We start from the raw sequence: 115,343 nt of genomic DNA, 5'->3' as shown, positions 1-115,343 counted from the left end.
GTTCGCCGCCGGGATGGGTATCGGGTTGATGTTCTATGGCGTAGCCGAGCCCATGTCGCACTTTACCGCGGCACTCGATGGTGTCGTGGTTGGCGACGATGGTGTGCGCACTGACTGGGCGCCATTGGGCGGTGCTGCAGGCAATGCCGAGGAAGCGGTACGCCTGGGTATGGCCGCGACTATCTTCCACTGGGGACTGCATCCCTGGGCCATCTACGCCATCGTTGCACTGTCGCTGGCGATCTTCTCATTCAACAAAGGCCTGCCGCTGAGCGTGCGTTCGATCTTCTACCCGTTGCTGGGTGAGCGCATCTGGGGCTGGCCAGGGCATGTGATCGATGTGCTTGCGGTATTTGCCACCATGTTCGGCTTGGTCACCTCGCTGGGCCTGGGCGCACAGCAGGCCAGCGCGGGAATGGAGCATCTATTTGGCATTCCGAACGGCAACCTGACCATGGTGTTGCTGATCATCTCCATCACCATTGTCGCGCTGTGGTCGGTGATGGCCGGGGTCGACAAGGGCGTTCAGCAGCTATCCAAGATCAACCTGCTGCTGGCGGTGCTGTTGTTGTTCTTTGTCATTGCCTTTGGGCCCACGCTGGATATCTTCAAAGGTTTCTTCGAGAACCTGGGCGCCTATGTCAGCTATCTGCCGGCCCTGTCCAATCCCATTGGCCGGGATGACGCCAACTTCAGTCAGGGCTGGACCGGGTTCTACTGGGCATGGTGGATCAGCTGGTCGCCCTTCGTCGGTATGTTCATTGCACGGGTCAGTCGTGGGCGCAGCGTGCGGGAGTTCCTCATTGCGGTGCTGTTGGTGCCATCGCTGTTCTCGGTATTGTGGATGACATCCTTCGGTGGGGTGGCCATCGATCAGGTGCTGACTGATAACTTCACCGGGGCTCAGGATGCGGTCTTGGAGCTACAGTTGTTCACCATGTTGGGCGAGTTGCCGTTGTCGGCCATTACCTCGTTCTTCGGCATCGTTCTGGTCATCATGTTCTTCATCACCTCCTCGGACTCGGGTTCGCTGGTGATTGATGCCATCACCGCTGGTGGCAAGATCAATGCGCCGGTATCCCAGCGGATATTCTGGGCGGTGGTCGAAGGCGTGCTGGCCATTGCGCTGCTGATCGGCGGGGGGTTGGTAGCGCTGCAGGCCATGGCCGTATCCACCGGCCTGCCGTTCACTGTGGTATTGCTGGCCGGATGTGTGGCGATGGTGAAGGGGTTGATGAGCGAGCCGCGCTAGCGGCTCAGCACCACAGGTCACCCAGGTGTTGCCGTGGCGAGAGGTGTGTCGCCACCTGCGCCTGCAGCAATTCGGCGGTGCCCAGGGCGTCAGTCAGCGCATGATGCGCCTGATACAGCGGCAGGTTGTAGCGGGTACGGCTGTCGGCCAAACGAATGGAAAGCGGCTTTCTGCCCAGCAGCCGTAGCAGCCAGCCGGGCTGGCGCTGCGGATGCAGGTCGGCCTCGATCTGCATGGTATCGACCATGGGAAACAACAGGCTTTCGCCGAATGCCTGGCGTACCGCCTGATCGATGAAGTTGCGCTCGATATTGCGGTAGTGCACTACCGCCACCCTGCCTGCCAACTGATCTACCAGACTGTCCATGATCTGCGCAAAGCGCGGCGCCTGCCGGATGTCCGAGTGAGTGATGCGATGGAATACCACCGACTCCGGAATCAAGTCGCTATGGGGCCGCACCAGTTGCTGCCAGGCCTGGTTGCTGCGGATACGGCCCAGAGTGAAAGGGACGGCGCCGATGCTCAGGATCGAGTGGCGCTTGGGATTGAGACCAGTGGTCTCGATATCCAGCGCGATGAACTCAACCTCGCTCAGGGGCGTATCCGCTGCGGGCCATTCGGCTTTATAGAAACGCTGCAGGGAGGGCTGCCGGGTACTGGCGGCCATATTGGCCAGATAGGCTGGCCAGTCACTCGCGTGGTTGGCTACGGTTGGCTTCATGGTCTGCCATCACCTGTGGTATGGGGATAGCGATAGCGCAGGAATTTCTGCGCATTGCTGAGGATCTGGAAAGCATCCTTCAGTCCGTGCCGTTCTGCTGCCGAAACGTTCTCCGGCTCGATGTAATTGTCCGGCTCGCGCTTCTCGCGAATATCCAGCGCCTGGTGACGGATGCGCGCAAGCGACAGGAACTCCAGAGCGTAGCGCAGCCGGTCCACTGATTCGGGGGGCATCAGGCGGGTCTTGGCAATATCGTCCAGCCGGTCGACCGAGCTTTGGGCGGTGGAGCCGCAGGCGAGCGCGTGCACCCGGATCAGATCAGTCAACGGGGCGGTACCGCGGCCCTTGATGTTGATGATGTTCTTCTGCCGGCCATCCTGCTCCATGACGAAGGTGCGGAAGATGCCCAGTGGTGGTGTGCGGTTCAACGAGTTGCGCGCCAGTAGCGCGAGAAAGCGCTGATTGCCGCTGGCCCGGGTAGCGATCAGCTCATGCAGCTGTTCGACAAAGTCCGTCTGACCACTGACCGCTTCCAGATCGAAGAAGATATTGCTGTTGAGCAGGGTCTGGGGATTGGGGCGCTCGATCCAGTCATTGAAATAGTTCTTCCATACCGCCAGTGGCTGCCGCCAGCGCTGGTTGGTAGCCATGATGTCACCCTTGCAGTAGGTGTAGCCGCAGGCGGCCAGGCCGTCGCTGACAAAGGTTGCCAGCCGCAGGAAATAGTCATCGTGTTCGGCTGGGTCGAAGCGGTCATCGAGCACCAGGGCATTGTCCTGGTCGGTCACTATCAGTTGTTCATCCCGCGCCATCGAGCCCATCACCATGAAGCAGTACGGGACTGGCGGCGGGCCCAACTGCGCCTCGGCCAGATCCACCAGCCGCTGGATGAAGCTGCGACCGATGCTGGACATGGCGCTGCCGATCATATGCGCACTGGCATCATCTTCGACCATGCGCACGAAGGTGGCGCGCACATCGGGTACTAGCCCCTGTAGCTCGGCGATGGACTGGCGGTTGAAGATGTCATTGACCAGATACAGACTGCTCTGGGACTGATAGCGGATCACATCGGCCAGGTTGATCAGGCCCACCGGGCGGCGCCGGTTGAGGATCGGCAGGTGATGGATATTGTGCCGCAGCATGCACAGGATCGCCTCGAATACCGAGTCGTTGGATTGCAGGGTAATCGGGTCGGCCGACATGATGTGCTGCAGTGGCGTCTCCGGCGGCAACGCCTCGGATACCACGCGAGTGCGGAAGTCGCGATCAGTGATGATGCCGACCACGCGCCGCTGTTGGGGATCATCCGCCATCGGTTCGGTAATCAGCAAGGCCGATACGCTCTGGTCGGTCATCACCGTCGCTGCCTGGTGCACGCTCGCTTGTGCATCCAGCATCACCGGTGGTCGGCTGATCAGCTTGTTGACCCGGACCTTCATCAACTCGTTGGCCCGGCCCTGAAGCTCGATCGCGGACCGTAAACGACCGGACCCTTCGGTATCGACGAAGTCGGCGAAATTGTCGAAGCTTTCGTTCAACTGGCTGAAGAGCACCCCGGGGATGAAGTAGATCAAGGTATCTTCAAGCGCCCGCGCCGGGAACCGCACTCGGCTGTCGCGGCGCAGGCTGGCCTGGCCGAAAATGTCCCCCTCGCCCAGCCGGTTGAACAGCTCACCGTTGCGCCGCAGTATCTCCACCGCACCGCTGCGGATGTAATGCAGATCGGTGATGTCCTGACCGGCCTCGAGAATCAGCGTGCCGGCCTTGTAATACTGCACCTGCACCTGGCTGGCAGTCTCGTCCAGTGTCTCTTCGGGCAATTCATCGAAGGGGGCGAAGCGACTCAGATGGTCACGTATTTCGATCAGTTCAACTTGCATGGCAGTTTCCAGCGGTGGCCTTACGGGACAGTGTAATACCTGTGCGGTGCAGATGCGCTAGGTGAAGCCCTTGTTGGAATGCGAAGGGTCTGTCCCTAAACTGGCGTCTTTTGCGCAAAATGGATCTACGCGATGCTCTCCGTCCTATCCGTCACCTTGCCGGTCTTCGCTCTGATCCTGACCGGCTGGCTGGTGCGCCGAGCCGGGGTGCTCGGTCCCCATGCGGCGAGCGAGCTGACCCGTTTCGTCATCTATCTGGCCCTGCCGGCGCTCTTGTTCGAGGTGGTTGCCAACGCCGAATGGCAGGTGCTCTGGCAGCCCGGCTTTATCGGCGCATTCGGCCTGGGGGTGGCGGTGGTCTTCATCGGCGCGGTTGTGGTGCAGCTGATTCGGCGCAGACCGCTGGTCGATTCGGCTATTGATGGACTGAACGCCGCTTATGCCAATACCGGCTTTCTGGGTATTCCATTGCTACTGGCGATTCTGGGTCGGGACTCGCTGATACCGGCGATGATCGCCACCGTCATCACCGTCTGTATTTTATTTGCCGTGGCACTGATCATGCTCGAGCTGGCGCTGCAGCGCAGCGCCAGCTCGGCGTCCGGGCCGATGTTGGGCACGGTGGGATTGCAACTGCTGCGCAACCCTTTGCTGGTCGCGCCGGCTCTTGGGCTGCTGGTATTGCTGCTCGGCCTGCGTCTTCCGGCCCCCATGAATGATTTTCTGCAGTTATTGGGCGCTGCGGCATCGCCCTGTGCGCTGGTGGCGCTGGGACTGTTTCTGGCAGAGGATCGGCCTCGCCCGCAACGCGTTGCCGGTACCGTGGCGTTGCTGGTCGGGCTCAAGCTGGTGCTGCAGCCGCTGGTGACCTGGTGGCTCGCTGCCCAGATCTTTGGGCTATCCGCGGTGCTGGTGCACAGCGCGGTATTGCTGGCTGCGCTACCTACCGGTACTGGCCCCTTCATGGCAGCGCAGCTTTACCGGCGCGATGGTGCGGTGACCTCCAGTGTCATTCTGATCTCCACGGTGGTCTCATTGCTGACGATTTCCGGTTTTCTCGGGCTCCTCCAGTAACACATCGCTGGGCAGGCTTCGCCGCTGAGCATTGGCGCAAATGAACCGGGTGTGCCAGCATGAACCACTGGTTTTGTCTGTGGGGTAGTCATGCAAAAGATTTTCATCATCGGTGGGGCGGGCAAGGTAGGGCGTTATCTCGCCCGGCAACTGGCACAGCGAGGCCATGAGGCCCGAACCCTGCATCGCAATGCCCAGCAGACTGATGAATTGCAGGCGCTGGGTGCGGTTCCTGTGCAGGGTAATCTGCTCGAACTGGACGCTGATGGGCTCGCGGCATTGATCGGCGACAGCGACGCGGTGGTGTTTACTGCTGGCGCCGGCGGCAAGGGAGGGCCGCAGATGACCAACGCTATCGATGGCCAGGGGCTGGAGCTAGCGGTGGCTGCAGCGCAACAGGCGGGGGTGCAGCGCTTCCTGCTGGTATCGGCATTCCCCGAGGCGGGACGCAACAAGGTCGTGTCCGATACCTTCGAAAACTATATGGCGGTAAAAAAGCGTGCCGATGTGCATCTGGCTGAGTCCGATCTGGACTGGGTCATCCTGCGGCCCGGCACGCTGCTGGATTCGCCGGGTACCGGCAAGGTACGGGCGGGATTGGCCATCCCCTATGGAGATGTACCGCGGGAGGATGTGGCGGCCACGCTGTTGGCGTTGATCGAGCAACCGGCAGTCAACCGGATGATTGTCGAGCTGACCGGGGGCGATACCCCGGTGGCTGACGCCATTCATTCGCTTGTGTCGGGCTGAAGAGGCAGCTGCAGCAGCTTGGGAGAGGAGCCAGCAAACGAGATGCTGGCTCCGATCGCATCACTGCTGGGGCGTCAGTTTCAGTAATGCGCCTTCGCCCCCACGCATGCCATCCTCCAGCAGCCAGATCGCGCCGTCCGGACCTTGCTCCACCTCGCGGATGCGCTTCTGCATATCGAAGCGTTCCGCTTCACGCGCCTCTTCGCCGTCGAACTCGACCCGCACCAGTGACAGCGACGACATGCCGCCGATGAAACCATCGCCCTGCCAATCGGAGAACAGCTCGCCGTTGTAGATGATGAAGCCCGCCGGTGAGATCACTGGCGTCCAGGTGATGGCGGGCGCATTGAATTCCGGACGGGTATCATGGTTAGGGATCGGCTTGCCGTCATAGTGTTCGCCATTGGAAACCAGCGGATAACCGTAGTTGGCCCCTTTCTCGATCAGATTGAGTTCGTCGCCGTCCTTGGGGCCCATCTCATGCGCCCAGAGCTTGCCATCGGCAGCGAATGCCATTCCCAGAATGTTGCGATGGCCGAGCGACCAGACCTGCGCCGCTACCTCACCCTGATCAGCGAAGGGGTTGTCCTCGGGCACGCTGCCATCGTCGTTCAACCGCACCATCTTGCCCAGATTGCTGTTCATATCCTGGGCAGGGTCAAACTTCTGCCGCTCACTGGAGCTGATCCACAGCATACCGTCGCTATCGAACGCGAGACGATGGCCGAAATGGCCGTTGCCGGATACCTTCGGCGTCTGCCGCCAGATCACCTGCAGGTCCTCGAGCGCGCCCCCACCATCTTCATCCAGCACCAGACGGGCCCGCGCCACCGCAGCGCCGGAGCCGCCATCGCCAGCCTCGGCATAACTGATGTAAATCTGCTGGTTGTCTGCGAACTGCGGATGCAGCAACACATCGCCCAGCCCACCCTGGCCGGCATGGACCACCTCCGGTACACCGCTGATGGTTTCAGAACTATCTGTTCCCAGGTCGTGCAGGCGCAGCGTACCCGCCATCTCGGTGACCAACAGCCGGCCGTCCGGCAGGAAGGTCATGGCCCAGGGAGCATCGAACTGAGTCACTTCGGTCACGCTGAAGGGTAACTCATCGGTTCCCGGGTCTGCGGTCGGCTGTCCGTCCGCCGCCTGTTCGGCAGCCGCTTCCTCCGCATCGCTATTGGCTTCGGCGGTGCTTTCCTCCGGGCCGGCGGGTGCGGTGGCCTGCTCGGTAGCGGCTGGCGCTGGGCTGGCGGCCTGGTTGTCGGTATCTGCCGAATTATCGCAGGCAGCCAGCAAGCCGAGGGTGGCGAGAAAGATCATTGAATGCCGAAAAGGAATCATGACAGCTCCTGTGTCGTGAGGCAGAAAAGTTGATCCGTTAATAGTAGGTGGGGAAGGGAGTTTCGCAAGCTGGGAGCAACAGCCGGTTAAAACCGACCGTTATGGTTTGCGAGCGCTACACTAGGCTTCATGCAGGGTGATCGGCTCGGGAGAGAGTATGGACTGGCGGGGAAGGCGGCAGAGCCGCAACATCGAAGACCGGCGCGGGCAGCCGCTGCAGGGGAGTGGTGGCGGGGTCGGATTGTTATTGCTGCTGCGTCTGCTGCCGTGGCTGTTGCGTAGCTGGGTGGGTCGCATCGTGCTGCTGCTGGGGGGCGTGGCCTTTGTCGGTGCCCGTATGCTCGGCATTGATTTGTTGCAATTGAGCGGCCCGGCACCTCAGCAGACCGCGACTTTCTCCGCCGAAGAGCAGCAATTGGCCAAATTCGTTTCCGTGGTGTTGGCTGATACGGAGCAGACCTGGCAGGGTATCTTCAGCGAAGCGGGCAGCCGCTACGAAGAGCCCACGCTGGTGCTGTTCAGCCAGCGGGTCGCCTCGGCCTGCGGCACGGCCAGCTCCGCCGTCGGCCCCTTCTATTGCCCGGCGGATCGCAAGGTCTATCTCGACCTGAGCTTTTTCCGCGATCTGGATCGCCAACTCGGCGCGCCAGGCGACTTCGCCCAGGCCTACGTGGTCGCCCATGAAGTGGGGCATCACATTCAGACCCTGCTGGGTATCAGCCAGAAGGTACGCGCTACCGGGCAGGGCAAGTCCGCTGCGGTGGTCAATGCCCTGTCGGTGCGTCAGGAACTGCAGGCCGATTGCCTGGCCGGCGTCTGGGGCCATGCCGCGCATAATTACAGCCAACTGCTCGAGCCGGGGGATCTGGAAGAGGCGTTGCAGGCCGCCGCTGCCATCGGTGACGACCGCCTGCAACGGCGCAGCGGCGGGGAAGTGGTGCCCGACAGCTTTACCCACGGCACTTCGGCCCAGCGGGTGGCGTGGTTCCGACGCGGGTTCGAGAGTGGGGATATGGGGCAGTGCGATACGTTTTCGGCGAGTCTATAAAGCATGTATGAATGACATGCTGGCGCAGTTCTGGAGAGGGGCGCCGGACTGGGTAAAGAGGGCGCAATGCGCCCTCTGGGTGGTGATATTACGGCGTGGCCGGCTTTGCCACTTCTCTGTCCACCATATCCTTGCCCAATCGGGTCCAGGTCAACAGGAAGCACAGGGCGCTGGCAGCGTACAGGCAAGCCATTATGATCATGGAGGTTTGCAGGCTTTGTGCGTAGACCTGTCCACAAACGTCCTGCAGGTTCTGGTTCAGTTGACCTATTGCGGCAGGGTGACACTGATTTCGCGCCAGTTCACCAGCCGCAACCCCAAGCTCGGCGACGCCGGAATTGAAGAAGATGTCGGAGATTGCGCCAATGAACAGCGGGCCGAAACCGTAGCCAAGCAGGTTGACGAGAAGCAGCATCACGGCCGTAGCCATTGCGCGCACACGCATGCTCACCACGCCCTGGCCGATCGTGTACTGAGCGGCCAGGTAGCCGTACTTCACAAAGCCGCCGATGACCAGGCCGATTGCAGCGTAGAGCAGATTATCGGTGGTGAAGGCGAAGATATAAAAGGGGATCGACAGTGCCAGGCCTATCGCTGGTACCCAGGCGATGGCGCCCGGATGCTTCTTGTACATCCTGGTTGCCAGCCAACCGGTGGCGAAGGTGCCAACGGCGGCGGACAGGGCGACCGGCGTGTTGATCCAGATCGCTGCCTGACCGGCAGTAATTTCGTAGGTGCGGACCAGAAAGAGCGACTGGAACGAGGAGATACCGTAACCGCAGAACGCGGCAATGGTGGAGCCGGCGGTCATCAGCCAGAAAGCAGGCTTGCCCATCAGCTCGTGGATAGCCTCGCCCAGGCTGGCTCGCTCCTTTTTCGCGGCTTCCGGCGGATCGGTGTAGCCACGCGGCGGCTCTTTGACTGTGAATTTGAAAACAAGGGCGACCAGCAAGCCCGGCAAACCGACGACGAAGAAGGCGGTGCGCCAGTCGAACGCGTCGGTAACCCAGCCGCCGATGATGTTGGCGAACATGGTGCCGAGCGTAACGCCCATGGCGTAGAAGCCCAGGGCCTGGGAGCGTTCACGCGGAATGAAATAGTCCGCGATCAGGGAGTTGGCTGGCGGCGTGCAGCCGGCCTCGCCAATACCCACACCGACGCGGCACATCAGCAGGATCCAGAACGCGCCTATGGTGACCGAGCCGATGGTGACTTCCGTCGCCAGGCCGCAAAGCGCTGTCATCAGCGACCACAAGGCCACGCAGACGGTCATGATCCAAACGCGATTGGCGACATCGGCAAAGCGCGCCAGCGGGACGCCCACGGCTGTGTAGAGCAAGGCGAAACCGAAGCCAGTGAGAAGCCCGAACTGGGTGTCTGTAATCCCGAGATCCGGTACCAGATCGGGGCCGACGACCGCTAGCAAGGCGCGGTCGACGAAATTCAGGATGTAGATAAATGTCAGCGCGAAGAGCACATAATTGCGGTATGCCTTGGAGCCATAGCCGGTCAAGTGGCTTTGGGCTCCCCCCTCTCTCGCAGTGATAGATCTCATGGACAATACGCCTTCTAGGTTGTTGTTATACGTCGATGTGGGCTGTAATCGCGCTGATATTCACCCACTCCTAGCGGTGTCTGCCTGGCCTTAAGAACAGTTTGAAGCCCTAAGCCGACTAGACGAACCCTGCCACTATATCGACATAGTGGGGTACGGTGGCGCGCAGAATCGTTGAGATTTGTAGCGAGTGATATTCAGCCGCGAGCGAATGCCAGGACTCAGGGCTCATGCGAGTCACCGCGGCGCGTAACATAGCAGCGTAGCAGCGGGACGGTCTGGCCTGGTCGAGCCAAACGGCCTTTTTGAATACCAATACATAAGCAAACGGCATAGGTGGAACAGCACATAGCTGAAGCTCGGCCTCGCGATGCTCTTTGGGGTCTTTGCCTATGGCAATAAGCTCCCGGGCTTCAAAGCGTGGCTGGTGGTGAACCTCTGTGGACGCTAATAGACCTGAAAGCCTTGTATTTGCTGCATTTCAGGCACAAAAAAGACGTCCGAAGACGTCTTTAGATGCTTGTTTGGTGGGCCTGCTGTCGAAGTGGCTGCAAGCCACTTCAAGTTGCCTTCCGGCGTTTCACTGAGCGTCCTTGCTCAGGTTTAAGGGTTAATTTGAGGGTTTCTGCTCGTAGCAGGCGTACCTATCCCGTCAGCGGTGGCCCTTGAGGCAAAAGCTTGGCCATGCGGCGCAGGTTCTGCACCATCGCAGCCAAGCTGAATTCGTCAGTGGCACCCGTTAGGCCACGCAGTCGTAAACGGTCGAGTTTCATGATCCGTTTGAGGTGGGCGAAAAGCATCTCCACCTTCTTTCGTTCGCAGCGAGAGACGAGGTACTCCGGTGTCTTGGCGATGCGTCGAGCCACGTCGCGGGCAGCCTCATGGATGCTGCGGACGATCTTCCGATTCGGCGTGTTGGGGCAGTATTTTGCTTTCAACGGGCAGGTGGCGCAGTCGGTTTGGCTGGAGCGGTAAATGATTGTGTTGGCCTTGGTTACCCGCGATCTTTGCAGGGTAAAGGCGCGCCATTCACTGCGTAGCGGTTTGCCGGCTGGGCAGCGATATTCATTGGCGTCCTGATTCCAGTGGAAGTCGTTACTGGAGAGGCTGTCGTCCTTGCGCTCGGTCTTGTCCCACACCGGCACATGCGGTTCGATGTCCTTTTCTTCGACCATCCAGGCCAGCATAGGGGCGGTGCCATAAGCGGTATCGCCGATAAGGCGTTCCGGTGTGAGATCGAACTGCGCTTCGACACGCTCGACCATCGTCCTAGTCGAATCGACTTCGGCGGTACGGTGCGCCGGGGTAGCTTGCACGTCCATGATCACACCGTGCTCAGTGTCGATCAGGTAATTCGTGGAGTAGGCAAAAAAGGCCGGGCCACCTGGCGCTGCTGTCCAGCGGGATTGAGGATCTGTGAGCGAAATTTTCTTGGGAAGAGCCTCAGCCAGCGCCTCTTCATCAAGGGCTTCGAGGTACTCGCGCACTGCGCGGCTGCTGAGTTTTGGATCGTTCCAATCGACCTCATCTCCCGCCACCCCACGTTGCCGGCTGGCATCCGCCTTGATGATGCTGGCGTCGACGGCGAAACCTTCACTCTTGACTAGGCCGGCTGCCATGCAACGCCGCAGCACCTCATTGAATAACCAGCGGAATAAATCGCTGTCACGAAAACGCCCATGGCGATTCTTCGAGAAGGTCGAGTGATTGGGGACTTCGTCTTCCAGACCCAGCCGGCAGAACCAGCGATAGGCCAGGTTCAGGTGCACCTCTTCGCACAATCGCCGCTCGGAACGAATGCCATAGGAGTAGCCGACGACCAGCATGCGCACCATCAACTCCGGGTCAATCGAGGGACGCCCGATGGGGCTATAGAAATCCGCTAGGTAGGCACGCAGATCACTGAGATCCAGGCACTGGTCGATGCTGCGCAGGAGATGTTGGGCCGGGACGTGATCTTCCAGGTTGAACGAGTAGAACAAGCGCTGCTGTCCTCCCGGTAACTGTCCCATCATGCTGTTCGCCCCCACGCTCGCTGACAACGCAATTTTGCCAACGGCATGGGAAGGCCGCTACTTTTTCAACAGAATCGGCCAAAAGCGGACGATTGCTGGCAGGTATTCAAGCTATGTCCCCAGGCCCTGGGGAAATAGCTTGGGGTTTGAGAAAGCCTGCTTAAGGTGGTCGTACACCAATCGCACCCGCTTCGATACAGGACCCTGCTGCGGGCGGTATATGAACAGATCCCATGGTGCTGGAGCGTGATCAGCCAAAACGGCAACCAGCTTTCCTGACCGCAGATGAGGCTCAGCCAGATAGGCAGGAATTTGGCCAAAACACATGCCTGCCAGGGTGGCTTCCAATTCCGTATCTGGATCATCACAGATAAGCGCTGGCTGCCTGGGCGCGAACGTTTGCCCGTCGGCAAATAGCCAAGGCCAAGGGCGGCCATTTTTCCGGTCGATCAGGACTGAAAGTGGCAGCTTAGCTAAGGCATCCAAAGATTCAGGTGGTGTCTTTTGGCCTATGAGAGACGGGCACGCGACAACGTAAAACGGCACGGGAGCTAAGGCACGTGCAACGTAGCGCCGGTCGCGAATAACCCCCACCCGGATACCAATATCGATATGCGCTTCAACGGCATCAGTCATCTGATCTTCCAAGCGGAGATCGAATTGCAGGTCAGGATGTGCAGCGGCCAGGGGCTGAAGAAACGGTATTAGGAAGCGCCTGCCAATAGCATGTGGAGCCGTAATCCCCACCCTACCTGACAGCTCAGGCTCCGTCCTGTGCGACCGGAATAGCGTATCGAAATGATCCAGAGCTGACCTGGCATCTTTGGCGTAATCCTGACCGAAAGCAGTGATGCTCACCTGGCGGGTATTGCGGTGGAACAGTGATTCGCCAAGCTCAGTTTCCAGGGCTTGAATGGCTCGAGTCACCCCTTGTGGGGAGATGCCTAATCGAGTTGCCGCTTCGCGGAAGCTACCTGCCTCTGCTGCTGTGCAAAAAATCCTAACCATCTCCATGCGGTTAAGCATGTTGCCCCTCCCATTTATTCCATTTTCAGGAATAGCATAATCCAATCATTTCCATTTATTGAGATCAATCATGGGTCTAAAGTTTGCGCACTGCCAGGTTAACCAGCCATGGCGAAGTACAAACCCGCCGATGAGGTTCTCAGCATGAGCAATAACATTTCTGGAAAAGTTGTCGTTATCACCGGTGCCAGTAGCGGCCTGGGTGAGGTTACTGCACGCCACCTTGCTGCGCTTGGCGCTCGCGTAGTGCTGGCTGCACGTCGCAAAGATAAACTCGACGCATTGGTGGCTGAGCTGACCAATGCAGGTGGTCAGGCAATCGCGTATCAGACCGATGTTACCTCTCAGGAAGAGGTCAAAACGCTCATTCAAGGTGCCGTGGACACCTACGGTCGCATTGATGTACTGATCAACAATGCCGGACTGATGGCGATTGCACCGCTCAGCGATACTCGCACTGACGAGTGGGATCGCATGATCGATATCAACATCAAGGGTCTGCTGTACGGAGTCGCGGCTGCATTGCCAGTCTTCCAGAAACAAAACAGTGGTCACTTCATCAACATCGCATCGGTTGCAGGCCTGAAGGTGTTCAGCCCAGGTGGCACCGTGTACAGCGGCACCAAGTTTGCTGTGCGGGCTATCTCCGAAGGACTGCGTCACGAAGTCGGTGGCAGCATCCGCACCACGACTATCGAACCGGGCGCCGTGGACTCCGAACTGAAATTCGGCAGCACCCACCAACAGAGCCGCGATTTCGTGGTGGACTTCTACAAGCATGCAATTCCCGCCGAATCGGTCGCTCGAGCTATCGCCTTCGCAATTGAGCAGCCTGCTGACGTGGATATTAACGAGATCGTTCTGCGCCCAACCGTGCAGGAATTCTAATGAGTTGAGGGCCTGTCTCTTCGGCGTCAGGCCCCGCTTATCTGGAGTGAAAAGCGGTGAGTGCCACATGGCCCGGAAGAAAAGAAGCAAGCGCTCGATGCAGGTGCTGAATGCCCTGCAATTCTTCAGCAGCTTGCAGCTGTTCGTGGGGCTGACAACGGATTGATGGCAACGGTTATGGAGAGCTATCTACGGGAAGAGTTTCCCAGTAGCGAAATCAGGAGCGATTCGCAGAACAAGTCCATTGACGAGACCATCTCCATCGTCCGCTCCTACCTGCGGTAGAGGCACCAGGGTGCCCTCGGTGAGGGAAAATTTAGTTAGCTAGTAAAGGAAGCGACATCATGAAATCACGTGCAGCAGTTGCCTTCGGGCCTGGAAAGCCACTGGAAATCGTCGAGATCGACGTCGAGCCGCCGCGCAAGGGCGAGGTGCTTGTCAGGATCACGAATACCGGCGTTTGCCATACCGACGCCTTCACCCTGTCGGGCGAGGACCCGGAAGGCGTGTTCCCGGCGGTGCTGGGCCATGAGGGCGCCGGCATCGTGGTCGAGGTCGGCGAGGGCGTGACCTCGGTCAAGCCGGGTGACCACGTGATCCCGCTGTACACCGCCGAGTGCGGTGAGTGCCTGTTCTGCAAGAGCGGCAAGACCAACCTGTGCGTGGCGGTGCGCGCCACCCAGGGCAAGGGCGTGATGCCCGATGGCACCACCCGCTTCAGCTACAACGGCCAGCCGATCTACCACTACATGGGCTGCTCGACCTTCAGCGAATACACGGTGGTGGCCGAAGTCTCGCTGGCCAAGATCAACCCGGACGCCAATCCCGAGCATGTCTGCCTGCTGGGTTGCGGTGTGACCACCGGCATCGGCGCTGTTCACAACACGGCCAAGGTTCAGCCGGGTGACTCTGTGGCCATCTTCGGCCTCGGCGGCATCGGGCTCGCTGCGATTCAGGGGGCACGCCAGGCCAAGGCAGGTCGCATCATCGCCATCGACACCAATCCAGCGAAGTTCGAGCTGGCTCGTACCTTCGGCGCGACCGAATGCCTCAACCCGAAGGACTTCGACAAGCCGATTCACGAGGTTCTCATCGAGATGACCGGTTGGGGTGTCGATCACACCTTCGAGTGCATCGGCAACGTCAACGTGATGCGCTCGGCACTGGAAGCAGCACATCGTGGCTGGGGCCAGTCGATCGTCATCGGCGTGGCTGGTGCAGGCAAGGAAATTTCGACGCGCCCGTTCCAGTTGATCACCGGTCGCACCTGGAAGGGCTCGGCTTTCGGCGGGGTCAAGGGCCGCACTCAACTTCCCGGCATGGTGGAGGACGCAATGAAAGGCGAGATCGATCTCGCCCCGTTCGTCACCCACACCATGGGCCTCGACGACATCAACAAGGCCTTCGACCTGATGCATGAAGGCAAGTCGATTCGCACGGTGATCCACTACTGACCGCCCACTACCCATTCAACACCAACCACCAAGGAAATTAATCATGTCCACTCCTGTCATTTCTGGCGATGGCATCTTTTCGCACATTTTTATCGGCGCTGCCGACCTTCAGAAGTCGGTCGCGTTCTACGACGCCGCTCTGGGTGCTCTTGGCATCAAGAACCTCGGTCCTTTCAACAACGGATGGGTACTTTTCGGTCGCGAAAAGCCGGCTTTCATCATCGCCCGCCCGGGCAATGGTGAAGCGCCTTCCAGCAACGGCGTGACGATCGGCTTTGCGGTCGCCACTCCCGCTGAAGTGCATGCCTTCCACGCCGCCGGCCTTGCCGCAGGCGGCACTGACGAGGGCCAACCTGGCGCACGTGGTCACCTGCCGGGTGCCTATGCGGCCTACCTGCGTGATCCGGCGGGCAACAAGGTCTGCTCGTACACCTTCGTCTGAAAGCAAGGAAGCTGAGAGCGTTCTGACAGGGTCAGCACAAGCCTCTATTATACGGCGAGCCTGTTAGACGGACTGTGTAACGCGGTGCCTGCTCATGAAGATCGGCCCGCAGCCATGTGTGAAACGCATGGCTGCGGGCATTTGTTTTGAAGCGTGCTTTTCAACCAATGAGAAATGAGGTCGTTATGAAAGAGCCGGCCAATATCAATACGACGACCGTACAACCCACCCCGACCGCCACCGTGTACGGCATGCCGGCCTATGCCGATCGTGCTGCAGCCGTGGGTGAAGTGCATGCGCGCCCGCATCTGTTGCTTCAGGCCCCCCGCGGTATATTGCAGCTCTCTTTCATGACCGAAGGCGACCAGGCCAGGGATCAGATGGCGATGAGCGAGTTATCTCATCGCTTCGGCGTTGCCGAGCCCGACCACGCTACGCCGCTACACGGCGTGACATGGGATGAGGGAGACCTTCACTGTGAAAAGCACACCGAGTTCTCTACGTATCTCTGGTGCGCTTCGCTGGATTCCAAGACGGGAGAGCCTTGCGGAGAAAATCCCTTCAAACATGGATTTGTTCCTCCGGGCCCGGTCGTATCCGGCATCCGCTTGAGACTTCTTCCGTGGATGCCAGAAACGGAGGAGGCTGATCGCTTCGATCCTGCCAGCCTGTGCTACTCGCTGGTAGAGAACGGCTCTGCCGCCATCTTGACCGACTTCCGACAGGATGAGGATGGCCTGACGCAGATCCTCATCCTTGCTCGTGATTTGACCCCGGCGCGGGCAGGTGCGCTGGCTCAACGTCTATTGGAGATCGAGACGTACCGTACCTTGGCGTTGCTGTCTCTGCCGTTGACGCGATCGATGACGTCGGAGCTGCGACGCATGGAGTCGCGCCTTGCAGCGATCACTGACGAGATGTGTACGAGTTTGGTAGAACGCCGCGATAGCGACGTGCTGCTTTCCGAATTGACCGGTCTGGCCGCCGAACTGGAAGCTGGCGTCGCGGCAAATCTCTATCGCTTCGGCGCCAGCCGTGCCTACTACGAGATCGTCGAGGAAAGGCTGGCTGCGCTTTCAGAAGTGGCCGTATCCGGATACAGCACCTGGGCGGACTTCCTGCAGCGTCGCATCGCTCCAGCCATGCGGACGTGCCAATCCGTAAAGGAGCGCCAGGCCAAGCTCTCCGACAAACTGACCCGAGCCATCGCGTTGCTGCGTTCGTGGATCGACGTCGAACTTGAACGCCAGAACCGCGATCTGCTGGCTTCGATGAACAACCGGGCCAAGTTGCAATTGCGCCTTCAGCAAACCGTCGAAGGCCTGTCGGTCGCGGCAATTTCTTATTACGTCGTGAGTCTTCTCGGCTACCTGCTCAAGGGCATTCCGATCGTTCACGACAGCGTGGCGCCGGTGATGGCGGTTCTGGTACCTGCGGTGATGCTGACGATCTGGTGGATCGTCCGCAGGATAAGACACGCCCACAGCGACACGGCGGCGGAAGAGAAATCTTCCTGACGAGCTGCCGTCCTGGCGCGCGATAGCTGCGCCGTCCGTTTGAACAGAGGAGAACAACATGCCAAGCAATTCTTTCGGTGAATCCTCTTGTACCGCTGCGGCCTACATTGAAGCGTTTGTAGACCTTATTCCAGTAGCCAAACGCCTTGGGCAGGTCTCTCCAGGGACATCCCGTGCGCATGCGGTACAGCATGCCCTCCACGGTCATTCGTAGATCACGCTTGTTGTAGATGGCCTTGTGCAGCAGAATTTCCCGCAGCTTCGACCAATGCTCATCGCTGAGCAGTAATCGGGGCATTGCAAGCTCGTATCGATGTTGGGTCAGAGCTTCAACGATACGGGCTTGCTCTTATAGATCAATGGGTTAGCGCGAAATGGCAACAGACCCTAGCAAACCAGTTCAAATAACGTGGCGCAGTAGTTTTATCAGGTCCAAATGCGCCGTTTGGCCTGCGTCAGTTTCCCGGCGGTCTCCAGCTGTACATACACCAAACGCCTCTGGTCATCCACCGCGTCGCAACTCCCTGACACCCCGGCCCAGCTTGCGGCGCAACAGGGCCCGCAGGGTCACCCCATCCGAGTACCCGACCTGTGCGGCGACTTGGTCGACGCTCGCGTTTCCGGTGCGCAAGAGATGGACGGCATGCTCCACGCGCAGGTCCTGGAAATACGACAACGGTGTCTTGCCCAAAACGCTTTGCAGCCGCCGCGCCAAGGTGCGCTCGCTTGTGCCCGCGGCGCTGGCCGCCTCGGCCAGCGAGAACCCCTTCGCGAGCTGACTTCTGGCCCAGCACTCGAAGCGCTCCACCATCGGGTCGGCATGCGCAAGGTGGTCGGGAATCACGAACTCGGCTTGCGAACTGCGTGCCTCGACCAGCAGATAGCGTGCTACTAGGGCCGCCAGCGCCGGACTGCGCCCCCGGATGATGCGCAAGGCCAGGTCGATGTGGGCCAAAGCGGCACCCGCGGTAGTGAAGCGTGTCGAGTTCACGATCATGCGTGACTCGTCCAGCGTGACGTTCGGATAGCGCTGCCGAAACATCGGCCCCAGCCACCATGACGTCGTCGCACGATGCCCATCAAGCAGGCCACTCTCTGCAAGCAAGAAACTACCGGAGCAGGCGGCACCAAGGTGCGCGCCAGCGGTGGACCACTGCTGTAGCGCGGCGACCGCATCGGGCACGTCGGGGCGTGTGAGCCGAGCCGAGAGCGTGTCGGGCATCTTGTCACCAAACGCGGGCACGAGCACGACGTCTGGTTCCGGCACACCACGCGCAGGGACCACGGGGACCGTCAAGCCTTGCGCAGTTCGGATGCGACGCCGCACGCCCACCAGCGTGAGCTCTATGTGCGCGGGAGCCTGTGGAAGCGAGCCCGCCATCGCATTGGCCAAGCCCACTGTGTCGGTGAGCGCCGCAAGCCCCAGATCAAACACGCCGTCACAAACAAGGATGTGGAGTTTCATGGCAACAATGATATCAATATTGTCATTATTGTCTATAGAGATGGCTGTCATGACGACTTAGACTGCAGGCTCGTCGATCCATTCACCTAACCCATTTACCCAAAGGATTACAGTATGACCAAGCTCGCCCTGTTTGTTCGCCTCGAAGCCAAACCCGGCCAGGAGGCTGCGCTTGCCGACTTCCTGGCCAGCGCACTGCCGCTCGCCAACGCCGAGTCCGGCACCACTGCCTGGTTCGCATTGAAGTTTGGCCCTTCGACGTTCGGTGTGTTCGATGCCTTTGCCGATGAGGTAGGTCGCCAGGCACATCTGAACGGCCAGATCGCCGCGGCCTTGATGGCCAACGCCGCGACCTTGCTCAGTTCTCCGCCCAATATCGAGAAGGTCGAACTCCTTGCAGCCAAGCTGCCTGCATGACAACCCGGCCTTGACCAAATCAGGTCACGCTGCAGGATGGGGTCACACGGCCTTACATTGTTTGGGTAAGGAGGGGTTCTACCCCGAAATCACGGACGGTTTGGAAAGAGCTGAAAACTTCTGGTCCTGCTTGACCCGGCGCCGTCGCATCCTGGGGTTGTGGCGGCGCTGGATGTATTCGAACACATCGGACCTGGCGGGATCGAGTGTTGGATACGTTGTGCGATAGATCCGTTCGCGTTTGAGCAGACCAAAGAACCCATCGCAGGCGGCATTGTCGCCACAATGCCCCACCGCACACATCGAGCAGAGCAGGCCGTTGGCGGCCAGGTAGTCCTGGTAATCACCGCTACGAAATTGGCTGCCACGGTCGGAATGGAGGATCAGCGGATGCTGCTCCTGACGCTGCCAAACCGCCATCTGCACGGCCCTGATCACCATCTGCCGGTCCTGCCGGTGATGCATGGACCAGCCCACAATGCGCTGATCAAACAGGTCCAGCACGACACACAGATACAGCTTGGCCTGCTGGGTCTTGATCTCGTTGATGTCGGTCACCCACTTGGTTTCCGGCTCCAGGGCGCTGAAATCACGCTCCAACAGATTGCAAACGCCCTGCGGCGTCAGTGCCGGTTGAGCACGCTGACCTCGCCGTTTCGGGCGCGGCCAGCCCTGCAGGCCAGCTGCTGCCATCAGCTGGGCAACCCGGTTCCGACTGGCCGTCAGCCCTTCCTCGGTCAGATCTTCCTGCATGCGGCCGGCGCCCAGTGTGCCCCGGCTGTCCTGATGCAGCGCGTGGATACGGCACAGCAAGCGCTCATTGTCGCGCTGGCGGGCACTGGGCAGGCGCTTGCTCCAGTCGTAGTAGCCACTGGTCGAAACCCGCAGGCAGCGGCACATCAGGCGAATCGGAAACTCATCGCGGCAACGCTCGATCACCTGATACCTCAGGATGATCCCTTGGCAAAGAGCGCCGCCGCTTCGCGCAAAAAATCCCGTTCCTTGGTGATCCGGGCCAACTCGCGCTTGAGCCGGGCAAATTCCTCGTCACGCGGGCTCCCGGTGCCAACAAAGGCGGCTTTCCCAGCCATATCCGCCTCCCGCTTCCAGCGGGTCAGCAGGCTGTCACGGATACCCAATTCGCGGGCCACCTGGGCGCAGCTGACACCTGGCCGACTGGCTTGTTCCACTGCACCACGCTTGAACTCGGCACTGAACTTGCGACGCTTTGACATGAACACTCCTCATGGCCTGTATCGGCCTTCTTGTTAGTGTCCGTGAAAACGGGGGGTGAACCCGGCAGGCGCTCTTTGGCGTTGCCGTTCAATCGATCAAACCAGGATCAGGCGCGAGCGGCGGCAGCTCCTGTTTCAGCGGATCAAGACGACTGCGCAACAGTGCATGTAATTGCTGAACGGCCGGCGAATATTGCTTGCGATGCGGGCACACCAGGTTCAACGGTGTGGGCTCGCCTTGGTAGTTGGCCAGCACTATTTCCAGCCGTCCCGCCTCAATGTCATCGTGTACGTCCAGCCAGGATTTGTAGGCCAGTCCTTCCCCAGCTACCGCCAAGCGTCGCACGATTTCGGCATCGTTGCTGAAAAGTGGACCGGTGACTTGCACTGTCTGATCACCTACCTGCCAGCGGTCATGCGCCCGCCCATTGAGCGAATACAGCAGACAGTGATGCTGGGCTAGATCGGTAGGCTTTTGAGGTCTGCCGTTACGTTCTAGATAATCGGGAGCGCCCACCAGTACACGGCGGTTCCAGGGAGCTAGCGGCAATGCCACCCAGCTCGCATCGTCAAACACGCCGTAGCGCAGGGCAACGTCGACCGGATCTCGAAAAACATCCGCCACTTGATCGGAAATTAGTAGACGAAGACTGAGCGCTGGATGCTGACGGCGAAACTCGGAAAGCCATAACAACAGCAGGTTGCGCCCTAGATCTGATGGAGCCGAAACCTGCAGCAAACCCTGCAGCTGGGTACTTTCCCGACGTATCCGGTCTTGACCTTCGTGCAACGTATCCAGCGCCTCGCGGGCAAACGGCAAGTAGTGCTCTCCTTCGGCAGTCAGCCGCAGGCTGCGCGTAGAACGAGCGAATAGACGGGTATCCAGCTCTCGCTCGAGGCGTTTGATCGCCGCAGCCACCTGGCCTGGAAGCAGGCCGACCTCGCGAGCGACGTTGGAGAAGCTACCCAGCGCGGCTGTGCGCACAAACAACTGAAGGTCTTCGATCCGAACCATTTTCACGCCTGCGATGAAAGTGCTGGTGCATTTTTAGCCTTTTTCCAGAGGTATTGGAAGACGATAATTACCAAACTTTTACTTGTTCCTGACCTTCAAGGATTGGCCCACATGAAAGCTATCGTCTTCACCGAATACGGCCTGCCAATCGACGACCCTCGTGCATTGTTCGACAGCGAGCTTCCAGAACCTACCCCTGGCCCGCATGACCTGCTGGTGCAGGTCAGGGCCATCGCGGTGAATCCAGTCGATACCAAGGTGCGTTCCGGCAAGGGTGCCACCCCCCAGCCCCAAGTGCTCGGATGGGACACGGTCGGTGTAGTGGGCGCCGTGGGTTCCGACGTAACGTTGTTCCAGCCCGGCGATGAAGTGTTTTATGCCGGCGCCATCGACCGTCCTGGCAGCTACAGCGAGTTGCATCTGGTCGACGAACGCATCGTCGGGCGCAAGCCGCGTAGCCTGGACGATGCCAGTGCGGCGGCTTTGCCATTGACGTCGATTACCGCCTGGGAACTGCTGTTCGACCGCCTGGGCATCGGCGAGCACGGTGGAGCAGGGCAGAGTCTGCTGATCCTGGGTGCCGGGGGCGGCGTGGGTTCGATCCTGACGCAACTGGCCCGCCAGTTGACCGGCCTGAAGGTGATCGGCACTACGTCTCGCCCGGAAACCCGGGAATGGGTCAGCGCCCTGGGTGCGCATCATGTGATCGACCACAGCCGACCGCTGGCCGAGCAGCTAAAGCACATCGGTATCGAGGTGGTGGATTATGTGATCAGCCTCACCCACACCGACAGCTACCTTCCTCAACTGATTGAGGTGTTGCGGCCCCAGGGTCATCTGGCACTGATCGACGATCCGGCTGTGCTCGATGTAGTACCACTCAAACGCAAGTCGCTGGCGCTGCACTGGGAGCTGATGTTCACCCGCTCGCTGTACGGGACGGACGACATGATCAAGCAGCACCTGTTGCTCAACCGCGTGGCGGAGCTGATCGACGCTGGTGTGCTGAAGACGACTGTAGGGGAGCATTTCGGGCGCATCGAGGCGGCCAACCTGCGGCGTGCCCATGCACTGATCGAAAGCGGCAAGGCCGTGGGCAAGATCGTCCTGGAAGGCTTCTGATTTATCCATGCATTAGCGCCGGCCACGCGGGCAGGAGCCCCAACATGCGGATCGAAAAGCGGTTCCGCCACACCCTGTTGGCCTTGGCGCTAGCCAGTCCAGTCACCTTCGCCACGCGACTCCAGCCGCTGCCGGCCAGTGCTCCGTCGGCTCGGCCGATTGGTGTGATTGACCAGGTATTTGCCTTCCATGACGCGATGCCCACCGGCGTAACCGTCAGCGAAACCGGACGCATCTTCGTCAACTTCCCGCGCTGGGGCGACGCCGTAGCTTTCACCGTCGCTGAAATTCGAGACGGGAAGATCCAACCATACCCCAATGCAGCCATCAATACCGAAGACCCCAACGACCCTGCAAAGTGCTTCATCAGCGTTCAAAGCGTTGTCGCCGACGGCAAGGGGCGTATCTGGGCGCTGGACACCGCCGCGCCGGAGTTCGCCACACCACGTGCTGGCGGGGCAAAGCTGGTAGCCATCGACCTGACCAGAAATCGAGTTGTCAAAACCCTAGTATTTCCACCTGAAGTGATCCTGCCGAGCACCTATGTCAATGACATGCGCTTCGACTTCCGGGTGGGTAAGCAAGGCACGGTTTATGTAACCGATTCATCCGTTTCCGGCCCTGGAGGAATCATCGTCATGGATATCGCCAGTGGCAAAGCCATCCGTCGCCTGAGCGGCGCGGCACAGACCTCTGTCGATCCGGATTTTGTGCCGGTCGTAGAAGGAAAGCCGGCGCTGCTGACCAGGGACGCCGATGGCAAGCCGAAGGCGCTGGGTGTTGCTTCCGACGGTATCGCCTTGTCCGCCGATGGAAAAGACCTTTATTTCTCCCCGCTGTACAGCCGCCATCTGTACGCCGTGTCTACTGCACTACTGCGCGATCCAGGCATAAGTGAGGCGCAGTTGTAGTCCGGTGTACGTGACCTGGACGAGAAGGGAGCCTCCGATGGACTTGAGGCGGATGCTGAGTCCGCCGTTTACACCACTGACTATGAGCACAACGGTATTCGCAAGCGCCTGCCCGACGGCAGATGGCAAACCGTCGTCCATGATCCGCGGGTTCTCTGGCCGGACACCCTTTCCATCAGCCCAGACGGTTACCTGTATTTCATCGCCAACCAGCTGCATCGCTCACCTGGCTTTAACGAAGGTCAGGATCTACGTAGAAAGCCTTACAGCCTGTTGCGAGTGAAGATCGACGCAGCGCCTGCGCCGACGTACTGAGACGGCTGCCGATCAACGTGGCGGCGATCTCGGCGCGCATGGCAGGTGTGGTGCGTACATTCTTGTGCAGAGAGATTTGCATTACAGGCTCCTGGTTGATGGCAGGGGCTGTATCAACTCCCGCAGCACGGTTCGCGCCATAAACAGCGGATGGCGATTTATATCTATGCAATCGTCCGGGATGCGACACATAGGCAACACTGGCGCGAAGCACGGCGCATTCCCAGCTGATCCAGAAGTGAGCTGCAAGGGCGCAAAAATATGCATAGGTGCCGGGAACAGTAGCGACATATTGACATATGCAGATATCGCGAATAGTATTGACTCGTAGCCCGCGCTAGAAACCTCAGGAGGTAGCCCTATGAAAGATTCCAGCGATACCCATCCGAATCACCTTCCCTGGCCGGTATTCGCAACGATATGCGCGTAGCCTACAGCCAGAAGAAGAATATCTACGTCAGCCTCAACGAAGCACCGCTAGGCTCTTCTGACCTCGTTGATCCATGTTCTTTGACTTATGACATCTAATAATTTAGATATGCAGGTAAATGAAGTGACACAATCAGAACTTTTCAAAACCACTCAGCTGGGCCCATACACCCTCAAGAACCGTATCGTTCTGCCGCCACTGACGCGTTCGCGCAGCTCCCAACCCGGCAATATTGCGAACGACCTAATGGCCACATATTACCGTCAGCGCAGCGGTGCTGGCTTCATGGTGACCGAGGGCACACAGATCGAACCCCGAGGACAGGGTTATGCCTGGACACCTGGCATTCATAGCCCGGAACAGATACAAGGCTGGCGTAAGGTCACCGACGCTGTTCACGCCGAAGGGGGGGTGATCTTTGCTCAACTTTGGCATGTGGGCCGCGTGTCGCACACGTCGCTGCAACCCGGTGGTGAAGCGCCCGTCGCGCCATCAGCCATCCGCGCGGACAACGTCAAGGTGTTCATCGAAACTGGCCCCGGCACGGGTACACTGGCCGACCCTTCGACCCCACGAGCCCTGTCCACCAAGGAGGTAAAGGAACTGGTTGAGCTCTACGCCCAAGCAGCCCGAAATGCTTTGGACGCAGGTTTTGACGGGGTGGAGCTTCACTGCGCGAATGGGTACCTGGTAAACCAGTTCATTTCGGCGCATACCAACCAGCGTGATGATGAATATGGCGGTTCGCTGCAGAACCGTCTTCGCTTCCTGCGCGAAATCACCCTCGCCGTTGCTGGTGTCGTCGGCAAGGAGCGCGTTGGCGTTCGCTTCGCCCCGCTGTTCGCGACCACAGACGAAGACCGCGTCTACCTTGGCCTGGTCGAAGAAGATCCTCACCAAACCTACATCGAGGCAGTGAAGATCCTCGAGGAAGTGGGCATTGCCTACCTGTCGCTCGCTGAAGCCGATTGGGAAAACGCACCCGAGCTGCCCGAGACGTTCCGGGAAGCTGTTCGTAAGACCTTCAGCGGCAAGATTCTCTATGCCGGCAAGTACACCGCTGAACGAGGAAATCGCGTGATAAAAGCTGGCTGGGCCGACCTGATCGCTTTTGGTCGCCCCTTCATTGCGAACCCCGACCTGCCCGCGCGTATCGCCAACAACTGGCCGCTTAACCCACTTGATCCAAGCAGCATGTACGGCGGTACCGATAAGGGCTACACCGACTACCCTACTTACACACCCTAAGCGCCCAGTGCCACGCCCCATAACTCAGGGGCGTGGCTCAGCGTTTGCTGACCGAGGAAGTTAAGCATGTACCAACCGAGCACGACTCCCTACCAAGAGCATAGGGGATTCAAACGGACCTTCAGGCAGGGTCATCTAAGCCTTGGGCTGTTCTTTCCCCTGGAGGCTTTCGAGGGTGACACACCGCGCATGCTGGATCAGGTCGCGCTGGCCAAACGTGCAGAGGCACTTGGTTTTTCGGCGCTCTGGTTTCGCGACGTGCCGCTCAGGGACCCAAGCTTCGGCGATGTCGGCCAGGTTTTCGACCCTTGGGTGTATCTGGGCTACATGGCAGCCCATACAACAAAAATCGCACTAGGCACCGCCTCCATCGCCCTTACTTTGCGTAATCCCTTGCACACGGCAAAGGCCGCAGCGAGCATTGATCAGTTGAGCGGAGGTCGCTTGCTCCTGGGAGTAGCCTCTGGCGATCGTCCCGTGGAGTTTCCCGCATTCAGCGTTGATCCAGAACAGCGCGGCGAGACCTTTCAAGAAAACCTCAATGTGATACGCCAAGCCCATCGAACACACTTCGAGCCCATTCGCTGGAGTCACGGTGAGTTACTGGGGGCCGATCTCGTTCCCAAACCTACGACTCGGGAAATACCGCTATTCGTAACCGGACATAGCCGCCAGTCGCTCGATTGGATCGCGCGTGAAAGCCATGGATGGATCAACTATCCACGTCCGCCAAAAATACAGCGACTCATCGTGGAAGATTGGCGACAGGAAACGGCTAAACAATGTGGCACTATCTACAAGCCGTTCTTGCAATCGCTGTATATCGACCTGGACGAACACCCATCCACGCCGCCCTCGCCTATCCATCTAGGATTCCGACTGGGACGTAACCATCTTCTGGCCTTGCTGGATACACTTCAGGAAATCGGTGTAGATCACGTCATCCTGAACCTCAAGTATGGTAAACGCCCCGCAGCAGAGGTTATCGAGGAACTTGGCAAACATATCGTCCCGCAATTCGGCGCACAGGTGTCCGATAGTCCTACCTGACAGGACAATAGGATTCCAGTCCAAGCCTGCCCATCACTGCGAAGGGCAGGCGCGGAGATCATGGTGAAGCCTTCCAATTTGCTGCGTGAATCAGGAAGATATCCAGATATCGGAAGAGTAGGTATAAAAAATTCATGACTATTGACGTCAACGAAGCCCTGAAAGCATTGGCGAACCCGATGCGCCTTACCATCCTCAATTGGCTCAAGGATCCCAGGACAGCCTTTCCCGGGCAGGAGGTCGACCCAGAAACGGTAGGCGTGTGCGTCAGTATCATCCAAGAGCGCACGGGCCTCTCGCAGTCAACGACATCGCTTTATCTCGCAGCTCTACAGCGCGCGCAATTGGTGACATCGCAGCGGATCGGCCCTTGGACCTACTACAAACGCCACGATGAGAATATCGATGCCTTCCTCAAGGCGCTGCAAGAAAGAATCTAGGTGTGCAGTCCCACGAAGTCATGGTGCATTCTTGAGCCCTCATCAGGAGGATGCGCTATGGCAACAGGTCTTCATGGCTCAGCCCGCACAACACCGCCCCGCGAGTTCGAGCCGAGCTCCAAGCGTCGCAAGAGTCGACGCGCGCCCTTGCCGCCCGCTACGGACTGAACGTCAAGACCGTAGCCAAGTGGGGTTCGCGCTCGACGACAACAGACAAACCCATGGGGCCTGCCAAACCATGTAGCGTCCGGCTCTCGGATGCTGAAGAAGCGATGGTGGTCGATTTCAGGCGCCGCACCCTGCTTCCCTTGGACGACCTGCTGGGGCATCTGCGTGAAACCCTCCCTCCTTTACGAATACCGGATAGCGTAGGAGTGATTGATTTTCATGCGTTAGAGAGGGCCTCGCTGCCCAAAAGCCTCACGTGCAAACTCCAAGAAGCTGCGCAGCTTTGGAGTCATTCTTCGGTCAGGGGCATAGAGGATGTGCATTGCGGTATTCGGCACCGGGTACTGCGGCAACAGGCGCACCAGTGTCCCATCGCGCAGTGCATCGCTAACCAACTCTATCGGCTGTAGAACCACACCTAGGCCAGCTACAGCCGCTGCCAGCAGTGGATCACCTTGATTGATCGTTAATTTGCTTCTAATAGGAACATCTATACGCCCCTCCGGGCTGTCGAAGCTCCAGTGTGAGCGGCCATCAGAATAGGTAAACCCCAGACACTCCTGCTGCTGTAGATCCCACGGATTGATGATGGGAGGGCGACGTGCAAGATAGGACGGCGCAGCGCATAAAACCATCTGATAGGGCTCCAGTGGCACTGCCTTCAACCCACTGCTCACCAGCTCGCCGATGCGAAATACCACGTCGTAACCCTCATCAACGATATCGACCAGCTCGTTCGATAACGTTAGGTCAACAGACACCTGAGGATACCGAACCATGTATTCCAGCAGGCGTGGCGAAAGCGTGCGAACTCCGAACGTGACCGGCGCGTTGATGCGAAGACGGCCGCTTGGTGTGCCCCGAGTGAGGGCAGCCAGGTTCTCGGCAGACTGCATGTCTGCAAGGATCAGTTTTGCTCGCGGGTAGAACGCCCTGCCGAAGTCGGTGAGGCTTTGCCTGCGCGTAGTCCGGTGCAGCAGGGAAACCCCCAGATGTTGCTCGAGCATTTTCACCTGTTTCCCTACCAATTGAGGGGACAGATTCAGGTCGTCCGCAGCGGCGCTGAATGAGCCCAGCTCAACTGCTTTGGCGAACGTGGCCATCTGGGTCAGGCGATCCATTATAAACACTCTGTTTCTAGTAATACGCCATCATAGGCCTTTATCTAGCGCCAACCAATGACTAAATTTTTGTCACCTTTCGAGTGCCCGGATACCTTCCGGATGTACGTCGAGGCCCATTGATAAACGAGGTATTTATGATGGCACGCATTGTCAGAATTCATGAATACGGTGACGCCAGCGTTCTGAAGCTGGAAGATCTGGAAGTATCGGCACCAGCAGCAAACGAGGTGCAGATTAGTGTTAAAGCTATTGGCTTGAACCGAGCCGAAGTGATGTTTCGCAATCACGCATACCTGCAAGAAGCGGAGTTCCCCAGCCGCTTAGGCTACGAGGCCGCAGGCATCGTAACGGCAGTCGGGAGCGACGTAACCGAGATCACGGTTGGTGACTCGGTCGCTCTGATCCCACCTCTGGATATTGCTCGCTGGGGCACCTACGGCGAGTTGGCCAATGTACCGGCCCACCTGGTGGTAAAGAGCCCTGAGAACTTGTCCTTTGAAGAGGCTGCGGCGTCTTGGATGCAGTACGTCACCGCCTGGGGGGCATTGATTGAACAGGCGAAGCTACGGCAGGGCGATTTTGTCATCGTTACCGCCGCGTCAAGCAGTGTTGGCTTGGCCGCCTTCCAAATGGCTCGTATGGTCGGCGCCACATCGATTGCGATCACTCGAACTCACGCGAAGAAGCAGGCCCTGCTTGATGCAGGCGCTGCGCATGTCATCGTCAGCGATGAAGAGGATATCGTCGAGCGTGTTATGACGATAACTGCCGGTCAAGGCGCTCGCGTTGTATTCGATCCTGTAGGCGGGCCGTCCTTTGAACCTCTCACGCAGAGCATGGCGCGGGGCGGAATTTTGCTGGTGTACGGCGCACTCAGCTCTGAACCGACACCATTCCCACTGTTTACCGTGCTGGGCAAAAGCCTGACTTTGAAGGGTTATCTCTACGCAGAGATTGTGGCCGACCCTGAAGCCCTGGAGAGAGCGAAGGCTTTTATTCTGCAAGGGTTGAAGTCCGGTGCGTTGCGCCCGATCATCGCAAAGACATTCGCACTTAGCGACATCCAGGATGCCCATCGTTTCCTTGAAGCCAATCAGCAGATCGGCAAGATCGTGATAACTGTCTGACCAGCAATTATGGGGCTGAGAGCGTAATCCTTCGGCCCCGATTCAAGCCAGCCCTGATGACCGCTTTTGGCCGATTCTGTGTATCCGTCCGGCCAACACACCTTCCTGGCCCCGACGCCAAAGGCGATGGTGTCCACCTGATTTAAGTGGACACCATTTCTAGCTTTTTAAGCCGCTGGGCAAACCTATTTTCCCGAGGGCGTGGCGCGGCCGGGTTGGTATCAGCCAACGGACAGAGGTGTTGAGCGCAGGCTGGGAGAAAGACTCGCTTGGCTGCGTTCGCTCGATGATGAGACGCCGCCAGAGGCGGACGCCTGATCGGTCCATCCGAAACCGGCCCATCGTGATCTCACAAACTACAGGATAAGCACATGCCAGCCTCTTCTTTCGGTGAATCCTCGGCGCATATCAGACGCAGACGCGTTGCCCACTATCTACGCACGGAGTCTGGCGCTGCGGTGCTGCTGGTGATCGTCACGGTTGTGGCGCTCGTGTGGGCGAACTCGCCGCTATCCAACGCCTATTTCGAGTTGTGGCACCTAGACGTCGGGTTCAACTTCGGGCCACTGCGCCTACACATGGATCTGCATCACTGGATCAACGACGGCCTGATGGTCGTCTTCTTCTTCCTGATCGGCCTGGAGGTGCGTCAGGAGTTCGCCCACGGATCGCTCCGGGACCGCAGCCGCGCCCGCCTCGCCCTGATCGCGGGGGTCACGGGTGTCGTGCTTCCCGCGCTGGTGTATGTCCTGATCGTGAAACTAGCCGGAAGTGAGGGCCTGCACGGGTGGGGTGCGGTGGTCGGCACCGATACGGCGTTCATGCTGGGCACCTTGGCGATCGTCGGCCCGCGGCTATCGGGTCAGTTGCGCGTGTTCCTGCTCACCCTGACCGTGGTCGATGACTTCCTCGCAGTGTCCATCATCGGCATCGTCTATAGCGAGGAGATCCGGATCGTCCCGTTGCTTATCGCCCTCGCCAGCCTCGTTGGATTGTGGTTGTTGGGGCGCACCCGGCAGTGGCGGGCGACGCCGTATGTGTTGATCGTGATCGTGCTGTGGTTCGCGACCGTGTACTCCGGCATCCATGCCTCCCTGGCCGGGATGGCTGCGGGGCTCCTGATCCCCGCCTACGCGACGCAGCGTCACAAAGTCGTCGCGGCAAGACAACTGTTCCGTGACTTCTGGCAGTCTCCGAGTGCCGCATCGGCCCACGCGGTGGACCGCGGACTATCCCGCGGTATCTCTGTGAACGAGCGGCTGCACGAGTTCCTGCGGCTGCCGGCGGCACTGCTGATCGTGCCGGTGTTCGCCTTGGCGAACGCCGGGGTGGATCTGCGTGGCGGGTTGCTCGCTGAGGCCTTCGGCTCGCCCGTGACCTGGGGCGTCATCTCGGGACTCGTGCTCGGTAAGCTCCTAGGCATCGGGCTCATCACTCTAGCCGCAGTCCGCCTCGGACTGGGGCGCCTGCCGGTGGGCGTCGGGATGGGGAGCGTGTTCGGTGGTGCGGCGCTGTCCGGGATCGGTTTCACCGTGTCGCTGCTCATCATCGGGCTCGCGTTCGGTACGACCTCTGACCTGGGCCGCCAGGCGACGGTCGGGGTGCTCGTGTCGATGTTACTCGCCACGTTGCTGGGGTGGCTCATATTCAAGGTCGCCGCTCTCAAGTGGGGGGAGGAGACTGCCGATTTGCCGATGGTACTTGAGCCACCAGTCGATCCGGAGGTCGATCACATCCGCGGTCCGGAGGACGCCCAGCTCACGCTCGTGGAGTACGTTGACTTCGAGTGCGCGTACTGTGCACACGCCACCGGTTCGTGGGACGATCTGCGCGCCCACTTCGGGGACGACCTGCGGTATGTGGTGCGCCAGTTGCCGCACCACCCCCACGGGCCGATCGCCGCGCGGGCGTCCGAGGCGGCATCGAACCAGGGGATGTTCTGGCCGTGGCTGGACTTCGTGTTCACCCGTCAGCATGCGCTGGAGCGAGAGGACTTGATCGGCTACGCCGCCGAGCTGGGTCTTGACATCGATCGGTTCATCGCGGATCTCGACAGCCCCGCAGTGATAGAGCGTGTCGAGCGTGACCTCGTCAGCGCGGTCGCCAGCGGTGCGCACGTCACTCCTACGTTCTTCATCGAGGGTCGTCGTCTGCTCGGCAGTTACGACGCCCGCACTCTCACCGCAGTGCTCGAAGCCAGTCGCCGCGGCCCTCGCACTCAGGAAGTCCCGTCCTGAGTGGGGCGAACTACAGGATAAGAACATGCCAAGCAATTCTTTCGGTGAATCCTCTTGTACCGCTGCGGCCAGCGGCCTCGTGCAGGTGCGTGGCGCGCGTGAGAACAACCTCAAAGAGGTGGACGTCTCTATCCCGCGGAATGCGCTGGTGGTGTTCTCGGGTGTCTCCGGCTCCGGGAAGTCCTCGCTGGCCTTCGGCACCATCTATGCCGAGGCGCAGCGACGCTACTTTGAGTCGGTGGCCCCCTATGCACGGCGCCTGATCGACCAGGCGGGCGTGCCGGACGTAGATGCGATCGACGGCCTGCCACCAGCGGTGGCGCTGCAGCAGCAGCGGGGGTCCAGCAATGCGCGTTCCTCCGTGGGCAGTGTGACCACCCTGTCCAGCCTGGTGCGGATGATGTATTCGCGCGCCGGCGCCTATCCCGCCAATCAGCCGATGCTGTACGCCGAGGATTTTTCGCCGAACACGCCGCAGGGGGCGTGCCCGACCTGCCACGGCTTGGGTCATGTGTACGAGGTGTCCGAGGCGATCATGGTGCCCGACCCCTCCCTGAGCATCCGTGAGCGGGCGATTGCTTCCTGGCCACCCGCCTGGCAGGGCCAGAACCTGCGCGACATCCTGGTCAGCATGGGCTACGACGTTGACCGGCCGTGGAAGGACCTGCCGAAAAAGGATCGCGACTGGATTCTGTTCACCGAGGAAACACCAACGGTGCCGGTGTACGCCGGTTTCACGCCTGCCGAAACCCGTACCGCGCTCAAACGCAAGATGGAGCCGAGCTACATGGGCACCTTCACCGGCGCCCGGCGGTATGTGTTGCACACCTTCGCCAATACCCAGAGCGCGCTGATGAGAAAGCGCGTATCCCGGTTCATGGAGGGCAAGCCGTGCCCCACCTGCCACGGCAAGAGGCTCAAGCCCGAAGCGCTGTCGGTCACCTTCGCTGGGGTGGACATCGGCGCGTTTATGCAGATGCCGCTGGACCACTTGGCGGCATTGCTCGAACCCATCGCACAGGGCGATTTCCGCGCCCATGCAGCGGGTGCGGCTACGGACAAGGAAGCGACCCGGCGCGAGCGTGCCGAACGCGCTGCCACCGGCCATGCGGTCCATGCGGTATCGCCCGACGTGCGCCGTACCTCCGCGCTGTCGGAAGAAAAGCGCCTCGCCGCACAGCGCCTGGCTGGAGGCGTGATGGCGCGCCTGCGCCAACTGCGCGAGCTAGGCCTGGGCTACCTGACGCTGGACCGGGCCACGCCGACGCTTTCGGCCGGCGAGTTGCAACGCTTGCGGTTGGCCACGCAATTAAGTTCCCTGCTGTTCGGCGTCGTGTACGTACTTGACGAACCCTCGGCGGGCCTGCATCCCTCCGACAGCCAGGCCCTGTACGATGCACTCGACCGGCTGCGCGACGCGGGCAACTCGGTGTTTGTGGTGGAGCACGACCTGGACCTGATGCGCCGCGCGCAATGGCTCGTGGATGTCGGGCCGGAGGCCGGGGAGCGTGGCGGCCGCGTGCTCTACAGCGGCGAGCCGGATGGCCTGCGCAAGATTGCCGAATCGCGTACTGCACGTTACCTGTTTGACGAAATTCCCGCACCCGGAAGCCGAGCACGCGAAGCGACCGGCTGGTTGGAGCTGCAGGGCATCCACCGCCATAACCTGCATGGCGTGGATGCGCGCATTCCGCTGGGCGTGCTGACAGCCGTTACCGGCATCTCTGGCTCCGGCAAATCCAGCCTCATCGCGCAGGCCCTGCCGGAATTGGTGCTGCTGCACCTGGGCCACGAGCCTGAAGACGATGCCGCCGAAAGCGCCACCAGCGAAGGGCCGGCAGTGGTCGAAGCGACCGGCGGCCATCTGGCGGGCGACGTGGACGCCATACAGCGCCTGGTGCAGGTGGACCAGAAGCCGATCGGGCGCACGCCGCGGTCGAACCTGGCTACCTACACGGGTCTGTTCGACCATGTGCGCAAGCTGTTCGCCGCCACGCCCGATGCTCGACGCCGCCGCTATGATGCCGGACGGTTCTCGTTCAACGTCGCCAAGGGGCGCTGCGAGACTTGCGAGGGCGAAGGTTTCGTTAGCGTGGAACTGCTGTTCATGCCTAGCGTGTACGCGCCGTGCCCGACCTGCCATGGCGCGCGCTACAACGAGGCCACGCTGAAGGTGCAGTGGAACGGGCGCAACATCGCCGAGGTGCTGCAGATGACCGTGGACGAGGCCAGCGAATTCTTCGCGGGTGAAGACGCGGTGGCAAGGCCCCTGCAACTGCTGCGCGACATCGGACTGGGCTATCTGCGCCTGGGGCAACCGGCCACTGAGCTTTCCGGTGGCGAGGCGCAGCGCATCAAGCTGGCGACCGAGCTTCAGCGCAGCCAGCGCGGCCGAAGCCTGTACGTGCTCGACGAGCCGACCACCGGGCTGCACGCGTCGGATGCCGACCGGCTGCTGGTGCAGTTGCAGCGCCTGGTCGATGCCGGTAATACCGTAGTGATGATCGAGCACGACATGCGTGCGGTGGCCCAAGCCGACTGGGTGATCGACGTAGGGCCAGGCGCGGGCGCTGCCGGCGGCAGCATCGTGGTGGCGGGTTCCCCTCAGCAGGTGGCCCGAAAGTCTGGCAGCCGAACCGCTCCGTTCCTTGCACGGGAGTTGGCGCGGGCCGAGTAGCTTAGTTCGCCAAATGTTGCCAGCTTCGCGGGGCATTGATCGTCGCCACACGGTGGTGACGGTCGCTGCCCGAGTCGCGTCATCCTTCCTGAGTCAGAGCAAGATAGGGATTGTTGGGCGGTATTTCGGCGAATACCAAGGACCCATTTTCGAGGAGGTAGCCATGCAGTCGGCGGGACTTCCTCGGGCCCGTGACTTCACAGGTCCAAATGTTCAGGCCATTTGGGTGCTTGCGGTATAGCTGCAGTTTCTAAAAGCGCTTTTGCACCCACTGCCAATCCGGTTGCTTGTCCTGCCTGACCAGCGCATCCACCTGGGGATGTTCCTACGCATAGCGCTGGAACACGCTGGGACTGACCAGGTAGGCGGTGTCGCTCACCGTATGCACGAGCGCCTTGGCGTCGTTGATGATGAGTCGCCGCGCGGCGACTCCCTGTTGCAGCCACGTCATGAAATGCTCTCGGTCACCTTTACCAATACCAAATCCAGCAAAGCCCGCACGGTTCCTATATCGCCTGAGCTGGAATCCTTCTTGCGTAACCACTGGAAGCGTCATGGTCCGTTCACAGGGGCAATCACTTCATTCAGGCGTGCGCTCACTCGATCAGGCATCAACCTTCCCAAAGGGCAGGCTAGCCATGCTCTACGTCATAGCTTCGCTAGTCATTTTATCCAAAAGGGCGGCAACATCCTCACGCTGCAGAAAATCCTTGGCCATTCCAGCCTTGCTATGACTATGCGTTATGCTCATTTGGCGCCTGATCACCTAAAGGATGCGATCAGGTTTGCTCCTATAGCTCGAATAATCTAGCCAGATCAGGCGGATTTGATCTTTTCAAAGTGGTTTTCGCTGGCAGCGATACCCAGCCACCTCTGTCCAATCGCTTCTGTACCAGTTCCTGGTACTGCATGGGCTCCGGTGTTTTTTTCCCCTTGTGCCTGGTCCTGTTGCATCGAATGCAGGCTGCTGCGATATTCCGCGGTCCGTCACTGCCGCCATCTTGGCGAGCTTTTAGGTGCTCGGCGGTACATTGGAAGGGCCTGGCTTGTGCCACGGAAATTCGGTGTGATTTTGCGAAGGGCTCGGCAGCGTCCTGCCACATCAGAAAGCCACAGTAGCAACAGCGCCCGTTTTGACGATCGAAAGCAGCTTTACGGTGTTTGGTTATTTGGTTAGCCATAACGGCCTCCTCAAAATTTTAAGGGGATCCGTCGGCCAAATTGATTGAGCGATGCGGTACCAGCCCCATTTAGAAAGCTGGCCAAACACTGCCTCCGCATAGGTAAGCAGCGATCAGAATTTATCTTATTGGTCTGAGGTTATCAAGTGTGCCTGATTTAGCTGCATTTTAAGGTGTGACACTTTGGGGGCACTCGCATACCCCGGAAACCAAAAAGCCCCGAAAATCACTAGGATAATCAGGGCCTTAGGTCTTTCTAATTTGGTGCCGGGGTACTCTGAACAGGACTCCTAACATATTGATTTAAAAGTGAAGATGTCGGTTCAATTTTGTTTTGGTGTACTTTTTGGTGAGCTAAGTCAGTTAAGGTCATCTACCGGTTGTATCCGCATCATCCGACTAAGGTCGTTTTCTCTGGCACACCGGGCAGTACGGGACGGTAAGCTCGCTCTCGTATTTCGGCTCTTTAGCCTTGGGGAGCGCTTCACTTACAAAGGCCTGAGAAAACGATCTGCGCTTAGGGGCGCGAGCTGGTTCATCGCACCTTTGTAGCTAACAGTGCTACCCCGGCTGGCAGTGTATTACGCAGCACGAAGCAGATCAGCCTCGTCAAGGTGTTATTAGCAGATCCTTGGTGTCTTAAATAGCTGAAGATTGATGTCTTCAGTCGCATCGGCTATATAGCCCACCTTTGTATCGATGACAAGAAGAGTGGAATAGGATGAATCCTTATTAAGCTCGTCGCTAAGCTTTCTTGTTCATTAAAGGTGGTCCGGATTCAAGGTTGGTCATCAAGATTGAAGTATATATAATCCGCTACTCCGCTCGGGGTGTTGCTGTCGTTATTCGTATTGTTTTGGGGGTTGCTTTCTGGCTGCAGGTTAATTAGCTTGCTCCAAGCTGAATCAAAGAGTGCGTGATATGGCTTTATTGCTGGTCCCAATAATTTCATGTTGTTTTTTGATTCTTCCCATAATTCTTTAAATTTGACTTCTATGTCGTCTTTTTTGTCGGCCAGAGGAACATGTTGGCTTGCTGGGCTCTGCTCGTGCAGTTGATGAATTGCCAGGCGTGTTAATGCAAACGAAAGTTCTTTTTCTAATATATTATTGATCTGGATCCTGTCTTCCAAATCCTCCCGTATCTTCTCCTGCTTTTTGATTTCGTATTCTCGTGAGATAAGCTCTTTTTCTTTGCTTAACAGATTTTCGAGAAAATCTGTTCTAGAACTTGCCATTTGGTTAGATAATTTATTCAAGGTTTTTATTGCTGTGTTTGAAAGCACAATGCTGTACGCTTTCTTTCCTGTTCTTCGCTCTCTTATTTTGCGCTGTCTGAAAGCGTTCTTTAGCTTAATATTAAGTTCTCTGTTTTCTGCAGTGTCGGGAACTAATATTGGCATTATTGGTGATTCTATTCCTAGCTTTAATCCTTTGTCCGATAGGTATTTAAGGGCCCATTCCTGATCTTTTTCCGAAAGCTTATAAATCCACTCGAATAAAGTTTTGTTAACGAAGTTTTTCACCAAGCCCACCCGTGAATTGCAGTAAATTTTCCGTTACACAGTAACGTTACCTGTCGCGTTATTAGGTAACGTTACATGTTTCGTTACTCGTAACACGCCCCCCCCGTTTATCGCATTTTCTATTGGCATTATCAAGCATTGAGCCGGCCATTTTTTGCTAGCTAAGCGCTGGTTACCAGCACGCCTGCGGCTATCTCACACGCGGGGCAGAAAGCCTCGGAAAAATATACCCATGTCCCGAATCCTCTGAACCAATACCAGAGGTCGTCTTCATGCGAATAATTCGTCTTAAAGAGGTAATGCATAAAACCGGGCTTGCACGTTCCACTGTGTACAAATACATGGCTGAGAAACGCTTTCCGGTTTCTGTTCAGTTAGGGGAAGGCAGCGTGGGATGGGTTGAAAGTGAGGTAGACGATTGGATTGAAATGTTGATTTCCAAAAGAGGATGAGTCTGTCAGTTTTATATTTGTTGATTATTTTTCAGGAGTGAAATATTGATCTTTTTTCTCGTGCGGCTCAGTAGTTGCTGGCGCAATTATGAAGTGTGTTCTTCGGTGTGGGTAATATGCTTTATGGGTAATCAAGTAGTGGTATTGAAAGTATGGGTGATGCATGGTTGATTCATTGGTGAATAGAAATCTGACTGTTGCTAATGTTGATAGTTTTTATGGTCTTCCAGTAATGGTTGATAAAGGTCCATTCATTTTGGAGTATCTCGAAAGACTTCGGCGGGTGATTAATTCAGCATTGGCTGATTATCCAAGAGTTCTAGCATTCAGAGTAGATCTTCGTATTCCCACTAGGCTGGGGCTTGTTGATGATTTTAATACTAATAAAGTTATCAGTCGTTTCTTCGAGTCATTTAAGGCAAAGATAGAAAGTGACCGGCATAGAGCAAGGGTTGCTGCAACTTATGCGCATGACACAAAAGTCAGATACTTTTGGGTTAGAGAGATGTCTACCGGAAACGTTCAGCACTATCATGTTTTAATTTTGCTCAACATGGATGCCTATTATACTGTTGGTCGCCTTGGATCTGATAGGGTTAATATGGTCAGGCGTTTGGATGAGGCGTGGGCAAGCGCGTTGGGGCTGGAACTTCAGGATGTGTCGGGCTTGGTAGAGTTTCCTGCAAATGCGACATGGCGCCTTAGGAGCAATGCGGACGATTTTACTAGGACTTTATCAAGCTTGTTTCATAGAGCCAGTTATCTCTGCAAGTCAGCTACTAAGCACTATGGGCAGCAGCATCATGGGATGGGGGGAAGTAGGAAATAATAGCGGAATGAGATAGCACTGGATAGCTTGAGTAGCCTGGTTATGTTCAACAGCCGGACTAGCTATATCGTGCCAGCTATCCTTGCAAGGCCGCTACCAGGTCTTATGGTGATGGGCGCTGGCGTTTGCCGCTAGCTGAGGCTAAGGGCGTATTCCAGTGATGCTGACGCTCATTTTCAGCAGTTGTGGCCCACCTGCGCCGTCTTGGAGTTCCTCCAACAAGAATGATGCTCGCGCGCGGTGCTGGTTTCACGCTCTCCCAATCATAATCTGAAATGGTGCGGACACTATATGTAGCGCTTGCAAGGTAAGGCTAACCCAGTATGTGGTGTCTCGCGCTTGACTTCTTTGAAATGACTGTCTATAAATCCAGCCATGGGTAAAAAACGCCCATAAAAAAGCTCCGATCCCTCTTTGAGAGGTCGGAGCTCCACGGTCTGTCTGGCTTGCGTCGTCGAAAACCAAGGCCAGAGGACTAACCCCAACGACTGCTAGGCAGAAGCTGGGCTTGGGACTATATCGTGGCAGTCGCAGCTTAAGCAAGCGTATTGCATCGGTTTGATCTGTCTCTCGGCCAGTTGCTGCTAGCAGTCTTGATAGTCGAGGTAGCTCATGGCTGCAAAGAAAAGCGGTAACGCCAAGCGAACCATACACCGGAGTTCCATCACTGGAAGGTTCGTTACCGAGAAAACGGTGCGGAGAACCCGCGCACAACTCAAACCGAGAAACGTTGAGGTATCCCTATGTTGAAACAGTATTTTGTTAACACCCTTGCTCAGCCCAATGGTGATCACGAAGTCCATCGGGAGGGTTGCTCATGGATGCCATTGTCACGGCAGTCAGTTGGCTACCACGCCAGCTGCTACCCCGCAGTTCAGGCGGCAAGAATGTACTACTCCCGGGCTGACGGATGCGCACACTGCAGTCCTCAATGTCATACCCGCTGATCCTCTTATAGCCGGGTACTAGGAGGCAGGCCACATGTGTGGCCTGTTATTCATTCTTTTCGTTGCTCCTCAAGGTAAGTGTGGCGAGCTATAGAACCAGATCATCCTCCCTGTTATCATCATTTTTAGCATGACTTTCCTGGCGATGCAGACAAGGACTTTGCTGAATGCTGATGACGACCCCGCAGGAAGCTTCACCCAACCAGCGCGAACGTCTGTGGCAGATCGATTTTCTGGCCCGTTTCCGTGGGCAGGTCACCCGGCAGGATCTGGTAGAGCGCTTCGCCATTGCATTATCCAACGCCACCCGTGACTTCACGCTGTACCGTCAGCTGGCACCTCAGAACCTGGATTACGATCACAGCGATAAGGTTTATCGGCGAGCAGCGAGTTTCAAACCGCTGTTTACTTACGACAGGGAACACACCCTGCAAACCCTCAGCCTGGGGCAGGGGGTTGGGCTGGAGCCATGCACCCAGACGATACTGGTTGATAACGCTACCGCTCTTAATCAGCCGGATCTGGATGTCCTGGCTGCGGTGTCCCGCGCCATATATAGCGGACAGGCTCTATGCATCAGCTACGTCTCGATCAGCAGTGGTGAAACCCGTCGAGAAATCGTTCCGCACAGCCTGGTCAACACTGGCTTGCGCTGGCATGTGCGTGCCTATTGCCGTACCCATGGGCAGTTCAGGGATTTTGTACTGACCCGGATTACCGCTATTCATACCACAGCTACCCCGATGGATAGGCAAACCGAATCCATTGACCGGGATCAGGACTGGCAACGCTTGGTGAAGCTGGAGCTTGTCCCTCACCCCAGAGCGGCTTACGCTCGAGCGATAGAGCTCGATTACAACCTGCAACCTGGTCAATCCCTACAGCTTACCGCCAGAGCAGCCACTGCTGCCTACTTGTTGCGGCGCTGGGGTGTGGATTGCAGTCTGGATGCACACCTCAACCCGGATGAGTACCAGCTGGCCCTGCGCGATCCCCAGGGTGTTGCGAAGCAAGCGAATCTAGCAATTGCCCCCGGCTTTACCCTGGAGAATGATCGTTAATGAGCAGCACCGCTACACAGCAGAAACTGGGCTTCAAGTTCGGCCGCAACGGTGTGCATTCCAGCCGCACCATGATGTTGGCCGAGATCAGTGAGCTGTTCCATGGCCGTCCCGCAAGCGCAACTGCTGCCCAGTACAAAGAAGACATCGAGGTCTTCAACGTGCTGCACAAGCCTACCGAGAAGTCCCGACAGCTGACCTGGCGACACCTGGTGGACCTTTATGGGATGGATACCGACATTCCGTTATTCAGAGTTTTTCGCCGCCTGTGGGACAGCGATGAGTCCGCTCGAACCTTATTGGCCTGCCAGTACCTATACCACCCAAAGCACCAGCAGACTAACTTCGACACGGACGTTACGCCTCTGCACCCTGGTTCGCTACAAGGATTCGACTGCATGGACCAGAACGGCGATGGCTATTTGACGATTAAGGAACTCAGCCGCCGGAATGATTGCGTTGAAGATGCCAGCGATAGAGGCCTGGACTCTTCAACACGAACAACGCTGATCCTCGATCACCTGGATGCCGACCGGGACCTGAAGGTGAGCAAACGGGAATTCAGCATCTGGAATGAAATGCAGAAACAGTAAAACTGATCACCCCCGGTTGCCGATCTCAATCATGAACTCGGTGCCCCGGTCATCTGACTGTGTAACCTGGAGCCCCCAGCCGAGCCGTTCACAGACCAACCGTACAATGAGCAAACCGAAGGTTGTATTGTTGAGTTGGTCTGCTCTGGGCAAGCCGCCGCCGGTTGCACGCGAGACCCTCAGGTTTTTTACCACTGCGTCAGGAAGACCTGAACCAAAATCCTTTACCAGAATTCCGTTCGACAGCATATGAACCTCAACAGGTGACCTGGTATGGCGCAGAGCATTCTGCAACAGGTTGCGCATTAGCATACGCACCAATACGGGATAGGTTCTGACTCTCACATCAGGATTATCTTCAAATAGCGTAATGCGCCCAGCCTGGTCGGGATGCCCATGCTCCAGATCGTCAATAGTGGTCCGGACGATCTCACTCACCTTAACCATCCTGGAGCCTTCGCTCGAAGCCTCGCTGCGGGCAAGCTCCAGCAGAACATCCATGTCGTCGCGCATGGTCTGCATGGCCCTGCGCAGGCGGGCCAGGGTCTTCTGATCACCTTCCGACAGGTTTTGGCGTTGCTCCAGCACATTGAGTGCGCCATTCATCACCGCCAGGGGCGTACGCAGTTCATGACTGGCCAGCTTTACAAAGGATTTCTCTCTCTCAATGTGGTGCTCAAGCTCTGAGAGAAAGCGGTTGAAAGCCTCGGCGATGTCGCAAAATTCCTGATCGCGATAACTCGTGTTGATTCGCGGCACCGACGTTCCAGGTACCGCACCCAGCACCTCACGGGTCAAGTTTCTGAACGGACGCACCAGATAGCGGGCACTCCCACGAGCAATAAAATACCCGATCAGGAGCATACCAGCCGCCACGCTGATCAGGATCAGCTGAACCAGGAACTCACGATTCTCCATGATGGTAATATCCTGGGCCAGGAAGAGTTTTCCATTGGGTTCCTCAAGTCGTTCCCCGACAATAAGCAGCGTCGTCTCGCCGACTTCGATTTCCCGGGAAAATGGCAGGATGCGTGCTTGGAAATACGTCGGCAGCACCGCCTCAGTCTCTCCCTCAGGCAGGAATACTGCTTCCAGCCTTGCCGTTTTTACAGGCTGGAATTCATCGTTGCGAAGCCGCTCCTTGAAATACTCAGCGTCCGCTTTCAGTTCAAGATCCAGGATGGTGTCTTCTACATCATCGACAAACTGCTCAACAATGAATATGGACACCGCCGCAGTGGCGGCAATAAGGAGAAACAGGGTTCGGGTGAGCCTGGCCGTCAACGAGGACTTCATGATGTCGTCCGGTCGCCATCTTCGGGAGACTCCAGACGATACCCCCGCCCATGAACCGTTTTCACCAATCCGTTGCCAAGGTCTGCCGCCAACGCTTTTCGAAGCGTGTAGATATGGGTACGCAGACTGTTTCCCTCGGCATCCCCGTAGCGGGCACCCCCCCATAAGGCATCGCTGAGCGCGGTATGACTGAGAAAATTCGGGTAAGCTCGTATCAGCAATTCGAATAACCGGGACGACGTGCCGGAAAGCGTGGTTTTCATTCCACGCAGTTCGACTTCCAGGGTGCCAGGGTTGAACCGGATCTCCCCAGCCTGCAGAACCGGCTTCATCGGTGAATGGCGCCGGTGAAGCGCCTCGATTCTCAACTGGAGTTCCCGCAATTCAAACGGTTTTACGAGATAATCGTCCGCACCGCACTCAAAGCCTTTTTCCTTGTCGTTGAGCGCACTGAGGGAGGTCATCAGAATGATGGGGGTCTGACACTGCAGGTCCTGTCGGATACGACGGCAAACATCGAAGCCATTCACGCCCGGCAGCATCAGGTCGAGTACGATAACGTCGTAGCTCTCAGTGGCCAGTAAGTGTAAGGCAGTCAGACCGTCAGCCGCGAAATCAAGCGAATAGCGTTCCTCACCCAGGAACTCGAAAAGATTCTCCGCAAGGTCCACCTGATCTTCCACGACCAGTAGCCTTAGAGGCGGCCTGTTAGCTGTCATTCAATAGGGCTCCATCAGCATTCGACGCCGATTGCAGATTTCGAACAGGGGTCTCTATAGCGAGTAACTGGTAGCGGCGGTTCCTGAGCACCTTGTCAGCTGACGGCGATAGCGCCGCGATTTCCCGGTCCGACCAGTCTTCGGGAACAGCCACATAGAATCGTCGTACTCCATCGCGCTGCCGCAGTTCCTTCCAATCGTCCTCCGAAATTTCCATAGCTGTTCCACGCGAGTAATATCTGGCCGAGAATGGCAGATCATCCAGGTAGAGCAATGGACTGTCGCCAGGCTTTCTGACCTGCAGGTAATAGCTTACCAGTTCTTTTTCCGTCTTGAACGGTATCAGGCCTGCCGTAGTCAGCCCCACGAAAACAGTCAGCAGCACGGGCACCAATCCCACCAACAGCGGCCTCATTCCGAAAAGTCTTACGGAATCCATGTCTGAAATCCAACGACCGATCAGCATGGCTGTAAATGGCAAGGATGGCAGCACATAGGTCCAGAGCGTGTTACCCGCGGCGGTAAAAAACAGCATGGGCGCCAGCGCACTGACAAAAAGAAAGCAGGAGCCAGGATGTGACAGCGGCAACCGAATGCGACCTGTCCCTCGACCAGCAAACCAGCTGGCAATCACGCCCACCAGTGCAACAAGTCCCCAGGGGAACGATGCCCACAACCAGAACAACCAGATCATACCTTTGGGCTGATCGTGAGCACTGCCGTACAGATCGCCGGTCCATCCGGGATCCAGGAAGCGGCGAATATGCTCCCCTACGATAAAATAATCCAGAAACCCGGGTGTCTTGAGTTCAGCCAGCAGATACCAGGGGCCAACCAGAAACACCGTCAGTAAAGCCCCCCTCCACCACGGAAATTTTCGCAGGCTGGCAACCTCGTGTTTGAAAAGGAGTAACCACAAAACGACTGGAATACCGACCAGTACGACTGCCAGCGGGCCCTTGGACAGTAGCCCGATCACCAGTCCGATGAAGAAAAGCCAGCGCCAGGGGCCGTCCTCTCCCGACATCACCAGACAGAAGCTGACCAGTGTCAGCGTCGTGCCCAGGGCCAGGAACGAATCGGTCATCACGGCACCGGCACTGATGTAAGTCAGCGCCATGGTGGCGAACACCAGGCTACTCCATAGTGCCGCATGGACATTCCAGAGCTGCTTCGCCAGCCGCCAGACCAGCCAGACCATCGCCAACGTTGCCAGCCAGGACGGCAGGCGCAATGAAAACTCCGAGAGGCCGAACACCTTGATGGCCAACGCCTGGGCCCAGAAAGACAACGGTGGTTTGCCCCAGAAAGGCACACCCGGCTCAAACCAGGGGGTGATCCAGTCACCGGTTTCGGCCATCAGGCGGGCAATTTCCGCGTAGCGAGGTTCGGTGGTATCGGCAAAAGGAAACAGCGCCATGCCGATTAGGCGGCTGACCAGTACCGCTGCCAACGCCAGGAACCAGATGTTAAATCGCTTTGACATGACTCGCCTCCGCCAGCCGCGTATTTAACGGCTGACTGACACCAACCGGACTTTCCAGCACCTCCTCGGCCAGGTAGACCGGTCGCTGCTTCGTTTCCAGATAGGTTTTGCCCACATACTCCCCGACAATACCGATGCTCAGTAGCTGGATGCCACCGAGAAAGCTGATGATGGCAACCAGTGACGGATAGCCGCTGGTTGCATCGCCGAGCATCATGGCCTTGATCACGATCCAGAGCCCAAACAGGGCTCCAACACTCGCGGCAAACAACCCGATGACGGTCGCCCAGCGCAATGGTGAGACGGAAAATGAGGTCAGGCCCTCCAGAGCCAGACCAACCAGTCCGGGGTAATCCCACTTCGTTTCTCCGGCAGCCCGGGGTTCCCGGTCATACTGGATGACACGGGTCGGCAGGCCGATCCAGGCAAACAGTCCTTTCATGTACCGGTTACGTTCGTTCAGAGTCAGTATCGCGTCTACGGCCTTACGGCTCATCAACCGGAAATCGCCGGTATCCACAGGAATATCGGTCCGGCTGGTCCGGTTCAGCAACCGGTAAAAGAGGTGCGCGCTCCAGCGTTTGAACGCGGTTTCCCCAGCTCTGGAACGACGCTGCATCAACACAACGTCTGCCCCGGACTGCCAGGATTCGATCATGGCGGGGATCTGCTCAGGCGGATCCTGCAGGTCCGCATCCAGAACGATCACCGCGTCGCCCCTGGCATGCTCCAGCCCTGCCGTTACCGCCGCCTCCTTGCCGAAATTCCGACTCAGTTTGACCAGGCGGAGGCCAGGCGTTCGCTTTATCTCATTACGAATATAAACCGCGCTGCCATCCTCACTGCCATCGTCCACGAACACAATTTCGTGACGCAGGTTGACCGCGGCAAGCACGGGCAGTACCCGGTCAAAAAACAGCGGCAGCATGACTCGCTCGTTATACACAGGTACCACCAGGGAGATAAGGCGGTCATCTGGCGGCTCGAGATGGAAATCAAGGGATTTGTTCATAAAACACCAGCCTCTTGTAGACGATGTAATTCAGAGCAGCTACGAGACCCGTCGTGACAAGCTGTGAGAGCGTGACCGGCAAGGTCAGAATTTGATGTAGCAGGAAGAAAAAAGCGAGATTGCAGAGCCAGGCACAAATACAGGACACCAGGTAGCGCCAGGCGGTCAGGCGGTGAGGGCCGGCATTGCGGAATGCCAGACGACGCTGGAGTCCATAATTCATAACTGCACCGGACAGGCTTCCGCTTGCGGTGGCCAGCGTGGCGTCAAGCCCTGCACCGGTCAGAGCCGCCATGACAAACCAGTGGAATAGTGTGGCAAGGCCTCCGGCAGTAATGAATCCTTGCAACTGAACGGTTAAAAGTTTGCTCATAGGGGAAACAGACACAATGACAACCGGCAGCTCCGGCCTGACCTGATGAATCGATAGATTAGCCACTCCGGTGTCATGGCTTTGTCGGCGTTTTATCAGGAAAATGTCAAAGCAGTGGATGTATCAGAGGGGTTCGATCTGACTGTTGCAGTGTCTTATGCAATGCTTGGTCAAGATCCCGCTTCACCAGGCATAGTGCGATTGCTCTGGGCACTGCTCACCGGGATAGCTATCTTTTACCTAGTCATGCAAACATGAAGCACCCCTACAGGCTTGAATCATTTACTACTCAAGCTCCGGAACATTGGTAAAACTGATCATCAACCGTCGACTCAGTGAAGATGATGGGATCCCCGCGATGAAACATAAGGAACAGCACAAAACCCACCGGACAGGTTGGCTCCGAGCCGCCGTACTCGGTGCAAACGACGGCATTGTCTCCACCGCGAGCCTTGTTCTTGGCGTTGCTGCCACGGGCGCGAGCGCCGAAAGCATCCTGGTCGCCGGTGTCGCGGGGCTCGTCGCCGGTGCCATGTCCATGGCCGCCGGAGAGTATGTCTCGGTCAGCTCTCAGGCCGACACCGAACGCGCTGATTTAAGGCGAGAACAAGCGGAGTTGGAGAACAGCCCGGAGTCTGAACAGGCAGAGTTGACGGCGATATACATCAAGCGCGGGCTGGATGCGGAGCTGGCCTCTACAGTTGCCAGCCAGTTGATGGAACATGATGCGCTTGGCGCACATGCACGGGACGAGTTGGGCATTTCTGAGGCCCTGGCTGCACGCCCTGTGCATGCAGCTTTGGCATCAGCTGGCACCTTTGCCGTGGGCGCCGCCCTGCCCTTGCTGATGGTTCTGATCGTTCCGGCGTCTCTGGTTATGTCGGCGGTCTCAGTCAGTTCACTAATATTTCTGGCGTTACTGGGTTCGTTATCAGCGCAGGCCGGCGGTGCCCCGGCATTTCTGGCCGCCCGACGCGTCACCTTCTGGGGCGCATTGGCCATGGCGCTCACAGCTGGAGTAGGGACGCTCTTCGGGGTAGTTGCTGGTTGAAGAGAAAGGGGCCCTTCAGTAAACATCTTCCAGATATCGACCATCCGCTCTGAGCGCTTCCACATCGGTTGCCAGAGGCTTCAGAATCTCATCAATGACCTGCTTTACCCCTGCGGCCATATCCTTGCCACCGCACACCAGAATCTGGGCACCGGCATTCACCATCTGGCGCACCGCCGACTCATCCTGTTTGAGCTTATCCTGAACATAAGCCCGTTCGTCCGACCGGGAAAATACCGTATTCAGCGCCGTCAGCCGATGGTCATCCAGATAACGACCCAGTTCCGGCTGGTAGAGAAAATCCGATTGTGAACTACGCCCGCCCCAATACAGGTACATGGGATTGCGACTGGCATTCTTCCTGATAAAACCGGCCAGTGGCCCAATGCCGGCACCGGCACCAATCAATATCACCGGGTTGCTACCGGTGGCGGGTCGGAAGCCCGGGTTATGGCGAATGAAGGTGCTGATTCGATTGCCTGGTTTCAACTCATACAAATAGCCGGAGCAAAGCCCTCGAGGTTGCTTGCGCACGCATATCTCCACAACACCGTCCGTGGCAGAGGAGGCCAATGAGTAAAACCGCGGAGCCTGCCTGTTCGGGGGCACAACGCCGAGCAGGTCACCGGCTTCAAATGAAGGTGTCTTACGGTAGCCGGGGACATACATCATTATTAACAGCGGGTTAGCTGAGTAGTGGAAGGTTTATGCTTCAAAATATGGAAAAGTTATGGGACTGCTTGGCGCGTGTGGCTCCAGAGGTATGTGCAAAAGCCTTAGTGAAGCGTTTCGGCAATTTGATTTGCGGGCAAGGCAAAGGTGGGTGAATGAGCTACGCAGCCATACCGTGGGGAGAGCGTGACGGGCGAATGTACCTCGCTCATGAGGTTGAAAATGGCAAGAAATGCGGTTGTCGTTGCCCGGCTTGCCGTCACCCTCTTGTAGCCGCCAATAAGGGACGTAAGCAAATTCCTCACTTTCGGCATGCTGCGGCCCAAAGCTGCGAGTATGGAAGATCAGAGGGCATCAGGCGGGCGGCTGTCCAGTTGATAGCTGAGCGCAAGGCATTATTGCTGCCTGGTTATCAAGCAGAGCTCCGTCAGGCTGCCAAAAGCGGTGTTGTTTGTAGCGAGCAGATTGAATTTGACGCATCGCTTATAGATGCTGATTCGGTAGAGCGGTTTGTCGACCTGGGCGGGGTGCGAGCTCACGCTTTGGTTACTGTGCAGGGGAGGCAGTTGGCGGTCAGGATCAAGTGCTCCGCTCGCAATGAGCATAGGCGCTGGCAGTATATGAAAGAATTTAACCTTGCCAGTATGCAGATTGACCTGCATCGGCTGACGGATGAACAGATCAACGACAAAGCGCTCTTCGAGTGGGCTGTATTGGCCGATCCGGATAATCGGCGCTGGATTCGTTCATTGCGTGCGGAGCAGCTTGAAGCGCACTGCTTGAAGCAACTGCAAAACCAGGTAGAGCTCCTGAACCAGCAATGGGAGATCGAGCTGCTGGCCAAGTTGGAAGCGGCAGAGGCACAAAAAAAGAAGGATGCTGAAGAACGGCGTAAGCGCCAAGCTGCTGAAGCAGAACATCGGGCCTTGCAGTACCAAGAAGCTATGAAGCGATCTCACTGTCAGCAAGCTGAAGAGTCGGCGGCGCTGGATGAGCGCAAAATGATGATCGTTGCGACCATGTTCCAGGCAGTGCGCGAATGGGATGGCAAGGCTCTTGAATGCATGGCATGCCGCTTGATGAATAATCCAGAAGCTGTGTTTGCCGCTACTGTGAAGTTGAGAACAGCCTGCTCAGCTCGCGATCGTTTCCGCAGGATCTTGAGAAAAGCATTCACAACAGGATGCGCTCGTCTGCAGCGCCGCATAACTCCCTGAGGAACGTACCGAGGTTGACGTTGGTTCCGGAAGTGCCTAAAGCCGATCCAGCTCGAGCAGGGGAAAAGACTGCTGCCAATCCGGAAGGTGAATCGTAAAGGTCCTGGAGCGAGCCATCGGGGCTGAGGGGCTGGAGCCAATGGATCCTATCTGATTCAATGATGACAAGCGTGAGATGGTGGAACTCTATCTGAGGACAGAGGCAAGCGCCTTCTTGCCGGCCCTTGAAAGAACATCCAGGCTGATTGATGGTTTTGAATCACCATTTGGGCTTGAGTCGCTGTCTACTGTGAACTGGTTGCTGGTGGAAGAGCAGGTAACACCTGAGCCGCAGGCGTTGCAAGAGGGTGTGAGTCAGTGGTCAGCCCCGGTGAGAGCTGGGCGCAACGTAAGCTGAAGCTGTTTGATCTGGCTACCCTGGAGCTGGCGCTTAATCGGCTTCAGAAGACGCCGCTGCATGCGGCTGTCTGAGTTGGCCGTCGGTCGAGCTTAATCGCGAAAACAAAAATAACCTATGCCCCTTTCAAACAGCTTTTGACTGTTTGAAAGGGGGAGGGCGTCAGGTGGTCAGTGACTCGGTGGTTGGCAGTCGGCTTAAGATCCAGCAAGCCAATAAAAAAGCTACCAAAAATGGCGGGAATTTTGCCATTGCTGTCAGAGTGGCGATAATTGCACCGCTTCCTGCCAAGGCGCCAATCAGCGCCAGCGCTGCGCCAAAGATGTTGATTGTTTTCATATGGAATCCTCATGTTATTTGAGCTACGAACTCTTCTTAATCAATAGAAGTAAAATTCAGTATGGGGGCAGTACTGTCGATCCTTCATGGCTCGGCAGCAGTTTCCATTTTGCAGGGTGGTGTACGCCAATCAGAGGTTGGCTGATAGGAGGTGATACGAGGTAGGCGAGGGGCTCCTATCAGATTAAAAAAATGAGACCAGAAGCGAGGATAGATCCGCACTTATTGGTCCCATTGTTCGTTGGGCTATACGTTTCTGCAGGCCATTCCCGCGCGTACTGTTTTGTCCAGAATCTGTGGGGTTAACGCGCCGCCTCGGTTCATCTGGATCATTTCCTGCTCAGTTAAAGAATCCACCATTTTATCGAACATGCAGCGGCACACCTTTTTCGATGCCCCGCCTTGAACGCAACCTGCCAGGAACTCACCGCGAACCTTGTCTTCTTCGCTGGAGCACCCTGCTAACAATATGCCGATGAATAACGCAGCAACCAATTTGAATCGCATAGAACCCTTCCCTTATTGGTTAACCAAGCACCAGTGAGATGCCAAGCAGTGTGCCCACGACCAAGCCAATCAGTTGTGGCCCCAGAATCCAGAACAGTTTGGCAAACACAAGACCTGAAAAGCCTTGGGTGAAAACCGCATCTGGCCGTGCGAAGCGGCAAATGGCGTCGCCTATCATTGCGCCAATGAAGCCGAGAATACTGCCGACAACGAACGCAAAGAATTTGGCCATGAAGCCAGCGCGCAGCACCATGCCGGAATCATTGAACGTGATCATGAATATGGCAGCTGCAACAGAGGCGATGCCCCAGATCACGACTGTGCCGTTGATCGGGGACTCATTATTGTCGTAGTCATCCTGATCTTCCTGGTTCTTCATGTTCTTATATTCCATACCGTACTCCTTAAAAAACCGCTGACTGTTGGTTTGACGGCCCGCTTACCAAGCTGAAGTGCAGCTATTCTCCGGGTGGTTCAACGGAAGAACGACTTTGCTGATATTCTTTGTTGGTAGAGCGGCGGTTTTCCCATCTACCTTGATCTGCAGCTCTCGTGCCTTAATGAATGCCCCCCAGAAGTGCTCAAAATTTGCGGCGCAAACCCTGCAATCAGTGAAAAATGGATTGTCGTAGACCTCGCCGTCCACAATGACTGTGAACCCAGGCTGATCTTCTGAGTTTTTAGTGTTTCCGTTGACTGTCGCGTATGCCTTGACGTGCTCGTACTCGTCATCCGGGCAGGAGATGTACAGCTCATTCCCACGACCATCATTGACGGAGTACTCCGTGATACCCATGCCCCACCCAGACACCCACTCGGGGGAGCTGGCAAGCACGGAGCCGGCAGATAGAAGCCCGGCTACTGTCAGAGCGATAGCAGTTTTCTTCATGATGCTTTCCTGTTTAGCATGACAGGCCATGCGGCCTTGAGAACAAAGGGAGAGAGGATGCCGGGAGCTGTCCTCTCGGCTCAGGGGGGGCGATTCCATTCGTTTGTATCCAACTGATCCTGAAAAATAATGTCAAGGTGATGCCGTTCGACTCTATGAGTCGAATTACGCCTTTTTAAGCCCTTCATGTCAACCGGTTGGTATTCAACTATCTAGGTTGAATTGGAGGGGGTATGACGAAAGAGCATCACAAGGGTCTGGCAGAGCACATCGGCAAAGCTATTGCCTCACGCCGCATCAAAGCCGGACTCACGCAGGAACAGGTAGCTGAAAAGTTGGGTGTCGGCTACGAAGCAGTATCGCGGCTGGAACGGGGCGTTGCGACGGTTACGGTTGTCAGATTGTTTGAGCTGGCGGAGATATTTGGTTGCGAGACGGCGGAGCTGCTAACGGTCAGCAGTATGAAAGTGGATGATCAAGCGCGTCATTTGAGCAAGCTTTTGGGCACGCTGAAGCCGTCTGACCGCCAGCTGCTGATGGACATCATGCAGCAGCTGGGTGCCCGTATGGCCAATGATGGCTGAGTCCCATTTCACTCTTCCATGTCGGGGAGAAACAACAGCCCGCATGTCAGGCAAAGCGACTCAAAAGAACCCAGCCAGCTTCTGTTGATACTGTTTGCCAGCCGCTTCCCCTGTGCTTGGCCTGCTTCAAGCCCGGTCAGAGCCGCAGGTAGCGCATCGAGCAGAGTATTCAGTCCGGACCACACCTGGTCGTCGGGCTGTTTACCGAGGATGTACTGGTGGTACTTGCGTAATGCACTATCCAACGCTGCCAGGGTGATAGCGCTTTTCTCTATTCCAGCGCTGTCCAGTAACGTGTTTTGCTCGCAGGCTGAGCATTTCTTGGTCATCGAGTTGCCTCCATTTCACTGGGTTAGATAACGAGGGTCAGATCAGCCCCCGCTCTGCAAAGCTCACTATTTCAAGTCCGCCAACCACCAGGTGGTCCAGCAGCCGGACATCAATGGTGTTGAGCGCGTCACGCAATCGAGTGGTCAGTGCAATATCAGCCCGGCTGGGCTCGGGGTTACCGCTGGGGTGGTTGTGAGCGATGATCACCGCAGCGGCGTTCGCATTAAGAACCGTCTTTATCACCTCCCGGGGATAGACGCTGGCGCTGTCGATGGTGCCGTAGAACAGCTTTTCGAAGCCCAGCACCCCATGCTGGCTATCCAGCAGGATTATCGCGAATACCTCGCGTTCCTCCGTTGCCAGCTGGGCTTGAAGGTAGCCCCTGACCATCGAGGGGTTGGTCAGATAGTTACTGCGTTTGAAGCGTGCTTCGAGGATGGATTGCGCCCACTCCAATACGTCCAGTTCGGATAGGTTAGGGACAGCGGTGTAGGATTTGGTCTGGCTCATGATCTCGTTCCTGGCGTCGTCTCGGCTGCTGGTGTGTCCTGTTGCTGCATGTGATGGCTGCGCTCCAGAATCAGCTCGTGCAGGGTGGGGGTGCTGTTGTGGCGTGAACGGGGTGTGGGACTCGACTGGGTGGTACGGTTGCTGCTTTCCGGATAAAACTCCTCCAGTACTTGATGGGCTTCATCTTCACTGTCTTCAAAGGCTCCGTTGGTTAAACCCAGCTGCGCTGCCGCATCCAGCGCTTGTTGATCAAACCCCGTCTCTCGCCGGGCCTGATCCAGTTGCCGCGCTTGTTGCAGCGCTTCTTCCAGGCTGATGCCGGCTCGTAGCGTCAGGTCGACGTAGAAGATCGGGGTGCCATGGCTCTGGCGGGTGGACTTGCCGCGCAGACGCAGTTCCAGTGGCAGACACGCCAACCGGTCACCGGATAGTGCCTGCAGGTAGCTGAGCCGTGCTGTGAGGGTGCGGATGCTGTTGTATCCCGTGGTTCTGAATACAAAGCTACCCAGCGGGTCCTCCTCGCTGAGCCCCACATTCAGCCGTCCGTAAGGCTTGCAGTGGCCTCCCTGAGCCAGGGGGCATCCATCGGGTGAGGGGCAAGGCAGTGACTGAATCCCCTCTGCGGTTGAGCGCTTGCACGTATCGCCGTTGCCGACGCATAACGGACGTCCGCTGTTACGATCAAACAGGCTGTATTCAGCGCGGAAGTTCAGATCAGGATCGTTGAATAGCAGGCGCACCGGGATGCTGCGTATCTTGCCGCCCTGTTCCTTACGTAGCTGCTCATCCAACGGGTGGGGTAGCCAGCCGTCTCGGGTTTGTACCTGAGAGGTGATGGTGAACTGGTCGTCCTTCTCCGGCAGACGCTTGCCGTTCTTTTCGACGACCCTGCCGATGGATATACGCCCCAGAACAGGTGGGGTTATGGCCAGACCTTTGATCATGGAATACTCCTTTAAAGGCACACCAAAAAGCCGACGGCAGGCGCGGTCGGCTTATGGCGTTGTGAACATGCTTGGGTCGGTCAGCTGACCAGAAAGCGGCGGCTCCCTGGCTTGCCGACCTGGTAACGGGATTTCAACTCGGGGTGGTCATTGAACAGGGCAGCGGTATCGACGCCCAGGGAATCCCTGGACTTCTTCCAGCTAACGCTGCCATCGGCAAAGATGGCCTTGCTGGCTGAGCCTATAGCCTGCTGCAGTGTTTGCTTGAGCGCAGCCTCGCGCTGATTGAGCTCCGCCAGGGTGTGACGTACCTGCTTGAGATTGAAGAAGGCTTCGCTCAGTACCTGATCCTGAGTGAAGTCCAGCTCCTCGCCATCGTCTTCGGGATACAGCAGGCGCAAAGCCCGCTCAGCTGAATCGGAGCCGTCGGCCGGTGGAGGCGTGTCAGTCTCAACGTAATGCCAGAACTGGCGCTCCAGCTCGATCAGGTGTTTGATCAGCAGCTCATCCCGCTCGATGCGGTACACCTCTAGCTGTTGCCCACCCAACAGGACCGCCACATCGGCTGCCTGCTTACCGGTCACCGCCAGTTGATGCATTACCTGCACCTCAACGTATTTGGGCACGCCCTCACGCCAGAGCTTGGCCCCGTTGAGGCCAGCGGTTTTGCATTCCAGTATCTGCACATCCGGGCTGCCTATTACCTCCCGGTCGATGTTGGCGAGCATCCAAGGATGCTCAGGATGCTGAAGCACAGCGTTGACCTTGCGTACTTTGTTGCCGGAGCGTCTTTGGTACTGAGAGGCTACAATCGGCTCCAGCACCACGCCCCAGAACACGGGAGCGGTGTCATCATCCGGGTTCGGCTTGGCCAGGTGCTGATCCCGGTTGGTTTTCTCCAGCCAAAGCTCCAACTGAGATTTATAGGGATTGAGACCAATGGCCGCTGATGAATCAGAACTGCCGATCCCCCGTTTGCGGACATCCAGCCATTCATCGCGACTCAGCTCTTTAGTGCTGACCAGACGCAATAGGCCTCGGCTTGTCTTTTGGATTGTTGGCTGTGGTATTGATTGGGTAGTGCTCATAAAACCTCCAGACGCAAAAAAGCCCCGGTCAGCGCTTGCTGGCCGGGGCTTATGTCGTCGAATGGTAAATTAGTTCTAAAGATGAGGTGGAAGCGGACTCAGGATACCAGTTCAAGCGCGTGATCCAGTGCTTTCTGCTTGAGATTGGCACCCTGGCCGAACCAGGCTGAATCCAGACGGTGATCCACGCTACGGGCACGCTTCTCGTGATCCACGTATTCAGTAATAGCGCACAGGAGACCCCATGCGGTGTCCTGGGCAGACTCCAGGGTTGACCCGCGTCCTTTGCCGGAATAGAGGTCCTGTACCTTCTGCAGGGCCCTGTGTTGAGTCAACTCACGTCGATCCTCCACATCTTTCTCGGCATCACAGATGACCCGCAGGAAGTAGCCCAGTGCTTCGCCCGTGTTTACCCGGCGACTGGATAAAGTCTTCATGCGGTACATGAACTCATCCCACTGAGACACGGAGATACCCAATTGCTGTTTCACCGCCTGCGGGTTGAATTCCGTGCTGTGGGGGACACGAATGGACTGGGCTGCACCATTCACTGCTATGGCGAGGGTGTTATTGCAAACCACACGTACCGTTGTTGGTGTGGCAACCGTAGCCAGACTGCCATCGCAGGATGTAGCCAGCAGTAGGTAGCCGTTGACTTGGTCGTTGCCCTTAAGTACCGATGCCTGTCCGGTACGGGCCAGAGCCCAGAACTTGCGACCACCTTTGAGCACACCGGCTGTTTCTAGCTCGAAGCCTGCGTACTCGGTCAGATCTCGATAAAACTCCAGGACATCCCAGGGCTGAACTACTTTATAGCGCTCCGAAACCACGGAGAGGGGTGCCTTAGTGTCTGATCGATACAGTACCTTCTTCTCGGAGAAAGCGTGAATGCCGCCCAGATGTGATGCTGATTTGCTTACGAAGCGCACTGGGGATTGCTCGATATGCCAGTTCATTCCAGCTTCCTGCTGCCAGACCTCCAGCGGCTGGTGAGGGGATAATTGATTACCTAGACCATGCCAGGGGGTAGTGCCTACATAGGCCATGTTTTCAATTTCGTGTGCCATGGGTTTCTCCATGAAGGTATCAGGACCTCCGGCTGCAAATGCAGACGGTAAATTCGGAGGGGGCTTAGATAGAGCAGGGGGTGAAGTGGCAACGGCAGTCTTCGCAGCGGACGCTATGAAGTAACTGATCATCGACCAAGGAGCCAAGACGTAGCCCAAGCACGCAGCCTCCCAGGGCACCGCTGATAGCACCTAGCACCGCGCCGGCGCTGGCTCCGGCGGGGCCGGCGATGAGCCCAGCGGTCATGCCGATACGTGCGCCAGAAGCGGCACCTGTCACCGTAGCGGTAGCGGCCCCGCTGATAGCGCCGGTTACGGTACCAACGACACCACCGACCCGCCGGCCGTAGTTACAGTGGGTGATGTGCTGCGAGCTGCAGCGAGGACAAATCAAATCCATAGGTACTCCTCGAGAAGTGGGCCAGCCGGGTGGGCTAGCTGGGTATGCTCAGGAGGGTGATATAGATCTGAAATGTTTTTGATTAAGGATTGGTCGGGAACCTGATTAACCTGCCGCCCTTAAATGGTGGCTCCCGCAGAGATGGAAGGAGCTGTGTCCGGACAAGAACAGCAGCTCAGCTGGGCGTGTAGTAGATGGCGTCCAGGAGCGCTGCGCGCCCCAGCCAGATTTCGGCCTCAGCCACATTTCTCGGCTGCGGATGCCTCCACCACGCATCGCCGTGCATCGGTTCGATGATACGCTGCCAGTAGTTCTCCAGGTTCGTTGTGCTCGGACTGACACCGAAGTTCTCGCACAAGTCCTTGCGATTTGCCGAATCGATGCAGACGAACGTGTCAGCCCTCTTCATCGCCAAGAGTCTTGTCGCGGTCGGCAGTCCGCCGACTCGCCCGTTCGGGTCGAAGGCTGCTATGAACGCTTTGCAGTAGCGGTCGTAGTCGTCCTGTGTGACCGCGCCCATCAAAGGGATGAAATCGAGGGCGTCAGAGAGGCCAGTGGGTGATTCGATGATCAGGTTCGAAAATGTCCCACTTGCACCCATGCTCCCGAAAAGCCCGTAGTCCACGCCAGGCTGCTGCGACTTCTTGCGCCCGAGAGTGCCGGCGACCAGCTTGCGGTCATCCAAGCCCCACTTCGCGTAGGGTATGCCGGTCGTGAAAAGGGCGCGCGCTTTATTCAAGACTTCCAAACGTTCCTCGAACAGGTGCGCAGACGGGTGTGATGAGCTTCGGACCTGCACGAGGTAGTCCGTCCAGCTCATGTCATGTGGCGCGCGCTTGCTATTCGGTTTTGAAGGTGGCCGAACATCAGCGAACCTGGCCAACTCTTCTCGTGCTGCCGCCTTAGCGGCGTACTGGTGGCGGTACCGATAGAGAAACTCGTGCGAGATGTCTTCCGCTCCTTGCCACGCGTCTGCGACGAAGTGACTGAGCTCTGCCAGCGCCGTATCGTCAGAAGAACCATCCAGCAGAACACTTGCCTCGATATTGCGGTTCATCGCGGCCTTGGTGAGATTTGGACTGCCGATTACACAGCGAATGCGTCTCCCGTTGCGAAATAAGTAGACCTTCGGGTGGAACAGGTCGCCAGTGGGGGGAACGACGGCTGCTGCCGCTAGACTTGCAGCCCGATCAAGAACCTCGGGCTGCGTTTGGAACATGTGAGTGCCGACGACAAAATGCTCGAACTTCGAGCTGTTTTTCATCGCGGCATCGAAGACCGCATTCTCGGTCGCCCAGGCCACTGCCCATTGCATCGACTCGCAGCTCTCGACCAGCGCTATAAGAGTTGTCTGCGTCTGCGAAGCGGATAAGAATTTCACATCCATTCCTGTGTCTCCTCGTGTTTCTGTTGGGCTGAGCCTGGCGGGCTGCTGGGCACGCAGGACAGGCGAACTGCTCGCGCAGCCACCGGCAGGTACAGCCACCCCTGGCTCATGGGCTTTCCGGTCGCGCTGAGCAGCGCATGACCATAGGACTCGATCTGTGGGCCATGCTTGGCCGCCAAGTCCTCATCTCTAGCGGCTCCGCCGGGGTTCGACTTGTGGTCCAGCAAAACCCAGCCGTTTGGCTCTTCCACCAGCAGGTCGATGCGACCACGGATTCGAGTGCCGTTCGGGCCATTCGCTTCGATGGGCGCCTCGAGGTGGACGGGACAGCCAGGCCAGCGCTTGGCTATCCAGGCCAGGAACGCTTCGACTTGGGCGCAGACGGCATCCTTGTCTATAGAGTCAGCTACCGCCCAGGTCTTCAGGATGCGTTCTACGTCTGGCGCTGGGACGCTGCCAAGGACCGCGGCGCGTGCAATGCACAGATGGAGCGCCGAGCCCAGCGCCGTCATGTCAGGCTTGCCTGCCAAGCTTAGCCTGACGCCTACGGCGTCGGTCTCGACAACCTTGAATATGCCACCTGAGGCAGAGCTTGGTCGATGCCACAACGGCTTAGCCTGCGCGCGCGAGCGAGGGGTGAACCAGTGGCAGTCCTCAGAAGCTTTGGCAGGTGGCTCTACTGCGCAGTCGTCTTTGCTCCAGGACCTTGTCTGTCTGGAGAGCTGCCGATTGCCTGTAAGCGCCACTGCTCCGGAGTCGCCGAATAACAGTGCGTCTGCGCTTTGAATCTCGCCAACCCAGGCACGCCCGGGCCCCCGAAGGCGAACAAACGACACTGCGATATTCATATCACGTGCGCGGGTCAGGCCGACATAAAGCAGACGCTTGTTTTCCGCCAGGGCTTCGTCCTGCATAGATTGACCAGTCACGCTGGCCTCGGCGTTGAGGGCAGCCTGGGGCTTGGACCGTCTGCCCCAAGTCTTCAACCAGCAGTGGACGAAGCGGTTGGCAAGTGGCTGCTGCGGGTCGAAGCTTCCAACAGTCCTGGCGCGAACGCCCCAAAGTGAACTGCGTGCCGTCGCATCGAGGCTTGTCAGTACGACGACTGGCCACTCCAGGCCCTTGGCACCGTGATAGGTGAGAACCGAGACGGCGTTGTCTGCTGACGTGGCCCGGTTATCGTCTTCTGTGCTGGCGAGCTCGTCCAGCCAACGAAGCATGCCGCAATCCTGCGGAGCTCCGACCAACCGGACGGTGGTCTGGCTCTGACAGGCGACAAGGCGCTGCTTTTCCACCCCTCCGGCAATGCCTTTCTGATGTATTCGCGCCGAGGGCGCAGTCTGGTCGCGCTGTTTGACCCGATAGGTCCACCTCTGCAGCGCGCCGAACTGATCTGGCAGTTCCGCGATCTGTGCGATCTGCATCATGCCCGTCCGGTGTTCTATCAGGTGTCCGGGGAAAACCTGCCGCTGTACATGGATATCGGCCTGATCGCCCTCAAGCTTGGCGAAGAGGCGCTGATTGACTTGACGACGTTCGACCTTGCCGACAGGAACAAGGCTATGCGGGAACTGCGCTACATCCTCAACCGCTGCCAACGTGATGGATTGAGCCTGGAAATCCACGCCGCTGGCCAGGCGCCGCTGAGTGAGCTGCAGCCTGTTTCCGATGCCTGGCTCCAGAGCAAGCGAGTACGTGAGAAAGGTTTTTCCCTAGGCCGGTTCGACCCGAACTACCTGCGCTTCTTTCCCATCGCCGTGGTGCGCCTGCAGGGCCGGGCAGTGGCGTTCGCCAATCTGCTGGAAACCCATAGCCTGAAACTGGCCAGCCTTGATCTGATGCGTGCGCATCCCGAGGCGCCGAAACGCACCATGGAATTCCTCATTCTGAGCCTGATCCTGCACTACCAGGCTCAGGGTTACGCGCGCTTCAGTCTAGGTATGGTACCGTTGGCCGGCTTGCAGCTGCGTCGAGGTGCGCCACTGACTCAGCTGCTTGGCTCGCTGGTGTTCCGCACTGGCGAGCAGTTCTATAATTTCCAGGGATTGCGCCATTTCAAGGAGCAGTTTCAGCCGAAGTGGGAAGCCCGCTACCTCGCCGTACCGGCGGGGCTCGATCCGCTGCTGGCCCTGGCCGACACCGCGGCGCTGATCGCCGGCGGCCTGCCGAACCTGGTGAAGCACTGATGCGGTCCTGCGCCATGTCCCTTCAGCGACAGAGCTTTTCGCCCGCCGTCCGCTGCAGTGCTTGCTGGTAAGCCTGGCGCAGGCGCTCGAGGTCAGCCTCCGGCATGCTCCCCCGATGTCGACTGAACTGCCCCAGGTCATGGCGAGAGGCATCTCTGGCGCGCAGACGTTGGCGGCTTTTCTCCAGGTCAAGCACGGCGATTTCGAGTTCCGTCAGGCCGCTTTCGCTGACTTTCTCCTTGACGAAGATATGCTTGGCATAACAGCAACCATGCTGCCACCTTGCCAGATGCAGGCGCGCCAGAGTGGCTGCCAGTTGGTGCAGTAGATTGGTGACCAGCTCGGGGTTGTGTTGTTTCGTGTACCACTGATCCAGGCTGATGAAACCGTCCAGTGCTTCCGTGACCAACAGTCCCTGCCAGTCCCCGAGGTGTCGCCGTGCAGAGCAATAAACAAGATTGGGCGTCCTGATGCCAAGACGTGCAAAGGCACGATAGGCCTGCAGTTCGCGCAGGACTGTCGGACGGCCGAAAGGATGCACCAGGCTACGGTAGATATGGCCGGTTTGACGCTTGCAGTAAAGCGGCGGGCAATTCGGGTCTCGTGACTTCAGCAGCTGTACACCGCTTTCTCCGCCACGGCGCTGATTGGCTGGTTCAACCCAGGGGCCTGAGCGATTCCACCAGTGATCGAACTCGGTTGTGCTTAGATGTCTCGTTTCGGTTCTTGGCTGGACGTTCACAGCTCAGCCCTCCTTGCGCAGCACATAGGTGCGCCACATGGCGTAGCCGGGGAGAAAGTCCAGATGGGCTTCAATATGGAAACCAGCCTGGCGGAACTCATTTTCGATAACCGATCTGGCGACCACAAAACGGTTCTGGTTCTGAGAAGCCCGCCCCCGAGCCGCCCGTCTCTGCTCAAGACGGCGCCGTTTCCAGGCCTTGTAGTTGCCATCCACCCACAGTGACAGAATGACGCTGTCGCGGCTGACCCGATGGAACTCCCGCAGGATGGCCAGGCGATGTTCGGATGATTCGATATGGTGCAGCAGGCGGATGCAGAAAATACAATCCACTGCGTTCACCCCCAGATCGATCGCAAAAGCCGAAGACTGAAAGGTACTGACCCGCGCCACAACATCCTCCGGCTGCGCCGCGCGCGCGATGCGGATCATATCGGCGGAGTTGTCGGCAGCAAGGATCACCCGACCGGGTTGCTCGCAGAGCAGCGGCCAGAAGCGCCCGGCGCCGCAGGGCATGTCGAGTACCAGGCTGGGATCGCCAGCGAGCTTCAGTGCGCGGCGTGACAGCTGCGTATCGCGCCAGTGTGACAGCCGTCTGGCCAGGCCAGCCTGGTGTTTGAGCAGATACTGCTGGGCGTGATCATGATCGTATTTGCGGGAGAACTCGAGTTCGATGGGACGCTGTTCAGACATGGCGAAGCTTCCATATGAAGGTACGCTTGCCACGTTAGAGGAGCTGACATCAAGGCTCCGTCAAAAAGATGTGAAAGAATCGTCAAACCGCGTGTTTCAGCATCACCTTGAAGCAGGTGCCGCCCTCCGGCAGGTTCGATACCGAGATCGTCCAGGCCTGCCTGGTGCAAATGCGTTTTACCAGCGAAAGCCCCAGTCCCAGTCCCTCACCGCGCACTCGGGTACCACGAAAAAAGGGCTGAAAAATCTGCTCCTGCTGCTCGATTGGAATACCGCTGCCGCTGTCTTCTACGCGAAACCCGTGCGCGCCGATGACCAGTCGGACAAAGCCGTGCTCGGTGTAATGCAATGCGTTACGCAACAGGTTGCCCACTACGGTGCTGAGAAAGACGGGATTATAGAGATCGTCATCCTCACCTTCCCGAATATACTGGAAATCCAGATGCTTCTCTTTGAACTGTGGGGCCCAGCGTTCTGCCTGTTCGCTGGTCACGGCGGCCAGGCTGCTGCCGGCGACAGAAGCGGACTCGTTGGATGGGTCTCTGGCTAGTTGCAGAAAGGTTTGCACCAATACGCGCATCTCCTCGCTGGCTCGACCGATACGTTCAAGCTGCGCACGTTCTCGTCGTCCCAGATCCGCCTCGGCCAGCAGTTCGCAGGAGCTGGCTATGATCATCAGCGGGGTGCGCAGCTCATGACTGACATCGCTGGTGAACAGGCGCTCACGTTCCAGCGACTGACGCACCTGACCCAGCGTACTGTCAAAGGCCGCTGCCAATTTGCCAACTTCATCATCGGGGTACTCAGGTGCAAGTGGCGGGGCCAGTGGGTGCAGCTGATCACGATGGCGCACTTGCTGAGCCAGGCGGCTGAGCGGTGCCATGACCTTGTCCGCCATGAGTAGGCCGATTATCCAGGCGCACACCACACTCAGCAGAAACCCTGCCAACACGATGTCAAACAAGGCCTGTTCGCGAGCCTCGAACTCGTGTTGTTCCTGGATCAGCATGTAGGTCTGGCCATTCACTTTCTGGACATAGGCGTAAAACGCCTCGTCACCCTCAACGATCTCGGAAAAACCTTCCTCCAGATCGGCATATTGTGCCGGTATGGCGTACTGCGGCAAGCGGGAGGCAAAGAAGTGAGTGCGGGCATCAAGGCGCGGCGGTCGATCCTGGCCGATGTCTTCCTGCAGCACGGTAGTGAGCTCGTGCTGCAAGGTATCAGAAACCAGGTGTTCCTCGACAAAATGCACAACCGCAACGACACCGATGGAAAAGGCCCCACTGACGATAACGCTCATCAGCACGAAGGCCAGCAGGATGCGCCGTGCAAAAGGATGTTTAGACGTCATCGGACTCCTCCGCCAGTCGATAGCCTATTCCGTGCTGGGTATGCAGCAGCTCTGAAGCAAAGGGCTTGTCGATAACCTGACGAAGCTGGTGAATATGGCTGCGCAAGCTGTCGCTGTCGGGACAGTCTTCTCCCCAGAGCGCCTCCTCCAATACCTCGCGGCGCACGACGGCGGGACTTTTCTGCATCAGCACCGCCAGCAGTTTCAATCCTGTCGGGTTCAACCTGAGCGGTTGATTGGCTCTGGTGACATGCAATGTGTCCAGATCGTATAGCAGGTCCGCGACTTTCAACTGGCGCTTCCGAGCTCCCCGGGTACGACGCAGAATCGCCTCGATACGCGCCACTAATTCAGCCAGAGCGAAAGGCTTGATCAGGTAGTCGTCAGCACCGACGTTCAAACCCTGCAGCCGGTCATCCAGTGCATCACGGGCGGTAAGCATCAGAATCGGCACCTCGTTCTGGCCATCCTCACGCAAACGCTTGCACACCTGATACCCGTTTATGCCCGGCAGCATGATATCCAGCACGATCAGATCATAGTGACCGCTACTGGCCAGGTGCAAACCGCTTAATCCATCCTGTGCACAGTCGACAGTGAACCCCCTGAGTTGCAGGTAGTCGAGCACATTGGCCAGTATGTCGCGGTTATCTTCGATCACCAGAATACGCATTGACTGGCTTTCCCTCTGAGTCTGACGTTCTTACGACACCGTTGCGGCGGGCGCCTCATGGCAGTGGATGCACAGCTGTCAGGAATCATACGATGCATCCGCTGCATTATGCGCAATTTCATTATCTGGGACAGCTGCCTGCTCAGGCGCGGCATGCGCCGCCGCACAGGCCGGGCCTGAAGTCGCTAGATGACAGTGTTATGAAAATCAAACACGACTTCAAAACCATCGGTCCGGCCGCTTGCCGGTGAGCAGATCTGCAGTGTGGCGCCGGCGCCTGCGGCAATCCGGTCGACGATGGCCAGTCCCAGGCCGGAGCCCGGCACATCGCTGGTCGCTCTGACAAATCGGCTGCGAAGTCGGGGCAGTGCCTCGGTGGGAACCACAGGGCCGGCATTGATGACCCGCAGGATGCCTTCCGGGGCCAGGCGGACACTCACCGGTTGTTCAGCCGCACCGTATTTCAGCGCGTTGTCGATCAGGTTGCGCAGCAGAATGGCAAAGGCGTCCGGGTCAAGGGTGGAGGAAAGTATACCGCCCTCCGGCAGATCCAGCTGGATGGGTACTCGGGCATTACGCCGTAACTCGTCCACTACCAACACCAGTACGGGGACCAGATCCTGCGGCTGGTCGGACAACAGCCGGCCGCCTTCGGCTTTTGCCAGTTGCATCAGGCTTTCCGATAGTCGGGACAGGCTCCGCAACGTGGCCTCAATCTGCCTGGCCTTGTCCAGCTGCGGCCCGGTCGGCAGTTCCTGTTCCAGCCGCTGCACCTGTGCCAGGGCTGTCGCCAGTGGAGTACGCAGTTCGTGGGCGCTGTTGGCAGTAAAGCTCTGCTCTGCCTCCAGTGTCCGTCGCAATAGCTCCAGCAACTGATTCACGGCGACGGCAATAGGTTCAATTTCCGTAGGCAGGTGTTCCGCTCGAACTGCAGACAGGTCTCCCGCGCCCTTTGCCGTAATGGCATTGCGGTAATCACGTACGCGGCGCAGGCTGTTGCGGACCAGCCACCAGGTACCTGCCAGACTGAGCGGAATCAGCAGGGTCAGGGGCCACAACAAGGCACCGATCACTTCCAGCGCGGCCTTCCGGCGGTGGGCCAGAGGTTCGGCGACCTGTATCCAGAAGGTCTCTCTGACTGCTGCTGCGCCATAGATCCGGTGTGTCGGGGTCGAGACAAAACCTGTGTGAGGCTGGGTGCCAAACACCTGGCGATCGGCACTGTGGGAGTGCAGCAGGGTGTTGCCAGCGGCATCCTGCACAAGATAGGTCAGGTGCTCGTCATGGGCTGCCAGCGGGAGAATTCGCTGGGGCGTCGTTGCAGCGTCCCGGTTGATGACCTCGACCACCGCCAGGGGCAGGATGCGCTGGGCGGTTTCCTCCAGAGCACTGTCAAAGACTTTGTTAAGCTCGTATCGAACCACCAGTCCGGAGACAGCTACCGCGACCAGCCAGAGTAGCGTCACGCCGAGGGTCAGCCCCAGCCCCAGGCGTCTTTGCAGACTGTGTTCAGACCTCATGGCGCGGCGCTGTCAGGCGGCTGCAGCCGGTAGCCCATGCCACGCACGGTTTCGATGGTATCGCGTCCCAGTTTCTTGCGCAGCCGGCTGACGTAGACCTCGATGGTATTGCTTTCAATCTCTTCACCGAATGCATAGAGGTGATCTTCGAGCTGGGACTTGGACAGCAGTATGCCGGGCTTTTGCATGAAGGCCTCGAATAGCGCCCACTCCCGTGCAGTCAGACCGGCCGGTTCGCCATTGCAGTGAACTGAATGCGCAGACAGATCGACTTCCAGGCAGCCAATCCGCACCCGCGGATTGGGGTTGCCGCGATACCGGCGTGCAACTGCTGCGACCCGGGCAGACAGCTCCGACAGATCGAACGGCTTGACCAGATAGTCATCGGCACCGGCGTTCAATCCCGCTATGCGATCGGAAATCTGGTCCCGTGCGGTGAGAATGATGACCGGGGTGTTGTTTCCTGCCATGCGCAGCTGTTTCAGCAGGTCAAGGCCCCGGCCATCGGGCAGCATCAGGTCGAGCAGAATGAGGTCGTAGCTCGTGCTCCGGGTCGCGGCCTGAGCCTGGGCCAGCCGTTGTATCCAGTCCACCGCATGGCCATCACCGGCGATCTGGTCGCGTACCGCTTCCCCCAGGCCGGCTGTGTCTTCAATCAACAGTATTCGCATCCTCTGCCCTTTATTCGGTGATCAGAAAGGAGTCTACCGGCTGTTCCTGACGGACTGCTGAAAGCCATGGCTGTTGAGTGCCTCGTCGATGCCGCGTTATCTGCAGCATAGTCCGTAGCCCGAGGAGCTCCCGAGTTCGCGCCTGCGCCCATCAATCATCTTCAGGTTGCTGTCAGTCTGCAGGTATAGCCTGAAGGCCTGACAGTACAGGGGGTACCGAATGAAAAGTAAAGCAACAGGCATCACACTGGTGGCTTTTATCGCCGCTGTGGTTTTCTCCTGGGGCGCCAGCCTGCCCGTTGAGCTGGGGCAGGGGCTATCCACACGATGGGATGTGTATGAGCAAAGCCTCTATCTGACCGGGGTGTTGTCCATAGCCCTGATGTCACTGACGATGGTGCTGGCCACTCGCCCGGTCTGGCTGGATCCGCTGCTTGGCGGGCTTGATCGTATTTATCAGTTGCACAAGTGGGCCGGTATCCTCGCTGTGTCCTTTGGGGTGGCGCATTGGCTGGTTGAAATGGGAGATGACTGGATCAAGGATCTCTTCGGGCGTGGTGCCCGGCTGGCCGGGGCCGATGCATCCGGTATGCTGGACAGTATCCGGGATGCAGCCGAAGACCTCGGTGAGTGGGGTATCTATCTGGCTATCGGCATGCTGCTGCTCAGCCTCTGGCGGGCGTTTCCCTACAAGTTTTGGCGTTATCTGCACCGTGGCATGCCGGCACTCTATCTGCTGCTGGTCTTCCATGCCGCCTGGCTGTTGCCGGTGCAGTGGTGGACGCAGCCCGTCGGTCTGCTGCTGGCGCCGTTACTGCTGGCAGGCAGCCTCGCCAGTCTGCACTCCATGGGTGGCAGAGTCGGGCATCGCCGCAAGACGCGCGGCCGTGTTGTCTCGGTTCGGGCCCACGCGGCAGGTATCACCGAAGTTGTGTGCCAGCTTGACGCTGGCTGGCAGGGCCATCGCCCGGGCCAGTTTGCCCTCGTGAGCTTCGAGCGGCTGGAAGGTGCCCATCCGTTCACGATTGCCAGCGCAGATCAGGGGGATGCTCGTGTCACCTTCCAGATCAAGGCCCTGGGGGACTATACCCGTGATCTGGCCAGCAGACTGAATGTTGGTCAGCCGGTGCTGATCGAGGGGCCTTATGGCTGTTTCGACTATAACCGGAGCAAGCCCGGTGCACGGCAGATCTGGGTCGCAGCCGGGGTAGGGGTGACACCGTTTCTGGCCTGGTTGGAAGAATGCCAGAATGACCCGGCCCGGGCACCGGCTGCGGACCTGCATTACTGTACCCGCGATGCGGCAAGTGACCCGCTGGCAGCGCGCCTGGGTGAACTCTGTGCGACGCTGCCGAGCATCCGGCTGCGGATTCACGACAGCCACCAGGGTGAGAGACTGACCGCCGACCAGCTGGCGCCTGCCTCGCTGCCCCGGCGCGGTGTCGACCTGTGGTTCTGTGGACCGGTCGGGCTTGCCCGGTCGTTGCGCGAGGGTATGCGGACGGGCACGGGAGCGCGGCTGCGCTTTCATCAGGAGGCCTTCCAGATGCGTTGAGAGCCCTTGCGTGGCGCTATGTTTCAGGCTGGCATCAGCCAGCTGCATTCAGCTGGCTGTCAGTAAGACGCAGTAGAGTTCAGCAGATCCAGACAGGAGATCCATCATGAAGAAAGTTCTGACCATCAGCCTGGCATCATTGCTGCTGGCGGGTCACGCCCTGGCCGACAGCGACTGCAACGAGCCGGTCGCCGAGTGGCAGCCACGGGAGGCGCTGCAGCAAATGATCGAGAGCAAGGGTTGGCAGGTGAGGCGGATCAAGGTTGATGACGGCTGCTATGAGGTCAAGGGCACCGACCGCAATGGAAACCGCTTTGAGGCCAAGTACGCACCGGCATCACTGAAGATCCGCGAACTGGAGATCAGATTCGATGGTGACGGGGATGCCTCCGATTATCTGGACCGGCAGGCCGACTCTGTACCGCCTGCCGCCACCATTGAGTAAGCAGGAGGTAGGCCATGAACCGCAAACTGATTACCTTATCTCTCGTCCTCAGCCTGGGCCTGCCGACGCTGGCCCAGGCCCGGCCGGTCACCTTCAGCACGACGCTGAGCGATTACGGTGGAGACGGCGCCTATGTGGTGCTCTATCTGACCGATGCCCAGGGGCAGTATCAGCAGACACTCTGGGTCGCCGGAAAGAAAGCCAAGTATTACAAACACCTGCGGGACTGGGCCCGGGGCAGTGGTCTGCGATCGGCTGAATACGATGGCATGACCGGTGCCAGCGTTACCAGCGGACGCACCCTGGAAGTGACCCTGGAACTGGCCGATGGGCTGATCGACTCCGGTGTACAGGTGCGCATCGATACCGCCGTGGAGGATATGCGGGAGAACCGTTCCGAGGTGGTGGTGCCGCTCACCACCGAGGGAGCGGGTCAGGTCACTGCCGGCAAGGGCTATGTGCAGTCGTTCACTTACACGTTCTGAATCCGGCGGTGAAGCAGCCCATCCCGTCCGGAGCAACCGCCAGGAGTCCTTATCATGCTACGCCAGCTCCACTCATTGACCGGCCTGATCGCAGCACTGCTGGTTACCGTGCTGGCGGTAACCGGCGCCATTCTTGCCATCAGCCCGATACAGGAGCGTCTGCAGGCGCGCGTGCCTGCAGACGGCCAGCTGAGTGTAGCGGACCTGGCCGCGCGGGTGGTGGTCGAGTATCCGGGTGCCGAGCAGATCCAGCGCACGGCGTCCGGCTTGGTCATCGTCTATTTTTCCGATGCTGAGCGTGCTGGCGCGGAGCTGATCGATCCGCAGACCGGGAAGGCCCTGGCACCCTATGAAAACCCGTCCTTCACCCGCTGGATGAAAAAACTGCACCGCTCGCTACTGTTCGATACATCGGGTCGGGTGGTGGTCGGGCTGGGAGCGGCAGGCATGCTGTTGCTGAGCCTGACCGGCGTATGGTTGCTGGCTGCGCGACAGGGCGGCTGGCGCAGGATTCTCGGCCCGGTGCGTGGCACGACCGGCCAGCGCCTGCATGGTGTGTTCGGGCGCTTTGCCTTGCTCGGGCTGATGTTGTCCGCCAGCACCGGGGTGTATCTCTCGGCGACCACCTTCGCCTTGTTGCCGGAGCCCCGGGAGGCGGAGGCGCCGCTGGTCGCAGAGGTCGCCGCTGCCATACCGAAGCCGATCCAGTCCCTTGCGGCCCTGCAGTCGACCGACCTGAATGATCTGCGTGAACTGGTCTATCCCCGCCGCGGCGACCCCAGTGACAGCTTCTACCTGCGCAGCCGTGACGGCGCAGGCCTGGTCAGCCCCTCAACCGGTGCTTTCCTTTCCTATCAGACCAATGACACCCGTTGGCGGCTGCATGAGTTCATCTATCAACTGCACACCGGTGACGGACTCTGGTGGCTGGGGTTGCTGCTGGGACTGTCGGCACTGGCTGTGCCGGTATTGGCAGTGACCGGGGCCTGGATCTGGTGGGCCCGACGCCGGGCGCTGCCGAAGCTCGCCAACAACAGCCGCGCCGGAGTGGCGGATACCGTCATTCTGGTGGGCACCGAGTCCAACAGTACCTGGGGTTTTGCCGCCACCTTGCATGACGCCCTGGTCCAGGCCGGCCATAAGGTCCTCACCACTGCGATGAACCAACTGGCGCCGGAATATCCGGTCGCCGAACGGATACTGGTGCTGACCTCCACCTACGGCGATGCGGATGCGCCTGCCTCGGCCAGACGACCGAGGAACGAGAACGCATCAAGGCTCTGGAACGCGAGAACCGGGAACTGCGCAAAGCGAACGAGATTCTGCGCCTGGCCAGTGCGTATTTTGCCCAGGCGGAGCTCGACCGCCGCAACAAACCCTGAACGCCTTCGTTGACGAGTACCGTGACCGCTACGGAGTCGAGTCGATCTGTCGGGTAATCCAGATCGCTCCGTCCGGTTATTACGTGCATGCAGCCAAAGCCCGTCAACCCGAACTGCGAAGCGCTCGTGCCAAGCAGGACGAGCTGTTGAGCGATGAAATCCAACGCGTCTGGGATGACAATATGCAGTGCTATCCCGGATTTCTCATGAGGCCGGCAGGCGTGGCCGGTGAAGCCTCGGTGTATCAACAACCTGCCTTCCACCGCTAAAAATTGATCGTTTTTTATTCAATTCCCGCGTATGGGGCGCACTGCCCCCTTTCCCCCATTGAGCCGGGCCGGGGGCGCCCGCCTGTTCAGGTCGGCTTGAGGCGGGCAACCAGCCCCGCAAAGAGTTCCTGATGCGGATAGGCCTCGCTGATCAGCACGCGGATGCGCCGGCTGTTGCGAATGATCACCGCACCGATCTTGAGCAGTTTCAAGCGCAGGTTATGGATGCTCATGCGCGCCAATGCGGTGCCCTGGAGATGATCGCGTAGCCGTTCGAACAGCACATAGGCAAAGGCCGACAGCATCAGCCGCCACTGGTTGGTCCACCAGCGTGGGCTGGAGGTGCGGTCGGCGAACAGATCCAACTGTTGGTCCTTGATCCGATTCTCCATGTCGCCACGGCCGCAGTAGTCTTCGTAGTACTGCTGGGCAGCATCCTCGGCAAAGCGGGACACGACGATGAAGCGTGGATTGGCACCCTGCTCGCCATGTTCCAGGCGCGACACGACCAGGCGGCGCCTACGCCAACTACCGGCCTGATAGAGGAAGCGATACACGCCGGACATCTTCTGCCCGGTTTCTTGGTAGGCCTCGGCGACCGCTTGCATGGCCGGCGCCGCCATCCGCTGCAGGCGGGTGTTGCGGGCCAGACCCACCACATAATCCACCTGCTTGCGGTCACACCAGTCGAGCATGCGATGTCGGCAAAAACCGCCGTCACCGCGGAACACGATGCGGGTCTCTGGCCAGAAGCGGCGAATGAACTTGACCAGCAGTGCCAGGATGGCCCAACTGTGTCGGGCGCCATCGATGTTGCTCGGGCGCAAATAGCTCACCAGCAGATGGCGACCACAGAACACATAGAGCGGCAGGAAGCAGTAATGGTCGTAATAGCCATGGAAGAAGCGCCCTTCCTGATCACCATGCACCGGCACATCGGTCGCATCGAAGTCGAGCACGATCTCAGCCGGCGCCTGGTCATGCTGGGCGATGAAGTGCTCCCACAGCAGGCGATGGGCTTGCACCACCGTTTCGCGATCGGCTTGCTGTTCCAGGCGCCCCAGAGTGGATTTGCCGGCCAGCGGTTGCAGGCGGTTGACCGCAGTCTGCAGCGCGTAGTCATGGCGCAGGCCGTCATGATCGTTGAGATCCTCGTAGCCGGCGGCCAGTGCATAGATACGCTGGGCGAGCAGTGTCTGCAGTCCATGCTGGACACGCCCAGGATCACGCCGATCGGGAACGATTTTGGCCAGGCGGCGGGTCAAGCCATGTTGCCGGTCGACCTCGCGCAGCAGCAACAAGCCCGCATCCGAGGTGATGTGACCACCGGTGAAAGAGGCCTCGACGAGGTGGCGAGAGAGGGGTGAAAAGTGGAGTTTTTCTGGTAGCATTTTGTGCGCGGCTGAAGACTTATGGGGCTTTGTTTGGCGACAAGAATCATAAGGCTTTCAGCCGTTTTTGTTTATGCGGTCATGAGAAATCCGGGCTAATTAGCCTGTTGTGAACCAGATCTGCACCTACTTTTCGCTATTGAGAAAAGCAACCGACGAGACTGCCAATAGTTGACAGTGTGTAGCACCAAGCGCTGCCCATAATGCTCCGTAAATCAAGTTTCCCGATATTGATCAACCGGAGATATCCATGTCTGCAGTCGCAGCACAGGCTTCTGACCTGACCCCTGAACGTTTTGATGTCGTTATCGTCGGTGCCGGAATTTCCGGCATCGGCTGCGCCACCATGCTGCGAGAGCAGCATCCGCAGCTGAGCTTCATCATACTCGAAGCCTTGGAATCCTTTGGCGGGACCTGGCTGATCCACAAGTATCCAGGCACGCGTTCCGATAGCGATCTGTTTACCTTTGGCTATCACTTCAAGCCCTGGACGGGTAAGCCGATCGCGTCGCGAGAACAGATTTTGCAGTACCTCGGATCAGCCATAGAAGATGCTGAGCTGGCACCGCATATCCGCTACCGTCAGCGGGTGCAGGCGGCCAATTGGTCCAGCGTAGACAATTGCTGGATGCTAGAAGTCAGCACGGGTGACGAGCAGCGCCCTCGATGCATCGAGGCGGGATTTCTCTGGATGTGCCAGGGCTATTACCAGCACAAGCAGGGATATACCCCCGAATGGCCAGGCCTGAAACGGTTCAAGGGCCAAGTTATCCATCCTCAGCACTGGCCGGAAGCCATTGATCTGAACGGCAAGGATGTCGTGGTGATTGGCTCTGGGGCCACTGCGGCCACCCTGATTCCCGCTTTGGTTGAAGATTGCAAGCAGGTCACCATGCTGCAGCGCACACCGACTTTCTTTGCCGCCGGACGTAATTCCGATTTACTTGCCGATGAGTTGCGCAAACTGGACATAGACGCTTCTTGGATCCATGAAATCATGCGCAGGAAAGCTGTGCGTGACCGCGCGCTCTTGCTCAAGAATGCGCACAGCGATCCTGAACTGCTGAAAAAACAGTTGATTGACGGTGTCAGCGCCTGCTTGCCCGAAGGGTTCGAAGTCGAGCGACATTTCACACCACCCTATAAACCATTGCAGCAGCGCGTGGCCTTTGTTCCCGAGGGCGACCTATTCAAGGCAATCAGCGCTGGCAAGGCCAATGTAGTGACTGATGGCATTGAGGCGTTTGACGAAGATGGAATTCAGTTGCAGTCGGGGGACCGAATCAACTGTGATGTGGTGATTACCGCCACCGGTTTTGAGATGTCTGTTATGGGAGAGATCCCCTTCAGCATCGACGGCGCCCCCATTGATTTTGCCCAGACAGTTGGCTATCGCGGAATTATGTTCACCGGGGTGCCCAATATGGCCTGGGTCTATGGGTATGGGTTTTACAGTTGGACGTTGCGGGTCGAATTGATTGGCGACTTCGTCTGTCGACTGCTAGGACACATGCAGCGTATTGGCGCCAAGAGCGTGGTGCCGGCCCTTCGGCCCGAAGATGCCGATATGGTCCTGATGCCCTGGATAGACACGGAAACGTTGAATCCCGGATATTTGCTGCGCAGCCTTCACCGTCTGCCCAGGCGAGGCGATAAGCCGGACTGGCAGCACAGCCAGGATTATGAATACGAAAAAAGAGTGTTGCCCGCTGTAGATTTTTCCAATCCGATTTTTTCTTACCATTATTAAGGCTGCCTCGGAGGCATGCCTACATATACGGAGCAAAACAGCATGAAAATTATGAAAAATGGCGTTGCTGTGATCACCGGTGGTGGTTCGGGCCTGGGCAAGGCATTAGCGTATGCGGCAGTCAGTCGTGGCATGAAGGTAGTGTTGGCCGACGTTCATGCGAAGGCTTTGGAACAGACCCTTGATGAACTCCATGCACTTGGCGCCGAGGCGGTTGGTGAGGTTGTCGATGTCGCCGATGCGGCCGCTGTTGAAAAGCTGGCTGAGCGTGCAGAGACGACTTTTGGCCCGGCCAATCTGGTGTTCAACAATGCCGGTGTGGCAAGTGCCGGTCTGATCTGGGAAAGCACCGACAAGGACTGGGACTGGCTGCTAGGGGTGAACGTCAAAGGGGTGGCCAACGGCATCCGAGCCTTCACCCCGAGGATGCTGGCGGCCGCTTCAGCGGACCCTGACTACCAGGGTAGCATTATCAACACAGCATCCTTGGCAGGGGTGGTGACCGGGCCTGCCATGGGCATCTACAGCGTATCGAAACATGCGGTATTGGCCTTGTCCGAATGCCTCTACCATGACTTGGCACTGGTAACGGAACAAGTACAAACTGCGGTCCTTTGTCCCTCCTATGTCGCTACGAATATTGGTCAGTGCTATCGCTCGCGGCCATCACGTTGGGCCAATAGCGAGGGTTTGACGCGCTCCCAAATGGCCACTGCAGCCATATCGCAAAATAACCTGGATAATGGCTCGCTCACGGCTGACGCGGTGGCTGAGATCACTTTCAAGCACATTGAACAAGGCCAGTTTTATATATTCCCTACCACGGAGATGCATGTACTGCTCAAACATCGTTTTGATCGTATAGTTGAGGGAGATAATCCAGATTTACCTTATCAGCAATTCGAGTTTCTTCAGACGCGTAGACAGCGTTTAATAGAAGCGTTGACCGATTGAGGCCAAGCGATGAGTGAAACAGCCGCGGGTGAACTTGGCCTCGAGCTTGATTCGTTATTGCGACAGCATGCGAAACGCCAGTATCTGCCAAAAAAAACGCAGTTATTTTACCGTGGCTCAATGCCTGATGCGCTGTTCTGCCTACTTGATGGGCGGGTGCGGCTTAGTGTGACCGGGCCCAATGGGCGTGAAGCTCTGCTTGGTGTGGTCACGCCGGGTCACTGGTTTGGCGAAGCTTCACTCTTCAGCGGCGAAGTGCGGGCTCATGATGCTTTTGCCGAGATGGACAGCGAGTTGCTGCTCGTGTCGGCCAAGGTGCTCCACTCGCTGATAGACCATCGGCCGGAATACCTGCTTGAATTTTTACGCTTGATGGGTCTGCGTTACAAATCGACGCTGCAGCGTATGGATGGTGGCGTTCTTCAGCCTCTGCCGGGACGTCTGGCTAGCAAATTACTTGAAGTGGCCAGCACCTCAAGGGCAAACAGAATTCCTGGCAAGAGCTTACAAATCTCGCAGGAAAATCTTGCGCAGATGCTCGGCGTTTCCCGCCAGAGCATCAACAAAGTATTGAAAGACTGGGAAATGCAGGGCGTGGTGCAGGTTAGTTATCGCAGTTTGGATCTGCTAACGCCGGATTATCTCATGCGTCTAGCAAGGAACGAAGCGGTTTAGTGAATTGGTTTCCGCCGTTGGTGAAGGTGTACCCGCTGTCCTAGGTGTCTCCTTCATCCAGGAGATAAAGTGCGGGCTTGACCGCATGATCAGTAGCCAAGAAGAGGTCCGTCCCATCGGATCTGGTCACATCCTATTCTCTCTGAGACTCAGCTATCCGCAGTTCAAACCGGCCGATATCGGCCAAAAGCAGACGAGATCAATGCTACTCAAGAGACTTAGCGATCGGTACCATCTGAACGATAGGTAGAGCGTGTCGAACTCGTGTATAAAACAAAACACTAGCCCTTGACTGGCTCCTGACGCCCCATCGCCTGCGCCAATTATTAGACGGATTAATAAATGGAATTAGATAAATTTTCAAAAATTGCTGAGTCGTTGCGCCAGTACCGCCGCGCTGAGCTGCGAGATTTCGAAAGCGAAACAGGGGCAAAGCCTGTCGATCAATTGTATGTTGACCCCCTTCCGGGGGATGCTGTGTTGCGGTCAGTATTATCCAGCAATACGACTTTTCTTTTGGGACGAAAGGGCACCGGAAAAAGCACAGTGTTTGCTAGAGCCCAATCTGCAATGCGCGAAAGAAAAGATATTATATCTATTTACATAGATGTGAAATCTTTATACGACGTACTTGATACTGTCGATATATCACCTGAAGATTTGGAGTCGAAAGGCATATCTGCAGTAGCCTACCGCTCTCATATGCTGAGAAAGGTAATGCTGGGCAAAGTAATCGTCGAGATGCTTAAAGAAATCGGAGCCGTATGCGAAAAGCTTTCCTTGTGGGATCGGTGGACTGGGGTTCGTCGTAATTATGAAGATTTGCTTTCTAGCTTAGGTGATATTAGAGACCGAATAAAAAGTGCAAAACTTGATCTTCATGAGATTCCTGTTCTACAAAGAATCACGCATCAGTTACGACTAAAAAAACAGCAAGAGACGTCTCTAAAACGAGATCAAGCCGTAAAAATTGGCGGCAAAGCTTCGCTCGCAAAGGTCGAGGTTTTAACTGATATAGCAGAGTCACTTAGTGATTTCGACAAGACACTTGATGATAGTGATGTGTACAATGAATATTCGGATGTAGTACTAAAATCTTTTCCGTTCTCTGAAATTATAGAAGACATTCAAAGTCTAATCTTTGGCGCAGGACTAGTTAGACTGGTTGCTTTTTTTGATGATTTTTCAGAATTAAGCTTTGTCGATCAAAGATTGTTTGTTGATGTGGTTCTCTCACCTTTGAATAACTCTAGCAATGAAGCAGTTAAGCTCAAAGTTGCGGGTTACCCCGGAAGAGTGTATTACGGTAAAATCGATCCAGGAAAGTCTGACACAATTAGTTTGGATTTTTCTGACCTGTACGAAGCTACAGAAGTTCAGGAAATGGAACGTTCTGCGTCATCTTATGCATCAAGACTTTTGGGTACTCGCTTCAAAGTTTTTGGAGTAGATCTTGCCAGTTATTTTGATTTTTCCTCTGAAACAACACGTGAAGATATAATGCGGCTGATGTTTCAGGCATCTTTCAATGTGCCCAGAATAATGGGCCATCTTCTGCATCTACTTTACCTCGATAGAATATCTAAAGGCCAAAAAATTACTGGAGCGTCTATTCGTCTAGCTTCTAGAAAGTACTACGAGAATACGATTTCCAAGTACTTTGATCGCTTAAATCGGTACGCCCTTGAGCCTTTTGAAAACAAGCTGGACAGACATAATCAAAGTCAACTCCTTGCTTGCTTGATAAGCGAAGCAAAGGACGTTAAGCGCAGGATAATATCTAAGGAGGTTGGTGGGGATTATTTTAAAGATCTAGGCCAGAATCCTCCTACAAGCCATTTCACTGTAAATCCTGGACTAGAGGATATGCTCTCCTCTCTAGAGTCAAATTTTTTTGTATCGCGCTATAAAAAAATGCGCGCTAAAGACAATCGTGAAGTTATTTCTTATTCCCTTTTCTTGGGGCTTTGCGAAAGTGAACGGATGAGCTGGGGGTACCCTGAAGGACGTCCTTTTAGACATTACTTTCAACAGCGTTGCTTTGAGTATACTCGTGCAGTTCATCAATTCTTGTCTAGCAATCAAACAATTAGATGCAACACTTGCGGCATGTGCCACTCAATGGATAATAGAGAGAAGTTTGAGTTTTTCAAATGGCGCTGCCCTGATTGCCAAGAGGGTATCTGTTCTATCGCGAACTTGTCCGACGACTTTAAAGAAGAAGTAGCGCTCCTAAATAAAGATATCATGCTGGAGCCCATAGAGCTTGACATAATCAGCGCACTAAATGAAGAACAAAGAGATATGCGCGCCGGTGAGATTTCCGCACTAATTGATACGACTCATCAAATGGTCGGGCGTCGAACAAGCAAGTTAAAGGAGATGGGGCTGGTTGACAAAGAACCAGATAGTGAGGGCCGCGTAAGAAGCAGTCTGACGCCTAGATGTGAGGCTACTTATTTTGGCCGATCGAACGATAATCTATCTTGAATATATCAATAACTGCTTCTCCAAAGACGCTTCGGGTGGGAAGCGGACTTGGCGGGTGTCCGCCTTTGGCCGACACCTGCCAGTCAAGACTCGCCGACGCCATTAGGCCAATTTGCCTATACCCATGGTGTCTGTAAAGTTTTTGCCTGGCCAACAACGGATATGTCGATCTATGTTGGCCATGTTGAGTTTAAACATCTCAATTGGCTAGTGTCATTTTCAGAAGGCGATAGCACGAATTATCAAAAGTCGGCCGCACGGTTTTTTCTGACGGTTGACGTCACCTCAGAAAACGGAAAATAAAGCACGCTTAGGCGTAGTTCCCTTGGCTACACCGCGTCGGTACTGCGCGGTTCTTTCTTCCCTTGCAGTGAAGCAATCAGCGGGCAAGAAACATTCCCCTGCCGCAGGTGGCAGGCACACACAAGTTCGGAAAGCACCGACTCCATACGCGCCAAGTCAGTCATTTTTTCGCGCACGTCCTTGAGCTTGTGCTCGGCCAGACTACTGGCTTCCTCGCAATGGGTGCCATCCTCCAGCCGCAGCAGTTCGGCTATTTCATCCAGACTGAAGCCCAGCCGCTGGGCTGATTTCACGAACCGCACCCGCGTTACATCCGCCTCGCCATAGCGGCGGATGCTGCCGTAAGGCTTGTCCGGCTCCGGCAACAAGCCCTTGCGCTGATAGAACCGGATGGTCTCTACGTTGACCCCGGCCGCCTTGGCGAAAACGCCGATGGTCAGATTTTCCAAATTGTTTTCCATATTGCTTGACTCCGTACATGACTACGGAAGTAAGGTTACGCTATCCAATTTAAATTCGAAAGGACACGCGCATGTCTGAACCACAAAACGGGCGCGGGGCGCTCTTCGCCGGCGGGCTGGCTGCCATCCTCGCCTCGGCCTGCTGCCTGGGGCCGCTGGTTCTGGTCACCTTGGGGTTCAGCGGCGCTTGGATCGGCAACCTGACGGTATTGGAGCCGTATCGGCCGATCTTCATCGGCGCGGCGCTGGTTGCACTGTTCTTTGCCTGGCGGCGCATCGTCCGACCGACCGCAGCCTGCAAGCCGGGCGAGGTGTGCGCGATTCCGCAAGTGCGCACCACCTACAAGCTCATTTTCTGGTTCGTCGCCGTGTTGGTCTTGGTCGCGCTTGGTTTTCCCTACGTCATGCCATTTTTCTACTAATCAGGAGTTCATCATGAAAAAGCTGTTTGCCTCCCTCGCTCTCGCCGCTTTCGTTGCCCCCGTGTTCGCCGCCACTCAGACCGTCACGCTGTCCGTGCCTGGCATGACCTGCGCCTCTTGCCCGATCACTGTCAAGCACGCGCTTTCCAAGGTTGAGGGCGTGAGCAAGACCGACGTAAGTTTCGACAAGCGCCAGGCCGTCGTCACCTTCGACGATGCCAAGACCAACGTCCAGAAGTTGACCAAGGCGACCGAGGACGCGGGCTATCCGTCCAGCCTCAAACGCTGATCCGTTAACCGAACTCGGGAGCGACACATGGGACTCATCACGCGCATCGCTGGCAAAACCGGCGCGCTCGGCAGCGTCGTTTCCGCGATGGGCTGCGCCGCCTGTTTTCCTGCCATCGCCAGCTTTGGCGCGGCCATCGGACTGGGCTTCTTGAGCCAGTATGAGGGGCTATTCATTGGCATCCTGCTGCCGATGTTCGCCGGCATCGCGTTACTCGCCAATGCTATCGCTTGGCTCAATCATCGACAGTGGCGACGCACGGCGCTCGGCACGATAGGCCCGATCTTGGTGCTGGCAGCGGTGTTTTTAATGCGGGCTTACGGCTGGCAGAGCGGTGGACTGCTCTATGTCGGCCTGGCCTTGATGGTTGGGGTGTCGGTCTGGGATTTCATCTCGCCAGCACATCGCCGCTGCGGGCCGGACAGCTGTGAATTGCCAGAACAACGTGGCTGACGGCAACAGCCGTAGCCACCACAGAAAAGGAAAAATACATGACCACCCTGAAAATCACCGGGATGACCTGCGACTCGTGCGCGGCTCACGTCAAGGAAGCCTTGGAGAAAGTGCCCGGCGTGCAATCGGCGCTGGTGTCCTATCCGAAGGGCACAGCGCAACTCGCCATTGAGGCGGGCACGTCATCGGATGCGCTGACTACCGCCGTGGCCGGACTGGGCTACGAGGCAACGCTTGCCGATGCGCCACCGACGGACAACCGCGCCGGCCTGCTCGACAAGATGCGCGGCTGGATAGGGGCCGCTGATAAGCCCAGTGGCAACGAACGCCCGTTGCAGGTCGTCGTCATTGGTAGCGGTGGCGCGGCAATGGCGGCAGCACTGAAGGCCGTCGAGCAAGGCGCGCACGTCTCGCTGATCGAGCGCGGCACCATCGGCGGCACCTGCGTCAACGTCGGCTGCGTGCCGTCCAAGATCATGATTCGCGCCGCCCACATCGCCCATTTACGTCGGGAAAGTCCGTTCGACGGCGGTATCGCGGCGACTGTGCCTGCGATTGACCGCAGCAAACTACTGGCCCAGCAGCAGGCGCGCGTCGAAGAACTGCGCCATGCCAAGTACGAAGGCATTCTGGACGGCAACCCGGCCATCACCGTTGTACATGGTGAGGCGCGTTTCAAGGATGAGCAGAGCCTGGTCGTCCGTTTAAACGATGGTGGCGAGCGCGTGGTAGCTTTCGACCGCTGCTTAGTCGCCACGGGTGCCAGCCCGGCCGTGCCGCCGATTCCGGGCCTGAAAGAGTCACCCTACTGGACTTCGACCGAGGCCCTGGTCAGCGACACCCTTCCCGAACGCCTAGCCGTGATCGGCTCGTCGGTGGTCGCGCTGGAACTGGCGCAAGCCTTCGCCCGGCTGGGCAGCCAGGTCACGATCCTAGCTCGCAACACGCTGTTCTTCCGCGACGACCCGTCCATCGGCGAGGCCGTCACAGCGGCCTTCCGTGCCGAAGGGATCAAGGTACTGGAACACACGCAAGCCAGCCAGGTCGCGCATGTGAACGGCGAATTCGTGCTGACCACGGGACACGGTGAAGTACGTGCCGACAAGCTGCTGGTCGCTACCGGACGGACACCGAACACGCGCAGCCTGGCACTCGACGCGGCGGGAGTCACCGTCAATGCGCAGGGTGCCATCGTCATCGACAAGGGCATGCGCACCAGCACGCCACACATTTACGCGGCCGGCGACTGCACGGACCAGCCACAATTCGTCTATGTGGCGGCAGCGGCCGGCACCCGTGCCGCGATCAACATGACCGGAGGGGATGCTGCCATCAATCTAACCGCGATGCCGGCCGTGGTGTTCACCGATCCGCAAGTAGCAACCGTGGGCTACAGCGAAGCGGAAGCGCATCACGACGGGATCGAAACCGACAGTCGCACGCTCACGCTCGACAACGTGCCGCGTGCGCTTGCCAACTTCGACACACGCGGCTTTATCAAGCTGGTCATCGAGGAAGGTAGCGGACGGCTCATCGGCGTGCAGGTCGTCGCCCCGGAAGCCGGCGAATTGATCCAGACGGCTGTTCTCGCCATTCGCAACCGCATGACGGTGCAGGAACTGGCCGACCAGTTGTTCCCCTACCTGACGATGGTCGAGGGGTTGAAGCTCGCGGCGCAGACCTTCAGCAAGGACGTGAAGCAGCTTTCGTGTTGTGCCGGATGAGGAAAAGGAGGTGTTCGATGAACGCCTACACGGTGTCCCGGTTGGCCTTTGATGCCGGGGTGAGTGTGCATATCGTGCGCGATTACCTGCTGCGTGGATTGCTGCGGCCAGTCGCCTGCACCACGGGTGGCTACGGCCTGTTCGATGACGCCGCCTTGCAGCGACTGTGCTTCGTGCGGGCCGCCTTCGAGGCGGGCATCGGCCTCGGCGCATTGGCGCGGCTGTGCCGGGCGCTGGATGCGGCGAACTGCGATGAAACTGCCGCGCAGCTTGCTGTGCTGCGTCAGTTCGTCGAACGCCGGCGCGAAGCGTTGGCCAATCTGGAAGTGCAGTTGGCCGCCATGCCGACCGCGCCGGCACAGCATGCGGAGAGTTTGCCATGAACAGCCCCGAGCGCATGCCGGCCGAGACGCACAAACCGTTCACCGGCTACCTGTGGGGCACGCTGGCCGTGCTGACTTGCCCCTGCCACCTGTCCATCCTCGCTGCCGTGCTGGCCGGCACAACCGCCGGTGCATTCCTTGTCGAGTATTGGGTCATCACGGCGCTCGGTTTGACCGGCCTGTTTCTTCTGTCACTGGCGCGGGCGTTGCGGGCATTCAGGGAAAGATCATGAGCGCTTCCCGGCCGGATGGATGGACTACGGCGGAGGGCCCAAGCGTTCGAGCGCGGGCAAGGCTTTCTGTTCGCAAAGCCGATGCCGGCGGCGGCATTCGCCGTCTTCGTCAGTCAATGGAGGGGTGCCACCATGAATGCAAATGATCCGACCGCCACCAGTTGCTGCGTGTGCTGCAAGGAAATTCCGCTCGATGCCGCCTTCACACCGGAAGGCGCGGAGTACGTCGAGCACTTCTGCGGGCTGGAGTGTTATCAACGTTTCCAGGCGCGGGCCAGCACTGCGACCGAAACGAGCGGCGAACCGAACGCTTGCGGTTCGCCGCCGTCAAATTGAGACAAACTTTGCAGTAGCTCGCGGATGATTCGTTCGACCGACTCCGGCAAGCGGCCTTTACCTTTGCCACCGCTCGACTGTCCAAGAGCCAAATCAGTGACCAGCCCCGAACCTTGCCGGGCACGGCGGATCAGGACGTAGACCTGCCGCCGGGACAGACCCAGCGCCTGGGCTGCTGCGTCGGCCGCTTCATGCCCGACCGTCTCCGACTGCGCCAACGGCCCAATGATCTCCGCGCGGCAGCGAGCACGCTCCCATGCCTGTTCTGACAGGGTGGCTACGCCGCGCTCGGCAATCGGTACGGTATCGGTCGCCATGCTCGCCTCGCTTTGGTGCACACGAGTATTGAGCATAGACGAGTTTCGTGCAGAGGAGTCCTGATATCGGGCTGTCAGGAGCCGTATGCACAGCAGGCTTCATGTCTCGTTGATTGGTGCAGTCGTCTTCTGAAAATGACAAATGGGTCAGAGTCGTAATGTGACAAAAGAGTGTGCAACGTAAAGAAGATGATCACAGAAAATCGATCATCAAGTGTGGCTGCCAAAGCAGCAGTACGGATTCGCCGGGTGGATAGCGATACATCGTACCTAGTAGACCCAGCTCTCGCAGGAGGCCTGTCTATCGCCGTTACCGCATCATCGCTCCAAATGCAGGGCGATGATGCGGCTATAAAAATAATGGTTGGGTTTTTGGCCCGAGAATTAATCGGAATTACAATTCAGTTCCCATGCGGTGTTGTTCAGGTAAATTCCTCCAGCGTCGCTAGGTGCGATTACAATGCTCTGCTTCTCAAGCATACTTGAGCGTATAAGCTCTTTTAGCGATTATCTGGCGTGGCCAGAGTGCCTCCATTATCGTTCTTGCTGTTTTTTTGCTTATCCTCTTGTGTCATTTGCTCACGGGCTTCTCTGCGCTCTTTGTTTTGTTCACGCAGGTTCTCTACCATCTGCCGGTAACGCATGCTCCCATCTTCTGCATGGACTACCGCAGTAACGTTCAGCGCAAATAAAAACATGAAAATCGTTGCTAGGGTCCTCATGGCTATACCTCTCATCTGAAATGGATTTTTGGAGACTCGTTAGTATGGTACATGGCGTCACCTGTCCGGCTGGTGACGCTGCGATTACAAAGATGTCATGCTGAAATAGATCAACGATCCTACCTTGTATTACCTCAATGTAATGTCCGTTTCACTTTGGTGACAGAAACGGTGTGCCATCATGTGCTTTGGGTAATTCTAAAGGCAGGAAAAAATGAGTATTCAAACAAGAGTTGCAATGGTTTCTATTATGCTGATTTCCTCATTTGCCATGGCAGAGGGTAGTGCTGATAAAGTTTATGGATCTATGATTCAGGAAAACGAAAAGAGATGGAGAGAGTACGCACTATCGATTGATAAAAATCCGCCTGAAACCGTGCATTACCGCTATGGGATGGATGTAGATATTGAGCGTGTCATACATATTACATCAACACGCATTGGCTGCGGTGTAATGCCTGCCCAGATGACGTACAAAGATTCCAACGGGAATCTAAATATACTTGAGTATCGAGCCTCTGGCACGAAGTGCCCAGGGCAGGGAGGGTGATTTACATTTTTTTATTTATGCGACCTGGTTTGGACACGCAGTTGCCGTGACGACCATGTATTGACAGCGCATTTTCATGCTTATAGCTTGGCGGCCGCAATAGCTGAGTGCCTCTGCCCCCGGCAAGGTGTTGTACTCAGCTATTACGGCCGCCGCTCACCAGACTACCTATTGATCTATCAAAGCAGCTCTAATCCAAAGCGTCGTGCCACAAACGTAAACACGATGAAGCATACGCACGTTGCTAATACATAACCCATGAGGGCCAGCCAGAAGCCGAATCGTGACATGAGAGCGGGAAAAACAAGCATCGCTGGCAGCGTCGGGATTACATACCAGAAGGTGTACCATGCATGATTGGCAATTTTCTGGTCTGGCTGCTGCTCAACATGCAGCCAAATCAAGGTCAGCACAGTAACCATTGGAAGCGCTGCGATTAGACCACCGATACGATCACTGTACTTTGCCGCTTCAGACACCAGAATCACCATGAGCGCAGTGATCAAGTATTTAGTGTATACCTTCAGCTTACGACGTACCCTTTGAGCAGGTCTACGGACTTCCGCTGCGTTTTTGGTTCTAGCATCAGGGTTGATGATTCTCAAAGCAACCCGGAGGTCAAGACCGTAATCCTGCATTAGTTGCTGAAATTTCTCTTCAAATTCTAGTTCTTTTTTTTAAAATTTCGTCTTCAAGCAGACTTTTGAGTCTTGTCTGCTCTTCTTCGATTCGACGTTCGATATCACGATATTCAGCAAGCATTGAGTTATGCATAGGGGCTCCAGTTAGAAGAATAAACATACCTGTGTGACTCTACTAGAATAGCAGTGATGGCTGCTACATTTTTTAATGGCTGATAGCTGATGTTGTGAAATATGCGGAAACTGGAGTGGGCTTTTCCATTCGCCATTTCTTTCAATGCCCATATATTTTTCCATCACCACACTCATTTGAGCGGGATTCCACTTCCAAGGTGCTATGGTTAATGAGAAACTCTTTATCTAGCATGTTTTTCAGATCATTTTTGATCTCTTCACTTTGGTTCATTAGATGGTCTTCAATCACGACATGGGCCTCAAGCGATACCCGGTGCTCATCTATGGGCCATATGTGCAGATGGTGAATGCCAATAACGCCTGTAATAGCTGATGATTTTGATATTATTTCTTGAGGATCTATATTCCTTGGGGTGGCAGACATGAGTATGCGTATGGCACCACCGATTTCCGGGAACGCTTGCCATAATATATACCCAGCTATCATCAGCGTTATCAGGGGATCTACAAATACCCAGTCATACAGAATTATCACCGTCCCTGCAATGATGACCGCAACGGACCCCAACGCATCTGACACGTTGTGTAAAAAAGCCGCCCGAATGTTCATGCTGGACTTTGACAGCGAATAGGTCAGCATGGCCGTTATCGTGTCAACCACTAAAGCAACAGCTGCGATAATCACCACCGTCCACCCCTGAACAGGCTGCGGTTCGAAAAAGCGAAAGATTGCCTCGTAAACCAGATACAAGCCGATCACAATCAAGGTGGTGTAGTTTATAAGCGCTGCAATCATCTCTGCCCGAACATATCCGAATGTCCACGCTTCGTTGGCTGGGCGCCGAGCTATTCTCCTGGCAACGTAAGCGATGGCCATCGAGATGGCATCGCTCAGATTGTGGATTGCATCGGCAACCAGCGAGAGGCTCCCTGAAACTATGCCCCCCGCTATTTGCGCAACGGTCAAGACAAGATTGACGGCTATTGCCCACCAGATGCGTTTATCACCGGCCTGTTCATTATGTAGGTGTTGATGTGCCACGTTGCCTCCTATCACTAATGAAATTTCAATCTGTATCGGCTGCTTCGCATTTGTGGGTGCGCCCTGTTTTTTTGCCGTGGCGACTTCGACGTTATGTCGTAACCTCAACTCGGTGGTTTTGATCGTTTCGGTGAAACATGGAGTACAGGATAGGCAAAACGAACAGTGTCAGCAGTGTCGACGAAATGATCCCGCCAATCACGACTGTAGCGAGCGGTCGCTGGACCTCGGCACCGGTGCCTGTGTTGAGTGCCATTGGTACAAAACCAAGACTTGCCACCAACGCTGTCATCAAGACCGGACGCAGACGCACCAAGGCACCCTCCACAACCGCCGTGACCAGATCGCCCTGTTCTCGCCACAGATCGCGAATGAAGGCCACCATCACCAGACCGTTGAGAACCGCCACGCCGGAGAGCGCAATAAAGCCAACACCTGCCGAGATCGACAGCGGCATGCCCCGTAGCCACAGGGACAACACGCCGCCAGTGAGCGCAAGCGGTACGCCGGTGAAGATAATCAAGGCGCCTTTCAATGTGCTCTTTTTCTTGCTCTACACTGCCATAACGCTGCGGTATATTTACCGTTTTGCCTACGCCGGCTTTAAGCTTTGGCAATTGCGTTGGCATCAGAGATGGTACTTCTAGCTGTTGGCTCAGGATATTCTTAGTACCTCTGCACGAATCGACTATTCTTGATTTGATCTATCACGATAGGCAAGCAGCCGAAGAGCATTGATCACTACTACCAACGTCGATCCTTCGTGCGCGATAACTGCGGGACCGATTCCCAGTCCAAGGATAGTTGCCGGGACCAATAATGTTACGACGCCAAGGCTGATGAAGAGATTTTGGCGAATAACTTTGCGGGTATGTCGGCTGAGTTCGACAGCAAATGGCAAATGCGCAAGATTGTCAGCCATCAATGCAACGTCGGCTGTTTCCAACGCCACATCTGAGCCTGCTGCGCCCATAGCGATACCAACACTAGCATGAGCCATTGCCGGGGCATCATTCACCCCGTCGCCAACCATCGCGACTTCGGTGGTTTCACGCAGCTTGTTGATTGCGGCGACCTTGTCTTCTGGCATGAGGTCACCCCATGCCTCGTCCAAACCAACTTGCTTGGCTACCGCATCGGCTACACGTTGGTTATCTCCTGAAATCATGATCATGCGAGTGATGCCGATGCTGCGCAGTCGTTCAAGCGCAGGCCGTGCTGATGCGCGCGGGGTATCCATGAGGCCGATAACACCGAGATCCCGCCCTGCATGGCGAACCACCATGGTGGTTTGTCCTTGGGTGCGAAGCCGCTCGACAGTTGCCGCAACCGGCGCTACCAATGGCGGGCGACCGTCGTTGCCGAACATTTCTGCTTTGCCTATTTCTACCGTCTCGCCATCCACTTGAGCGATCACACCTGAACCGGTAAGGCTGCGAAGTCCGGTTGCAACGGGGGGCGCTATTTCACCGAGGTGATCCGCACCATCGCGCGCGATAGCGCGTGCTAAAGGATGATCGCTCAGAGCTTCAACAGCGACTGCTATCGCCATGAGTTCGTTTTCTTCAACGCCGGGTGCTGCGACGATGTCGGTGATACGAGGCCGTCCTTCTGTCAATGTCCCAGTCTTATCGAAAGCCAACGCATCGAGCGAACCGAGCATTTCTAAAGGGGCCCCCCCTTTGAACAAAACACCACTGCGCGCGGCTCGCGCGATGCCGGATAATATTGCACTCGGCGTCGCAATCGCGAGCGCACAAGGGCTGGCTGCTACTAACACCGCCATAGCTCGGTAAAAGCTGTCCCGGAACGGCTCATCCAACACCACCCAAGCGAATAGCAGCAGCACAACTGTGGCCAATACTGCTGGTACGAAGATACGTTCGAACCGTTCGGTAAACCGCTGCGTTGGTGATTTTCGTGTTTCGGCTTCGCTGACCATCTTGACTACGCGAGCTAAAGCGCTCTCTGACGCACGCTTGGTTACGAGGACCTCAATTGCACCTGTTCCGTTGATGGTGCCCGAAAATACGCGATGCACTGAGTCAAGAAGATCAGGCCGGGCCTGTGCTCGTGCTGGGTCGGTAACAGGGTACTTGTCAACAGGCACGCTTTCACCAGTCACGGGCGCTTGGTTGATGCTTGTTTCGCCAGCAATCACGAAACCGTCAGCGGGCAAGCGTTCATTTGGTTGGACAAGCACTACATCACCAGGAGTCAGCGCTTCCACGTTAATTTCCCGAATTTCGCCTTCTCGACGAACCCGAGCAGTTTCTGGCGCAAGTTGGGCTAAAGATTCAATTGCGCGTTTGGCACGCCCCATAGCGTAGTGCTCCAGGGAGTGGCCAAGACTAAATAGGAATAGGAGTAACGCGCCTTCGGCCCAAGCGCCCAATGCTGCAGCGCCAGCTGCCGCAACCAACATCAGCGTATCAATTTCGAAGCGCTTAAGTTTCAAGTTCTGAACTGCTTCTCGGACGGTGTAGAAACCACCAAAAAAGTACCCACCAAAATAGCAGGCCAAAGGCAGCCAACTGGGAGACGGCAGTAGCTTCTCCATAGCGAAGCCGACTGCCAGGAAACTGCCAGAGATCAGAGCAAAGATCAGTTCAGTATTTTTACCAAGGATTCCCCCATGTTGATGGTTACCATTATCATGTTGATGGGCTGGCTCATCCGCTTCGGGTACCCGGCGCACACGGAGCCTCGTTAATGTTTCACGGATATCAGATTCGCTGGTCTGTGTACGATCGAACTCTACTCGTACCATACCAGCATCGCTGGCTTCGGCTTCGAGTACACCAGGCAGTGTCAGAAGTTGGGCAGTTACTGTACGCGCCCGACGTGGATGGCCGAGACCTTTGACCCTCCAGACAAGATGACCAAACTGCAATGTAAGACTTGCGCCAGCCGCATTGACGAGCTCGTCAATGCGCTCGAGTGACAGGGTGTCGGGGTCGTAATGGATGCATAACTGGTGCGAGGAATTTCCCCCGTCCGCATGAATATGAACACCCTCGACACCTCTCTGGACACGCAACCCATCCGTAAGACGCTCCACGCAAGCATCTGCTGCATCCGGTATTTCAGGCAGAACGATAGATAAATCGATACGTACTGTTGTCGTCATAAATCTCCCACCCTTTTGCTGTGGTGCTTGCATGGTTTGGCTTAACTTGGCCTTCACACCTTACTGTGCTTCGGCTTTAACGCTAATGCGGCGAAAGTAGGAAGCACCAGTAAAGTGAGCGCCGTGGCAGTTATAAGTCCACCAATTACAACCGTAGCAAGAGGCTTTTGCACCTCTGCGCCAGCACCGGTAGCGATCGCCATCGGAATAAAGCCGACAATCGCGACCAGCGCAGTAGTCAGGACGGCACGTAGGCGGCTGGCGGCACCAGCTGCAGCCGCTTTGAGGGGCGACTGACCTGCATTCCGTTGTTCGCGGATGGCTTGCATTAGCACCAAGCCGTTAAGGGTTGCGACCCCAGAGACCGCGATGAAACCGACCGCTGCGGATACTGAAAAAGGCATTCCACGGACCAACAATGCCAGCGCTCCCCCAACTAAAGCCAAGGGAACACAGACGAACACCATGGCCGCTTCCTTGGCACTGCCCAACGCCATAAATAGCAGAATGCCAATGAGTAGGAAGACAAACGGGACTACCACCATAAGCCGCTGTTCGGCACGCTGCAAATTCTCAAACTGACCGCCCCAATCGAGATAGATACCAGGTGGAAGATTGACGTTGGCTACCGATGTTTGTGCTTCAGCTACAAAACCACCTAGATCTCGACCACGAACGTTAGCTTGCACCACCATTCGGCGACTGCCATTTTCACGGCTAATCTGGTTCAGACCTTCGCTTATCTGGATACGAGCGACTGAAGATAGGGGGATGGTGCCCCCTGCCGGTGTTGTTATAGGCAAAGCGGCTAAACTGACCGGATCGTTGCGGGAATCTTCATCGAGACGAACCACCACATCGAAGCGTCTATCACCTTCAAAAATGCGCCCTGCGGCCATACCGCCAATTCCGACGGCCACTGCTTCGCTGATATCAGCGGCAGCAAGGCCATAAGCCGCTGCTGCTGATCGATCAATCTGCACGGTGAGACTCGGTAATCCTGAGACCTGTTCGACGCGTACGTCCGCTGCTCCATCTACTTGACGCAAACGGCCCGCTACCTGATCTGCTACATCCTGCAAAACGTCAAAATTATCGCCAAAGACCATCACGGCTAGATCTGTACGCACACCTGAAATAAGTTCGTTGAACCGTAGCTCGATTGGTTGGCTGAACTCGAAGGCATTGCCGATTTGTTCACCAGCGATGTTATCAAGGCGCGTAATAAGATCCTCCTTGTTCAGTGATGGATCGGGCCAATCACTTCTCGGTTTGAGCATTATTACAGCGTCGGAGATATTGGGTGGCATGGGGTCTACTGCCGCCTCCGCAGTGCCGGTGCGGGAAAAGATAGTGCGCACTTCAGGCTGGGCAATTATCGCTCGCTCGAGCGCCATCTGCATGGTTAATGATTGGTCCAAGGAAGTGGATGGAACCCGCAGAGCCTGCATGGCGATATCCCCTTCGTCTAAAGTCGGTGTAAATTCCCGCCCGAGAGACTGGAATGCTCCTGCCCCGACGGCTAAGGCCAGCAGTGCCGACCCAAGCACAAGCACGGGTCGAGAGACAGCTGCATATATTGCAGGCTCGATGAAGCGCCGTGCGTAGCGAATCAAGCGAGTTTCATGCTCGCCTTCCGTTGCTTCGAGAGCGATTTTGGGCTCGCGGACGAAGAGGGCAGCCATAGCAGGTACTAATGTGAAAGAAAGAATAAATGCACCGGCAAGCGCCAACATAAAGGTGGCGGCCATGGGTTGAAAGGTTTTTCCTTCAACGCCTTCCAGAGTCAAGATCGGCGCGAACACCAGTAGGATGATGACCTGACCAAATGCAGCAGGCTTTACCATCCGACGAGCGGCTTGCACGGCTACGCCTAAGCGCTCACCAGCAGTCAATGAGCGGCCCAATTCCTTGCGTCGCTGACTGAGCATCAACAAGGTCGCTTCGATTACGATGACTGCACCATCGACCAGAATGCCGAAGTCAAGGGCACCAAGGCTCATCAAGTTACCACTGATACCGAACCGGTTCATGCCGATAACTGCAAACAGAAAGGAAAGAGGGATCACCAGAGCAGTAATCGCTGCTGCTCGGAAATTCCCAAGCAACAGGAACAGCACTACGATCACTAGCAACGCACCTTCTGTTAGATTACTGGCTACGGTACCGATCGTTGCGTTGACTAAAACGCTGCGGTCGAGCACCGGCTCGACGACAATGCTTGGCGGCAGAGACTTGCTGACCTGAGCTAAGCGCGTAGCCGCCGCTTGGGCAGCCGTGCGGCTATTACCTCCGGCGGTCATTAACGCGGTGCCAAGCACGGCTTCGTGGCCGTCGCGCGTGGCGGCACCCAAGCGTGGTGCCTGTCCAATCTCAACTGTCGCCACGTCAGCAACGCGTACGACCAAGCCTGCACGGTTGGCCACCGGGGCTTGCGCCAAATCCTCTACTGTCTCGGCAAGCGCATCGGCGCGTACGACCAGGCCTTCCCCGCTACGCTCTATGAAACCCGCTCCGGCTTGAACGTTCGTACGTTCCAGCGCTTGAACCAGATCCCCCAGCCCCAATCCGTAAGCAGCAAGACGTGCGGGATCGGGCCGCACTGCATATTCTTTTACATAACCGCCGGTCGTGTCGATGCCCGCTAAGCCGGGTGTGGAGCGCATTTGTGGCGCGATGATCCAGTCTTGAACCGTACGTAGATAAGTCGCACGTTGTTGGGGCGTGGTTAACCATTCTCCTTCAGGTGTAAGATAAACCTCACCGGATTGCCATCCGGGCTGACCAGGTTCACCGAGGCCAGCGTCGTCGTAAGCAACGTAATCAACCGTCCACATCAAAACCTCACCAAGCCCTGTGGTGACCGGAGACATCATCGGTACTGCACCTTCAGGGAGGTCTTCCTCCACTTCGCGCATCCGTTCCGCCACTTGCTGACGAGCAAAATAAATATCTGTCTGGTCAGTGAACACGGCTGTGATTTGCGAAAAGCCGTTGCGCGAAATCGAACGCGTATTGGTCAAACCGGGGATTCCGGCTAACGATGTTTCCAGAGGGTAAGTTACCTGACGTTCGATCTGGTCAGGTACAAGTGCTGGCGCCACCGTGTTGATCTGTACCTGTCGGTTGGTGATATCTGGTACAGCATCGATTGGCAATTGCTTTAATTCAAATAGTCCATAAGCGCACATCGCTGTGGCGGCGAGCACTATGAACCAACGGAAGCGTACTGAGGCTTCGATAATGAGCTTAAACATTGGATGAGTTTTCCTCAGTGGCTGTGTTCAGCCTCGCCCTTGGCGAGTTCTGCTTTAAGAAGAAAGGCGTTGGCTCCGGCGATGCGCTCGGAACCGGACAGCCCACTGAGAATCTCGATGTTACCGCCAGTCCGACGGCCGGCAAGCACCGGTATAGCTTTGAATCCACCGTCAATGGCGACGAAGACAACTGAGCGACCATCCACTGTTTGTACTGCGTCAGCGGGAACTCTCAGGCCAGCCTCGGAGCTATTGGTCACGATAATGCCTGACACGGGGGAACCAGCGGGCGGTAAAGTGCCCGAAACCGGGCGTGCGCGAATGAGTGTGGCGCTACCTTGCTGCCGGAAATTAGCCGCTACGCCAATCGCCACTGCTTCAAAGTTGCCGGTTGGCCCCGACACCTCAATACTATTCCCTGGCTCGATTTGAGCAGACAGTGCCGGTGGCGCAGTAAAGACAATTTCTGTTTTCTTGGGATCGGAAACATCAGCAATACTTGCGCCTGAAGCGACGAATCCACCAGGCATTACCTCGATTGCACCCACAACGCCTGCTATCGGGCTGCTGATTGCAATTCGTCCTTCGGTATCGGGGGAGCCGATTGCCTTGGTCTGGGCTCGCGCGGCCCTGTAAGCCGCATCGGCGGCTAACGAGCGAGCGCGAGACGCTTCCAGTTCTCGTCGGGCAACGACACCCTGTTCGACCAGATTCTGGTCACGCTGATATTCAAGGCGAGCCGCATCGGCTTCGGCGGACGCGGCGTCAGCGTTTGCTCGCATAAGGGCCGCTTCGCCACTAATTACGAAAGCGATCGGCTGCCCTGCGTGCACCTTCTCACCGGGAGCAATCAGTACGCTGTCGATTCGTCCGCCTACCATGGTGGTGATCTCGGTGCGGGCGCCCATGGTGGATTCTATCCGTCCGGCGACACGGATCTCATTACCGCTACCGCGGCCAACCGCGACGATATTGATACCGGATGCCTTGATCTGTCCTGCCGTCAGGGTGATAACACCTTCAAGGGGTTCGTCAACGTGATCCTCATTATCACTATGGCCATCTTCATCGTCATGTCCGTGCTCATCATCGTCGATGCCTGCATGAGCGAGTGACGCTGAGGGTTTATCAACGCCAGGATAAACTTGGGCAAGACCAAAGCCGATTATCACTGCAACAAGGAGGGCGGGCATAAAAAAGAATTTATTACTCTTCATTAGAATGTTTCCACAAAGGGGGCACGACCAACCAGTCGTGCCAAAGCTATTTCTGCAAGCGCGCGCGCTAGTCGCGCATCTACGGCGTTATTGCCTGCTGCGATAAGCGCCGCCCGGGAGCTTCTCAGTTCCAGTTGTGATATACGTCCAGCATCGAACCCAATGCGAGCCAGTCGATATGCTTCTTCCGCTGCGACTTCGCCAGCATCTGCAGCGGCGGTTCGGCTGATGGAAGCATCCAGACTAGATTGAGCCGCCCTGCGCTCGGCTTGGGCGGCCCATTCTTGGCTGGTTAATCTTGCTTCCGCAGCCCTTTGTTCGGCACGTGCTGCGCTAATAGCGCCAGTATTTCTATCAAACAAAGGGAGCGTGACACTGACTCCGAATGCGAGTGCCTCAGCGCGATACTCCTCAAAACGTCGTACACCAAATGCGGCTGTTACGTCCGGACGGGCTCGAAGCCGCTCCACATTGACTTGACGTTCTGCTGCATCAAGCTCCGCTTTCGCAACCTTTACGGCGGGGAGCTCCCGGGGCTCCGAAGTGATAGACTGAGGAACGCGATTTAAAAGGTCGTCGCCAATAGAGGTGATCGGCTCGGCCAGCATTGACAGTGCCGAAAGGCGCCCGAAGGCCGCTTCACGGTTGGCGCGTGCCACGTCCACATTTGCGCGGGCAGCCTCCACTTCGCTCTCGGCTTGAACGCCTCGTAGCGCGGCTTCTCTGCCTTTATCGATCAGTGCTAATACCGCCTCAGCATCTGCTTGGGTCAACGATAAAGCTTGTGCAGCCAAGTCGTAACGCAACGAAGCAGCTTCAGCTTCTGCGTAGGCCTGGGCTAGGTTTGCGGAAAGAACCCAGCGCATTTGGTCTCGGCGTATACCTGTCACCTCAACTTGGGCTTGTGCCGCATCTATGCGAGCACCCCGCTGTCCCCATAGCTCCAATGGTTGGCTGATCGAGAAGGTAGTGTCGGCGGCATCGTACCCGTTAAAAGGCCCGCTTCCATAGGCGTTCTCGGCCTCCAGAGATATGGTTGGATTTGGCCGAGCGTGTGCCTGAAGCGCCCGCCCCTCGGCAGCCTCATGAGCCGCCATGCTTTCAATTGACAGAGGGTTCTGGTCAAGTTTTTCAAGCAGGGCCTCATAAGTAGGGGCTGGCTCTGCGAGAGCGGAAGGAGCCAATGTAAACGCCGCAGCTGCGGTAAAGCCAACCAAGAATAAGGGGCGGCTAAATATCAAAGACATATGAGCCTCTCGAGGCTAGTAGTTGAAGGATGCTCGTGGTGTAGCCAACGAGTATTAAATAAAATATGGATGCAAGTATATCTTCAGCTAATAAACAGAGGTTTTAATTTTCTAATTCAAAATAATAATAATGATTTCGGCGGACGCTTTCTCGGGATAAGTGTACAAAAACAATCCATAAAGATTGCAGCTTGGGCAGATGCGTCAGTCATGATTTATTTTCCGAAACGTTAATGTAAACTTTGTAGGGCCCTGAATATCTGATTCAACTGTTACAGTCCCGTGGTGGAACTCCATAATTGTACGAACCATGGCCAAGCCAAGACCTATTCCGCCTTCAGCACGGGAGCGACCGCTATCAACACGATAAAAACGTTCGAATATTTTGTGTAAGTGTTGAGTGGGTATGCCTGGGCCACTGTTGCTTATAGATAGAAATGCTTGGTTGCTCTGGCTTATTATTTCTATAGGTACAGAACTATCTACGGGAGCGTGTCTTATAGCGTTCGATAATAGGTTGGAGATGGCTCTCTGTATCATGAGCTTATCACCCAGAATAAAATCGTCTCCCACCACTGACAGTCTCACTCTCTTTTCTTCCGCGATAGCGTTGAATAGGTTAACAATGTGGTTGGCTTCTTTGTTTAGTGATAGGCTTTCAGAGGCAGCGCTATCTGCTTGAGTTGTTTGTGCAAGATAAAGCATGTCTGAGACAATACGAGACACACGTTCAAGCTCTTCAACACAAGACTCTAGTGTTTCTTTATACTGATCGGAGGTTCTGTTTTTCGATAGTGCCACTTGCGCTTTTCCCATGAGGTTTGTTATGGGTGAACGCAACTCATGGGCTAAGTTATCGGAAAAGTCCGCTAGCTGCTTCACTCCATCTTCGAGCCGCTCCAGCATGAGGTTCACGCTATCGGCAAGCTCGTTAAGCTCGAACGGGAGGTCCTGGCATTCAATCCTTCCTTTTAGCTCACTTGTAGTAACAGCAGATGTTAAGCTTCTAAATGTGTTTAGAGGAGCCAGTCCGCGCTTCGCGATCCACCATGCACCCATCCCGATAATGATTAGGAAAATTGGTATAGCTATTAAAGTTGATTTTCGGTACGCAGCGAGCAAATAAAGATCTTCTGCACGATCGCTGATTAGAATCAACCGTATTGCTTCTCCGCTTACAGGAATTCGTATGCTGGTATGTGCAACTAAAGAGTTTACTCCGGATTTATCGAAGTGTTTTTGGTAAAAATCTGAGTTCTTGTTGCATGATATAGTGTTTTCTATCGCTGCGGGTATTAAACCAACAGTAAATATCGGGCTACCGGACAGCTCAGCATTACAGACCATTAAACTCATATCTGTATGCCCAGAAATCAGGTCATCCACCATGTGTGGATCGATTTCATCGATCGACGCTGGGCCAGCTTCTAATACACTGTGCTCTATTTGTCCAAGTTTTTGTGCCAGCTTGGACTCGGCAATTACTTCTAATTGAGTGCGTAAAGTAAACCAAGACTGGCTGAAAATAAGAACGACTAATGCCGATCCCATTATACTGACGGAGAGCCCTATACGTAGTGACAGGCTGAGCGGCTTACTCATCCTCTGTCCTCAAGAACATATCCAACCCCACGTAAAGTATGAATAAGCTTCTTATCGAAGGGTTCATCAATTTTTGCACGAAGCCTGCGAATGAATACATCCACCACATTCGTATCACAATCAAAATTTATGTCCCAGACCAAGGATGTTATTTGAGTGCGGGTCATAACAACGCCTGGGTTACGCATCAGCAGTTGCAGTAGAGAAAATTCCTTTCCAGTCAGGTCGATACGTGAACCGGCTCGATATGCGCGATGGCCGATGTGGTCAAGCGTCAGATCAGCAACAATTAAAGCATCGTTCTCAATTATTTTTTCACTTCTTCTTAAGAGGGATCTAATTCTTGCAAGTAGCTCTGGAAATTCGAAAGGCTTTACAAGGTAGTCATCGGCACCTAAGTCGAGACCTTTTACTTTGCTTGTAAGCCTTCCGCTAGCAGTTAACATCATCACACGGGCGTCGCTTGTTCGGCGTATTTCTTTTAATACAGACCATCCATCTGCACCGGGCAAATTGACATCCAAAATAACCAGGTTGAAATCATGGTTTTTAAATATGTGAAGGCCGTCAATACCATTCAAGGCCACTTCAACGGTGTAGCCACTTTCGCTTAGCCCTTGGTAGAGATATTCCGCTGTTTTAACCTCGTCTTCAATAATCAGGACTCTCATCAGTATACCTTGGTTATGGTTTCAGTCATGCCGCGCAATCTAACAGTTTGAGTTTTCTTTTGATTTCCATGTTTTCTATAGCTTCTCGCATTTATTCTTCGCTACATCTCGGCTATGGGTAGGCACACTGAGCTTCGCAGTAATTACCCATTATGCACGCGAGGGCTGACGGTAAAGTTAACGTTAAATTACGATTTTGTCATTTTTGGGCGGGCAGCAGCATCAGTGCTCGCACGAGAGGTGGCGGAGCGGTGCGGGATCTCGGCGCCGACAGGGAATTAGTTGATGGGAATGCTTATTTGTCCAAGAGGGTAATGATGTGCTTTTCCATCAGCGTAAAGGCGATCAAGCCAGGCATCGGCGTGTTACGGGGCTGGGTTTGAGCGTAAAATCGCCCAGCTAGTGAATACAAAACACTGGCTGGGCTGAGATCCTCGGGGTGGTACAGCGCGTATTTGTCACTTTTTATCATTTTTTGAGACTGGTTCTTGTTTTTTAGTCTGATTTACCTGTTTTTCATTCTCTTGTTCTTGTTCTTGTTCTGCTTCTCTTCGCTCTTTATTTTGTTCACGCAGTTTCTCCACCATCTCCCTATAGCGCATGCTTCCATCCTCTGCATGTACCGTAGCGGCGAAGTTGAGAGCGAAAATGAGAGTAAAAATAGTGACGATAGTTTTCATAGATATACCTTAGGCTATAGGTCAGGCGGGCATACTAATCATAAATTGAGAAACCTGAACGCAAGATGACGGCTAAATTACAATTATGTAATAATTGCGACTTATTGATGCTGGCACATTCAAAGCATATGGAAGATTGCAATTTTGTAATGTGTCTTTCATTCTAATGACAGGTTCGTATGGCATCATTTATCCCACTAAATTTAAACGTGACGGGGTCATAGGAATGAAAAATAAGATTGCCGCTATTTCTATTATGTTTTTTTCTTCTCTAGTGATGGCGGAGGGGATTATTGATCCTGTTTATGGTGAAATGATAAGAAAAAATGAGATGAAATGGCGCGAATATGCCTTGTCAATTGGTAAAAATCCACCGGTAACAGAGCATTACCAATACGGAATGAAGCTTGACGTAGAGAAGGTGCTACACCTCACCTCGAGAAATATAGGTTGTGGTGTGATGCCAGCGCAGATGGCATATAAAGATTCTAGTGGCGAGTTGCGCATTCTGGAGTATCGTACCTCTGGTACGTTATGTCCAGGCAATAATTGAGGGCTTGGTTCTTTGTTTGGGTGCTGATTAATTTAAGTAATAAGCGGTCTGACACTACAAAGGACTGCTTGATGAGCCTGATAGCAGGGACTAAGGTGTGATTGCAGTAATATCTGATCCTCCGTTCCATGTCAAAGAGACCTAACATAATGATAAATCGATCACGCCTGAAGAAATCAATGTTCTTCATTTTTTTTTGCGTAAGCTCTCTGAGCACAACTGTTAGCGCACAGGAAGATATAGGCTCTGAACTCCCTATAGATGTGCGCGTACTTTTGATACAGGAAATGATAGCCATTCTAGGTTCTACGCAAACCATTACCGACGCCATGGTGAGGGGAGAAGATGAGGTTGTCGCTCGGGAGGCCCAGCAAATTCACGACAGCTTTATTCTTGCGCAAGAGCTGACAGAAGAGCAGCAGCAAGCGTTGATCAGCACTGCGTCAGACGAGTTTTTAAGAAAGGATGAAGCACTTCATAAAATGAGCGCGACGCTGGCCGAAGCGGCACGTGTGGGGAACAAAGCCGAGCAACGCGAGATATTTTCGCAGATGTTAAACGCGTGTGTTGCATGCCATACCGACCACGCCGCCAAGCGTTTCCCTGCTTTTCACCAGGAATAACTGATTCGTCACAACGAGGCGGTTGAAATCGCGGCCGCCATCAATGACGGCCGCTTTTTCTCGCTTACATTTTATCTTTACTGATTATGGTCGAATGCATGCCGCTGGATGTGAATTCGAACTCGATCACATCGCCTTCCTTCAGGTCTTGCATTAGATCAGGCGAAGCTTTGAAGCTCATGGTCATCGACGGCCAGCCCAAGGATTCAACGGGATCATGGGCGATCACCATCATTCCGCTTTCCAGATTAATCTTTTTAACCGTGCCGGTGGCAATTGCGGTTTCTGCGGGTGCTCTTTGACTCATCGCGTTATGATTCATGTGATTGTTATGTCCTGGTTGCTCCGCAGCTGTGGCAGCAACAGGCGTTAACAATAGCATCGCGATACTTGCAGATATGAGTCTCATCAATTTTCTCCAATTTTGGTCGGTTGTGTTGTTAAGCGTCGTGAGCGCTTGCGGTGCATTAACAAATAAGCCGCCGGCAGTACAAACAGGGACAGCAGGGGCGCGGTGATCATCCCTCCTACCATCGGGGCGGCAATACGGCTCATGATTTCGCTACCGGTGCCGCTGCCCAGCAGGATGGGCAATAATCCCGCGATAATGACCGCAACTGTCATGGCCTTCGGGCGTACCCGTTGTACGGCCCCTTCATGAATGGCATCCAGTAGATCGGCTTCGCCCTGTGCGCCTTTTTCCTGTCTTTCAACCCAGGCGTTCTTCAGATAAAGGAGCATGATCACGCCGAATTCTGCTGACACGCCCGCCAGGGCGATAAAGCCGACGCCAGCGGAAATGGAAAAGTGATAATCCAGAAGGTACAGGAACCAGACGCCACCGGTGAGAGCGAAAGGCAAGGTCACCATGATCAGCATTGCTTCGCCAATACGTGAAAATATCAGGTAGAGCAGTACAAAGATGATCAGCATCGTGGCGGGTACCACCAGCTTCAGCTTGGCATTGGCCCGCTCCATGAATTCAAATTGGCCCGAGTAGTTGATACTCATGCCGGCTCCGAGCTCGACACTCTCGTTGATCCTGTCTTTCAGGTCGCTGACCACTGCAGCCATGTCCCGACCGCGCGCGTCAATGTAAACCACACCTGATAATCTGGCGTTTTCACTGTTGAGCATCGGCGGCCCATCAACCACCTGGATGTTGGCAACGGTGCCCAGGGTGATCTGCGCGCCTTGGGGCGTGAATATCGGGAGCTCACGCAAGGTGCTGATTGAGTCGCGCCATTCGCGCCCGTAACGGAGGTTGATGGGGTATCTGGCGAGCCCTTCGACGGTTTGACTAATAGTTTCCCCACCGATAGCGCCTGCGACTATGGCCTGCACGTCAGCGATATTCAGGCCGTAACGTGCAGCCGCCTGCCGATCAATATCCACATCGATGTAGCGTCCACCGGTCAGTCTTTCCGCCAACGACAGGGTGACACCCGGTATCGTTTTGGCTATGTCCTCAATTGCCTGGGTGGTTTTTTCAATCTGCGCCAGATCAGTGCCATACACTTTTACGCCTATCGGGCTTTTGATACCCGTTGCGAGCATGTCGATGCGGTTACGTATCGGTGGTATCCAGAGGTTAGCCAGGCCGGGTACCTGTACTGCCTGATCCAGCTCCTCCACCAGCTTTTCAGAGGTCATGCCTGGCCGCCATTCGTCCCTGGGCTTGAACTGGATAGTTGTTTCAAACATTTCCAGCGGCGCCGGGTCGGTGGCTGAGTCGGCGCGGCCGGCTTTGCCGAATACCCGCGCCACTTCCGGGACTGTTTTGATCAGCCGGTTCGTCTGCTGCAATAGCTCCGATGCTTTGGCTGCGGATAATCCGGGAAGCGCCGTAGGCATGTACAGCAGGTCGCCTTCGTCCATGCGTGGCAGGAACTCGCCGCCCAGCTGAGACGCAGGCCATAAACCAGTCAGAAAGACCAGAACGGCGACCCCCAGGGTTGTTTTTGGCCAGCGTAGCACTGCGTCGAGCACGGGCTCATATATCTTGATGAGGCCTCGATTGAGCGGGTTACGGTGTTCGTCGGGGATTTTCCCGCGAATCCAATACCCCATCAGCACCGGCACCAGGGTGACGGCTAAGCCGGCAGCCGCGGCCATCGCATAGGTTTTGGTGAAAGCCAGCGGGCCAAACAACCGGCCTTCCTGAGCTTCGAGGGTAAACACCGGGATGAACGAAAGCGTAATGATCAGCAGACAGAAAAACAGCGCTGGCCCAACCTCGACGGCCGCCTCGGTGATCACCTTCCAGTGCGCCTCGCCTTTCAAGGTGGCGTCAGGATGTTTTCGGTGCCAGCTTTCGATATGTTTGTGTGCGTTCTCAACCATTACGATGGCCGCATCCACCATGGCGCCAATCGCAATGGCGATACCACCCAGCGACATGATGTTGGCGTTGATGCCCTGGCGCTGCATGATGATAAAGGCAATCAGGATGCCGATGGGCAGGGAGACAATCGCCACCAGAGATGAGCGCAAATGCCAGAGAAACAGCGCACATACCAGCGCCACGATGATGAATTCCAGAATGAGTTTGAAGCTCAGGTTCTTGACCGCACTATCGATCAGCTGACTGCGGTCATAGGTGGTGACGATTTCGACCCCCTCAGGGAGGCTGGCCTTAAGCTCATCCAGTTTGTTCTGCACGGCGGCGATGGTTTCCCGTGCGTTCTTGCCGCTACGCAGGATAACCACCCCTCCCACCACCTCACCTTCACCATCGAGCTCGGCTATACCACGACGCATCTCCGGGCCGAGCTGGATATGTGCTACGTCCCCCAGGGTCACCGGGACGCCGCTGTCGACGCGCAGGGGGATGACTCGAAAGTCGTCCAGAGTTTGCAGATATCCCGTCGCACGCACCATGAATTCCGTTTCCGCGAGCTCCAGGACACTACCGCCCGTCTCCCGGTTGGCCTCGTCAATTGCTTGGACGATCTGCTGCTGAGTCACCCCTCTGCTGGCCATGCGCACCGGATCCAGCACCACCTGGTATTGTTTGACCATTCCGCCTATGGGCGCTACTTCCGCCACATTGGGTAACGTCTTGAGCTCGTAGCGTAGGAACCAGTCCTGTAGCGAGCGCAATTGGGCCAAGTCATGATTTCCCGTGCGGTCTACCAGCGCATACTGGTAAATCCAGCCCACCCCGGTAGCGTCAGGCCCCAGAGCGGGCTTGGCGGTAGCAGGCAGGCGGCTTTGCACCTGACTCAGATACTCCAGCACCCGTGAGCGAGCCCAATAGAGATCAGTGCCGTCCTCGAACAGGACGTAAACGAAGCTATCGCCGAAGAAGGAGTAGCCACGAACAGTCTTGGCCCCCGGCACGGACAACATGGTTGTCGTCAGCGGGTAGGTCACCTGATTTTCGACAATTTGTGGCGCCTGCCCCGGAAAGGGCGTACGGATGATGACCTGAACATCGGACAGGTCAGGCAGCGCATCCATTGCCGTATTCTTGACTGACCAGACCCCCCATGCCACAGAAAACAGCGTGGCTAACAGGATCAGGAAACGGTTGGCTACCGACCACCGGATAATGACAGCAATCATTCTGGGGCCTCCAGTGTTTCGATGTGTTCAATGATCAGTCCCTCGTCGCTCTCACGCACCGCAACACGCACGCGACTGCCCACTTGGACACCTTCAAGCAGGGACGCATCCGCGACCGGAAAGGCCATGGTCATCCCAGGCATATGCAGGGTCTTGAACGGCCCATGCGACAGGCCAACCATGCCATCTTCCAGGCCGACGACCTCGCCTTCGGCCTCATGCAGGACTGGCCCATGAGCATGATCAACGTCTTCCAGTGTTTGCGCGGTCAAACCGCGTAGGCTTGCCTCGGAGTCGAGCAGAAACTGGCCAGAGGCGACGACTGTCTGGCCAGCCTCCAGGCCGTCGAGTATCTCGGTCTTGTCGCCGAGCTCGCGCCCGGTACGCACCTCGATGGGGCGGTAACGTCCCTCTGCTTCAGCCAGCATGACCAAGGCACGCCGACCGGTGCGAATAACCGCTTCCGCAGGAACGACCAGCGCATGCTCTATGTTCCGGTTCAGTGTCACTTCGGCGGTCATGCCCGGGCGAAGTCGTTGCTCGGGATTGGGCAGCTCAGCACGAACGCGCACCGTTCTGCTGTCCAGATTGGCCTGCGACAACAGCGACTGAATGGTTGCTTCAAGCGGTTCGCCTGCAAAGGCGGGCAGGTGCACGGTGATGCTTTGTCCCGGAGCCAGGTTTGTAACCTGCGCCTCGGGTACCGCAACTTCCAGCCAGACGGTGTCCAGCCCATTAACGCTGGCCAAAGATTCACCCGCTTGTACGGTCATGCCCTGACGCACATCCAGCGTCTTCAATGTCCCGCCTATTGGGCTTGTCACTGTCCAGACCGGGCGTGCCTTGCCGCTTCTTTGCAGCTGTTCTATCGTTTCTGTCGGCATACCCGCAAGCCGTAACCGTTGTTTCGCGGCTGCGAGCAGCTGTGCATCGCCTACCTTACTGATAGCCAGGTACTCTTCCTGAGCCGCTGCCCAGGCAGGCACGAAGATATCCACCAGGGGGGCCCCTTTGGCGATGACATCCTCTGGGGCAAGGTCGTAAACGCGCTCGACAAAGCCACTGCTGCGTGCCTGCACTATCGCCACATCCCTGTCATTGAACGCCAATGTGGCTGCTGCCCTGAATGACTGGTTCATCGACTCACGCTGTACAGTGGCCAGTCGCATACCGAGGTTCTGCGTGATACCTGGATCAATGCTCATGGTTGCACCATTACCGGCTTCGTCTGCATATCGAGGCACGAGATCCATGTCCATAAAAGGGGATTTGCCGGGCTTATCGAACTTGTGTTGCGGCATCATCGGGTCGTACCAGTACAGCACCTCCTTGTCTGCCATTTCAGAAGCAAAGCCTGCTGCAGGCAGGCCGGCCATAGTTGCGACCAGGATGATCAGGGAAGAGCTGAGACTGAAAGCAATGCGCTTAAATGGGGTGGTCATGGTTGGGTATCTCCAGAGGCGAAGTGCAGACGAGCGTTGCTGAGCGATCTGTCGCGCGCTGTATCCACGCGGCGCAGACGTGTGTCGACCAGTTGGCGTCGTGCATCGATCACCGAGGTAAGCTCACCGGTACCGGCGCTGTAGTCAGCCAGAGAAAGGCGAACCTTCTCCTCGGCCAAAGGTAATAACGTCTGATCAAGGCGCGCCAGAGCGCGGTCGAGGCGCTGGTACTCAGCCAGATCGGCGGCAAGTTGCTGGGTGTGTATACGGAGGGCTACTTCACGTTCCGCCTCTAACTGGCTGAGTTTTGCGCGCTCGGCCGCAATTTTGGGGGTCTGACGGGAGCCGGTGAAAATAGGCAGGTCAAAGCTGACGCTGAGATTCACCATGTCGCTGAACTCATTGCCGCGGCGAAGATAATCGACGCCCCAGCTCCAATCCGGCGTTTTCTCGGCGATAGCCTGGCGCACCTTGGCCTCTGCTTCGCGTGTCATAGGTTCGTAGGCAAGTAAGGCAGGGCGGCGTTGCAGGTTCTGCTGATACGACGCCGGGTCAGCTCGCCATTCGGGCCAGTCGCCGGTAAGACTCTGGCTTGCAGCATCACCTATCCAACGCCGGAGCTCGGCTCGCGCAATTGTCCGCATGGTTAACAGCTCATCCTCTTTTTCGGCGAGCAAGGCGGCCTCTTGCTGAGGCAGGACGCTATCTGCTGTCTGGCCTGCCCCTCCGGCAATACGCGCTTTGATAGCTTGCGAGAAAAGCTGATTCTCATGGTAAAAACCCTTGAAAAGAGTCAGCTTTTGCTCGATTGCGAAGGCGGCAAGCCATGCTTCGGCAGTTTGCTGGCGGATGTTTAAAAGCTCCGCAAACTGCTGGACACCACGGGCCTCGATGCCGGCTTGTGCTGCTTCAGTTCGCGCCCGTCTTTTGGCACGGTTTGGAACCTCTTGCATCACTCCGATCATCTGCATGGTCATGGCGTCCCTGTCTGCCCGCCAGCGTGACTCGCCTTCGATAGGCACACTTTGCAACCCGAGCGTCAGTTTCGGGTCGGGGAGTTCGCCAGCAAAGACCGCCGAGCTTTGCGCAGCTTGCACATCTGCTGCCCTGGCCTCCAGCGAAGGAGCCGTCTGTTCGGCTAACTGCAAAGCTTGTTCCAGCGTTAATGCCGCCGCGAATGTTGGGTATAACAGCACACCCGCGATCAAGGCTGCCGCGCAGAGGGGAGCCCTAGGTTTATTAGATCTCATACTGAATTCCTGATCTTCAATGCGAGCCAAGGCGCGCAGTAATCAGCCTGGTGTATTAGATCCAGGCGGAGATGTGAATCAGATCAGCTGCGTACGGGGAGGATGCCAGACAGTGTCCGGGCTTCGGATGAGGAGCGAGCGGACATATGGAACAGATATGAGCTTACCCAAGAGAATCGGCCACCCTTTCCCCCCAGGAACTTGAAGAAGAGAGGCGGGGTTACATTGTTGTTCTGCTTTGCAGGCCGAGGGTTTGTCCTGCTGCGCCTGTGCTCCGTGACATTCGTGCTCACCATCACCACTCAGCGTCGTGTGATGTATCGACGGCCAAGTCGACATATACAATTGTGCGACCCCATTAATGGGAAACGTAAGCGCTAATAACAGAAGCAAGAGTCGCATTATCGTTTTCATGGCTGATCCATAAGCAGTTAAACCAAGGTAACCATCCGGTGGTTCTTGCTGTATTTACACGGAGTATATGGAAAACATTCTGACCTGGGCCTGACTTGGAAATGACATTTACGTCATCGATCGGGTGGAGACATTCAGTCACTACGAGACGCACCGAGATAGTACCGTAGTAGAAGTAACCGGGTGTATTCCTTACGCAAATGTAATGAAGAACGTCTGAACGGGGTCATGTCATGCCGGTCGTATCCCATGGAAGCACCTATTGATGGGCTTCCAAAAAGTGATGTTTAACGATGAGTCAATGATTCCGGAGAACACAATGAATAATTCCAAGTACCAGTCCTGCATACAGGCATGTTGGGAATGTGCTCAGGCATGCGAAATGTGCGCCTCCTCGTGCCTGCGTGAGGAAGATGTGAAAGCGATGGCTCGCTGCATTGAGCTTGATCGGGACTGCGCAGATATATGCTCGCTGGCTGCGGTATTGATGAGCCGTAATAGTGAACTGGCCAAAGAGTTTTGTGCTTTGTGTGCGAAGGTGTGTCGGGCCTGTGCAGAGGAATGTGAAAAACATCAGATGGAGCACTGTCAGCGGTGCGCCGAAGCTTGCAGAAAATGTGCAGAAGAATGCGAGCGGATGGCGGTGTAATGCCGGGTTGCTGCCCTGTGGTTACCAACTTACAGGGCAGCAATGTCGTCATTTAATCCAGTTTGAGTGGTAACCGAACCTCAAAGGTGGTGGCCTCCGCTGTGGAGAACGCCCTGATCCTTCCTCCATGCGCTTCGATAATCGATTTAGTGATGGCCAGGCCAAGCCCCGCACCTTCGCTGCTTCGTTGGCGGGATGCATCAAGCCGGTAGAATCGTTCAAAAATATGATTCAAATGCTCTTCAGGTATAGGTGGGCCGGGGTTCTTTATGCGGATTCTTACGCTATCGGAGTGCGCTTTAAGGGTGGTCATCACGCTCTCACCCTCCGGAGTATGCCGGATTGCATTGGACAGCAGATTACTCAATGCACGACGGATCATCAGTTGATCGCCAAGCACATGAACCGGCTCTCCGGCATTCTCCAGCAGAACCTGCCGCTCTTCTGCCCAAGCGCTGAAGTAATCGAAAAGGTTTCTCAGCTCTGATTGGAGATCGATATCGACCAATTCCGGCTTAAGCAACTGATTATCAGCCTGAGCCAGGAAAAGCATGTCACCGACCATCTTGGCCATGCGGTCATATTCTTCGAGGTTGGAATACAGCACTTCCCGGTACTGCTCCACGCTGCGAGCCTGGGTCAGCGCTACCTCAGTCTGGGTGCGCAGATTGGTAATAGGAGTCCGTAGCTCGTGGGCGATGTCTCCGGAAAAGTCCGAGAGGCGTCGAAATACATCCTCAAGTCGGCCAATCATGTCGTTGAAGGACACCGTCAGCTCTACCAGCTCGGCAGGCACGGATTGCGGTTCAAGACGAATATGCAGCTGATCAGATCTGATGCGTCTCATCTCCCTACTGATACGTCGAATAGGAGCGTGCCCCTGATAAACGGCGAACCAGGTTGCCAGCAGGGCTATCAAGCACGCAAAAAGGGTGACAATCCGGAGGTAGCTTCGAAAACTGTCCAGATAATGCAGATGAAAGTCGATACCCGTGGCTACCGCGAGCCTGAGCCTGGAGGCGTCTTCAAGCCGGCCTGATTCGAGCCACAAGACCGCACCACGGAACGCTTCCTGGTGATCATTCCAGCTCTCAACCGTATCGATAGTGATGTTTTCTACGGGCCGGGCAGTTCGGGCGAAGGTGTCCAGATTGAAACCCGGTGTCGAGTAGATCAATGACCCACTCTCGGTCCTGATCTGGTACTGGGCGTTACGATGACCGGTCACCACGCTGATGAGGCGCTGGTCCAACTCGTCGGCGGACATATTGACCGGTACTGTAGCAAGAAGGCGTTGCAACGCATGAACCACTGAATTGAGCTCATCCACATCCTGCTGGACGAAGTGATTGTCGATCGAGCGCTCCATCATCCAACCAAAGGTGAGTAGCACAGCGGTTATCACCGCGCCAATGGAGACGGTGAGACGAACAACCAGGGACAAAGGGCGTCTTTTCATGGGTTAGCCTGGCTGCGTCACATCAAGCATGTAACCCATGCCGCGCACGGTATGAATCAACTTCGGTTCAAAGTCATCATCGATTTTCGCGCGCAGCCGCCGTATAGCGACATCGATGACATTGGTGTCACTGTCGAAATTCATGTCCCACACTTGGGAGGCGATCAACGAGCGCGGCAACACTTCCCCTTGTCGCCGCACAAGGAGTTCAAGCAGGGCGAATTCCTTATTGGTCAGGTTGATCTTCGTCCCGTGTCGCTGTGCACGGCGGCGAGGGATGTCCAGTACCAGGTCAGCCACCTGGAGCTGATCCTGAAAAACCGGCGCAGCACCGCGCCGTAACAATGTACGTACTCGTGCCAGCAGCTCCGAAAAGGCGAACGGCTTGACCAGATAGTCGTCCGCTCCCAATTCCAAGCCCTTGACCCGGTCTTCAACACTGTCCCGCGCGGTGAGAAACAATACAGGGGTGGTGGATCTGGCCTCTCTCAAGGACTGCATGATGCGCCAGCCATCTACATCAGGCAGCATGACATCAAGGACAATCAGGTCATACGAGCCGGTAAGCGCCAAGTGGTGACCATCGAGCCCGGTACGGGCGAGATCTACCACAAAGCCAGATTCCATCAGGCCCTGGCGAATATAATCTCCGGTTTTTACTTCATCTTCCACGATGAGAATCTTCATCGTTCACTCCGTTTCACTGTTCAGCCCAATAAAGCCAGACCATTTCATTGGTGTCGTTATCAATTCTATAGTCTGAACCTGCCCCCTACATTACGAGTAAATTACAAGTATGTAATGTTAGTAGTCTGAAGCCATATTATCTCGTTGAGAAAATCATTTTCTTCAGGACATGACAAAAATGTAATGTGTGCGGGAGCTGCCTGATCATCTTTAATCAATAAACATGTGGCATCATCATTCATGTAACTCCCTTTTATAAGAAGCCGATTAAAAACGCGGCGCCCACTGCCTGCTTATTTGAAAAGGTGCTCATCCATGGCGCACGGTCCATCCGAGTCTCACTGTCATCACCATACACCCTCCACCACGGGATCAGAGCTTGCTGATCCGGTCTGCGGCATGCGTGTAACGGCGGATTCTGTCCACCATGTTGAGCATGCGGGTCAAGCGCACTATTTCTGCAGCGCCCGGTGCATGGATAGATTCCGGCATGATCCAGATAAATTCCTATCGCCAGCCTCCCAGGCTCCCTCGCAAGCGGCCAAAGGCACAATCTATACCTGCCCGATGCATCCGGAAATACAGCAGGATCATGCCGGCATCTGCCCAAAATGCGGCATGGCACTTGAGCCCCTCATGCCCAGCCTGGAGGATGACAATCCCGAGCTGGACGATTTTTCCAAGCGATTCTGGTGGACCCTGCCGTTTACCGTCATTGTCACCGTGCTTGCCATGTTCGGGCCGCAGCTTGGCTGGTTCGAGATGGCGACGCAAACCTGGATAGAGCTGATACTGTCGCTTCCTGTGGTGCTCTGGGCCGGTCAGCCGTTCTTCATTCGCGGCTGGCAATCTGTGGTCAACCGCAGCCCCAACATGTGGACACTCATCGGTCTGGGTACCGGTGCAGCCTTCGTCTACAGCACGCTGGCAACCGTCGCTCCCGGTATATTCCCGGAAACATTCATGTCCATGGGGCGAGTGGCGGTTTACTTCGAAGCTGCCGTGGTGATCATATCCCTCACGCTGTTCGGCCAGGTTCTGGAGCTGCGCGCACGCTCCCAGACATCCGCGGCCATCCGTTCGTTACTTGGTCTCGCACCCAAGACAGCCCGCCGCATCAATGCAGACGGCACCGAAGAGGATGTACCTCTGACGCATGTGCATGAGGGTGACCGTTTACGCGTACGGCCCGGTGAAAAAGTCCCGGTCGATGGCATTGTTGAGGAGGGCGCAAGTTCACTCGATGAATCCATGTTGACCGGTGAACCATTACCCATCAGCAAGCGTCCCGGCGACAAGGTCATAGGAGCAACCATGAACACCTCTGGTGCGCTCGTTATTCGGGCGGAAAAAGTCGGCTCGGCGACTGTGCTTTCGCAGATTGTCCAGCTGGTAGCCCAAGCTCAACGCTCTCGAGCACCCATGCAGCGGATGGCTGATCTGGTAGCGGGTTACTTTGTCATGGCGGTGGTGGTTATCGCCATTCTCACCTTGTTCGTGTGGGGTATATTCGGGCCGCAACCAAGCTGGGTGTACGGTCTGATCAATGCGGTTGCTGTCCTGATCATCGCTTGCCCTTGTGCACTGGGGCTCGCAACGCCGATGTCGGTCATGGTCGCTACCGGGCGAGGCGCAACTCAGGGCGTGCTGTTCCGTGATGCAACAGCGATAGAAAACCTGCGCAAAGTCGATACGCTCATCGTCGACAAGACCGGCACCCTGACGGAAGGCCGGCCAGCGTTCGATCAAGCTGTTTCCGCTGGCGATATGCACACGGATGAAATCCTGCGCCTTGCCGCCAGTCTCGACCAGGGCAGCGAGCACCCTCTGGCTGATGCGATTGTCGATGCTGCGCGTGAACGCAATCTGGAGCTGAGCCCGGTGGAAGATTTTGACTCGAGTAGTGGCATAGGCGTGCGCGGCCAGGTTGAAGGCAGAACGCTGCTGCTGGGCAATACGGCACTCATGCAACTGGACAAGATCGATGTCGATAGCCTGTCTGATACTGCCGAGGAGTTGAGAACAAAGGGTGCGAGTGTGATGTACCTGGCGGTGGACGGCACATTGGCCGGTCTGCTCGCCGTTTCCGACCCCATCAAGAAAAGCACTCCAGAGGCGGTACAGGCGCTCAAGGCGGCGGGCATCAGGGTCATCATGGCTACCGGTGACGGTATCTCGACGGCCAGAGCGGTAGCCGCCCAGTTGGGTATAGATGAAATACATGGCGAAGTGAAACCGGCCGATAAACTGGAGCTGGTGGAAAAGCTCCAGTCCGAAGGCTGCATTGTTGCTATGGCGGGCGACGGTATCAACGATGCCCCGGCCCTTGCCAAGGCGAATGTTGGTATCGCCATGGGCACCGGGACGGATGTAGCGATGAACAGTGCGCAGGTCACCTTGGTAAAAGGAGACCTGCGAGGCATATCGATTGCTCAGAACCTGTCAAACAAAACTGTTCTCAACATGAAGCAAAATCTGGGTTTTGCGTTCATTTATAATGCGTTAGGCGTTCCGCTTGCCGCTGGTGTCCTGTACCCGTTCGCCGGACTGCTTCTGTCACCCATGTTTGCAGCCCTGGCGATGAGCCTCAGTTCAGCGTCTGTTGTATTCAACTCACTGCGGCTTCGGGGTTCCGTTTAAGCTTGATTCGTCGAGGGCATAACGGAAAATGGCGAGTTTCTACTCGCCATTTTTCTTTGATTTGTTAGCTATTAACAAACCCCCCGTTTTGCATGCTCTGAGTTATTGCTGACGCAAGGTGGTTTTTTTCTGTGCCTGTAGAATTTCAGGTGGCCAGGTACTTTTTATGTAAGCCAGCACAGCCTCAATATCCTCATCAACCAGAATATTCCGGTACGCAGGCATATCGCTTTCGTAGCCTGGCGGCGCAGTTCTGCCGGGCACCAAGCCGTTTTTTACCATATCTATCAGCATGGCGTCCGAGTGATGCCACGTGTGCCCGGTTTGATCATGGGGCGGGGCAGGTAATCTCCCATTGGGTAGACGTTGACGCCAGTTCTCCTGTCCTTGCAGCGACTCACCATGACACACCGCGCAATGTATTGTGTAGATGGATTGGCCAAGCGAGACCTGATTCTGATCGGCTGGATCTATAAACTCGGGTCCAGACACACGTGTGGCCGTATAGAGGAAGGCGACGGCGCCAACTATCGCAACGCCGATCGCTCCGAAGATTTTATTTCTTCCAGGCATCTATCTATCTCAGATGACTTCGACTTTGCCTACCATCCCAGCCTCGGTATGGCCTGGGATAAGGCATGCAAAATCAACCTTGCCCGGCTGATCAAACTGCCACACCAGACCGCCTACCTTGCCTGGTTGTAGAGTAATCATGTTCGGCTCTTCGTGTTCCATGCCAGGTGCTGCCAGCATTTCAGCTGCATGCGCCTTGAGCTCTTCTATTGAGCCAATCACCATTTCATGCGGCACCTGTCCTACGTTCTTGATAAAAAAACGAACTGTTTCACCAGCTTCCACCTGAATATCGCTGGGAGTGAAGCGCATGTTGTCATCCATGATGATTTCAATCGTCCGGGAGACGTTTGCCGGATCGCCAGGCTGACCCACTGCAGAAGTAGCTTGCGTCATGGTCGACATGTCATGTCCTTGCATCCCGTGCATCTCATGTCCTTGCATTCCATGCATGGCATGTGCGGAGTGGTCAACTGCTGCGATAGCAAAGGCTGGCAGCAGACTGAACGCGAGAATGGTAAAAGTCTTTTTCATAGTGAATGCTCTCCAAGAGTCGATTAGTGGGGTAGCTGATAGAACTACCCAGTTAAAAAGCCGTTGTTAGAAGCGGAAGCTCAGGCCAGTCACAAAGCGGGTTTCCTGTCTGGACTCTCCCGCTGCCCGGGCGTAATCCGCTGTTTTACTGAATTTGCTAGCCCATTCCACACCAACATAAGGGACCAGCTGTCGAGTTATTTCGTATTTAACGCGTAATCCAGCAGTGCCATCGGTCAAACCACTGCCGATTCCCCAGCGCTCATCGTCTTTGCCATGAAAGTTCACTTCCATCCGCGGTTGCAAGTAGAGTTTCTGGGTTAGTCTGATGTCGTATTCCGCTTCCAGGGCCAGGGCAGTACGTCCGCTCGGGCCGACGTAAGCGGTTGCATCTACTTCAAACCAATAGGGCGCCAGTCCTTTGAAGCCGAATGCAAGCCACTCACGATTCGGCGCGCCGTCAGCATGGTCAAATCGGAAACCAAGCTCCGTATTCCAAAAAGTAGAAACTGCATGGCGCCATAGCAGTTCCGTTTCGGACTCCCGGAGCTTGCCGCTGGCCACTTCGCCTTCAGCCTTGATGACCGCACGATTGTAGGTGCTGCCGTACCAGGCCTCGCCCTCATATGCAGCCCACTCCTCACCTCGCGCCTTGACGTACTCCAGTCGATCGAAATAAACGGAACCGAACTTATGCATATCCGACATGATGAGTGCATCTGATGGGGGGAGCGCAAATTTACCTGCATTGCGCTCAAACCCATCAGAGTAGGCATCGGGGTCGCGGGCATCAGGTGGGGCCGAGCCACCTTGCATCTGCATATCGCCGTGATCCATTTCGCCACTGCCATGATCCATACCTGACATTGAGCCATGGTCCATACCTGTCATGTCCATGGAGCTATGGTCCATATCCGACATGTCCATGGTTCCATGATTCATGCCAGCGGCCTCCGCGGGTACGCTGGACTTTGGTGCGGCAGGCATATGTTCCGCGTGCCCTGCATGTTGGGTTTGCCCATGGGCGAACAACGGCAGCACAACTCCTGTAACCATCGCCGCAGTAAGCAGTTTCTTTTTAAAGAGGCTATTCATGATCCGGATGCCTGAGCTGTTGAGTGTTGTTTTCATGCCACCACCACTTCACGAAACATCCCCGTGTCCATGTGCAGCATCAAATGACAGTGCCATGCCCATCGCCCCAGAGCGTCAGCCGTCACGAGAAAGCTGATGCGTTGAGCAGGTTGCACAGGAATTGTGTGGCGTCGTGCCAGAAATTGTCCGTCAGGCGTTTCCAGTTCACTCCACATGCCGTGCAAGTGCATGGGGTGCGTCATCATGGTGTCGTTGTGCAATATGATCCTGACCCGCTCGCCGTAATGAAAACGCACCGGCGTCGATTTGCCATACTCCACGCCGTCAAATGACCAGGTATAGCGCTCCATATTGCCGGTCAGGTGGAGCTCGATCTCACGCTCTGCACCGCGCGGATCCATCGGGCCGCCGATGGTGTGCAAGTCGGCCAGCGTGAGCACGCGCCGTCCGTTATTGCGCAGACCGATACCAGGGTCGTCCAGGTTGGTACGCGGTGTATCGACTCGCATATCAATACTCGCCCCGTATTCAGTCCTGGCGTGGCGTACTTCAGTACTGGCACCAGCTGCAGTCATTGCGCCATGGCCCATGCCGGCATGATTCATGCCCTTCATGTTGCCGTGATCCATTCCCGACATATCGCCGTGGCTCATCCCGGCCATGCCGCCCCCCATAGCGCCCATCATGTCTCCCATGGAAAGCCATTCGACTGGATCAATCGCTGGGACGGGCGCTTCAAGACCGGCATGCGTGGCCAGTGTGCCGCGCGCGTAACCTGTACGATCCATGGCTTGGGCAAAGATGGTGTGAGCATCATCTTTTGGTTGCACCAGAACATCGTAGGTTTCCCCTGGCCCGAACCGGAACTCATCTACGGTAACGGGTTCGACGTTGATGCCGTCGGCTTGAACAACGGTTAACTGAAGACCTGGGATACGGACATCGTAGAAGGTATTGGCGGCACCGTTAATGAAGCGCAGGCGGATGCGCTCCCCGGGCCGAAACAGCCCTGTCCAGTTGCCTGCGGGAGTGGTGCCGTTCATCAGATAGGTGAGTACGTCAGCTGACAAATCGGCCAGATCCGTCGGACTCATCCGCATCTCATTCCACATCTTGCGTTTATCAATGGCTGCCTTCAGCCCAATGCGGGAGGCGTCCTGAAAGAAATCTACTGCGGTAGGCTGGTTGTAGTTGTAGTAATCACCCTGCATTTTGAGCTTCGCCAGCACCCGCATCGGGTCTTCGTCAGTCCAGTCAGACAGCTGAACGACATATTCGCGGTCTGCACGAATTGGGTCGTCTTGAGCGGGATCAATAATGATCGCCCCGTAGACCCCGGTCGCCTCCTGCATTCCAGAGTGCGAGTGGTACCAGTAGGTGCCGTTTTGCTGCACTTTGAACTGGTAGGTGAAGGTTTCGCCAGGCTGGATCCCTCTAAAGCTGATGCCCGGCACGCCATCCATCTCAAATGGCAGGATGATGCCGTGCCAATGAATCGATGTGGTTTCCTTCAACCGATTCGTCACGCGAATGGTGACCGTATCTCCCTCACGCCAGCGTAACGTTGGTGCGGGCAGTGAGCCGTTAATGGTCGTGGCTATGCGGGGGTTGCCTGTAAAGTTGACGGCGGACTCACCTATCTCCAGATCGAACTGGGTACCGCTTAGAATATTAGCGGTGCCCGTTTTCGTGCCCGCGCCTGACAACAGGCCAGTCGCGCGCGCCAAAGGAGACAGACTCAGCAATACACCACCGGCTGCCAAACCTTGAACAAAACGGCGTCGAGACAAACCTGGGTTAAGAATGGGGAGTTCAGTTAAGTGTTTCACGCAATGAGAATCCTTTATCAGGTAGTTCGATGACTCAATGAGATACGCTGGGACTGGACCATCGGCAGCGGTTACTTGACTCTAGTCAAATCGAGCTGTCACACGAGTGACGCCTGCATTACTTTTTTGTAATCCAAGCGTCAGGAGTACGCGGCGCACTCAGAGAGGGATAGCGCTGTCGAGCGAACGAATGAATTTTTTAGCAGATTGAAATCCAATCACCTGAAAGTCGATTTCTAAGCCTTCCTGATCAAAGAAGATGATGCCAGGCGGCCCAAACAACCCGAAGCGTCGTAGTAACGCCTGATCCTCCGAATTATTGGCGGTCACATCAGCTTTCAGTAGCACCACATCCTTGAGACGTGTTTTGACCCGCTCATCGGCGAAAGTAAATCGCTCCATTTCATGGCAGGAGACACACCAGTCTGCCCAGAAATCGAGCATGACGTAACGCCCCTCAGCCCCTTGGATTAGCGAGTCAAGCTCAGCGAGACTGGCCACTTTTTCAAATTGCAGCTCGTTCGAGGAAGTCGGCTCGGAGGCGTATTTGCCTCCAAAGCCATCCAGCGGTTGCAGGACGTCACGACCACCTGAGAGAACACCAATTAACAAGGCCAGGCCGTAAACCAAGGCTATGACGCCAAACCCCTTACCGAAGCGTCTAAAACCAGAGGCGTTGTCAGGAAGGGGGTCCAGTGCTTTCAAATACATTGCGCAGACGATGAGCAGAGCAGCCCATAGTCCCATGTGAATCACCGAAGGTATGATCGGAGAGATCATATAAATAGCAACGGCGAGCAGAGTTACGCCAAAAAAACGCTGGACCGATAACATCCACGGCCCGGCTTTTGGTAGCAACGCACCTGCTGTAGTACCAAAGACCAACAAGGGGATCCCCATGCCTATGGCCATGGAGAAAAGCGCCACCCCGCCCAGAGCCACATCGCCTGTCTGGCCTATATACAACAAGGCACCAGCCAGCGGGGCAGCGACGCAGGGGCCCACAATGATCGCTGATAATGCTCCCATCAGGCCCACGCTGATCGTCTTGCCGCCTTTTGTACGGTTCGCGACTCCGAAGAGCTTGCCCTGAATGAAAGATGGCATCTGAAGCTGGTAAAAGCCGAACATGGAGAAAGCAAGAAGTACAAAAACACCTGCAAAACTACCCAGTACCCACGGGTTCTGCAGGTACGCCGTCAGCATCGTTCCGGCCAGACCAGCAGCGACCCCGGCCAGAGCGTACGTCAATGCCATCGCCAGAACATAAACCAGCGACAAACCAAAGGCATGCCTACGACTTAACGCAGGGCTGTGCCCTGCTATCAGTCCCGAAAGTATCGGAATCATCGGAAGCATGCAGGGTGTAAACGCTAGAATTAAGCCAAACCCGAAAAACGCAGCGATCAATGCCCAGGTGTTACCTTGACCGAACAACTCTCGGACAAGCGAGCTTTCTGATGTTCCAGCGCTTGTGGACTTTGGAGTACTGTTATTCCTGCCGGCTTCAAGATGTGCTTGAGTTGGCACATCGAGTGAAACAGACAAGGATTTTTGCTCAGGCGGATAGCACACGCCTACCGGATCGTTACATCCCTGGTAGGCGATATCCAGGGTCAGCATATCGGGATTCGACCCAGGAGGAATGCCGAGCGTGATAGGCACCTGTATGGCGCCAAAGTAAACCGGCACACGACCGAAAAGAGGGTCATCTATCAGCTCACTCGGTGGAAGCTCGACATGATCAATGACAGCATCGGCAGACTGAACACTGAACGCCAGCTTATCGCGATACAGATAGTAGCCGTCTGCTGCGATTAACGTGGCTATCAACGAGTCAGGACTGCTGGCAGTCAAAGATACCTTAAAGGCCTCGTCTGGTGGCAGCAGGGCAGGGGCAGCATCAGCGCCGCCAAGCCAGCCTTGAATCGAACCGAAAAAGCCGCTGTTGCCTGAAATAGAATATGACGATGTAGTGTCAGAAAAGGTAAGCGGGGAGCTGCGTTCTTGCGCTGAGCTGATGCTGGGTATGGACACCAGCATCAGTGCCAGGAACGATAAAATAATGCGTGTAAGTTTCACTTCACAAACTCGACAATAAAAACCTGCTAGCGTGATGAGCGGCGTTAAATCAGCTCTGTAATTGAGTTGGCTCGTTATTCTTCAAAATGTTTT

Annotated in this window: 104 protein-coding genes, 10 pseudogenes and 1 other annotated feature (2 of these 115 only partly in view); of the genes and pseudogenes, 49 read left to right on the top strand and 65 right to left on the bottom strand. The window is 56.4% G+C overall.

The features are described from left to right. Positions 1-1,252, top strand: the 3' portion of a protein-coding gene (locus tag BM267_RS06255) for a BCCT family transporter (RefSeq protein WP_074777260.1). It extends 416 nt beyond the left edge of the window; the window shows 1,252 of its 1,668 coding nt (coding positions 417-1,668); its start codon lies off the left edge, out of view; its stop codon occupies positions 1,250-1,252. Positions 1,253-1,256: 4 nt separating this feature from the next. Here the strand turns inward: BM267_RS06255 and BM267_RS06250 are convergent, their stop codons facing one another. Then, entirely contained in the window at positions 1,257-1,973 is a 717-nt protein-coding gene (locus BM267_RS06250) for a 3'-5' exonuclease (protein WP_074777272.1), read from the bottom strand. Continuing rightward, on the bottom strand, positions 1,970-3,856 hold the full coding sequence (locus tag BM267_RS06245) for a DUF294 nucleotidyltransferase-like domain-containing protein (protein ID WP_036993225.1): 1,887 nt from the start codon (positions 3,854-3,856) through the stop codon (positions 1,970-1,972). Before BM267_RS06245 ends, BM267_RS06250 begins: the two co-directional genes overlap by 4 nt. Positions 3,857-3,988: 132 nt before the next feature. Between BM267_RS06245 and BM267_RS06240 the strand changes: the two genes are divergently transcribed. After that, the gene (locus BM267_RS06240; RefSeq protein WP_036993223.1) at positions 3,989-4,930 is read left to right on the top strand and encodes an AEC family transporter; all 942 of its coding nucleotides are present in this window, start codon (positions 3,989-3,991) and stop codon (positions 4,928-4,930) included. Positions 4,931-5,020: 90 nt separating this feature from the next. Beyond that, positions 5,021-5,680 (top strand): NAD(P)H-binding protein, encoded by a 660-nt coding sequence (locus tag BM267_RS06235; protein WP_074777274.1) that lies wholly within the window; start codon positions 5,021-5,023, stop codon positions 5,678-5,680. 60 nt (positions 5,681-5,740) lie between these two features. Here the strand turns inward: BM267_RS06235 and BM267_RS06230 are convergent, their stop codons facing one another. After that, entirely contained in the window at positions 5,741-7,021 is a 1,281-nt protein-coding gene (locus BM267_RS06230) for a PQQ-dependent sugar dehydrogenase (protein ID WP_235818212.1), read from the bottom strand. Between the two features lie 157 nt (positions 7,022-7,178). Here BM267_RS06230 and ypfJ point away from each other — a divergent pair, with 157 nt between their 5' ends. Next, positions 7,179-8,069: a KPN_02809 family neutral zinc metallopeptidase gene (ypfJ, locus tag BM267_RS06225; protein ID WP_074777277.1), complete on the top strand. Its 891-nt coding sequence runs from the start codon at positions 7,179-7,181 to the stop codon at positions 8,067-8,069. Positions 8,070-8,157: 88 nt separating this feature from the next. Here the strand turns inward: ypfJ and BM267_RS06220 are convergent, their stop codons facing one another. From BM267_RS06220 to BM267_RS06210, 3 genes are all read right to left on the bottom strand, one after another. Further along, positions 8,158-9,582, bottom strand: coding sequence for a spinster family MFS transporter (locus BM267_RS06220; protein ID WP_211242679.1), 1,425 nt, complete (start codon positions 9,580-9,582; stop codon positions 8,158-8,160). Positions 9,583-10,268: 686 nt separating this feature from the next. Beyond that, positions 10,269-11,639 carry an IS1182-like element ISCfr1 family transposase gene (locus BM267_RS06215; RefSeq protein WP_074777279.1) on the bottom strand — a complete coding sequence of 457 codons (1,371 nt, stop codon included), beginning with the start codon at positions 11,637-11,639 and terminating at the stop codon, positions 10,269-10,271. A gap of 111 nt (positions 11,640-11,750) precedes the next feature. Continuing rightward, positions 11,751-12,665 carry a LysR family transcriptional regulator gene (locus BM267_RS06210; protein ID WP_036993211.1) on the bottom strand — a complete coding sequence of 305 codons (915 nt, stop codon included), beginning with the start codon at positions 12,663-12,665 and terminating at the stop codon, positions 11,751-11,753. Positions 12,666-12,809: 144 nt separating this feature from the next. Here BM267_RS06210 and BM267_RS06205 point away from each other — a divergent pair, with 144 nt between their 5' ends. The 5 genes from BM267_RS06205 to BM267_RS06185 all read left to right on the top strand — a co-directional run bounded on the left by BM267_RS06205 (position 12,810) and on the right by BM267_RS06185 (position 16,966). After that, on the top strand, positions 12,810-13,553 hold the full coding sequence (locus tag BM267_RS06205; protein WP_031633346.1) for an SDR family oxidoreductase: 744 nt from the start codon (positions 12,810-12,812) through the stop codon (positions 13,551-13,553). Positions 13,554-13,613: 60 nt separating this feature from the next. After that, on the top strand, positions 13,614-13,838 hold the full coding sequence (locus tag BM267_RS06200) for a metal-sensing transcriptional repressor (protein WP_013970887.1): 225 nt from the start codon (positions 13,614-13,616) through the stop codon (positions 13,836-13,838). 59 nt (positions 13,839-13,897) lie between these two features. Further along, positions 13,898-15,007 (top strand): S-(hydroxymethyl)glutathione dehydrogenase/class III alcohol dehydrogenase, encoded by a 1,110-nt coding sequence (locus tag BM267_RS06195; protein WP_003291553.1) that lies wholly within the window; start codon positions 13,898-13,900, stop codon positions 15,005-15,007. 43 nt (positions 15,008-15,050) lie between these two features. Then, a complete protein-coding gene (locus tag BM267_RS06190) occupies positions 15,051-15,449 on the top strand; it encodes a VOC family protein (RefSeq protein WP_036993209.1) in 399 nt (132 codons plus the stop codon). Positions 15,450-15,634: 185 nt separating this feature from the next. Continuing rightward, positions 15,635-16,966 (top strand): DUF3422 family protein, encoded by a 1,332-nt coding sequence (locus BM267_RS06185; RefSeq protein WP_074777281.1) that lies wholly within the window; start codon positions 15,635-15,637, stop codon positions 16,964-16,966. Positions 16,967-17,072: 106 nt separating this feature from the next. On the opposite strand, the pseudogene BM267_RS06180 reads toward BM267_RS06185, so the two are convergent. Beyond that, a pseudogene (locus BM267_RS06180) lies at positions 17,073-17,264 on the bottom strand (transposase); the annotation flags it as partial. Positions 17,265-17,468: 204 nt separating this feature from the next. Then, positions 17,469-17,777 carry a helix-turn-helix domain-containing protein gene (locus BM267_RS16995; RefSeq protein WP_369806812.1) on the bottom strand — a complete coding sequence of 103 codons (309 nt, stop codon included), beginning with the start codon at positions 17,775-17,777 and terminating at the stop codon, positions 17,469-17,471. A gap of 768 nt (positions 17,778-18,545) precedes the next feature. Here BM267_RS16995 and BM267_RS06170 point away from each other — a divergent pair. Further along, positions 18,546-18,848, top strand: coding sequence for a putative quinol monooxygenase (locus BM267_RS06170; protein ID WP_036993207.1), 303 nt, complete (start codon positions 18,546-18,548; stop codon positions 18,846-18,848). A 78-nt stretch (positions 18,849-18,926) separates the two neighbouring features. On the opposite strand, the gene BM267_RS06165 is transcribed toward BM267_RS06170, so the two are convergent. Then, a protein-coding gene (locus BM267_RS06165) for an IS3 family transposase (RefSeq protein ID WP_143062997.1) occupies positions 18,927-20,083 on the bottom strand; the annotation gives its coding sequence in 2 pieces (ribosomal slippage) (positions 18,927-19,843 and positions 19,843-20,083; 1,158 coding nt in all). 88 nt (positions 20,084-20,171) lie between these two features. Next, positions 20,172-21,098: a LysR family transcriptional regulator gene (locus BM267_RS06155; protein ID WP_074777284.1), complete on the bottom strand. Its 927-nt coding sequence runs from the start codon at positions 21,096-21,098 to the stop codon at positions 20,172-20,174. 111 nt (positions 21,099-21,209) lie between these two features. On the opposite strand from BM267_RS06155, the gene BM267_RS06150 reads away from it, so the two are divergent. The 6 genes and pseudogenes from BM267_RS06150 to BM267_RS16585 all read left to right on the top strand — a co-directional run. Beyond that, positions 21,210-22,220 (top strand): zinc-binding alcohol dehydrogenase family protein, encoded by a 1,011-nt coding sequence (locus BM267_RS06150; RefSeq protein ID WP_036993201.1) that lies wholly within the window; start codon positions 21,210-21,212, stop codon positions 22,218-22,220. Between the two features lie 44 nt (positions 22,221-22,264). Then, positions 22,265-23,446, top strand: a pseudogene (locus BM267_RS06145) (L-dopachrome tautomerase-related protein). A 538-nt stretch (positions 23,447-23,984) separates the two neighbouring features. Then, complete coding sequence (locus BM267_RS06140; protein WP_074777287.1) at positions 23,985-25,124, top strand: alkene reductase; 1,140 nt, start codon at positions 23,985-23,987, stop codon at positions 25,122-25,124. A gap of 66 nt (positions 25,125-25,190) precedes the next feature. After that, the gene (locus BM267_RS06135; RefSeq protein ID WP_036993199.1) at positions 25,191-26,174 is read left to right on the top strand and encodes an LLM class oxidoreductase; all 984 of its coding nucleotides are present in this window, start codon (positions 25,191-25,193) and stop codon (positions 26,172-26,174) included. Positions 26,175-26,308: 134 nt separating this feature from the next. Continuing rightward, the gene (locus tag BM267_RS06130; RefSeq protein WP_036993197.1) at positions 26,309-26,614 is read left to right on the top strand and encodes an ArsR/SmtB family transcription factor; all 306 of its coding nucleotides are present in this window, start codon (positions 26,309-26,311) and stop codon (positions 26,612-26,614) included. Between the two features lie 57 nt (positions 26,615-26,671). Continuing rightward, positions 26,672-26,967: pseudogene (locus tag BM267_RS16585) on the top strand (IS481 family transposase); the annotation flags it as partial. 39 nt (positions 26,968-27,006) lie between these two features. On the opposite strand, the gene BM267_RS06125 reads toward BM267_RS16585, so the two are convergent. After that, positions 27,007-27,903: a LysR family transcriptional regulator gene (locus BM267_RS06125; protein WP_036993196.1), complete on the bottom strand. Its 897-nt coding sequence runs from the start codon at positions 27,901-27,903 to the stop codon at positions 27,007-27,009. Between the two features lie 140 nt (positions 27,904-28,043). Here BM267_RS06125 and BM267_RS06120 point away from each other — a divergent pair, with 140 nt between their 5' ends. The 3 genes from BM267_RS06120 to BM267_RS06110 all read left to right on the top strand — a co-directional run bounded on the left by BM267_RS06120 (position 28,044) and on the right by BM267_RS06110 (position 33,947). Beyond that, complete coding sequence (locus BM267_RS06120; protein WP_036993279.1) at positions 28,044-29,033, top strand: zinc-dependent alcohol dehydrogenase family protein; 990 nt, start codon at positions 28,044-28,046, stop codon at positions 29,031-29,033. 371 nt (positions 29,034-29,404) lie between these two features. Then, complete coding sequence (gene nhaA, locus BM267_RS06115) at positions 29,405-31,270, top strand: Na+/H+ antiporter NhaA (RefSeq protein ID WP_074777290.1); 1,866 nt, start codon at positions 29,405-29,407, stop codon at positions 31,268-31,270. A 25-nt stretch (positions 31,271-31,295) separates the two neighbouring features. Continuing rightward, positions 31,296-33,947, top strand: coding sequence for an excinuclease ABC subunit UvrA (locus tag BM267_RS06110; RefSeq protein WP_036993193.1), 2,652 nt, complete (start codon positions 31,296-31,298; stop codon positions 33,945-33,947). 79 nt (positions 33,948-34,026) lie between these two features. On the opposite strand, the pseudogene BM267_RS06105 reads toward BM267_RS06110, so the two are convergent. Then, positions 34,027-34,407, bottom strand: a pseudogene (locus BM267_RS06105) (conjugal transfer nickase/helicase domain-containing protein); the annotation flags it as partial. Between the two features lie 3 nt (positions 34,408-34,410). Between BM267_RS06105 and BM267_RS06100 the strand changes: the two are divergent. Beyond that, positions 34,411-34,758 (top strand): annotated as a pseudogene (locus tag BM267_RS06100) (tyrosine-type recombinase/integrase); the annotation flags it as partial. On the opposite strand, the gene BM267_RS06095 reads toward BM267_RS06100, so the two are convergent. Together BM267_RS06095 and BM267_RS06090 are read right to left on the bottom strand one after the other, a co-directional pair. Beyond that, positions 34,739-35,050, bottom strand: a complete 312-nt coding sequence (locus BM267_RS06095; protein WP_235818238.1) for an HNH endonuclease — start codon at positions 35,048-35,050, stop codon at positions 34,739-34,741. The pseudogene BM267_RS06100 and the gene BM267_RS06095 overlap by 20 nt on opposite strands. A gap of 856 nt (positions 35,051-35,906) precedes the next feature. Beyond that, entirely contained in the window at positions 35,907-36,653 is a 747-nt protein-coding gene (locus tag BM267_RS06090) for a hypothetical protein (protein WP_143062999.1), read from the bottom strand. A gap of 272 nt (positions 36,654-36,925) precedes the next feature. On the opposite strand from BM267_RS06090, the gene BM267_RS06085 reads away from it, so the two are divergent. The 4 genes from BM267_RS06085 to BM267_RS06065 all read left to right on the top strand — a co-directional run bounded on the left by BM267_RS06085 (position 36,926) and on the right by BM267_RS06065 (position 40,535). Next, positions 36,926-37,105: an AlpA family transcriptional regulator gene (locus BM267_RS06085; protein WP_074777301.1), complete on the top strand. Its 180-nt coding sequence runs from the start codon at positions 36,926-36,928 to the stop codon at positions 37,103-37,105. Between the two features lie 163 nt (positions 37,106-37,268). Further along, positions 37,269-37,934 (top strand): inovirus Gp2 family protein, encoded by a 666-nt coding sequence (locus BM267_RS06080; protein WP_074777303.1) that lies wholly within the window; start codon positions 37,269-37,271, stop codon positions 37,932-37,934. Between the two features lie 1,114 nt (positions 37,935-39,048). Further along, a complete protein-coding gene (locus BM267_RS06070; protein WP_074777306.1) occupies positions 39,049-39,942 on the top strand; it encodes a WYL domain-containing protein in 894 nt (297 codons plus the stop codon). Further along, positions 39,942-40,535, top strand: a complete 594-nt coding sequence (locus tag BM267_RS06065) for an EF-hand domain-containing protein (RefSeq protein WP_074777309.1) — start codon at positions 39,942-39,944, stop codon at positions 40,533-40,535. Before BM267_RS06070 ends, BM267_RS06065 begins: the two co-directional genes overlap by 1 nt. Before the next feature lie 6 nt (positions 40,536-40,541). Here BM267_RS06065 and BM267_RS06060 read toward each other — a convergent pair whose 3' ends face one another. From BM267_RS06060 to BM267_RS06040, 5 genes are read right to left on the bottom strand one after another with little or no spacing between them, the layout of a single operon-like run. Next, positions 40,542-41,831: a HAMP domain-containing sensor histidine kinase gene (locus BM267_RS06060; RefSeq protein WP_074777312.1), complete on the bottom strand. Its 1,290-nt coding sequence runs from the start codon at positions 41,829-41,831 to the stop codon at positions 40,542-40,544. Beyond that, positions 41,828-42,514 carry a response regulator transcription factor gene (locus tag BM267_RS06055; RefSeq protein WP_218144694.1) on the bottom strand — a complete coding sequence of 229 codons (687 nt, stop codon included), beginning with the start codon at positions 42,512-42,514 and terminating at the stop codon, positions 41,828-41,830. The genes BM267_RS06060 and BM267_RS06055 overlap by 4 nt, the downstream gene beginning before the upstream one ends. 25 nt (positions 42,515-42,539) lie before the next feature. Continuing rightward, complete coding sequence (locus BM267_RS06050; protein WP_074777314.1) at positions 42,540-44,036, bottom strand: ArnT family glycosyltransferase; 1,497 nt, start codon at positions 44,034-44,036, stop codon at positions 42,540-42,542. Further along, entirely contained in the window at positions 44,020-45,048 is a 1,029-nt protein-coding gene (locus BM267_RS06045; protein ID WP_036993185.1) for a glycosyltransferase family 2 protein, read from the bottom strand. The genes BM267_RS06050 and BM267_RS06045 overlap by 17 nt, the downstream gene beginning before the upstream one ends. Continuing rightward, on the bottom strand, positions 45,032-45,487 hold the full coding sequence (locus tag BM267_RS06040; protein ID WP_226611481.1) for a GtrA family protein: 456 nt from the start codon (positions 45,485-45,487) through the stop codon (positions 45,032-45,034). The genes BM267_RS06045 and BM267_RS06040 overlap by 17 nt, the downstream gene beginning before the upstream one ends. Positions 45,488-45,779: 292 nt before the next feature. On the opposite strand from BM267_RS06040, the gene BM267_RS06035 reads away from it, so the two are divergent. Beyond that, positions 45,780-46,472, top strand: coding sequence for a VIT1/CCC1 transporter family protein (locus tag BM267_RS06035; protein WP_036993182.1), 693 nt, complete (start codon positions 45,780-45,782; stop codon positions 46,470-46,472). A gap of 15 nt (positions 46,473-46,487) precedes the next feature. On the opposite strand, the gene BM267_RS06030 is transcribed toward BM267_RS06035, so the two are convergent. Continuing rightward, positions 46,488-47,006 carry a ferredoxin reductase domain-containing protein gene (locus BM267_RS06030; protein ID WP_235818214.1) on the bottom strand — a complete coding sequence of 173 codons (519 nt, stop codon included), beginning with the start codon at positions 47,004-47,006 and terminating at the stop codon, positions 46,488-46,490. Between the two features lie 293 nt (positions 47,007-47,299). Between BM267_RS06030 and BM267_RS06025 the strand changes: the two genes are divergently transcribed. Further along, positions 47,300-48,361, top strand: a complete 1,062-nt coding sequence (locus tag BM267_RS06025; protein ID WP_143063000.1) for a competence protein CoiA family protein — start codon at positions 47,300-47,302, stop codon at positions 48,359-48,361. A 559-nt stretch (positions 48,362-48,920) separates the two neighbouring features. On the opposite strand, the gene BM267_RS16785 is transcribed toward BM267_RS06025, so the two are convergent. The 4 genes from BM267_RS16785 to BM267_RS06010 form a co-directional block, all read right to left on the bottom strand. Further along, positions 48,921-49,097: a hypothetical protein gene (locus BM267_RS16785; protein WP_177173368.1), complete on the bottom strand. Its 177-nt coding sequence runs from the start codon at positions 49,095-49,097 to the stop codon at positions 48,921-48,923. A 246-nt stretch (positions 49,098-49,343) separates the two neighbouring features. Next, positions 49,344-49,604, bottom strand: a complete 261-nt coding sequence (locus BM267_RS06020; RefSeq protein WP_036993176.1) for a hypothetical protein — start codon at positions 49,602-49,604, stop codon at positions 49,344-49,346. 19 nt (positions 49,605-49,623) lie between these two features. Next, complete coding sequence (locus BM267_RS16845; RefSeq protein ID WP_218144695.1) at positions 49,624-49,998, bottom strand: hypothetical protein; 375 nt, start codon at positions 49,996-49,998, stop codon at positions 49,624-49,626. A gap of 45 nt (positions 49,999-50,043) precedes the next feature. Further along, positions 50,044-50,493 (bottom strand): hypothetical protein, encoded by a 450-nt coding sequence (locus tag BM267_RS06010; protein ID WP_036993174.1) that lies wholly within the window; start codon positions 50,491-50,493, stop codon positions 50,044-50,046. A gap of 233 nt (positions 50,494-50,726) precedes the next feature. Between BM267_RS06010 and BM267_RS06005 the strand changes: the two genes are divergently transcribed. Then, positions 50,727-51,077 carry a helix-turn-helix domain-containing protein gene (locus tag BM267_RS06005; RefSeq protein WP_074777320.1) on the top strand — a complete coding sequence of 117 codons (351 nt, stop codon included), beginning with the start codon at positions 50,727-50,729 and terminating at the stop codon, positions 51,075-51,077. Between the two features lie 8 nt (positions 51,078-51,085). On the opposite strand, the gene BM267_RS06000 is transcribed toward BM267_RS06005, so the two are convergent. The 9 genes and pseudogenes from BM267_RS06000 to BM267_RS16960 form a co-directional block, all read right to left on the bottom strand. Further along, complete coding sequence (locus BM267_RS06000) at positions 51,086-51,406, bottom strand: hypothetical protein (protein WP_074777323.1); 321 nt, start codon at positions 51,404-51,406, stop codon at positions 51,086-51,088. A 37-nt stretch (positions 51,407-51,443) separates the two neighbouring features. Next, positions 51,444-51,917, bottom strand: a complete 474-nt coding sequence (gene radC, locus BM267_RS05995; RefSeq protein ID WP_036993170.1) for a RadC family protein — start codon at positions 51,915-51,917, stop codon at positions 51,444-51,446. After that, entirely contained in the window at positions 51,914-52,861 is a 948-nt protein-coding gene (locus tag BM267_RS05990) for a recombination directionality factor (protein WP_051611425.1), read from the bottom strand. The genes radC and BM267_RS05990 overlap by 4 nt, the downstream gene beginning before the upstream one ends. Positions 52,862-52,941: 80 nt before the next feature. Next, positions 52,942-53,949, bottom strand: a complete 1,008-nt coding sequence (locus BM267_RS05985) for a YqaJ viral recombinase family nuclease (protein ID WP_074777325.1) — start codon at positions 53,947-53,949, stop codon at positions 52,942-52,944. Between the two features lie 98 nt (positions 53,950-54,047). Next, positions 54,048-55,016, bottom strand: a complete 969-nt coding sequence (locus BM267_RS05980; protein ID WP_074777327.1) for a DUF932 domain-containing protein — start codon at positions 55,014-55,016, stop codon at positions 54,048-54,050. A 64-nt stretch (positions 55,017-55,080) separates the two neighbouring features. Further along, positions 55,081-55,416 (bottom strand): glycine zipper family protein, encoded by a 336-nt coding sequence (locus BM267_RS16680; protein WP_074777330.1) that lies wholly within the window; start codon positions 55,414-55,416, stop codon positions 55,081-55,083. A 175-nt stretch (positions 55,417-55,591) separates the two neighbouring features. Beyond that, on the bottom strand, positions 55,592-56,803 hold the full coding sequence (locus BM267_RS05970; RefSeq protein ID WP_074777332.1) for a phospholipase D family protein: 1,212 nt from the start codon (positions 56,801-56,803) through the stop codon (positions 55,592-55,594). Further along, positions 56,794-57,315, bottom strand: a complete 522-nt coding sequence (locus BM267_RS16965) for a PD-(D/E)XK nuclease family protein (protein ID WP_328586263.1) — start codon at positions 57,313-57,315, stop codon at positions 56,794-56,796. Before BM267_RS16965 ends, BM267_RS05970 begins: the two co-directional genes overlap by 10 nt. Positions 57,316-57,708: 393 nt before the next feature. Further along, positions 57,709-58,167: pseudogene (locus tag BM267_RS16960) on the bottom strand (3'-5' exonuclease); the annotation flags it as partial. Between BM267_RS16960 and BM267_RS05960 the strand changes: the two are divergent. Then, a pseudogene (locus BM267_RS05960) lies at positions 58,051-58,989 on the top strand (phosphatidylglycerol lysyltransferase domain-containing protein); the annotation flags it as partial. The pseudogenes BM267_RS16960 and BM267_RS05960 overlap by 117 nt on opposite strands. 22 nt (positions 58,990-59,011) lie before the next feature. Here the strand turns inward: BM267_RS05960 and BM267_RS05955 are convergent. From BM267_RS05955 to BM267_RS05930, 6 genes are all read right to left on the bottom strand, one after another. Then, positions 59,012-59,731, bottom strand: coding sequence for a lipopolysaccharide kinase InaA family protein (locus tag BM267_RS05955; protein ID WP_074777338.1), 720 nt, complete (start codon positions 59,729-59,731; stop codon positions 59,012-59,014). A 3-nt stretch (positions 59,732-59,734) separates the two neighbouring features. Beyond that, entirely contained in the window at positions 59,735-60,424 is a 690-nt protein-coding gene (locus BM267_RS05950) for a class I SAM-dependent methyltransferase (protein ID WP_074777341.1), read from the bottom strand. An 82-nt stretch (positions 60,425-60,506) separates the two neighbouring features. Then, positions 60,507-61,778, bottom strand: coding sequence for a sensor histidine kinase (locus BM267_RS05945; RefSeq protein WP_074777343.1), 1,272 nt, complete (start codon positions 61,776-61,778; stop codon positions 60,507-60,509). Then, positions 61,768-62,451, bottom strand: a complete 684-nt coding sequence (locus tag BM267_RS05940; protein ID WP_074777345.1) for a response regulator transcription factor — start codon at positions 62,449-62,451, stop codon at positions 61,768-61,770. The genes BM267_RS05945 and BM267_RS05940 overlap by 11 nt, the downstream gene beginning before the upstream one ends. A 185-nt stretch (positions 62,452-62,636) precedes the next feature. Then, on the bottom strand, positions 62,637-63,971 hold the full coding sequence (locus BM267_RS05935; RefSeq protein ID WP_074777348.1) for a sensor histidine kinase: 1,335 nt from the start codon (positions 63,969-63,971) through the stop codon (positions 62,637-62,639). Next, positions 63,968-64,642, bottom strand: a complete 675-nt coding sequence (locus BM267_RS05930) for a response regulator (protein WP_074777351.1) — start codon at positions 64,640-64,642, stop codon at positions 63,968-63,970. Before BM267_RS05930 ends, BM267_RS05935 begins: the two co-directional genes overlap by 4 nt. Positions 64,643-64,862: 220 nt before the next feature. Between BM267_RS05930 and BM267_RS05925 the strand changes: the two genes are divergently transcribed. From BM267_RS05925 to BM267_RS16580, 5 genes and pseudogenes are all read left to right on the top strand, one after another. Further along, a complete protein-coding gene (locus BM267_RS05925) occupies positions 64,863-66,197 on the top strand; it encodes a ferredoxin reductase family protein (RefSeq protein ID WP_074777354.1) in 1,335 nt (444 codons plus the stop codon). A gap of 106 nt (positions 66,198-66,303) precedes the next feature. Beyond that, on the top strand, positions 66,304-66,642 hold the full coding sequence (locus BM267_RS05920; RefSeq protein ID WP_074777357.1) for a PepSY domain-containing protein: 339 nt from the start codon (positions 66,304-66,306) through the stop codon (positions 66,640-66,642). A 14-nt stretch (positions 66,643-66,656) separates the two neighbouring features. Further along, positions 66,657-67,127: a DUF2271 domain-containing protein gene (locus tag BM267_RS05915; protein ID WP_074777360.1), complete on the top strand. Its 471-nt coding sequence runs from the start codon at positions 66,657-66,659 to the stop codon at positions 67,125-67,127. A gap of 54 nt (positions 67,128-67,181) precedes the next feature. Continuing rightward, positions 67,182-68,120: pseudogene (locus BM267_RS05910) on the top strand (PepSY-associated TM helix domain-containing protein); the annotation flags it as partial. A 251-nt stretch (positions 68,121-68,371) separates the two neighbouring features. Next, a pseudogene (locus BM267_RS16580) lies at positions 68,372-68,703 on the top strand (IS3 family transposase); the annotation flags it as partial. After that, positions 68,464-68,580: a sequence feature (AL1L pseudoknot), on the top strand. Its footprint overlaps the pseudogene before it by 117 nt. Positions 68,704-68,864: 161 nt before the next feature. On the opposite strand, the gene BM267_RS05900 reads toward BM267_RS16580, so the two are convergent. Next, positions 68,865-70,169 (bottom strand): IS1380-like element ISPa33 family transposase, encoded by a 1,305-nt coding sequence (locus tag BM267_RS05900; protein WP_074777369.1) that lies wholly within the window; start codon positions 70,167-70,169, stop codon positions 68,865-68,867. Between the two features lie 250 nt (positions 70,170-70,419). Here BM267_RS05900 and BM267_RS05895 point away from each other — a divergent pair, with 250 nt between their 5' ends. From BM267_RS05895 to BM267_RS05875, 4 genes are all read left to right on the top strand, one after another. Next, positions 70,420-71,919: a flavin-containing monooxygenase gene (locus BM267_RS05895; protein ID WP_074777371.1), complete on the top strand. Its 1,500-nt coding sequence runs from the start codon at positions 70,420-70,422 to the stop codon at positions 71,917-71,919. Between the two features lie 42 nt (positions 71,920-71,961). Continuing rightward, positions 71,962-72,873, top strand: a complete 912-nt coding sequence (locus tag BM267_RS05890; RefSeq protein ID WP_074777374.1) for an SDR family NAD(P)-dependent oxidoreductase — start codon at positions 71,962-71,964, stop codon at positions 72,871-72,873. 9 nt (positions 72,874-72,882) lie between these two features. Continuing rightward, positions 72,883-73,548, top strand: a complete 666-nt coding sequence (locus tag BM267_RS05885) for a Crp/Fnr family transcriptional regulator (RefSeq protein ID WP_074777376.1) — start codon at positions 72,883-72,885, stop codon at positions 73,546-73,548. A 342-nt stretch (positions 73,549-73,890) separates the two neighbouring features. Continuing rightward, positions 73,891-76,038 carry a PHD finger domain-containing protein gene (locus tag BM267_RS05875; RefSeq protein WP_074777382.1) on the top strand — a complete coding sequence of 716 codons (2,148 nt, stop codon included), beginning with the start codon at positions 73,891-73,893 and terminating at the stop codon, positions 76,036-76,038. Between the two features lie 329 nt (positions 76,039-76,367). On the opposite strand, the gene merR is transcribed toward BM267_RS05875, so the two are convergent. Beyond that, positions 76,368-76,802 carry an Hg(II)-responsive transcriptional regulator gene (gene merR / locus BM267_RS05870; RefSeq protein WP_005798840.1) on the bottom strand — a complete coding sequence of 145 codons (435 nt, stop codon included), beginning with the start codon at positions 76,800-76,802 and terminating at the stop codon, positions 76,368-76,370. Positions 76,803-76,873: 71 nt separating this feature from the next. On the opposite strand from merR, the gene merT reads away from it, so the two are divergent. Genes merT through BM267_RS16885 form a run of 7 tightly spaced genes read left to right on the top strand, consistent with a single transcriptional unit; the run spans position 76,874 to position 80,642 of the window. Next, entirely contained in the window at positions 76,874-77,224 is a 351-nt protein-coding gene (merT, locus tag BM267_RS05865; RefSeq protein WP_005798838.1) for a mercuric ion transporter MerT, read from the top strand. Positions 77,225-77,237: 13 nt separating this feature from the next. Next, a complete protein-coding gene (gene merP, locus BM267_RS16675; protein ID WP_004178136.1) occupies positions 77,238-77,513 on the top strand; it encodes a mercury resistance system periplasmic binding protein MerP in 276 nt (91 codons plus the stop codon). 27 nt (positions 77,514-77,540) lie between these two features. Continuing rightward, the gene (gene merC, locus BM267_RS16670) at positions 77,541-77,966 is read left to right on the top strand and encodes an organomercurial transporter MerC (protein WP_000522996.1); all 426 of its coding nucleotides are present in this window, start codon (positions 77,541-77,543) and stop codon (positions 77,964-77,966) included. A 38-nt stretch (positions 77,967-78,004) separates the two neighbouring features. After that, complete coding sequence (gene merA, locus BM267_RS05855; protein ID WP_005798829.1) at positions 78,005-79,690, top strand: mercury(II) reductase; 1,686 nt, start codon at positions 78,005-78,007, stop codon at positions 79,688-79,690. A 17-nt stretch (positions 79,691-79,707) separates the two neighbouring features. Further along, entirely contained in the window at positions 79,708-80,073 is a 366-nt protein-coding gene (gene merD, locus BM267_RS05850) for a mercury resistance co-regulator MerD (protein ID WP_005798827.1), read from the top strand. Then, a complete protein-coding gene (gene merE / locus BM267_RS05845; RefSeq protein WP_005413392.1) occupies positions 80,070-80,306 on the top strand; it encodes a broad-spectrum mercury transporter MerE in 237 nt (78 codons plus the stop codon). The genes merD and merE overlap by 4 nt, the downstream gene beginning before the upstream one ends. Before the next feature lie 15 nt (positions 80,307-80,321). Continuing rightward, entirely contained in the window at positions 80,322-80,642 is a 321-nt protein-coding gene (locus BM267_RS16885; RefSeq protein WP_010981356.1) for a DUF3330 domain-containing protein, read from the top strand. Here BM267_RS16885 and BM267_RS05835 read toward each other — a convergent pair. Then, a complete protein-coding gene (locus tag BM267_RS05835) occupies positions 80,561-80,995 on the bottom strand; it encodes a hypothetical protein (protein ID WP_456236212.1) in 435 nt (144 codons plus the stop codon). The two genes, BM267_RS16885 and BM267_RS05835, sit on opposite strands and share 82 nt — an antisense overlap. Before the next feature lie 464 nt (positions 80,996-81,459). After that, positions 81,460-81,681, bottom strand: coding sequence for a hypothetical protein (locus tag BM267_RS05830; protein WP_074777385.1), 222 nt, complete (start codon positions 81,679-81,681; stop codon positions 81,460-81,462). A 214-nt stretch (positions 81,682-81,895) separates the two neighbouring features. Here BM267_RS05830 and BM267_RS05825 point away from each other — a divergent pair, with 214 nt between their 5' ends. After that, positions 81,896-82,231 (top strand): DUF2790 domain-containing protein, encoded by a 336-nt coding sequence (locus BM267_RS05825; RefSeq protein ID WP_074777387.1) that lies wholly within the window; start codon positions 81,896-81,898, stop codon positions 82,229-82,231. A gap of 179 nt (positions 82,232-82,410) precedes the next feature. Here BM267_RS05825 and BM267_RS05820 read toward each other — a convergent pair whose 3' ends face one another. The 10 genes and pseudogenes from BM267_RS05820 to BM267_RS05775 all read right to left on the bottom strand — a co-directional run bounded on the left by BM267_RS05820 (position 82,411) and on the right by BM267_RS05775 (position 95,853). Continuing rightward, positions 82,411-82,758, bottom strand: a complete 348-nt coding sequence (locus BM267_RS05820) for a DUF3147 family protein (protein ID WP_036990107.1) — start codon at positions 82,756-82,758, stop codon at positions 82,411-82,413. 388 nt (positions 82,759-83,146) lie between these two features. After that, positions 83,147-84,049 carry a cation diffusion facilitator family transporter gene (locus tag BM267_RS05815; RefSeq protein ID WP_074777389.1) on the bottom strand — a complete coding sequence of 301 codons (903 nt, stop codon included), beginning with the start codon at positions 84,047-84,049 and terminating at the stop codon, positions 83,147-83,149. A gap of 91 nt (positions 84,050-84,140) precedes the next feature. Further along, positions 84,141-84,590, bottom strand: a pseudogene (locus tag BM267_RS05810) (efflux RND transporter permease subunit); the annotation flags it as partial. A gap of 147 nt (positions 84,591-84,737) precedes the next feature. Beyond that, complete coding sequence (locus tag BM267_RS05805) at positions 84,738-87,179, bottom strand: heavy metal translocating P-type ATPase (RefSeq protein ID WP_036988907.1); 2,442 nt, start codon at positions 87,177-87,179, stop codon at positions 84,738-84,740. 53 nt (positions 87,180-87,232) lie between these two features. Next, complete coding sequence (locus BM267_RS05800) at positions 87,233-90,436, bottom strand: efflux RND transporter permease subunit (RefSeq protein WP_036988909.1); 3,204 nt, start codon at positions 90,434-90,436, stop codon at positions 87,233-87,235. Positions 90,437-90,450: 14 nt separating this feature from the next. Continuing rightward, positions 90,451-91,653 carry an efflux RND transporter periplasmic adaptor subunit gene (locus BM267_RS05795; RefSeq protein ID WP_036988910.1) on the bottom strand — a complete coding sequence of 401 codons (1,203 nt, stop codon included), beginning with the start codon at positions 91,651-91,653 and terminating at the stop codon, positions 90,451-90,453. Next, positions 91,653-92,900: a TolC family protein gene (locus BM267_RS05790; RefSeq protein ID WP_074777391.1), complete on the bottom strand. Its 1,248-nt coding sequence runs from the start codon at positions 92,898-92,900 to the stop codon at positions 91,653-91,655. Before BM267_RS05790 ends, BM267_RS05795 begins: the two co-directional genes overlap by 1 nt. 204 nt (positions 92,901-93,104) lie before the next feature. Continuing rightward, complete coding sequence (locus tag BM267_RS05785; protein ID WP_074777393.1) at positions 93,105-94,502, bottom strand: heavy metal sensor histidine kinase; 1,398 nt, start codon at positions 94,500-94,502, stop codon at positions 93,105-93,107. Then, positions 94,499-95,173, bottom strand: coding sequence for a heavy metal response regulator transcription factor (locus BM267_RS05780; RefSeq protein WP_036988912.1), 675 nt, complete (start codon positions 95,171-95,173; stop codon positions 94,499-94,501). Before BM267_RS05780 ends, BM267_RS05785 begins: the two co-directional genes overlap by 4 nt. Before the next feature lie 458 nt (positions 95,174-95,631). After that, entirely contained in the window at positions 95,632-95,853 is a 222-nt protein-coding gene (locus BM267_RS05775; protein WP_074777395.1) for a hypothetical protein, read from the bottom strand. A 226-nt stretch (positions 95,854-96,079) separates the two neighbouring features. Here BM267_RS05775 and BM267_RS05770 point away from each other — a divergent pair, with 226 nt between their 5' ends. Both BM267_RS05770 and BM267_RS05765 read left to right on the top strand, forming a co-directional pair. Further along, complete coding sequence (locus BM267_RS05770; protein ID WP_036990110.1) at positions 96,080-96,406, top strand: DUF2790 domain-containing protein; 327 nt, start codon at positions 96,080-96,082, stop codon at positions 96,404-96,406. 149 nt (positions 96,407-96,555) lie between these two features. After that, entirely contained in the window at positions 96,556-97,029 is a 474-nt protein-coding gene (locus BM267_RS05765) for a cytochrome c (RefSeq protein WP_177217178.1), read from the top strand. Positions 97,030-97,093: 64 nt separating this feature from the next. Here the strand turns inward: BM267_RS05765 and BM267_RS05760 are convergent, their stop codons facing one another. The 4 genes from BM267_RS05760 to BM267_RS05745 are packed head-to-tail and all read right to left on the bottom strand — an operon-like array spanning position 97,094 to position 103,288. Continuing rightward, on the bottom strand, positions 97,094-97,438 hold the full coding sequence (locus BM267_RS05760; protein ID WP_036988919.1) for a copper-binding protein: 345 nt from the start codon (positions 97,436-97,438) through the stop codon (positions 97,094-97,096). Further along, positions 97,438-100,596, bottom strand: coding sequence for an efflux RND transporter permease subunit (locus BM267_RS05755; RefSeq protein ID WP_074777397.1), 3,159 nt, complete (start codon positions 100,594-100,596; stop codon positions 97,438-97,440). Before BM267_RS05755 ends, BM267_RS05760 begins: the two co-directional genes overlap by 1 nt. Further along, the gene (locus tag BM267_RS05750; RefSeq protein ID WP_074777399.1) at positions 100,593-102,038 is read right to left on the bottom strand and encodes an efflux RND transporter periplasmic adaptor subunit; all 1,446 of its coding nucleotides are present in this window, start codon (positions 102,036-102,038) and stop codon (positions 100,593-100,595) included. Before BM267_RS05750 ends, BM267_RS05755 begins: the two co-directional genes overlap by 4 nt. Continuing rightward, complete coding sequence (locus tag BM267_RS05745) at positions 102,035-103,288, bottom strand: TolC family protein (protein WP_074777401.1); 1,254 nt, start codon at positions 103,286-103,288, stop codon at positions 102,035-102,037. Before BM267_RS05745 ends, BM267_RS05750 begins: the two co-directional genes overlap by 4 nt. A gap of 733 nt (positions 103,289-104,021) precedes the next feature. Between BM267_RS05745 and BM267_RS05740 the strand changes: the two genes are divergently transcribed. Next, positions 104,022-104,351: a four-helix bundle copper-binding protein gene (locus BM267_RS05740; protein WP_074778659.1), complete on the top strand. Its 330-nt coding sequence runs from the start codon at positions 104,022-104,024 to the stop codon at positions 104,349-104,351. Positions 104,352-104,403: 52 nt separating this feature from the next. Here BM267_RS05740 and BM267_RS05735 read toward each other — a convergent pair whose 3' ends face one another. Further along, the gene (locus tag BM267_RS05735) at positions 104,404-105,810 is read right to left on the bottom strand and encodes a Cu(+)/Ag(+) sensor histidine kinase (protein WP_074777403.1); all 1,407 of its coding nucleotides are present in this window, start codon (positions 105,808-105,810) and stop codon (positions 104,404-104,406) included. A gap of 3 nt (positions 105,811-105,813) precedes the next feature. Then, positions 105,814-106,497, bottom strand: a complete 684-nt coding sequence (locus tag BM267_RS05730) for a heavy metal response regulator transcription factor (protein ID WP_074777409.1) — start codon at positions 106,495-106,497, stop codon at positions 105,814-105,816. Between the two features lie 315 nt (positions 106,498-106,812). Between BM267_RS05730 and BM267_RS05725 the strand changes: the two genes are divergently transcribed. Further along, the gene (locus BM267_RS05725) at positions 106,813-109,137 is read left to right on the top strand and encodes a heavy metal translocating P-type ATPase (RefSeq protein ID WP_074777411.1); all 2,325 of its coding nucleotides are present in this window, start codon (positions 106,813-106,815) and stop codon (positions 109,135-109,137) included. Between the two features lie 102 nt (positions 109,138-109,239). Here the strand turns inward: BM267_RS05725 and BM267_RS05720 are convergent, their stop codons facing one another. The 6 genes from BM267_RS05720 to BM267_RS05695 form a co-directional block, all read right to left on the bottom strand. After that, positions 109,240-109,710: a c-type cytochrome gene (locus tag BM267_RS05720; protein WP_074777413.1), complete on the bottom strand. Its 471-nt coding sequence runs from the start codon at positions 109,708-109,710 to the stop codon at positions 109,240-109,242. 9 nt (positions 109,711-109,719) lie between these two features. Then, positions 109,720-110,244 (bottom strand): cupredoxin domain-containing protein, encoded by a 525-nt coding sequence (locus tag BM267_RS05715; protein ID WP_074777415.1) that lies wholly within the window; start codon positions 110,242-110,244, stop codon positions 109,720-109,722. A gap of 66 nt (positions 110,245-110,310) precedes the next feature. Further along, the gene (locus tag BM267_RS05710) at positions 110,311-111,375 is read right to left on the bottom strand and encodes a copper resistance protein B (protein ID WP_074777417.1); all 1,065 of its coding nucleotides are present in this window, start codon (positions 111,373-111,375) and stop codon (positions 110,311-110,313) included. After that, on the bottom strand, positions 111,372-113,168 hold the full coding sequence (locus BM267_RS05705) for a copper resistance system multicopper oxidase (protein WP_051610742.1): 1,797 nt from the start codon (positions 113,166-113,168) through the stop codon (positions 111,372-111,374). Before BM267_RS05705 ends, BM267_RS05710 begins: the two co-directional genes overlap by 4 nt. Positions 113,169-113,327: 159 nt before the next feature. Then, the gene (gene dsbD / locus BM267_RS05700; RefSeq protein ID WP_218144696.1) at positions 113,328-115,250 is read right to left on the bottom strand and encodes a protein-disulfide reductase DsbD; all 1,923 of its coding nucleotides are present in this window, start codon (positions 115,248-115,250) and stop codon (positions 113,328-113,330) included. A gap of 81 nt (positions 115,251-115,331) precedes the next feature. Then, a protein-coding gene (locus BM267_RS05695; protein WP_074777421.1) for a DUF2933 domain-containing protein crosses the window boundary here: on the bottom strand, positions 115,332-115,343 show its 3' portion. The gene runs 225 nt beyond the window's last position; the window shows 12 of its 237 coding nt (coding positions 226-237); the start codon falls outside the window, past its right edge — the gene reads right to left on this strand; it ends in the stop codon at positions 115,332-115,334.

Origin of the sequence: Halopseudomonas bauzanensis (genome assembly GCF_900114735.1) — a bacterium.
In the GTDB taxonomy this organism is placed as follows: domain Bacteria; phylum Pseudomonadota; class Gammaproteobacteria; order Pseudomonadales; family Pseudomonadaceae; genus Halopseudomonas; species Halopseudomonas bauzanensis.
This window is presented reverse-complemented; position numbering and strand designations above follow the sequence as displayed.

Bases quoted from the DNA above. Each gene is read 5' to 3' on its own strand.
- BM267_RS05950 (WP_074777341.1), bottom strand. From the start codon at position 60,424: ATGTCTGAACAGCGTCCCATCGAACTCGAGTTCTCCCGCAAATACGAT.
- BM267_RS06095 (WP_235818238.1), bottom strand. From the start codon at position 35,050: ATGTGGCAGGACGCTGCCGAGCCCTTCGCAAAATCACACCGAATTTCC.
- BM267_RS05900 (WP_074777369.1), bottom strand. From the start codon at position 70,169: ATGCTACCAGAAAAACTCCACTTTTCACCCCTCTCTCGCCACCTCGTC.
- BM267_RS06190 (WP_036993209.1), top strand. From the start codon at position 15,051: ATGTCCACTCCTGTCATTTCTGGCGATGGCATCTTTTCGCACATTTTT.
- BM267_RS05935 (WP_074777348.1), bottom strand. From the start codon at position 63,971: ATGAGGTCTGAACACAGTCTGCAAAGACGCCTGGGGCTGGGGCTGACC.
- merD (WP_005798827.1), top strand. From the start codon at position 79,708: ATGAACGCCTACACGGTGTCCCGGTTGGCCTTTGATGCCGGGGTGAGT.
- BM267_RS05875 (WP_074777382.1), top strand. From the start codon at position 73,891: ATGGAATTAGATAAATTTTCAAAAATTGCTGAGTCGTTGCGCCAGTAC.
- BM267_RS05830 (WP_074777385.1), bottom strand. From the start codon at position 81,681: ATGAGGACCCTAGCAACGATTTTCATGTTTTTATTTGCGCTGAACGTT.
- BM267_RS06125 (WP_036993196.1), bottom strand. From the start codon at position 27,903: ATGGATCGCCTGACCCAGATGGCCACGTTCGCCAAAGCAGTTGAGCTG.
- BM267_RS05730 (WP_074777409.1), bottom strand. From the start codon at position 106,497: ATGAAGATTCTCATCGTGGAAGATGAAGTAAAAACCGGAGATTATATT.
- radC (WP_036993170.1), bottom strand. From the start codon at position 51,917: ATGAGCCAGACCAAATCCTACACCGCTGTCCCTAACCTATCCGAACTG.
- BM267_RS05725 (WP_074777411.1), top strand. From the start codon at position 106,813: ATGGCGCACGGTCCATCCGAGTCTCACTGTCATCACCATACACCCTCC.
- BM267_RS06185 (WP_074777281.1), top strand. From the start codon at position 15,635: ATGAAAGAGCCGGCCAATATCAATACGACGACCGTACAACCCACCCCG.
- BM267_RS05825 (WP_074777387.1), top strand. From the start codon at position 81,896: ATGAGTATTCAAACAAGAGTTGCAATGGTTTCTATTATGCTGATTTCC.
- BM267_RS05750 (WP_074777399.1), bottom strand. From the start codon at position 102,038: ATGACCACCCCATTTAAGCGCATTGCTTTCAGTCTCAGCTCTTCCCTG.
- BM267_RS06020 (WP_036993176.1), bottom strand. From the start codon at position 49,604: ATGCGATTCAAATTGGTTGCTGCGTTATTCATCGGCATATTGTTAGCA.
- BM267_RS06025 (WP_143063000.1), top strand. From the start codon at position 47,300: ATGAGCTACGCAGCCATACCGTGGGGAGAGCGTGACGGGCGAATGTAC.
- BM267_RS05735 (WP_074777403.1), bottom strand. From the start codon at position 105,810: ATGAAAAGACGCCCTTTGTCCCTGGTTGTTCGTCTCACCGTCTCCATT.
- BM267_RS16965 (WP_328586263.1), bottom strand. From the start codon at position 57,315: ATGACGGCGCTGGGCTCGGCGCTCCATCTGTGCATTGCACGCGCCGCG.
- merR (WP_005798840.1), bottom strand. From the start codon at position 76,802: ATGGAAAACAATTTGGAAAATCTGACCATCGGCGTTTTCGCCAAGGCG.
- BM267_RS05945 (WP_074777343.1), bottom strand. From the start codon at position 61,778: ATGACGTCTAAACATCCTTTTGCACGGCGCATCCTGCTGGCCTTCGTG.
- BM267_RS05805 (WP_036988907.1), bottom strand. From the start codon at position 87,179: ATGACGACAACAGTACGTATCGATTTATCTATCGTTCTGCCTGAAATA.
- BM267_RS06240 (WP_036993223.1), top strand. From the start codon at position 3,989: ATGCTCTCCGTCCTATCCGTCACCTTGCCGGTCTTCGCTCTGATCCTG.
- BM267_RS16845 (WP_218144695.1), bottom strand. From the start codon at position 49,998: ATGGAATATAAGAACATGAAGAACCAGGAAGATCAGGATGACTACGAC.
- BM267_RS05710 (WP_074777417.1), bottom strand. From the start codon at position 111,375: ATGAAAACAACACTCAACAGCTCAGGCATCCGGATCATGAATAGCCTC.
- BM267_RS16995 (WP_369806812.1), bottom strand. From the start codon at position 17,777: ATGGTGGAGCGCTTCGAGTGCTGGGCCAGAAGTCAGCTCGCGAAGGGG.
- BM267_RS06070 (WP_074777306.1), top strand. From the start codon at position 39,049: ATGCTGATGACGACCCCGCAGGAAGCTTCACCCAACCAGCGCGAACGT.
- BM267_RS05800 (WP_036988909.1), bottom strand. From the start codon at position 90,436: ATGTTTAAGCTCATTATCGAAGCCTCAGTACGCTTCCGTTGGTTCATA.
- BM267_RS05920 (WP_074777357.1), top strand. From the start codon at position 66,304: ATGAAGAAAGTTCTGACCATCAGCCTGGCATCATTGCTGCTGGCGGGT.
- BM267_RS06080 (WP_074777303.1), top strand. From the start codon at position 37,269: ATGGTTGATTCATTGGTGAATAGAAATCTGACTGTTGCTAATGTTGAT.
- BM267_RS05885 (WP_074777376.1), top strand. From the start codon at position 72,883: ATGAGTGAAACAGCCGCGGGTGAACTTGGCCTCGAGCTTGATTCGTTA.
- BM267_RS06195 (WP_003291553.1), top strand. From the start codon at position 13,898: ATGAAATCACGTGCAGCAGTTGCCTTCGGGCCTGGAAAGCCACTGGAA.
- BM267_RS05760 (WP_036988919.1), bottom strand. From the start codon at position 97,438: ATGAGACTCATATCTGCAAGTATCGCGATGCTATTGTTAACGCCTGTT.
- BM267_RS16785 (WP_177173368.1), bottom strand. From the start codon at position 49,097: ATGAAAACAATCAACATCTTTGGCGCAGCGCTGGCGCTGATTGGCGCC.
- BM267_RS06210 (WP_036993211.1), bottom strand. From the start codon at position 12,665: ATGCTTAACCGCATGGAGATGGTTAGGATTTTTTGCACAGCAGCAGAG.
- BM267_RS05765 (WP_177217178.1), top strand. From the start codon at position 96,556: ATGATAAATCGATCACGCCTGAAGAAATCAATGTTCTTCATTTTTTTT.
- BM267_RS05980 (WP_074777327.1), bottom strand. From the start codon at position 55,016: ATGGCACACGAAATTGAAAACATGGCCTATGTAGGCACTACCCCCTGG.
- BM267_RS06060 (WP_074777312.1), bottom strand. From the start codon at position 41,831: ATGAAGTCCTCGTTGACGGCCAGGCTCACCCGAACCCTGTTTCTCCTT.
- BM267_RS05915 (WP_074777360.1), top strand. From the start codon at position 66,657: ATGAACCGCAAACTGATTACCTTATCTCTCGTCCTCAGCCTGGGCCTG.
- BM267_RS06085 (WP_074777301.1), top strand. From the start codon at position 36,926: ATGCGAATAATTCGTCTTAAAGAGGTAATGCATAAAACCGGGCTTGCA.
- BM267_RS05770 (WP_036990110.1), top strand. From the start codon at position 96,080: ATGAAAAATAAGATTGCCGCTATTTCTATTATGTTTTTTTCTTCTCTA.
- BM267_RS06005 (WP_074777320.1), top strand. From the start codon at position 50,727: ATGACGAAAGAGCATCACAAGGGTCTGGCAGAGCACATCGGCAAAGCT.
- BM267_RS06130 (WP_036993197.1), top strand. From the start codon at position 26,309: ATGACTATTGACGTCAACGAAGCCCTGAAAGCATTGGCGAACCCGATG.
- BM267_RS05890 (WP_074777374.1), top strand. From the start codon at position 71,962: ATGAAAATTATGAAAAATGGCGTTGCTGTGATCACCGGTGGTGGTTCG.
- BM267_RS05715 (WP_074777415.1), bottom strand. From the start codon at position 110,244: ATGAAAAAGACTTTTACCATTCTCGCGTTCAGTCTGCTGCCAGCCTTT.
- BM267_RS05790 (WP_074777391.1), bottom strand. From the start codon at position 92,900: ATGTCTTTGATATTTAGCCGCCCCTTATTCTTGGTTGGCTTTACCGCA.
- BM267_RS06230 (WP_235818212.1), bottom strand. From the start codon at position 7,021: ATGATTCCTTTTCGGCATTCAATGATCTTTCTCGCCACCCTCGGCTTG.
- BM267_RS06120 (WP_036993279.1), top strand. From the start codon at position 28,044: ATGGCACGCATTGTCAGAATTCATGAATACGGTGACGCCAGCGTTCTG.
- BM267_RS05755 (WP_074777397.1), bottom strand. From the start codon at position 100,596: ATGATTGCTGTCATTATCCGGTGGTCGGTAGCCAACCGTTTCCTGATC.
- BM267_RS06010 (WP_036993174.1), bottom strand. From the start codon at position 50,493: ATGAAGAAAACTGCTATCGCTCTGACAGTAGCCGGGCTTCTATCTGCC.
- BM267_RS06155 (WP_074777284.1), bottom strand. From the start codon at position 21,098: ATGGTTCGGATCGAAGACCTTCAGTTGTTTGTGCGCACAGCCGCGCTG.
- BM267_RS06235 (WP_074777274.1), top strand. From the start codon at position 5,021: ATGCAAAAGATTTTCATCATCGGTGGGGCGGGCAAGGTAGGGCGTTAT.
- BM267_RS05990 (WP_051611425.1), bottom strand. From the start codon at position 52,861: ATGATCAAAGGTCTGGCCATAACCCCACCTGTTCTGGGGCGTATATCC.
- merP (WP_004178136.1), top strand. From the start codon at position 77,238: ATGAAAAAGCTGTTTGCCTCCCTCGCTCTCGCCGCTTTCGTTGCCCCC.
- BM267_RS05835 (WP_456236212.1), bottom strand. From the start codon at position 80,995: ATGCTCAATACTCGTGTGCACCAAAGCGAGGCGAGCATGGCGACCGAT.
- BM267_RS05985 (WP_074777325.1), bottom strand. From the start codon at position 53,949: ATGAGCACTACCCAATCAATACCACAGCCAACAATCCAAAAGACAAGC.
- BM267_RS06065 (WP_074777309.1), top strand. From the start codon at position 39,942: ATGAGCAGCACCGCTACACAGCAGAAACTGGGCTTCAAGTTCGGCCGC.
- BM267_RS05740 (WP_074778659.1), top strand. From the start codon at position 104,022: ATGAATAATTCCAAGTACCAGTCCTGCATACAGGCATGTTGGGAATGT.
- BM267_RS05780 (WP_036988912.1), bottom strand. From the start codon at position 95,173: ATGAGAGTCCTGATTATTGAAGACGAGGTTAAAACAGCGGAATATCTC.
- BM267_RS06150 (WP_036993201.1), top strand. From the start codon at position 21,210: ATGAAAGCTATCGTCTTCACCGAATACGGCCTGCCAATCGACGACCCT.
- BM267_RS06110 (WP_036993193.1), top strand. From the start codon at position 31,296: ATGCCAAGCAATTCTTTCGGTGAATCCTCTTGTACCGCTGCGGCCAGC.
- BM267_RS06035 (WP_036993182.1), top strand. From the start codon at position 45,780: ATGAAACATAAGGAACAGCACAAAACCCACCGGACAGGTTGGCTCCGA.
- BM267_RS06245 (WP_036993225.1), bottom strand. From the start codon at position 3,856: ATGCAAGTTGAACTGATCGAAATACGTGACCATCTGAGTCGCTTCGCC.
- BM267_RS06250 (WP_074777272.1), bottom strand. From the start codon at position 1,973: ATGAAGCCAACCGTAGCCAACCACGCGAGTGACTGGCCAGCCTATCTG.
- BM267_RS05795 (WP_036988910.1), bottom strand. From the start codon at position 91,653: ATGAAGAGTAATAAATTCTTTTTTATGCCCGCCCTCCTTGTTGCAGTG.
- nhaA (WP_074777290.1), top strand. From the start codon at position 29,405: ATGCCAGCCTCTTCTTTCGGTGAATCCTCGGCGCATATCAGACGCAGA.
- BM267_RS05930 (WP_074777351.1), bottom strand. From the start codon at position 64,642: ATGCGAATACTGTTGATTGAAGACACAGCCGGCCTGGGGGAAGCGGTA.
- merA (WP_005798829.1), top strand. From the start codon at position 78,005: ATGACCACCCTGAAAATCACCGGGATGACCTGCGACTCGTGCGCGGCT.
- BM267_RS06140 (WP_074777287.1), top strand. From the start codon at position 23,985: ATGCAGGTAAATGAAGTGACACAATCAGAACTTTTCAAAACCACTCAG.
- BM267_RS06215 (WP_074777279.1), bottom strand. From the start codon at position 11,639: ATGATGGGACAGTTACCGGGAGGACAGCAGCGCTTGTTCTACTCGTTC.
- BM267_RS05925 (WP_074777354.1), top strand. From the start codon at position 64,863: ATGAAAAGTAAAGCAACAGGCATCACACTGGTGGCTTTTATCGCCGCT.
- ypfJ (WP_074777277.1), top strand. From the start codon at position 7,179: ATGGACTGGCGGGGAAGGCGGCAGAGCCGCAACATCGAAGACCGGCGC.
- BM267_RS06050 (WP_074777314.1), bottom strand. From the start codon at position 44,036: ATGTCAAAGCGATTTAACATCTGGTTCCTGGCGTTGGCAGCGGTACTG.
- BM267_RS05895 (WP_074777371.1), top strand. From the start codon at position 70,420: ATGTCTGCAGTCGCAGCACAGGCTTCTGACCTGACCCCTGAACGTTTT.
- BM267_RS05940 (WP_074777345.1), bottom strand. From the start codon at position 62,451: ATGCGTATTCTGGTGATCGAAGATAACCGCGACATACTGGCCAATGTG.
- BM267_RS06045 (WP_036993185.1), bottom strand. From the start codon at position 45,048: ATGAACAAATCCCTTGATTTCCATCTCGAGCCGCCAGATGACCGCCTT.
- BM267_RS06205 (WP_031633346.1), top strand. From the start codon at position 12,810: ATGAGCAATAACATTTCTGGAAAAGTTGTCGTTATCACCGGTGCCAGT.
- BM267_RS05745 (WP_074777401.1), bottom strand. From the start codon at position 103,288: ATGAGATCTAATAAACCTAGGGCTCCCCTCTGCGCGGCAGCCTTGATC.
- BM267_RS05775 (WP_074777395.1), bottom strand. From the start codon at position 95,853: ATGAAAACTATCGTCACTATTTTTACTCTCATTTTCGCTCTCAACTTC.
- BM267_RS05720 (WP_074777413.1), bottom strand. From the start codon at position 109,710: ATGCCTGGAAGAAATAAAATCTTCGGAGCGATCGGCGTTGCGATAGTT.
- BM267_RS06000 (WP_074777323.1), bottom strand. From the start codon at position 51,406: ATGACCAAGAAATGCTCAGCCTGCGAGCAAAACACGTTACTGGACAGC.
- BM267_RS06170 (WP_036993207.1), top strand. From the start codon at position 18,546: ATGACCAAGCTCGCCCTGTTTGTTCGCCTCGAAGCCAAACCCGGCCAG.
- BM267_RS05785 (WP_074777393.1), bottom strand. From the start codon at position 94,502: ATGAGTAAGCCGCTCAGCCTGTCACTACGTATAGGGCTCTCCGTCAGT.
- BM267_RS16680 (WP_074777330.1), bottom strand. From the start codon at position 55,416: ATGGATTTGATTTGTCCTCGCTGCAGCTCGCAGCACATCACCCACTGT.
- BM267_RS05970 (WP_074777332.1), bottom strand. From the start codon at position 56,803: ATGGATGTGAAATTCTTATCCGCTTCGCAGACGCAGACAACTCTTATA.
- BM267_RS16885 (WP_010981356.1), top strand. From the start codon at position 80,322: ATGGATGGACTACGGCGGAGGGCCCAAGCGTTCGAGCGCGGGCAAGGC.
- merT (WP_005798838.1), top strand. From the start codon at position 76,874: ATGTCTGAACCACAAAACGGGCGCGGGGCGCTCTTCGCCGGCGGGCTG.
- merC (WP_000522996.1), top strand. From the start codon at position 77,541: ATGGGACTCATCACGCGCATCGCTGGCAAAACCGGCGCGCTCGGCAGC.
- BM267_RS06135 (WP_036993199.1), top strand. From the start codon at position 25,191: ATGTACCAACCGAGCACGACTCCCTACCAAGAGCATAGGGGATTCAAA.
- merE (WP_005413392.1), top strand. From the start codon at position 80,070: ATGAACAGCCCCGAGCGCATGCCGGCCGAGACGCACAAACCGTTCACC.